Source organism: Ralstonia sp. TCR112 (assembly GCF_007997035.1).
Taxonomy (GTDB): domain Bacteria; phylum Pseudomonadota; class Gammaproteobacteria; order Burkholderiales; family Burkholderiaceae; genus Ralstonia; species Ralstonia edaphi.
In genome coordinates this window covers 1-113,743 of record NZ_VOSS01000025.1, presented here as the reverse complement: position 1 = coordinate 113,743, position 113,743 = coordinate 1, and the positions used below count along the sequence as shown (strand labels likewise).

The following is a 113,743-nucleotide window of genomic DNA, read 5'->3' as shown; positions in this document are numbered from 1 at the left end:
CCAACACGCAGTCGAACACCGCATTCCGCGGCTTTGGCGGCCCGCAAGGCGCGTTCGCGATCGAATACATCATGGACAACATCGCGCGCTCGGTCGGCAAGGATGCGCTCGATGTGCGCCGCGCCAATCTTTACGGCAAGGACAAGAACAACGTCACGCCGTACGGGCAGACGGTGGAAGACAACGTCATCCATGAATTGCTCGACGAACTGGAAGCGACGTCCGACTATCGCGCCCGCCGCGAAGCGATTCGCGCCTTCAATGCGACCAGCCCGGTGCTCAAACGCGGCCTGGCGCTGACGCCGGTGAAGTTCGGCATCTCGTTCAACGTAAAGCACTTCAACCAGGCCGGCGCGCTGGTGCACGTCTACAACGACGGGTCGATCCTCGTGAACCACGGTGGCACCGAAATGGGCCAGGGCCTGAACACGAAGGTCGCGCAGGTCGTGGCGCACGAACTGGGCGTGTCGTTCTCGCGCATCCGCGTGACGGCCACGGACACCAGCAAGGTCGCCAACACGTCCGCCACGGCGGCATCCACAGGCAGCGACCTGAACGGCAAGGCTGCGCAAGACGCCGCACGCCAGATCCGCCAGCGCCTGATCGCGTTTGCGGCCGAGCATTACGAAGCGCCCATCGAGACCGTGGCGATCGTCGGCGACCATCTGGAAATCGGTACGCGCCGCGTGCCGTTCAACGAGCTGATCGGCAAGGCCTACGTTGCCCGCGTGCAGCTGTGGTCCGACGGCTTCTACGCCACGCCCAAGCTGCACTGGGACCAAGCCAAGCTCAAGGGCCGCCCGTTCTACTACTACGCCTATGGTGCAGCGGTGTCGGAAGTGGTGGTCGATACGCTGACCGGCGAATGGCGCCTGCTGCGCGCCGACGTGCTGCACGACGCCGGCCGCTCGATCAACCCGGCCATCGACATCGGCCAGGTGGAAGGCGCGTTCATCCAGGGCATGGGCTGGCTGACGACCGAAGAGCTGTGGTGGAACAAGGACGGCAAGCTGATGACGCATGCGCCGTCCACCTACAAGATCCCGACGGTCAACGACTGCGCCGGATTTCCGCGTGCGCCTGTTCAACAACGCCAACGTGGAAGACAGCATCCACCGGTCCAAGGCGCTGGGTGAGCCGCCGCTGCTGCTGCCGTTTTCGGTGTTCTTCGCCATTCGCGATGCGGTGGCTGCGGTTGGCGATGGCCGCACGAACCCGCCGCTGAATGCGCCGGCGACCAGCGAGGAAATCCTCAAGGCCGTGGATGCCATCCGCAGCGCGCCGCTGACCGCCTGAGTTGGGAGACACCATGGACCACACGCAACTGCGCCCATTCCGCTTCGCCGAAGTGCTTGCCACCGTGCAGGCCGGGCAGCCGTGCGTACTGGTCACGGTGACAGACGTGCAGGGCTCCGCGCCGCGCGAGCCGGGCACGCTCATGCTGGTGGGCATCGACGGTTTCTACGGCACCATCGGCGGCGGCCATCTCGAGTGGCGCGCGATGGAAATCGCCCAGACCATGATGGACGCGCCCGAGACCACCGGCGAAGCGCGCCGCCAGTTCGTGCGCATTCCGCTGGGGCCGGCACTCGGCCAATGCTGCGGCGGCGTGGTCCGCCTGTCGTTGGAGCGTCTCGATGCGCGCGATGTGGAATGGATCAGGCTTGCGGACGACGCCATGCGCCAACGCCGCAGCCTGCGTCGATTTGTGCCGACCGATGTGGAGGCGCCTGTCGAAGCGAGCATCGGAGATGCAGCCGCAGCCGGCGTGACGCTCGACGCCCGCGGATTCACCCAAACCGTGCTGCCGCCCGACATGTCCATCGTGCTGTGCGGCGCGGGCCATGTCGGCCACGCTATCGTGCGTGCGCTGGCTCATCTGCCGTGCCGCGTGACGTGGGTGGACGAGCGCGATGCGATGTTCCCGTTTCCTGCTGAAGTGCCGCCGAATGTCGTCATCGAATCCACCGACACGCCGGAAGTCGTGATCGACCACGCGCCCGCCGGCAGCTACTTCCTGGTCATGACGCACAACCACGCGTTGGACCTTGCGCTGTGCGAACGCATCATGCGCCGCACGGACTTTGCCTACTTCGGCCTGATCGGCTCCAAGACCAAGCGCGCGCGCTTCGAGCATCGCATGGTCGAACACGGCGTGGACCCTACGCGCCTGCCGGAAATGGTGTGCCCGATTGGCGTGGCGGGCATTGTGGACAAGGCGCCGGATATCATTGCGGTATCCGTCGTCGCGCAACTGCTGCAGGTGCGAGAGCTGCAACAACACGCGCTCACCAGCGCAAGCAGCGGCGCGGCGGTCCCTTACCGAGTCCCCACGCCTGTCTGATCATGCCGATTTCCTCCGCGCTTGCAGAACGCATCGCCACCAGCCCGAAAGCTGAACTGCACATCCACATCGAAGGCTCGCTCGAACCCGAACTGATGTTCGCGCTGGCCGAGCGCAACGGCGTAAAGCTGCCGTATGCGTCGGTTGAAGAAGTACGCGCCGCCTACGCCTTCGACGATCTGCAATCGTTCCTCGACCTCTACTACGCCGGCGCCAGCGTGCTGCTCACCGAGCAGGATTTCTACGACATGACCGCCGCGTACGTGGCACGCGCGCTTGCCGACAACGTCCACCACGCCGAAATCTTCTTCGACCCGCAGACGCACACTGCCCGCAACGTGCCCATGCATGTGGTCATTCACGGCATCGTCCGCGCGTTGGATGACGCCGAGCGCGAGCACGGTTTCTCCAGCGCGCTGATCCTCTGCTTCCTGCGCCATCTGAGCGAGGAAGACGCTTTCGACACGCTCGAAGCGGCCCTGCCCTACATCCAGGACCCGGCCAACCGCATCATCGGCGTGGGGCTGGATTCGTCCGAGCGCGGCAACCCGCCGGAAAAATTCGCACGCGTATTCGCACGCTGCAAGGAACTCGGCCTGCACCTCGTCGCCCACGCCGGTGAAGAAGGCCCGGCGCAATACGTGATCGACGCGCTCGACATCCTGAAGGTGGAGCGCATCGATCACGGCGTGCGCGCCATCGACGATGCCGCGCTCGTCAAGCGCCTCGCCGCCGAACGCATCGCGCTGACGGTCTGCCCGCTGTCGAACGAAAAACTGAAGGTCTACCCCGACCTGCGCGACCACTCGCTCAAGCAACTGCTGGACGCCGGCTGCGCCGTGACGCTGCACTCCGACGATCCGGCCTACTTTGGCGGCTACATGAACACCAACTGGCTCGCCACGTTCAACGCCCTTGACCTGTCTGCGGCCGATGCCCACGCGCTCGCGCGCAACAGCTTCGAGGCGTCCTTCCTGCCCGAACAGGACAAAGCCCTGTGGCTTGCCAAGGTCGACGACCACTGGAAAGCCGCACACTAAAAATCCACGAGACGACGATGACCACGATGCCTCCGACTTCCAATTCCGTTCACGCTTACCGCGGCCGTGTGCTGCATTTCCTGCACGACCCGCAGTATCGCGAGCGCGATGCCTATGAATACTGGGAAGACGGCCTGCTCGTAGTTTCGGACGGCAAGGTGGTCAAGGCCGGCGACTATGCCGCGCTGCGCGAAGACCTGCCCCTCGGCACGCAACTGCACGACTACAGCGGCAAGCTCATCGTCCCGGGCTTCATCGACACACACATTCACTTCCCGCAGACGGACATCATCGCGTCGCCGTCGCCGGGCCTGCTGCACTGGCTGGAGACGTACACCTTCCCGGAAGAGCGCCGCTTCGAAAACGAGCAGTACGCCGCCGGCGTCGCCTCGTTCTTCCTCGACGAACTGCTGCGCAACGGCACGACCAGCGCGATGGTCTGGAGCACCGTGCATCGCAGCTCGGCCGAGACGCTGTTCACGCAGGCACAGCAACGCGGCATGCGCATGATCACGGGCAAGGTGATGATGGATCGCAACTGCCCGGAATACCTGCGCGACACGGCCGAATCCGGCGCGCGCGACAGCGCCGACCTGATCTCGCGCTGGCACGGCAAGGACCGTCTGGCCTACGCCATCACGCCGCGATTCGCGCCCACCTCGAGCGAAGCGCAGCTGCAGGCCTGCGCCGAACTCGCCAAGCAATACAAGGACGTCTTCATCCAGACGCACGTCGCAGAAAACCCCGACGAAGTGAAATGGGTGGCCGACCTGTTCCCCAACGCACGCAGTTATCTGGACGTCTACGACCGCTACGGGCTGCTGCGCAAAGGCGCCTTCTACGGCCACGCCATCTGGCTGGACGACGGTGACCGCCAACGCATGGCCGAATCCGGCGCAGCCGTGGCTCACTGCCCCACCTCCAACCTGTTCCTGGGCAGTGGCCTCTACAACTTCCACAAGAACGACGCGCACCGCCTGGCGCTTACGTTGGCGACCGACGTGGGTGGCGGCAGCTCGTTCTCGATGCTGCGCACGATGGGGACGGCGCACAAGGTCGCGCGCATGGGCGGCTATCACCTGACGGCGTTGCGGATGTTCTACCTGGCCACGCGCGGCGCCGCTGAAGCGCTGGGTTGGGAAGACCGCATCGGCAGCTTCGTGCCGGGCGCGGAGGCGGACTTCATCGTGCTGGACCCCGCCGCCACGCCGCTGCTGGCCCGCCGCAATGCGCGCTCTGAAACACTGGAAGAGCTGTTGTTCTCGTTGGCGTTGCTGGGCGAGGACCGTGCGGTATCCGCCACATACGTGCAGGGTGAACCCGCCAAATTTGCGGTTGGCGCCAACGCTTGATGCACTTATAATCGCGGCTTCCATTGGGGAGTAGCCGCTCGAAGTCGTCACTTCGAGGGCCACGTCAACAGACTTGACCGCCGTCGCAACGACAGGCGGTTATGGCGTGGTCAGCCGCACTCAGGGTGCCATTCGTGCACTCGGTGACGCGCCTGGCGAGACCGATGACAACCCACTGCGGACAGGGCCGGCAGTGGCGCGTCATTGGTTCGCATACGGCCCGGACACCACAACAACATGGAAGCCTTTCTCGTCTCCACCGGCATCGTCGCGCTCGCAGAAATCGGCGACAAGACGCAGTTGCTGTCGATCCTGCTGGCCGCGCGTTTTCGCAAGCCGGTGCCGATCATTCTCGGCATCTTCATCTCCACCCTCGTCAACCACGCACTGGCCGGCGCCGTCGGTGGCTGGATCACGCACGTGCTGGGTGAAAACGTGCTGCGGTGGATCCTGGGCGTAGGCTTTATCGCCATGGCCGGGTGGATGCTGATTCCGGACAAGCTCGACGACGACGAAGCGCCCTCGACGACGCAGCGCGGCCTGGGCATCCTCGGGACCACCATCGTTGCGTTCTTCTTTGCCGAGATGGGCGACAAGACGCAGATCGCGACCGTGGCACTGGCGGCGCGCTTTCACGACGTGTTCTCTGTCGTGGCAGGCACGACTGTCGGCATGCTGCTCGCCAACGTGCCGGCGGTGCTGATGGGCAACAAGTTCGCTGCGCGCATGCCGATCACGCTGGTGCATCGGATTGCGGCGCTGATCTTCCTGGTGCTGGGCGTGCTGGCGTTGCTCGGCGTCGGGAAATAAGTCGTCAATCCGGGGGCTCTGGGGCTGCCCTGTCGGCGCCCCTTGCAGCCGGTGACGCAGCGGCGAATTCAGCCCAGCCACGGACACATCACTGCAGACGCTTCAGGCGAAAAAAAAACGGGGCCGCAGCCCCGTTCAACCCTCACCGGTCATGCCACCCGCTAGGGAACGAATGGCATGCTCCGATAAACCGTTCTGTTGTTGCTCAGCGTGCGCCTCAGTTCGTCTTGGCGCCGCCTTCGAACCACTTGGCGATGATCATGCGCTCGTCGTCAGTGATTTGCGTCACGTTGCCCAGCGGCATCAGCTTTTGCTGCACGACCTGCTGGTAGACGAGCTGTGCATGCTTGCCCAGTTCTTCCGGCGAATCGAGCAACACGCCCTTGGCCGGCGAAGGCATCAGGGTAGGATGAGCCGAGTGACATTGGTAGCACCGTGCGGTAACGACTGCCTGTACTTTGGCGAAGTCCGAGCCGCCAGCGGCTGCCGCAGGCGCTGCAGTGCCGCCTTCTGTCGCCGCTGCAGGCGCCGTCGCCGCCGGTGCTTCTGCCGCCGGAGCTGCCGGACGCGACACCGGAGCCAGCCACACCGCCACACCCAACAGCACAGCCACACCCGCTGCCGGATAGCCCCAGTTCACGACGCCCTTGTGCTTCAGGATGAAGAACTGACGGATCAGCACGCCGGCCAGCATGATCAGCACCAGCACAACCCAGTTGTACTTGGCGGCGTACGTCATGCTGTAGTGGTTCGACAGCATCGCGAACAGCACTGGCAGCGTGAAATACGTGTTGTGCACGCTGCGCTGCTTGCCGCGCTTGCCGTGGATCGGGTCCGGCTTTTCGCCTGCCTTGAGCGAGGCGACCACCTTGCGTTGCCCCGGGATGATCCAGAAAAACACGTTGGCGCTCATGATCGTTGCGATCATCGCGCCGATCAGCAGGAATGCCGCGCGGCCCGAGAACAGGTGGCACGCCGCAAACGCGGCAATCACCACGTAGATCGCCACGAGAATGCCGACCACGCGATCGTTCTTGCCGAACACGCGGCAGATCGTGTCGTACACGAGCCAGCCGACCACGAGGAAGCCCAGCGCCAGTAGCACGGCCGTTGTCGCCGTCATGTCGAACACGCTGCGATCGATCATGTAGACGTTGGCGTTGAACAGGTACACCACCGTCAGCAGGGCGAAGCCCGACATCCAGGTCGAATACGACTCCCAGTAGAACCAGTGCAGATGGTCCGGCAGCTGCTTCGGCGCCAGCAGGTACTTCTGCGGGTTGTAGAACCCGCCGCCGTGCACGGCCCACAGCTCGCCGTCGACGCCCTTGTCCTTCAGGTCCGGCGCGGTCGGCTTGGTCAGGCTGTTATCGAGCCAGACGAAGTAGAACGACGAACCGATCCACGCGATCGCGACGATCACGTGCAGCCAACGCAAGAGCAAGTTGGCCCAGTCGAGGATATAGCCTTCCATGATGAGTCCCTGCCCTCTCAGCTACCGCGATAGGTCGAATACGACCACGGCGACACCAGCAGCGGCACGTGGTAGTGCGCGCTCGTATCGGCTACGCCAAAGCGCAGCGTCACCACGTCGAGGAACGCGGGCTCGGGGAGTTTGACGCCGGCGGCCCGGTAGTACTCGCCCACGCCGAAGTCCAGCTCATATACGCCGGTTTGCAGCGCGTCGCCTTCCAGCAGCGGCGCATCGCAACGGCCATCGTAATTGGTGCGGACCGATTTGATCGGTTGCCGCTGATTGTCGACAATTTTGAACAGTGCGATCGCCAGGTTTTGGCCCGGCGTGCCTGCAGCGGTGTCGAGCACATGGGTGGTCAAGCGTCCCATTTGTCTTCCTCTGTAGTTCGAATTTTCAGAAGCGCCGCTGCCTCCACTTGCACCTCGCGCCAAACCCTTGTGTGACAAGGATTGGCGTCGGGGCCCGCTCGGTACGTGCTGTGCACGCATCCCGGCGCGCGTCCAGCCGGTTTACGCCTGCCGCCCATGTTGGGAGGGTGCATGCCAAACCGGCAAAGCCGTCGCTCGTTCTGGGTCCGACGCCTTGCTTCCGCCGTATCGCTAGACTCGGCTTGAAACAGGGATTTCCCTAGTTTGTCGGATTCCCGAACGCATTTTGTTGACAATATTGAAGGTCGCCACGAATAATTGTCAACAGATTTTCGCAGTTGCTTATGCTGCGGCGCGTTACTCAAAGGCGGGTCTGCCATGTCCAAGAATCTCAAGCTGGTCTCCACGGAAGCGGTGTCGAAGTCGGGCGCTAAGGCATCGGGAGCAACACGCATGTCGGTCGAAGAACGGATGTATCACGAGATCTACGACGCGATCATGGAGCACCGCCTGCCCCCGCGCACCAAGCTGACGGAGCATGCGCTGTGCGAAATCTATGCCACCGCGCGTCATACGGTGCGCAAGGTCTTCTCCCAGCTGGCCGCCGACGGCCTGGTCGACCTGGAGCCGAATCGCGGCGCGTTCATCGCCGCGCCCTCCATCGACGAAGCCCACGCCATGTTCGAGCTGCGCCAGATCCTGGAGCGTGCGGTGCTCGACAAGGTCGGCCGCAGCAGCAATCCAAAGGCTGCCATTGCGCCGCTCATGGAACTCGTCAAGCAGGAGCGGCAGGCATTTGTCACGCACGATCGCCCGCGTTGGATTCGCCTGTCTGCGGAATTTCATGTGGCGCTGGCCGAGCAATCCGGCAACCCGCTGGTGGTCGAGATGATGCGCCGGCTGGTGTCGCGCACCACGCTGATGATCGCCAGCGTGGAGGCTCCCGGCAACAACGCCTGCTCCTTCGACGAACACCTCGACATCCTCAATGCGCTGGAGCGTGGCGACGCCAGCGCTGCCCAGGCCCACATGGCCCAGCACTTGCAATGCTGCGCCGATCGCGTGCGCCCCGAAGCGCCCGCTGATTTCGATCTGCGTTCGGTATTGGGCCCGCGCGGCGGGAAGGACAAAATCTAGGACCGGTTAGCTGTATCGGGCGAGCCGGCACGACAGAGGCCAGCCGCCACAAGCCGGACGCCGTCCGGCTTACCACCCAAAGGAGACCTTTATGGCAAGCAGCACCATCGCCGCCCCCACGGCGGATCTGACCAATGAGCGCGTGGCGTACGGACGCCTGCTCGCATTGGGTCTGCAACATGTATTGGTGATGTATGCAGGCACCGTGGCAGTGCCTCTGATTGTGGGCGGTGCACTGCATCTGCCCAAGGAACAGCTCGCTTTTCTGATCAACGCGGATTTGTTTGCCGCTGGCCTTGCCACCCTCATCCAGGCTTTCGGCATCTGGAAGTTCGGCATTCGCATGCCGGTCATGATGGGCGTGACCTTCGCCTCGGTGGGCCCGATGATTGCCATCGGCACCGACCCGAGCATCGGCCTGCTCGGCATCTACGGCGCGGTGATCGCGGCGGGGTTGTTCGGCATCATCGTCGCGCCGCTCATGGGCCGCGTGCTAGGGCTCTTCCCGCCGGTCGTGACGGGCACCGTCATCACGCTGATCGGCATGTCGCTGATGGGCGTTGGCATCAACTGGGCAGCAGGTGGCCAGCCGACCATGAAGACCATGGTCGACGGCGTGCTCAAGACCGTGCCCAACCCGGCCTACGGCGATCTGAGCGGCCTGGGCATCGCGCTGGCAGTGCTCGTCATCATCCTGTTGCTGACAAAGTACGGCCGCGGCCTGATCGGCAACATTGCCGTGCTGCTGGGCATCGTGATCGGCACGTTCATCGCCATGGCGTTCGGCAAGGTCAGCTTTGCCGGCATCACCGACGCCGACTGGGTGGCTGTGATCACGCCGCTGCACTTCGGCATGCCGACCTTCCACTTCGGCGCCATCGCCTCGATGTGCATCGTGATGTTGATCACCCTGGTGGAATCGACCGGCATGTTCCTGGCGCTGGCGGAAATCACCGGCAAGAAGCTGTCCACCGATGACCTCACACGCGGCCTGCGCGCCGACGGTCTGGGCACCGTGATCGGCGGCGTGTTCAACACGTTCCCGTACACATCGTTCTCGCAGAACGTCGGGCTGGTGACGGTCACGGGGGTGCGTTCGCGATACGTGGCGGCCATGGGCGGCGTGATTCTCATCGCGCTGGGCCTGTTCCCGAAGATGGCGCACATCGTGGCGTCGGTACCTTCGTTCGTGCTGGGCGGTGCGGGCATTGTGATGTTCGGCATGGTGGCCGCGACCGGCGTGCGCATTCTCGGCTCGATCGATTTCAACAAGTACCGCCACAACCTGTTCATCGTGGCGATCTCGATCGGCTTCGGCATGATCCCGACGCTGGCACCGACCTTCTTCCAGTACCTGCCGCATTGGCTGGAGCCCGTCACGCACAGCGGCATCGTGCTGGGCACGCTGGTCGCGGTCATCCTGAACCTGTACTACAACGGCATGCAGTCTGCCGAGCACGCAATGCGCGACGCGGCCGCCAACACCCACGGCACGGAGTAATTGCATGAACGCCACTGTCGGGCACAACGACCCGCTTCTGATCGCCCGTCATGCCGACGTGCTGGTCACCATGGATGCGCAACGCCGCGAGATCCCGGACGGCGCCCTGGTTGCGCGCGGTGGCGTGATCGAATGGGTGGGCGCCACGGCCGATCTGCCGTCGCAGTATCGCGATGCCGCTGATAACACAACGCGCCAACCCAACGTACGCGTGATGGAACTGCGCGACCACGTGGTCACGCCGGGTTTCGTCAACACGCACCATCACATGTATCAAAGCCTGACGCGCGCCCTGCCCGCCGCGCAGGATGCGGAACTGTTCGGCTGGCTGACGAACCTGTACCCGGTGTGGGCGGGCCTCACGCCCGAGATGGTGCGCGTGTCTACGCTTACCGCGATGGCGGAACTGCTGCTCTCGGGCTGCACGACGTCCAGCGACCATCTGTATCTGTACCCGAACGGCAGCCGGCTCGATGATTCGATCGAAGCCGCGCAACAGATCGGCATGCGTTTTCACGCGGCGCGCGGCAGCATGAGCGTCGGCCGCAGCCAGGGCGGTTTGCCGCCGGACCGCGTGGTCGAAGGCGAAGAAGCCATCCTGAAGGAAACGCAGCGCCTGATTGAAACGTGGCACAACGCCGACCGCCATTCGATGCTGCGTGTGGTGGTGGCGCCGTGCTCGCCCTTCTCCGTCTCGCGTGACCTGATGCGCGAATCGGCCAAGCTCGCCCGCAGCTACGGCGTGTCGATGCACACCCACCTGGCCGAGAACGACAACGACATCGCTTACTCACGCGAGAAGTTCGGCATGACGCCGGCCGAGTACGCGGAAGACCTCGGCTGGGTCGGCCACGACGTCTGGCATGCGCACTGCGTAAAGCTCGACGCCCACGGCATCGACGTGTTTGCGCGCACCGGCACCGGCGTTGCGCATTGCCCGTGCTCGAACATGCGGCTTGCGTCGGGCATTGCGCCCATCCGCACGATGCGCGATGCCGGCGTGCCGGTCGGCCTCGGCGTGGATGGCAGCGCGTCGAACGATGGAGCGCACATGCTCGGCGAAACGCGCCAAGCCATGCTGCTCGCACGCGTCGGCTTTGGCCCCGCTGCGATGAGCGCGCGCGAGGCGCTGGAGATCGCCACGCTCGGCGGCGCGCGCGTGCTCAACCGCGACGACATCGGCGCGCTCGCACCCGGCATGTCGGCCGACTTTGTCAGCTTCGATCGTCACCAAGTCGGCTTTGCCGGCGCCGACCACGACCCCGTCGCGGCGCTGGTGTTCTGCGCCCCGTCCAACGTGGCGCACAGCGTGATCAACGGGCGCGTGGTCGTCGAAGACGGCCGCCTGACCACGCTTGAACTCGACGCCCATCTCACGGTTCACCGGAAGCTCGCGCTGGAACTGGCGCAGGCTGCCCGGGCAGTCCCGGCTTGACGCGATGGCGCCTTGCCTGGTTCATGACGCCGCTGTGATGTCGTGAATTTGGAAAGCCGCATTCCACTGTCTGACCGGTGTTGTATGAAGTCTCCTCGACATGAAAAACCATGACAAACAATAACTATCCGCGCGATCTCATCGGTTACGGCAAGAACCCGCCCAACGCCAACTGGCCGGGCGGTGCGCGCGTCGCCCTGCAGTTCGTCCTCAACTACGAGGAAGGCGGTGAAAACTGCGTGTTGCACGGCGACGCGGGCTCCGAGCAGTTCCTCTCGGAAATCATTGGCGCCGCGGCCTACCCTGCCCGCCATATGAGCATGGAGGGGATTTACGAATACGGATCGCGCGCGGGCGTGTGGCGCATCCTGCGCGAGTTTGAAAAGCGCGGCCTGCCGCTGACGATCTTCGGTGTGTCAATGGCCCTGCAGCGCCATCCGGACGTGACGCAAGCCTTCGTTGACCTGGGCCACGAAATCGCCTGCCACGGCTGGCGCTGGATCCATTATCAGAACGTCGACGAAGCCACCGAGCGCGAGCACATGCGCATCGGCGTCGAGATCATTCGCGAGCTGACCGGCAACGCACCGCTGGGCTGGTACACCGGCCGCGACAGCCCCAACACGCGCCGTCTGGTGGTCGAGCACGGCGGCTTTGCCTACGACGCCGACTATTACGGCGACGACCTGCCCTTCTGGACCGAAGTCCAAACGTCATCCGGCGAGACCAAGCCGCACCTGGTGGTGCCGTACACGCTCGACACCAACGACATGCGCTTTGCCAGCCCGCAAGGCTTCAACACGGCCGACCACTTCTACCAGTACCTGAAGGACGCCTTCGACGTGCTGTACGAGGAAGGCGATCCGAACGGCCTCGCGCAGCCGAAGATGCTGTCGATCGGCATGCACTGCCGCCTGCTGGGCCGGCCGGCGCGCTTCCGTGCGCTGCAGCGCTTCCTCGACTACGTGCAATCGCACGACAAGGTCTGGATCTGCCGCCGTATCGACATCGCGCAGCACTGGATCCAGAACCATCCGTATGCCAAGCAACCCGTTTTGAGCACCACAGCATGAGCCAGACCACCTACACCCTTTCGCAACTCAACGGCATGGACGCATCGCAGTTCGTGCAAGTCCTCGGCGGCGTCTACGAGCATTCGCCGTGGGTTGCCGAACAGGCCGCCACGCAACGCCCGTTCGCCTCGGCCGAGGCGCTGGCGGCTGCCATGCGCAATGCGGTGGACTCGGCTGGCATCGAGCCGCAACTCAAGCTCGTGCGCGCTCACCCCGAGCTGGCGGGCAAGGCGGCCGTGCGCGGTGAACTGACCGCCGAGTCGACGCGCGAGCAAAGCGGTGCGGGCCTGAACCAGTGCACGCCGGAAGAGTTTGCACGCCTGCAGGCACTCAACGCGCAGTACAACGAGAAGTTCGGCTTCCCGTTCATCCTGGCAGTGCGCGGCTACGACCGCCACGGGATCATCGACAACTTCAGCAAGCGCGTGGAAAACGACCGCGATACCGAGCTGCGTGCCTCGCTCGAACAGATTCATCGCATTGCAGGTTTCCGCCTGGCCGATTTGATTTCAGCAAACTGATTTTTCAGGTTCATCAGCAAAAAACAACGCTGTGGGCGCGGTGTCATGGGGCATGGGACACCGTCCGGCATGGAGCCTGACCAGCCGGCCTGTGACTGCATCAAAGAATGCGGCGCAACCTGCAGTGATCTTCAACAACAAAGGAGGTAGCAATGCAGTCGAAATTCAAGCGTGGCATGGCCGCGCTGGCAGTGGCATCGGCACTGGGGGCAGCAAGTGCCGGTGCGCAGGCGCAATCGTCCGTCACGCTGTACGGCCAGGTGGATGCCTGGGCGGGCGCCACCAAGAGCCTGGGCGCATCCGACCGCGCCTGGGGCGTCAACTCGGGCGGGATGTCCACGTCGTACTGGGGCATGAAGGGCAGCGAAGACCTCGGCAACGGCCTGAAGGCGATCTTCACGCTGGAAGCGTTCTTCCGCCCCGACACCGGCAAGTACGGCCGCTTTGACGGCGACACGTTCTTCGCCCGCAACTCGTTCGTCGGCCTGCAATCGAGCACCTGGGGCTCGATCAAGCTCGGCCGCCTGACGCCGCCGTATTTCGTATCGACGATCCTGTTCAACCCGTTCATCGATTCGTACACGTTCTCGCCGATGGTGTTCCACACGTACCTCGGCAACGGCCTGAGCGGCCCCGGTGGCATCTCGGGCCTCGTCGGCGATTCGGGCTGGAATAACTCGATCATGTATTCGACGCCGGACTTCAACGGTCTGACCGCCAACTTCATCTACGGCGCGGGCGAGCAGGCTGGTCACAACGGCCAGAACAAGTGGGGCGGCAACTTCCTGTACTTCCGTGGCAACTTCGCAGCCACCGCAGCGTTCCAGCAGGTGCGCTTCGACTCCGCTCCGGGTGACCTGAACGCACTGGTGGCAGGGTTCTCGCGCCAGACCGCGACGCAGCTGGGTGCCACGTACGACTTTGGCGTGGCCAAGGTCTACGGCCAGTACCAGTACATCAAGAACGCCATCAACTCCGGCGATGCGAAGAGCAACGGCGGGCAGCTGGGTGTATCGGTGCCGGTCGGCCCGGGCAGCATCCTCGCGTCGTACGCGTACACGAAGACTTCTGGCGCGGCTGACGTGAAGCGCAACACGTGGGCCGTTGGGTACGACTATTCGCTGTCCAAGCGCACCGATGTGTACGCCGCGTACATGCGCGACAAGGTGACGAACCTTAGCTCGGCCGACACCTTCGGCGTAGGCATCCGCGCGAAGTTCTAAGCAGTCGGCAGCAAAGAAAAACGCGCCTGGACTTTCCCCAGGCGCCGTTTTCTTTTAGGCCGCCCACCTTCTGCGGCCCAAGCGTCCGATCAACCGATCAACGCGTAGCCGACACATCTGCCACCGCCAGTGCCGTCATGTTGACGATGCGGCGCGATGTGGCCGACGGGTTCAGGATGTGCACCGGCTTGGCCGCACCCAGCAGGATCGGGCCCACCGTCACGCCCTGCCCGCCCGTGATCTTGAGCAGGTTGAACGCGATGTTGGCGGCGTCAAGCGACGGCATCACCAGCAGGTTTGCGCTGCCCGAGAACGCGCTCTTCGGCAGGAAGTGGTGGCGGATGTCTTCCGACAGCGCCGCGTCACCCTGGATCTCGCCTTCCACCTGCAGGTTTGGTGCTTCGGCCTTCAGCAGGTCATACGCAGCGCGCATGCGGCGGGCCGACGCATTCTTTGACGAGCCGAACATCGAGTGCGACAGCATCGCGACCTTCGGCTCCTGGCCGAAACGGCGCACTTCTTCTGCCGCCAGCTTGGTGATGTCGGCCAGCTCTTCTGCGCTTGGCATTTCGTTGACGAACGTATCGGTGATGAACAGCGTGTGCTTCTCGAGCATCAGGCCGTTCATGGCGGCGAACACCTTGGCGTTCGGGGCCAGGCCGATCACGTCGCGCACGTGTTCCAGGTGGGCGTCAAAGCGGCCAACCGTGCCGCAGAGCAGCGCATCGGCATCACCCAGACGCACCAGCAGTGCACCGATCAGCGTGTTCGAACGGCGCAGCGCCGACTTCGCCATGTCCGGCGTCACGCCGTTGCGGCCCATCAGCTCGTGGTAAGCGGTGTGGTACTGGTGATAGCGGCGGTCGTCTTCCGGATCCACCAGCTCGAAATGCACGCCCGGCTTCAGGCGCAGGCCGGCCTTCTGGATGCGCATTTCGATCACGTGCGGACGGCCGACCAGGATCGGCTTGGCCAGGCCTTCGTCGACCACCGTCTGCACCGCGCGCAGCACGCGCTCTTCTTCGCCTTCGGCGTACACGACGCGCTTCGGGTTGCCTTGGCGGCCGAGAACACCGGGCGCATGGTCAGGCCCGTGTGGTACACGAAGTCGCTCAGCTGGGCGCGATAGGCGTCCAGATCCTTGATCGGGCGCGTGGCCACGCCGGACTCTTCTGCGGCCTTGGCGACGGCCGGCGCGATCTTCTCGATCAGCCGCGAATCGAACGGCTTCGGGATGATGTAATCCGGGCCGAAGGTCAGGTCCTGGCCGGCGTAAGCCTGCGCCACGGCGTCGTTCGTTTCGGCTTCTGCCAGCTCGGCAATGGCCTTCACGCAGGCCAGCTTCATCTCTTCCGTGATCTTGGTGGCGCCACAATCGAGCGCACCGCGGAAGATGTACGGGAAGCACAGCACGTTGTTGACCTGGTTCGGGTAGTCCGAACGGCCCGTGGCGATGATGCAGTCCGGGCGCGCGGCCTTGGCGATTTCCGGGCGGATTTCCGGCTCGGGGTTGGCCAGCGCCAGGATGATCGGCTTCGGAGCCATGGTTTTGACCATGTCGGCGGTCAGCACGCCGGCCGCCGAGCAACCGAGGAACACGTCTGCATCACGCACGATGTCGGCCAGCGTACGGGCCGACGTGTCTTGCGCATAGCGTGCCTTGTTCGGCTCCATCTTGGCGTCGCGGCCGGCGTAGATCACGCCCTTGGAGTCGACCACGTAGACGTTCTCGCGCTTGACGCCCAGGCCCACCATCACGTCCAGGCAAGCGATGGCCGCGGCGCCCGCGCCCGACACGGCCACCTTCACGCTGCCGATGTCCTTGCCGACGACCTTCAGGCCGTTGAGCAGGGCCGCCGACGAGATGATCGCCGTGCCGTGCTGATCATCGTGGAAGACGGGAATGTTCAGGCGGTCACGCAGCTTCTGCTCGATGTAGAAGCACTCCGGCGCCTTGATGTCTTCAAGGTTGATGCCGCCCAGCGTCGGCTCCAGCGAGGCGATGATGTCGACCAGCTTGTCCGGGTCGCGCTCGGCCAGTTCGATATCGAACACATCCACGCCGGCAAATTTCTTGAACAGGCAGCCCTTGCCTTCCATGACCGGCTTGCTGGCCAGCGGGCCGATGTCGCCCAGGCCCAGCACCGCGGTGCCGTTGGTGATCACGCCGACGAGGTTGCCGCGCGAGGTGTACTCCGCCGCCAGCGACGGATCTTGCTCGATCGCGGTACACGGATACGCCACGCCCGGCGAATACGCCAGCGACAGGTCGCGCTGGTTGATCAGCGCCTTGGTCGGGCGGACCTCGATCTTGCCGCGCGTCGGCGCGCGATGGTATTCAAACGCGGCGCGGCGCAGTTCGGCCTCGGCGCCTTGGTCTTGGGAATCCGGCGAGGCGTCGTGAAGCTTGTCGTTCATAGCAATGAATCCTGATGGGGAGTTCCGCAGACGAGGCGCACATGCGCTCAGGCAGAAACTCCCTGAGACGAAGTGGCGAAAAACAGTGGGAACAGAGAGAAACCGGGGGCGAGGCCGCACGCGTTGCGCAGCACCGTCAGGAGGGTAGCGACGGGGCGGAGGCAGCGCCGGCCAGGGGTGGCGGTCGGCGCGAGACGGGATGAAGTGACAACGCTCAAGCGGGGTACGGCTGGCGGCCTACAAATTAGGTCACGCATTCTAACGTAGACCGCCGGCCAAAACCCACCCGGGCGCACTACTTAGGTGCCGGCCCGGATGCTGGTTTCGCTGCCGGTTTCACCGATGGATCAATCGGCAGTTCCACGAAGATGGGCTGCGCATTCGGCGCCGGGAAATTGGCAAACGCGCTGCGTACCAGATAAGGCATCACAGCAGTCAGGGAGCCATCCCCACCCTGCGTTTGCGCGGTCACCTGATAGACGCGCTTGCCGGTGGCTGCCTCGTCAATTTCCACGTGATAGGCATAGAACGGCACCTGCACGTTGGTCTCTACGTATTGCGGTCCCCACGGGCCCCAGGGCCCCCAAGGACCGCGCCACGGCCCCCAAGGCCCGGGCCCCCAGTACGGATCGGGATACACGGGCTGGCGCACCTGCACGAGTCGCGTGGCGGTCGAATAGTCCAGCCGGACCACATAGCGCGCGCTGGCACGCGACACGCTCGTGAAGCCGTGAGCGGCCAGCTGGTCTGATGTCCAGGCCTCGTAGGTCTGGCGTTCCAGGTCATTTTGCTGCGTTGCGGTGCGTTCGAAGGCATAGGTGCGCGGCGGGGTGTCGGTCCAGCCGGGCTGCCGGAACGCCGTCACCTGACTGGTGACCGTGCTCGCACAGCCCGCCAGGAGGCTGGCCGCCATCAACGCGCCGGCCATCGGCCAGACGCGCGATGACTTGATCCATTTCCACATAGAAAATCCCCTACTCTCAATCAGACAGATGGCCGCGGGCCCCGGAAACAGGCCACCCGCGGTCTGTTACTCAGAGTGACGCCTGCCGCGGAAGATTCCCGCCAAGCGCCTGAGTACAATGGCCTTTTGCGACCGCAGACAACGCAGATAAGGATGTTACCGATGTTGCGCACCGATACCGCCGTCACGATTTACCGCAAGGACTACACCGCGCCCGCTTTCCGCATTGACGAAGTGGCCCTGGAGATCGATCTCGTGCCCGAGCGCACCCGTGTCGTCAACCGCATGCGCATGACGCGCACGGATGCCGGCAAGCCGCTCGTGCTGGCGGGTGAAGGGCTGGAGCTGGCGGGCGCAACGGTCGACGGCAAGGCGCTATCCGGCCTGCAGGCCTCCGGCGACACGCTCACCATCGATGCCGTGCCGGCCGATGTCGGCGCCAGCTTCACGCTGGAACTCACCACGTACTGCAATCCCGCCGCCAACTCGTCGCTGATGGGTCTGTACGTTTCCAACGGCAACTTCTTCACGCAGTGCGAGGCAGAGGGCTTCCGCAAGATCACCTACTTCCTCGACCGCCCGGACGTGATGACCGTCTACACCGTCACGCTGCGCGCATCGAAAGCGGATTATCCGGTGCTGCTGTCCAACGGCAACCTCGTGGCGGAGCGCGACCTGCCGGACGGCCGCCACGAAGCGGTGTGGCACGATCCGTTCAAGAAGCCGTCGTACCTGTTCGCGCTGGTGGCGGGCAAGCTCGAGTGCATTGAAGAACGCATCCAGTCCGCCTCGGGCAAAGAGAAGCTGCTGCAGGTCTGGGTGGAAGCGCAAGACTTGGGCAAGACGCGCCACGCAATGGATTCGCTCATCCACTCCATCCACTGGGACGAGCGCCGCTTCGGCCTGGAGCTGGATCTCGACCGCTTCATGATCGTCGCCGTGGGCGACTTCAACATGGGCGCGATGGAGAACAAGGGCCTGAACATCTTCAACACGAAGTACGTGCTGGCCAATGCAGAGACGGCCACCGACGTTGACTTCGCCAACATCGAATCGGTGGTCGGCCACGAATACTTTCACAACTGGACGGGCAACCGCGTCACCTGCCGTGACTGGTTCCAGTTGAGCCTGAAGGAAGGCCTGACGGTGTTCCGCGATCAGGAGTTTTCCGCCGATATGGCGGCACAAGCGGCCGCCCAAGCCGGCAATGAAGCCGCGGCTGCCAGCGCCCGCGCCGTCAAGCGCATCGAAGACGTGCGTGTGCTGCGCCAGGCGCAGTTTCCAGAAGATGCGGGCCCGATGGCCCACCCGGTGCGGCCCGACAGCTACGAAGAAATCAACAACTTCTACACCGTCACGGTGTACGAAAAAGGCGCGGAAGTCGTGCGCATGTACCAGACGCTGCTCGGCCGCGACGGTTTCCGCAAGGGCATGGACCTGTACTTCCAGCGTCACGACGGCCATGCCGTCACCTGCGACGATTTCCGCGCCGCCATGGCCGATGCCAACGGCCGCGACCTCACGCAATTCGGCCGCTGGTACAGCCAGGCCGGCACGCCGGTCGTGGCAGTCGAAGGCCACCACGATGCCGCCACGCATACCTACACGCTCACGCTGCGCCAGCGTTGCGAGCCGGTCGGCATCGAAGTCAACAGCGGCATCCAGAAGCAACCGTTCCACATTCCGTTTGCGATCGGCCTGATCGACAAGAACGGCCGCGACTTGCCGCTGCGTTTGCGTGGCGAGGCCGCATCGCCCTCGCCGGTGACCACCCGCGTGCTGGACTTCACCGAAACCAAGCAGACCTTCGTCTTCGAAGATGTGGCCGAAGCGCCGTTGCCCTCGCTGCTGCGCAATTTCTCGGCGCCGGTGATCGTCGAATACGGTTATACGACGGAGCAGCTCACGTTCCAGCTCGCGCACGATTCCGACCCGTTCAACCGCTGGGAAGCCGGCCAGCGCCTGGCCACCGACACCCTGCTGCGCATGGTTGCGGACATCCAGCACGGCCGCGCACCGGCGGTCGACCCAGCGTTGGTCGAAGCCCTGCGTGCCGTGGTCGCCGACACGTCGCTTGATCCAGCCTTCCGCGAGCAGATGCTGATCCTCCCCGCCGAAAGTTACCTGGCCGAGCGCATGGACGTGGCAGACCCGGCCGCCATTCACACCGCACGCCGCACGCTGCGCCGCACGCTGGCAGAGAAGCTCAACGCAGAGTTGCTGCGTGCCTATCAGGACAACCAGACCGAGGGGCCCTACTCGCCCGATGCGGTATCTGCAGGCAAGCGCGCCCTCAAGAACATCGCCCTCGGCTATCTGGTGGAAACCGAAGCCTCCGAGGCGCTGGCCCTGGCCGAACAGCAATATGCCGGCGCCACCAACATGACCGACCGCATGGGCGCCCTCTCGGCGATGGTCAACAGCTACGCCCCCGGCCGCGAAGCCGCACTGGCCGATTTCTACACGCGCTTTGCCGACGACGCCCTCGTCATCGACAAATGGTTCTCGCTGCAGGCCATGCAGCCCGGCGCCGCAGGCAAGCCGACGCTCGCCACCGTGCGCGCGCTGATGGCACACCCCGCCTTCACGCTGCGCAACCCGAACCGGGCGCGTTCGCTCATCTTCAGCTTCTGCTCCGGCAACCCCGCGCAATTCCATGCCGCCGATGGTTCCGGCTATGCGTTCTGGGCCGAGCAGGTGCTCGCGCTCGACGCCATCAACCCGCAGGTCTCTGCCCGCCTGGCACGCGCGCTGGACCGCTGGCGCAAGTACGTGCCCACGCTGCGCGACGCCATGCAGGACGCGCTCAAGCGCGTGGCGGCACATCCGAGCCTCTCGCGCGACGTGCGCGAGATCGTCGGCAAGGCGCTGGCCTGAATGTCACCGCTTGTATCGTAAAATCGCGCCCGTCTCAGGAGAACCCATGAAGCGCATCAACCTCACCCGCTACCTGATCGAAGAGCAGCGCGAGCACAACACCATCCCGGCCGAGCTGCGCCTGCTGCTCGAAGTCGTGGCGCGCGCCTGCAAGGCGATCTCGCACAGCGTCAACAAGGGGGCCCTTGCCGGCGTGCTCGGCTCGGCCGGCACCGGCAACGTGCAAGGCGAAACCCAGCAGAAGCTGGACGTGATCGCCAACGAAGTCCTGCTCGAAGCGAACGAGTACGGCGGCAACCTGGCCGCCATGGCCTCGGAAGAGATGGAATCGTTCTACGAGATTCCGCACCGCTATCCGAAGGGCGAATACCTGCTGCTGTTCGATCCGCTCGACGGCTCGTCCAACATCGACGTGAACGTGTCGATTGGCACGATCTTCTCGGTACTGCACATGCCCAAGGCCGGCGAGGCCGTGACGGAAGCCGATTTCATGCAGCCCGGCGTCAAGCAGGTCGCTGCCGGCTATGCCGTGTACGGCCCGCAGACCACGCTGGTACTGACCGTCGGCAACGGCGTGCACATGTTCACGCTCGACCGCGAAGTCGGCAGCTTCGTGCTGACCCACCGCGACGTGAAGATTCCGGTCGATACCAAGGAATTCGCCATCAACATGTCGAACATGCGCCACTGGGCCCCGCCCGTGCGCCGCTACATCGACGAATGCCTGGCCGGCACCGAAGGCCCGCGCGGCAAGGATTTCAACATGCGCTGGATCGCCTCGATGGTGGCTGACGTGCATCGCATCCTCACGCGCGGCGGCATCTTCATGTATCCGTGGGACAAGCGCGAGCCGGGCAAGGCCGGCAAGCTTCGCCTGATGTACGAAGCCAACCCGATGGCCTTCCTGGTGGAACAAGCCGGCGGCGCAGCCACCAACGGCGAGCAACGCATTCTGGATATCCAGCCCGAAAAGCTGCACCAGCGCGTGGCGGTCGTCCTGGGGTCGAAAAACGAGGTGGATCGCGTCACGCAATATCACCTCGAAGCCAAAAAAACGGCCTGACGACGCCATGTAAGACTGTTGTTGCCGCGGTTCTTGCAGAGCGACAAAAAGTTCTGTTAGAATCGCTGTTTCCGACGCCGCTGTAGCTCAGTCGGTAGAGCAGCGCATTCGTAATGCGAAGGTCACCAGTTCGATTCCGGTCAGCGGCACCAGGACATCACGCAAAACCCAAGCCTGTGCTTGGGTTTTGTCTTTTTGGGCGTAAAGCTGGCGTACTGCCAGTTCGCCACTGCCCATATCGGCCGCGAGACGTCTCTCGCCGTCATACCCCTCGCCCCCCCATGATGTATCGGCTGGGCCGTTGCGCCCGGCCTCGTCTGCGCAATAGCGGCTCCCATTGGCTGAGCCGCGCATAGCCGATTGCGTCTGGCGTGCCCAACCGCGCACGCCAGACGCCTTCCACCGAAAGGAACCACTCCCGCCCTCAGGAGGGGCAGCGTTCCGGCAAAGCCGGGACATTTCCACACCGGGGTCAGTCCGCGAAATCAGTGGCTTCAGAGGAGCCCTTCCACGCGTGCAGGTCCTTTTCGACCGCGCTGGCCTTGGCAGCCGCGAGTTCGTTGGCGATCTTGCCGGCGAACAGGTGCAGCGGAGCCGATTCGACGTTTGCAGCCTGGATGATCAGAAGCGCGAGCTTGTCCGGGTCGCCGGCCTGGCGGCCGTGCAGGGTGCCGAGATGCAAGTCCAGCGAAGCCTTCGCCTCGGAGTAATCGTCGATCTGCCGCTTGGCAACGGCGAGCGCATCGCTCGACAGGAAGTCGGTGCGTACCGGGCCGGGATACACGACCGTCGCGCGGATACCGAGTTCGGCGACTTCCGCCGCGAGGGATTCCGTCACGCCCGATAGCGCGAACTTGCTCGCGACGTAGCTGCCCCATCCCGCATATCCGCCGTGATAGCCGACGATGGACGAGATGTTGATGATGTGCCCGCTGCGCTGCCGGCGAAGATGCGGCAATGCATGGCGCATGACCGTCATCGGCGCGAAGAAGTTGACTTCGAAGTTCCGGCGAAGCTCCTCGTCCGACAGTGCCTCGACGGTGCCTTGCTGCGCATATCCGGCGTTGTTCACGACGACGTCGACACCGCCGAACCGTTGCACGGTCTTTTCGATTGCATCCTGGACGCTTCGATCGTTCGTCAGATCGACCTCCAGCGGCAAAAAGCGGTCTGACGCGCGACCGAAAACATCGGTCAGCGATGCCGCGGCGCGCGAGGTAGCCGCGACCCTGTAGCCTTGCTCGAGCAAATGGGTGACGAGTTTCCGGCCAACGCCTTTCGACGCGCCGGTGACAAACCATGTGCGGGATACGGATTTCATGATGAACCTCCTCAGTTGCAGGTCAGGTGTTGGATGGATTGCTGTGTTCAGGGCAACGCGACGCTCATGCCGCCGTCGGCCATCACGACGCGCCCACAATGAAGCTGGCCTTCTCCGACGCGAGGAATGCGATCACCTCCGCAATTTCCTTCGGCTGCGCGGCGCGGCGGATGGGCGCCTTCTTTCCGTGCTCGGCGAGGAACGCCTGTCCGTCCGCATGAATGTGATTCGTAATGTTGGTGATGACGTCGCCGGAGCCCACGGCATTGACGCGGATGCCGTGTTCGATCGCCTCGAGCGACAGCGCACGCGTCAACTGGGCGAGCGCGCCCTTCGAGGCCGCATACGCCGAGATCAGCGGAAATGCCTGGTAACACGCGTAGGAACCCACGTTCACGATGGCCCCGCCCTTGGCCGGCACCATCGCGCGCATGGCTTCGCGCGAGAACAGGAATGCGCCCGTCGCATTGACGGCCTGAATGCCGTTCCAGTCGTCGAGCGACATATCGATCAGCGGCTTGTTGATGATGACCGCCGCGTTGTTGACCAGAATGTCGAGCCTGCCGAACCGCTCGATGGCCGTCGCCACGGCGCGCACGGCGCTTTCCTCGCGCGACACGTCGGCGACGAGCGGAACGATGCCCGGGCGGGCCAGCGCTTCCACGTTGCTGCCGCGCCCCACGGCGATCACGTTTGCGCCTTCGGCATGCAGCAGTTCGGTCGTGGCGAGGCCGATGCCGCTGGCTGCGCCGGTAACGATGGCGACCTTGCCTGCGAAGGCGCCGCTTGCGGTGCTGGGTGATGTCATGGTGTGCTCCTGGATCGGGATGGGTTGGCTGCTGCCATCGATGACTCAGAACGGGCTCGCCGTCGGCCGCACGACGATCTCGCTGACGTCGACATCGGCCGGCTGCTCCACCGCGTAAGCAATCGCACGCGCGATGGCGTCGGGTGTGATCGCGATGCGTCGGAACGTCTGCATGGCGGCCCGTGCGGTATCGTCCGAGATCGAGTCAGCCAGCTCGGACTCCACGACGCCGGGACAGATCACGGTCACGCGGATCTTGTCGGTTTCCTGGCGCAGGCCGTCCGAGATGGCACGCACGGCAAACTTGGTCGCGCAGTAGACGGCGGCCGTGGGCGACACGGAAAGGCCGCCGATCGACGAAATATTGATGATCTGTCCGCGTCCTTGCGCTTCCATCGTTGGCAGCACCGCCGCGATGCCATGCAGCACGCCGCGGATGTTCACGTCGATCATCCGATTCCACTCCTCCACCTTCAGCGCGTTGAGCGGCGAAAGCGGCATCACGCCCGCATTGTTGACCAGCACGTCGATGCGGCCGAACGCATCGAGCGCGAAGCGAGCAAATGCGGCCACGTCGTCGGCGGAGGTCACGTCGAGCTCGCGATAGCGAATGGCGCCGCCTGACGCCTCGATCGATTCGGCGAGCCGCGCGAGCCTGTCGGTACGGCGAGCGCCGATCACGACGCGATGTCCCTGTGCGGCAAGCAAGCGGGCCGCGCCCTCGCCGATCCCGCTGCTTGCGCCGGTGATCAGAATGACTTTGGACTGGTTTGAGACAGTTTCCATATTGCATACTCCTATCGTTGGCGATGAACTGGCCGCTGCTGTTCGAGCCCGCCCACCCCATGTCCGATGCACGTTACACCGTGATACGAAGCGGTATTTCTCGTCGGCCGGTGATGGAATGATAGGAACGCGGTGAGGTTGCGCGAATACACGGACCGATGCCGTTATTGCCTATTCCTATCAATTGGCCGGCGGCGCATTCACCGTGAAGCTAGAATGGCGCGTGTAGCAAGCAACAGGAGGTTTGTCGTGTCGAAGAACCGCTCTCTTGCGTCCGTCAAGATGGTCCGCCTCATCGAGAAGCTGGCACCGAGCGAGGGATATACGCAGTCGGCGCTGGACAGCGTGCGGCTGATGCGTTCGGACCGGCCCCTTGGGCGCACGCCGGTGCTGTACGAACCCAGCATCGTGATCGTGTGCCAGGGCCGCAAGCTCGGGTTCCTTGGCAACGACGTCTACATTTACGATGCGCAGCACTACCTCGTGCTGTCCGTGCCGCTGCCGTTCTCGACCGAAACCCAGGCATCGCGCGAGGAACCGATGCTTGCCGTGTCGATTCGCCTCGACCTGCTCGAGCTCAGCGACCTGATCACGCAGATCGGCGCGTTCGGACGTCTACCGGACGCGGCGCCAAACGGCATCGTGTCGACACCGCTTGACGACCCGCTCGCAGATGCAACCGTGCGGTTGCTCGAAGCCTTGACGGTGCCGATGGATGCACACATTCTCGGGCCGGGCCTGGTGCGGGAGATCTGCTATCGGGTGCTGGCGGGCGCCCAAGGCGGTGCGTTATGCGCCGCGCTCGGGCACCACGGGCGATTCGGCCGCGTGGCAAAGGCGCTCAAGCGCATCCACGCCGACTATGCTTCTCCGCTGAACGTGCCCCGTCTTGCCGAAGAAGCCGGCATGAGCGTGCCGGCATTCCACGCCAACTTCCGCGTGGTGACACAGACGTCGCCGATTCAGTACATCAAGTCCACGCGGCTCCATCATGCGCGCCTCATGATGATTCGCGACGGCCTCACCGCCGCTGCGGCGGCAGGACGCGTCGGCTATGAAAGTACGTCGCAGTTCAGCCGGGAGTTCAAGCGCCTTTTTGGAAGAACGCCGGTGGAGGAGGCACGCGACATGCGCGAGTCCTTCTCCCTATCTCCGGCAGTTCACTTTGGTACCTAAGCCGTCTTTGATGCGGTCGCGTCGAGGACGACTTTGCCCCGCACGTGGCCGGCCCTGCTTAGATCCAATGCGCGGCCCGCTTCGAACAGCGGAAAGACCGACTCGACGTGGACGCGCATCTCGCCCGACGCATGGAGCGCGGCCACGTTCTCGAGCAGCGGCCCGTCGCTTCTGGTCGCAAAGTGGCGGCCCGTTGCCTGCGCTTCGTGGGCACGCGCCAGGTCCGGTTTGGCAACCGTCGATACCAGCGTGCCGCCCGGCTTGAGCACCGACCATGATTTCGCCTGGGTTTCGCCGCCGATGAGGTCGAGCACCAGGTCCACGCCTGCAACCCGTTTTGCGAAATCGTCAGCACGGTAGTCGATGAACTCGGTCGCACCGAGGCTTTTCACGTAGTCGCCATTTGCACCCGACGCCGTGCCGATGACATAGGCGCCGGCCAATCTGGCGAGCTGCACTGCCGCGCTTCCGATGCCGCCCGCGGCGCCATGGATCAGCACAGACTGCCCGGCACGCAAGGCGCCGTGCTCATGCAGCGCCTGCCACGCCGTCAACGACGCTGCGGGGATGGCGGCCGCGCTTGTGAAATCCAGAGACGCTGGTTTGCGCGCGAGCCGGCTCGCTTCGACGACGACGCGCGTGGCGTATGCGCCGACGATCCCGATAAAGCCCATCACTTCGTCACCGCGCTTCAGCGCCGTGACGTTGCGGCCCACTGCGATGACGGTGCCTGCAGCGTCCACGCCGGGCGTGAACGGTAGTGGCAGCGGAATGAATGCCTTCATGGCACCACTGACGATTTTCCAGTCGATGGGATTCACCGACGCCGCGGCGACATCGATCAGTACTTCGTTGTCGCCCGGCACGGGGTCGTCGAGCTCGGCAAGTGTCAGCTTGTCGGGGCTGCCATAGGCAGCAACTTGGATCGCTTTCATCAGATGCTCCTGGAGGGGACGCCCACCACTGGGGCATCGAGGGCAAGGGCGGCCTGGACGGGATCGAAATACTCGCGCAGATGCACGATGCGGCCGTCTTCGGCAGTCAGGAAAATGACGTACTCCTGGCGGTACGCGCGGCCGGTCGCAGCGATGCGTCCTTCGCCGCGAACACGTGCAATCGCATGCTCAGGGTCATCCGTGGCAGTCAGGATGGCATCGAAGAAGCGGAAGTCCTCGACCGCCCCCGCGAACCAGCCCGCGTGGCGCAGGACGGATTCCCGCCCGTCAAGCTTCAATGGATGGCCGAGGCTCGGCGCATAAGGCAGGTCCCACACGATGTTGTCGGCAATCAACTGCTGCCATTGCTGAGGGTCGTCCACCAGCCAGTCAAGGTGTTGCTGCAGAAGGGCTGTCGCAATGCTCATGATGTCGTCTCCAGCAATGCGAGGCTCAGGCGGCCGCACGCGTGACTGCTGCGCGGCGGTTGTCGATGCTGAAAGCGCCGGCCCCGAATGCGGCCACCTGCAGGAGCCCCCCGGCCATGGCGAGATTCTTCAGGAAGTGAAACATCTGGTTCTGGTCGCCGAGCGCGTGGTGGAAGATCAGCGCCGTCACGACGGCGTATACCGCAAGCAGGAGCGCAACCAGCCGCGTCTTGTAACCGACGACCAGCAGCGTGGCGCCCGCCAGCTCCAGCACGAGCGCGCCAATGAGTCCCAGGGCTGGGGCGGGAAGGCCAAGCGAGGCGATATAGGCCATCGTTGCAGCGGGCGCGGCCAACTTGCCAATACCGCTGATGAAGAAGATTGCAGCGATCAGCGTGCGGCCTACGGCCGGGACGGCCGAGTTGGCGTTCAGTTGGGCATTCAGGTTCGGGTTCATGTCAATCGTCCTTTTCAAAGAGTGGATGACCGAAGAGTAGAGACTTGACACGTATCCAGGAAGCCTATATTTCTAGATGAAATCAATCTACAAAATAGATACATGCTCGACGCCGTCTCGCTGGATCAGCTCCGCACCTTCATTGCGGCCTCCGAAGAGGGCAGCTTTTCCGCCGCAGGTCGCAAACTACGACGCGCACAGTCGGTGGTGAGCCATACCTTGGCCAATCTGGAAAACCAGATCGGCGTCAAGCTCTTCGACCGCAGTGCGCGCTATCCACGGCTGACGGATGAGGGAACGGCCTTGCTCGCGCAGGCGCGACTCGTGGTGAGCGGCATGGACGGGTTCAAAGCGAAGGCGCGCGCGATGTCGGATGGCCTTGAGCCGGAGTTGTCCGTGGTCGTCGACGTGATGTATCCGATGGCATCGCTGACGGACGCCGTTGGGGCATTCCGCGACGCGTTTCCACACACGCCTCTGCGGCTGTACGTCGAGGCGCTGGGCGCGGTCATGCAGCCGGTGCTGACCAACGCATGCCGGCTCGGCATCAGCGGATCGATGCCCTCAGTGCCACAGCTTCTGGATGCGGAGAAACTGCTGGATGTCCCGATGATCACCGTGGCGGCGCCGTCCCATCCGTTGGCGTCAAAGCCGGGGGTCATTCGTCCCGCTGAGCTCGACGAGCATGTGCAACTGGTGCTCACCGATCGCACGACGCTCACGGAAGGCAAGACCTTCGGCGTTTTCTCGCCGCATATATGGCGACTGGCCGATCTCGGCGCCAAGCATGCCTTCCTGCGCGCTGGATTCGGCTGGGGGCACATGCCGGTGGCGATGGTTCAGGATGACCTCGATTCGGGAAAGCTCGTGCCGTTGCAGCTTGAAGCGTTCCAACCGTACACGCCTCCGATCGCCATGTTTGCTGTCTACCGAAAGGACACACCGCCTGGCCCAGCTGGCCGTTGGTTCCTCAAGCGTCTAAAAGCCGGGCGCGATAACGAGCGACAGTGACGACCCCGCGCGTCCGCCCTTCCCTTCCGGAAGCAAGGCACCTCGGCTCCCCTCGCGCTCAGCCTATTGCTGATTCGGCGAAACAATCCCGAACCGTTCCATCTGGCGATAGACCGTCGCGCGCGCGATGCCAAGCTCGTGCGCAACGTGGGTGATGCGCCATTTGTTCCGGCGCAACGCAGCCAGCAGGATTTCCCGCTCGTTGTCCGGTGCGGCATCGGCCGCGACTGAAGCTGCGGCAGCCGTAGCGTCCGTCGTGCTTTCAAGAACCTCCGGCGGCAACGCGTCGACATCGATCAGGCCGTCGTCGCTCATGGCCAGCGCAAAGCGCAGCACGTTGCGCAACTGCCGGACATTGCCCTGCCACGGGTAGCTGCGCAGCACCGCCAGCGCAGCCGGCGCGAGTTGCGCGTGCATGTCGAGCTGGCGCGCTTCTTCTTCGACGATGCGGGCGATCAGGTAGTCCTTGTCGCAACGCTCGCGCAGCGTCGGAAGGTGCAGCGTTGCACCGCACAGCCGGTAGTAGAGATCCTCACGGAACCGCTGCTCGGCAATGAGCTGGCGCAGGTCACGGTGGGAGGCGGCAATCACGCGCAGGTCAACCGGCGTCGGCTTTTCCGAACCCAGCGGCATCACTTCGCGTTCGGACAGCACACGCAACAGCCGGCTCTGCAGATGCAGCGGCATGTCGCCAATCTCGTCGAGAAACAGCGTGCCGCCGTCCGATTGGGCGATCAGGCCGCGCATGCCCTTGCTGCGGGCGCCGGTGAAGGTGCCCGGCGTGTAGCCGAACAGTTCGCTCTCAATGAGCGACTCGGGAATGGCCGCGCAATTGACCGCAACGAACGCTTTGCTGCGACGCTCGCTCGCGGTGTGCAGCGCCTTGGCCAGGACTTCCTTTCCGGTGCCGGTCTCGCCTTGTACCAGGATGTTGAGCGGCTTGTTGGCCAGACGCTTGGCCTGCAGGATCAGCCGCTGCATCTGCGGGTCGTCGGCGCCGAGCGCCTCCAGGGCGGCACTGGCCTCGGGGCTGGGCAACACCGGCTGAGCTGCCGCCGCAGACGGCATAGACGGCTTGCCCGGCGCGCCGCGCGGCGGAATCCCCGTCGCGTAATACAGCCCGTGATCGAACATCCGAATCGCCGTACGCTCGGATGAGGTGCCAGCGCGGGCGATGCGCCACAGCTCGCTCATGTTTTCGCGAAACACTTCGGTCAAGAGGTGGCCACGTACATCGGCGTGCGGATCGCTTTCGAGCCGCAGCTTGCGCCGGCCACCGCTGTTGATGCCGCGAATCACGCCGTCGGCGTCGAAGGCGACCATGATTTCGCTGTCCACATCCACCAGCGACCACGTTGACCCCAACCGCAGGATCCACTGATCGCGGAAGTAGCGCAGGAAGTTCGCGTCTTCGATCTTCTGCGCGTACATGGTGGTCATCTGCAGCGCGAGGTGCTGCCCTTCACGCGGGGCAGGCGCACTCAGAGCAGACACATCGAGCACGCCGAGGAAGTTGCCAGTCGGGTCAAACAGCGGCGCGCTGTTGCAGGTGAGCGTGATGTGGCAAGCGTCGAAATGATCGGTCTGATGACACGTCACCGGGGCCTGCTCGACGATGCAGGTGCCGACCGCACAGGTTCCGGCGCGCGACTCGCTCCAATCCGCGCCCAGGTACAGGCCAGAACGTTTCAGTTCGCGGTCGAGGTTGTCGTTGCCGATGAAGTCCACTGTGACGCCGTAGGCGTCGGTCAGCAGCAGCACGTAGTCGAGGCCGGAGACGCGCTTATAGAGCTGCTCCATGCCGGTACGCGCGACGCTCAGGAAGTCCTCGATCTGGTCCTTGTGTTCGCGCAGGCGCTGTGCTTCGACGATGTAGGCGGGTGTGGGTCGGCTGGGGTCGCGACCGTAGTCGTCCAGGCAGCGCCGCCATGAGCGCTCGATGACGCCTTGCGCCTCGCCCGGCTGCTGCGAGAAGGCGAGCAGCCGCTCGATATGTGCGCGGTGTGCTTTTTGCTGCACGACTGTCTCCTTAGCCGCCGCATTTGAAGGGTGCGATGCCCGCGCCGCCGGTCTTTGCCGGCCTTTGGAGCGAGGGCGGATGCGGTTCTACGCTAATCGATTTACCCGGTTGCCGCAACGTAGCGACGCTGCACAGGCAACCGGGCTCGCTGGCTCAGATCTCCCTGCGGTTCAATGCCCCGGCAATGTATTCAGCCTGCCGGATCGCCAGGGCCACGATGGTGAGCGTGGGGTTGGCCGCCGAACTCGACGTGAACTGGCTGCCGTCGGAGATGAACAGGTTCTTCACATCGTGTGCCTGTCCCCAGCGGTTGACCACGCCGTCGCTGGCCTTCGCGCTCATGCGGTTGGTGCCCATGTTGTGGCTGGCCGGATAGGCAGGCATGTCGATCACCCGCGTCGCGCCCACCGCCTCGGACACCTTGCGCCACTGCACCAGGCCGTGCGCGGTGATTTTTTCGTCGTTCTCGTGATAGGTCTTGCTGACGATGGGAATCGGCAGACCGTACCGGTCTTTCTCGGTGGGATGCAGCGTGATGCTGTTCTGCTCGCGCGCAAGGTCTTCACCGCACACCCAGACGCAGCTCATGTGGTCGTACATTTCCATGGCCGAGGTGAAGTCGCGCCCCCAGCCGCCCGGCTTCATGAACGCGGCCGTGTAGGGCAGGTGAATGGCCAGACCTTCGAGGTAATAGCCGCCGACAAACCCGCGCTTGGTATTGAGCGGCACCTCATCGGCCACTACCGCCGCAATGTCGAAGCCGCGATACATGTAGACCGGCTTCTTGTGGATGGACACCGCCGCTGCCGTGGCGTGGTTCATGTAGTTCTTGCCCACCTGCCCCGACGAATTGGCGAGCCCGTTGGGGAACATGCTCGACGCGGAGTTCAGCAACAGACGCGGCGACTCGATGGAATTGCCCGCCACACAGACCACCCGTGCCTTCTGCAGCTGCTTGCGGCCCTTGTTGTCGACATAGAGCACACCATTGGCGCGGCCCTGCTTGTCATGCTGGATCTGCAGCACCATCGATTCGGGCCGCAGTTCGACATTGCCGGTGGCCTGGGCACGCGGCACTTCGGTGTAGAGCGTCGACCATTTCGCGCCGATCTTGCAGCCCTGCATGCAAAAGCCGATCTGCATGCAACCGGGGCGGCCGTCATACGGTTCGGAGTTCGACGCGGCGGGGCGGACGATGTGCTTGTAGCCCACCTTTCTTGCGCCTGCTTCGATCACCTTGTAGTGGTTGTTTGGCGGCATGGGCGGCAGGCCGCTGGCCTTGGTGCCGCACACGCCCATCTTCTTCTCGGCCAGTTCGTAATACGGCTCAAGCTCGGACAGCGTGATCGGCCAATCCAGCACATTGGCCCCCTGGATTGCGCCGTACGTCGTTTTGGTGTGGAAGTCATGCTCCTGAAAGCGCAATGCCACGCCGGACCAGTGCACCGTAGACCCGCCCACGCCCTTCACGATCCAGGCAGGCAGGTTTGGATACGTCTTGGTGTGGTGCCAACCGCCCGCCGAGATGCGTTTGTCGAGCCACGAGATCTTGTTGAACATGGCCCATTCGTCGTTCTCGAAATCGGCCTGCGTGTAGTGCTTTCCGGCTTCCAGCACCACGCATTTGACACCGCGCTGCGCCAGCTCGTTGGCGAGCGTGCCGCCGCCCGCGCCCGAACCGACGATCACGACAACGCTATCGTCGTCGAGGGAAAACTTTGCCTGATCCGTCATGATGGTTGTCTCCGTTTTTTTATGCGCCGGCGCTCAGAGCCAGTCGATGTCGTCGAAGCCGCGGTGCAGATAGCCGCCCTTCTGCCACGACGAGCCCTCGTAGCCGAACAGGGGCCATAGCTTCTTGTTGTTGTAGAGACCGGTAACCAGATCGCCCTGGACCTTCTTGAAGAAGGGCGTGGACTCGATGTCCTTGAGCAGCGCCACACGTTCGTTCTCGGTCTTCACCTGGATGTACGGCACGCCATAACGCTGCCTGGCGCGTTGGTCCAGGTCGTGCACGCCGTTGATCAGCAGCGTCTTCACTGTCGAATCCTTGCCTGCCGCCGCGTCATAGGGCGCCACGGCCTCCACGTAGAACTTGTCGGCCAACTTGTCGTGCGGATAGATGTCGCGCGCCATGCGCACCAGCGTCCTGCCGGTGGCGGTGCCCAGCAGGGGAAAGCTGTGCTCGACCACGACGTCCTTGGTGACCGCCATGGCCGACGGCACGACCGTGACGCTGATGGCGGCCAGGCCGCTGCCGCGCAGAAAGCCGCGTCGCGACACCTTGGGTTGCTTGTCCAAAACGCGCATGGCAGGGCCAGCGGTTGGCGTGGGTTTCATGTTGGTTGCCTCCGTTATCGGGCGTGCACCGCGCGCGCCTTATCTTGTTGAAATGCACAACGTTGCCTGGCGGCTCATGGTCCCGCCGCGGCGGTCCGGGACACCTGCGACGCATATGGCGCGCCGTGGGAATGACGGGGTTCATTTGTGAGATCGTGCTCGCCAAGCACATCGACCAGCATGTGGTGCAGTCCTTCGGCCAGTACGGTGGCCAATAGCGGCGCGCCCAACTGCTCGGTACAGGACGTCGTACACGCTTGCAGGCGCTCCGCCTGCGCCGGATTCGCTCCCAAAGCCGTGCACAGCAGCGGCCAGTCCGGCGGCGAGACGAGCGTGCCGCACGTCAGCAGCACGCCCGTGCGGCGCCGTACCTGCGCGAGACCGACGATCTTGCGATGCCCGACCACCACTTCCCACGGCGACAGCGAGCCGAAGCAGGCCCACTTGAGCGACGGGGCCGGCGATGCTAACCGCACTTCCTCCGGCGGCACTGCATAGGCCGGAATGCCGAGGTCTCGCAACAGCCCTGCGTGCAGCACGCCCAGCCACCGGTAGCTCGACACCGTGCCGGTCCCCGCGACGAGCGATGATCGGCGGGCAGCACGATCGATGCCGACAACATCCAGGGCCCGGCCAGCACCGCGCCGCCGCCAGCGTCGCGCACGACCACCGGCGTGGCGCCGCCTGCCATGCCCGGATGCAAGGCCGCCTGCGCACGACCGAGCACGACACCGGGGCCCGCATACGTCCACAGCCGCACCGCTGGCCGCAGGACCGGTTGCGCAAGCTGCGCGCGGTTCCAGTCCTGCTCGTCTGCGCAATGAATTCCATCGGAGAGGAAGGCGGCGGTCAGCATCACAGACCTTCAACGGTTTCCAGCCGCACCTTCAGATCGGTCAGGAAGCGTGCGGCCGGGTAACCGTCCACAGCGCGGTGATCGAAGATCAGATGCAGGCCCATCATTGGCGCGACCACGATGCTGTCGCCCTTGACCACCGCCCGCTTGGCAACACGCGTCACACCGAGGATGGCCACCTGCGGCACGTTGATGATGGGCGTGAAGCTGTCGATGCCCGTCATGCCGAGGTTGGTCACGGTGAAGGTGCCGTGCTGATAGCTGCCGGCGGACAACGTGCCAGCGCGGGCTCCTGCAGCCAGGCGGCGGCTTTCGGCGGCAATGTCGGCCACTGACTGCGCGTCGACATTGCGCAGCACCGGCACCATCAGCCCTTCATCCAGGCTGACGGCCAAGCCGATGTTGACGTCGGGCATCAACTCGATTTCTTTCTCGAGCGCGCGGGCATTCAGGCGTGGATGCTCGCGCAGTGTCAATGCCACCGCACGCAGCACGAAGGCCGTCAGCGTGACCTTGCACTGCGGCCCGAGCTGCTGCTGCAGTGCCTGCACGGCGGCTTCCAACCGGGTGGCATCCACCTCGATCGACTGCGCCACGCGCGGCACCTGCCAGGCAGCGCTCATGGTGCGGGCGATGGCACCGCGCATGCCCGCGAGCGGCACGACACGACGCTCGCCGGCATCGGGCACGAAAGCGACGGCTTGGTTCATGCTTTCGGCTCCAGCCGCGCCAGCACCGCGCCGCGCCCGAAGGTGTCCTGGGCCGCGACCTCCAGTGCGGCGACAACGCCATCGGCCGGAGCCGCCACCTCGTGCGTGGTCTTGACCAGCTCGACCACCGCCAGGGCCTGCCCCGCGCTCACCGCATCACCGGGCTTGACGAGCCAATCCTGCAACAGGGCCTCGGTGCCCTCTTCCACGTCCTGCCAGGCGGCGTCAGACATCAGTACGTCGATCATGCTGCTTCTCGCTTGAGTGAATGGAAAGCCGGTTGGTGCTGCACGAGTGCGCGCACCTGGGTGACGATGCTGTCGACCTGCGGAATGACGAACTGCTCGAGCGGTCGCGAGTACGGAATGGGCACGTCGGGCACCGCCAGCCGCCGCACGGGCGCGCGCAATGCCACGGTGTCGAGGTTCTCCGCCACGATGGCGGCAATCTCGCCTGACAGGCCGAAGCTGAGGTAGTCCTCGTCGGCCACCAGCAGACGGCCCGTCTTGGCCACCGAGCGGAGTACCGCCTGGCGGTCGAGCGGCACGATGGTGCGCAGGTCGATCACCTCGACATCGATGCCCTCGGCGGCGAGCTGCTCGGCCGCCAGCAACGACTTCTGCACCATCTGCGAGAGCGTGACGATGGTCACGTCGCGGCCTTCGCGCGCCACGCGCGCCTGCCCGAACGGGATCGTGTAGGCCTCTTCGGGGACCGCGTTCGTGCTGCCCTCGAAGTAGGACATCCACGACAGGCCCATGATGCCCTTGTGGTAGCAGAAGATGACCGGGTTGTCGTCGCGGATGGCCTGCGTCATCAGGCCCTTGGCGTCGTACGCGTTGGACGGTACGACCACCTTCATGCCCGGCATGTGGGCAAAGCTGGCGTACAGGCATTGCGAGTGCTGAGCCGCATCGTTGTAGCCCCCGCCGATGCCGGTCGTGATGACGGCGGGCAGCGCGACACGGCCGCCGGACATGTAGGTGTTCTTCGCCAGGTGGTTGTAGATCTGGTCGAAGCACACCCCGAAGAAATCCACGAACATCAGCTCGGCGATGGGGCGCAACCCTTCCGCTGCTGCGCCGAGTGCCGCGCCGATGAAGGCCGTCTCTGAAATCGGCGTGTCCATGATGCGATCCGGCCCGAAGCGGTCGAGCAACCCGGTGGTGGCGCTGAAAATGCCGCCGTACTTGCCGATGTCTTCGCCCATGACGAAGACACGCGGGTCGCGTTCCATTTCCTGGCCGATGGCTTCGGAAATGGCCTGCGCCATGGTGAGGGTGCGCGCGCCCTGCGCCGCGCCTTGTGAGGCTTGCATGGTGAGTCTCCTGTGATGGCCGCAGGGGCTGCTTAATGAACGAAAACGTGATCCAGCGCTTCGCCGGGTTCCGGATACGGGCTGTTGCGGCCGAAGTCGTAGGCCGCGTCAATGCGTGCCGAGATGGCGGCCCGCAGCGCGCTGTCGGCGTTGTCGTCGAGCAGCCCCGAAGCCCGCAGACTGTTGCCAAGGAGGTTGATGGGATCGGCCTCGCGCAGGTGCTTGGCCTCGTCCTTCGGGCGGTACGTTTCCGGGTCGCCCTGGAAGTGGCCGAGGTAGCGATCGGTCTTGACCTCGATGAGCGTCGGCCCCTCGCCGCGTCGCGCGCGGGCGATGGCCTCGCCGGCCGCGTGATAGACGGCCACGGCGTCGTTGCGGTCCACCAGCACGCCGGGCATGCCGTAGCCGGCGGCACGTACATCGTTGGAAGGCACGGAGGTCGAATCGGCTTTCTCGACCGAGATGCCGTACTTGTTGTCTTCGCAGATGAAGACGACAGGCAGCTTCCACAGCGCCGCCAGATTCAACGACTCATGGAACGCGCCCTGATTGGCCGCGCCCTCGCCAAACACCGCAATGGCCACCCAGTCCTTGTTCAGCTTGCGCGCCGCGAGCGCCGCGCCACAGGCTTGCGGCATGCTCGCGCCGACGATGCCGCTGCACGAGAACTTGGTCTCCGGGTGAAACAGGTGCATGTGGCCGCCCTTGCCGCGGCCGAGCCCCGTTACCTTGCCGAAGATCTCGGCGGTCATTTCATTCAGGGGCACGCCCTTGGAGATGGCGAAATGGTGGGCGCGGTGCGGGCCAACCACGGTGTCTTCGGGCCGCAGATGCGCACATACGCCCACCGCCACTGGCTCCTGCCCCGCCGACAGATGCATCTCGCCAGGCACTGGCCCGGCGCCAATATCAAAGGCCAGGCCCTTCTGGATTTTCGGCGGCAACTTGCCTTCCAGATAGACCTTCGCCATGGCCTCTTCGTACTGGCGAATCTCGATCATCTTCTCGTACATCCACAGAAGATGTTGCGGTGTGGGGTCCATGCAAAGTCTCCTCTTGCTCTCGTATCGGTGTCCGGCTGCTGGGCCGGCTGACCGGGAATTGCAAGAGGGGTGCCAGCTGCAAGCGCAAGCGGCTCGCGTGCATCGAGAAAGCGCGCAGAGCCTTTAGTGGCAAGGGATTGCCGTCATGCGACCCGCGCTTGCGGCGCACCTGAAGTCGTCTCGTTAGAGACCAGCGGGGCGAGACAGACGTCGCAGCGAATGCGACAGGTGTCTCACTCAACCGTCATGCGCCGGCAAAAGAAAAAGGGCCCGAAGGCCCTCCGTCTTGATGCAACCACCTGCCAGATCACGCCGCCGGAATGCGCAGCTTCTGGCCCGGATAGATCTTGTCCGGATTCGACAGCATCGGCTTGTTGGCTTCGAAGATGGCCGGGTACTTGTTGGCATCGCCGTAGAACTTCTTGGCGATGGCCGAGAGCGTGTCGCCGCGCTCCACGGTGTGCCATTGCGACTCTTGCGACTCGGTATTGACCGACATCTGATCATCCACCGACTTGATGCCTTCGACGTTGCCGCAGCACAGGATGATCTTCTCGCGCGTGGCTTGGTCGGGCGCCACGCCAAACACCTTGGCGGCGTCGCCCTCCACCTGCACGGACAGCGCCGTGGCACTCAGGCCCTGCTTCGCGATGTAGTCCTGAATGGCTTGGCCCTTGGCATCGTCGGCTGCCTTGGCGGCACCGGCATCCGCCGACGCATCGGCCGGGGCGGCTGCGGCGCTGCCGTGGAACAGCTTCTCGCCAGCCTCTTTGATGAAGTCAAAAAAACCCATAACGACCTCCATAAGTACACAACGGGGAACGGGAAAGCCGAAAGGCGAGCCCTGCGAGGCCCGCCCCGCCGCGGCAGTGTAGCCGCTCACCAACGGTGTCTCCATGACAGTCGCGTGCAATTGCAAACTTTCGACCTCGACCGGGCGGCCATGAGGCGCTTCGCCCACTTCGAATGCTGCGTCGCAACAAAATCACTGGCACACTGTCTTACCAAAACCGAAACCACTTGCGACCTCTCGGAATGCACGGGCACCATCATCCCCATCCGAGCCTCTTTGCCGCCGCCATGCACCGTAATTGGATGAAATCCATCACCCGGCTGGTCGACGCCCTGACCACCCCGGGCTTTGGCCGCCAGTCGTGGCCGCCCAAACCCGTCAAGCCGCTCAAGCCGACCGCCCGCAGGGAGAGCCCACGCCGCGTGCGTCCGACGCCCACCCAGGGCACCTTTGTCCGCGAGCAGTTCATCTACGAACCGGAGTCGCCGGTCGTGGTGGCACGCCGGCCGGAATACTGGCTGTACACACCGCCCACGCGCGGCAGCAAGCCCCCCGCGCTGATGGTGATGCTGCATGGCTGCAAGCAATCGGCAGAAGTGCTGGCACACGGCACGCGCATGAATGCACTGGCAGATCGCGAGGGCTTTATCGTCCTGTACCCGGAGCAGCCGCGCCGCGCGCATCCGCAATGCTGCTGGCACTGGTATGACCCCGAGCACGCCGGCGCCCGCGAGGCGGACGGCATTGCCCAGCTGATCGAGCAAACCCTGGAACAGACTGGCGCCGATCCTTCACGCGTGTATCTGGCAGGCTTGTCAGCCGGCGCCGGATTGGCCGGCCTGATCGCATTGCGTCATCCGAAGCTGTTCGCCGCATTGGCGCTGCATTCAGGCCCGGCGTTGGGCGTGGCGCGCTCGCCGGCATCTGCGTTGAACCTGATGCGCCGCGGAGCACGCGTCGACGCCGTCGAGGCACTCTCCAGCGTGGTAAACGTGGCCGCCTACCCCGGCATGCCGACGATGCTGTTGCACGGCCTGCGCGACGAGGCCGTCAACCCCGCCAACCAGGCGCAACTGGCCGCGCAGTTCCGCGCGCTGAATCATCTCGGCGATGGGGGCAACGTCTCACGCGAAACCGCGCGCGGCGAGGGTTATGTCCTGCGCAACGACATGCGCGACGGCGAATGCATCGTCAGCCTGTGCCAACTCACCACGATGGGCCACGCCTGGAGCGGCGGCGACCCGCGCTACGCCTTCCACGCGCCGGGGCCAGACTCGACGTGGCTGTGGTGGCAATTCGCGCGCCGGCACGTTCGCGACGCAGCGCTGGCCGCGTAAGTGCGCGTCAGAGATCGATCGACTGCTGGACGGGGTTCCGCCCCAGCAATTCATCGATCAAGCCATAGCCGCGCGTAAGCCCGGCATCTTCAGCGGCTTCACGCGTGGGCAGCGGGCGCTCGTCATGCGAATGGGCGACGAGAGTTTCGACCGCGGTTGGGTCTGCGCCCGACTCGCAGATGCGCACGACAAAATCCCACTGCGCGGGCCCCTGCCCGCTCCTTTCCGATTTGCGCTCGGCACGCGGAATGGCCAGTACATAGACGTCGAAGTCCTTGTACAGCTCGGTGCGCCAATTCGATTCCATTGTCATGTTGCCTCCCGGAGGCGCCGCTGCCGCTCGTCCGGCGATTACGGCGTCGACAGAACTGCCTGCAAAAAACAGGCCGGTACATGACCGGCCTGTCGTTGCATCATCAGCATTCGCCCTTGCGCGCGTGGCCCGGGGGGCAGTGATAGCGGTCATCGCGATCACGACCGCGCCAGCGGCCGTCGTCACCGCGGTCCCAGCCGCCGTCACGCATTTGCCAGCCGTGCGGCCCCTGCTCCCAGCGCGGCTCGCGCCAGTGGTAACCCGGTCGGCCGTGTTCGCGATAGCCGCGACGCCAGACGTAGCGGCCGTCACGCCATTGCCAGTAACCCGGCACCCAGACGTAGCCCGGCTGCAAGACCGGCACGGGCTCATATTGAGGCGGCGGCGGCGCGTAGGTCGGGCCGATCTGCACACCGATCGACACCTGCGCCTGCGCCGGCAAGGCGATCGAGCCTGCCACACCGGCCGCGGCCAGGCATGCAGCGAGAATCCATGCGTTCTTCTTCATATTGGGGACCTCCTTTTCAAACCCATCGAACTTGAGTGGATCGTAGCACCGGCTTTCGCCCGCGCCTCTAGGGTGTTACGCGGCGTTACCTCCGTTACCGGAAGCCCGAAATGTGTTCACGTTTGCGTGACGTTGCGGCCGTTCCTCGCCCAGCCACGCACAAAATGCCTGCACCACTTCGTCACCGAGATTGCGCGCCGGGCTGTACCAGTAATAGCTACGCGCGACCAGTGAAAGGTCCGGAAACGGCGCGATGAGGCGCCCCTCCTCAAGATCCTCCGTGACGAGCGCCGAGGGCCCCATCGCGACACCCAGCCCATCAATGGCAGCTTGGATCGACAAATAGAAATGCTCGAACGTGAGCGCATGCGCGGGCCGCAGGTTCGGCACCCCCGCCAGCACCAGCCAGCTTGGCCACACCGAAGGCAGCGTGTCCGAATGCAGCAGCGTGTGATGCCGCAAGTCAGATGGCGTCGACAACGGCAAGCGTTCGAGCAACATCGGGCTGCACACCGGAAAGCGGCTCTCGTCCAGAAAGCGCCCCGATTGGAATCCCGCGTGAATTTCCGGCCCGCCACGGATGATCACGTCGAAATGATCGGGCAGGTCTTCGATCTCTTCGATGGACGTGGTCAGCCGCACCTCCACGCGCGGAAAACGCATCTGAAATGTGGAGAGCCGCGGAATCAGCCAGCGCATGGTGAACGTCGGGATGCTGTTGACGCGGAGGATGCGCACCGCGTCGCGGTCACGCAGCGCCTGGCTGGCCGTGCTGATGCGGTCGAGTGCCACCCCAATCTCGGCCAAGTAGCGCTGCCCCGCATCGGTCAGTTCCACGCGCCGATTCAGCCTGCGAAACAGCGCCACACCCAGCCACGCCTCCAGCGCCTGGATCTGACGGCTGATCGCGCCATGCGTGACGTTCAGCTCTTCGCCTGCGCGCGTAAAACTCAGATGGCGCGCCGCCGATTCAAAGGCGCGCACGGCATTCAGAGGGGGCAGTTTGCGCATATCGCGTGAGTTTTTTGCACAGATCGAGTCAGTATATATCGATTGTTGATCATGCTTGATGGCGCTACGCTGTCGCTTTCCTGCTCTCGCCGATTCAGCATCGAGTGAGAAAAATGGACTCGATTTTCACTTTCGCGCTCCGCGCACCCCGTCATCGTGACCCCCGCCGTCATCGCCCTGGTTCTCTGCGCCGCCCTGCTCCACGCGTCATGGAATGCGTTGCTGAAAAGCGGCTCCGACCGCCTGCGCGCCATCACGCTGATGACGCTGGCCTCCGGTGTAGCGGCCATACCGATGGCGATTGCATTGCCGTTGCCGGCGCCGGCTGCATGGCCCTATGTGGCGCTGTCCGCGGTGCTGCACGTCGGCTACAACGTGTTTCTGGCGCGGGCGTATCGGTTTGGCGAGTTCGGACAGGTGTACCCGATCGCGCGCGGCTCATCGCCGCTGCTCGTAACGGTGGGCGCGTCGCTCTTCGCGGGCGAAATGCCCGGCGCGATTGCACTCGCGGGCGTGGTCCTGGTGAGTGGCGGCATTCTCAGTCTCGCGCGCGGCCGCAAGGCCGATCTTGGTTCGACGCTGGCGGCCCTCACCACGGGCGTATTCATCGCATGCTACACGGTGTGCGACGGCATCGGCGCGCGGGCGGCAGGCAATGCAAATGCATACTCAGCTTGGCTGTTCATGCTCGACAGCTTGCCGATGGTGCTGCTCTATCGCATGTGGAAAGGCCCGCTGAACATCGACGTGCGCGACGCCACTACGCTCAAGACGTTTGGCGGCGGCGTGGTCTCGCTCATCGCCTACGGCATCGTCATCTGGGCTGTGACGCTCGCGCCGATGGGGCCTGTGTCAGCCCTGCGCGAAACATCGGTGGTGTTTGCCGCGCTGCTCGGCCGACTGTTCCTGAAGGAGTCGCTCACGGCGCGGCGCCTGTCGGCCTGCTCCGTCATCGCCGTCGGGGCCTACTGCCTCGGCCACCCGGCGTGAGGAAAAAAACTCACGCCGAGCGCGATGGATATTTGACCTCGAGGATGTCGATCTGCTCGACGCCGGTCGGCGTTCTCAGCGGCACCGTATCGCCCTCGCGCGCCTTGATGAGCGCGCGCGCAATCGGCGAAATCCAGCTCACGTGCCCGATGTCCAGATCGACCTCGTCCATGCCGACGATGGTGATGGTCGTCTCTTCACCGCGCTGGTTGGCGTAGGTGACTGTCGCACCAAAGAAGATCTGGTCGTTGTCGCCCTGCAAGCTCGCGTCGACAACCTCGGCCTTCTCGATACGGCGCGTGAGAAAGCGGATGCGGCGATCGATCTCGCGCAGGCGCTTCTTGCCGTAAAGGTAGTCGCCGTTTTCAGAGCGATCGCCATTGGATGCGGCCCACGACACGATGCCGACCACCTCAGGCCGCTCGGTGTCGATGAGGTGCATCAGCTCTGTGCGCAAGCGCTCGTAGCCCGCTGGCGTGATGTAGTTCTTGGAACCCGGCGGCAAGGGCGCAGCGCCCTCGGGCAGATCGTCTTCGTCATCGCCGGAATCTTCCCGGACGAAAGCCTTGTTCATGATGGAAGCCACGGTGGATCAAGGCTCCATTATAGAAAGTTGGTCCCTCTCGAAGAAAAAGTGAAGAAGGGGGTTCACAAGACGGAAAATCTCTGTATAATCTCATTTCTCGGTTGCGGCTGTAGCTCAGTTGGATAGAGTACTTGGCTACGAACCAAGGGGTCGTGGGTTCGAATCCTGCCAGCCGCGCCAACCTAATACGAGAATGAGAAGGGCTTCCAGAAATGGAAGCCCTTTTCTTTTGTCCGCTTCGGACTCGCATACAGCGCTGCGTCAAAGCGATCTCGTCGCTCTACGTGTGCTGCAAGCGGACTACAAACAAAAAAGGCGAAGCCCGGTGGCCTCGCCCTTTCTTTGTTCCACCCGGAAGCATCAATCTCCGCCGCGATCCCGCGCAATGCGAATCACATCCGGGTTGCGTCGCAGCGCGCGCATCACATCGGCCAGGTGCACGCGGTCATGCACCTGAATCAGGAACGTCATGTACGTCGCTTCCTGATCGCCCTCCTGCTCCATCGACACGTGCGCCACGTTGGCATCGGCCGAGGTCAAATCCGCCGCCACGCGCGCGAGGATCCCCTTCGTATTGCGCACCAGCACCTTGATCGACACATCGAAGGCGCGTGTGGTGTGCTCGGCCCACATGACGTCGATCCAATGCTCCGGATCCTTGCCATGCAGGCGCTTGGCCACGCGACATTCCTGCACGTGGATCTGCAAGCCTTCACCCTTGCCGATATAGCCGACGATCGGGTCGCCGGGAATCGGGCGGCAGCATGACGAGAACACCATCGCCATGCCTTCGTCGCCACTCACGGTGACGGCAGGCGCCTCGTCGCCAGCGAAGGTGTGCACGGCCGCCATCAAGGCCTCATCACCGTCGTGACCGCCTTCTTGCAGAAGAATTTCCAGCCGGCGCGCAACCACGGCAGCCACCCGGCGACCCAGCGCCAGATCCGCGAAAACATCTTCACGCGCCTTGTTGCCCGTCCACTGCACGATGCGCTCCCACACCTGGGCCGACACGGCCTTCATGTCGATGCCGATCTGCCGCAGCGCCTGTTCGAGCAGACGCTCGCCCAGTTGAATCGCCTCATCCAGCTTGGCTGTCTTGAGGAAATGTCGGATCGCCGCGCGCGCCTTGCCCGTGCGCACGAACGTGAGCCATGCGGGGTTCGGCTTCGAGTACGGCGCCGTCACCACTTCGACGATGTCGCCGTTCTTCAGCTCCGTGCGCAGCGGCAGCAGCTCGTTGTTGATCTTGACTGCCACGCACTGGTTGCCCAGATCGCTGTGCACCGCGTAGGCAAAGTCCAGCGCCGTGGCGCCGCGCGGCAGTGCGCGGATCTCGCCCTTGGGCGTGAACACGTAGACGGCATCCGGGAACAGGTCGATCTTGACGTGCTCCAGAAACTCCTGCGAGTCGCCCGTCTGGCTCTGAATGTCGAGCAGCGACTGCAGCCACTGATGCGCTTGTTGCTGCGCGCGATCGGGCTCGTCGTGGTGCTGCTTGTACATCCAGTGCGCTGCCACGCCGGCTTCCGCAATCTGGTTCATCTCGCGCGTGCGGATCTGGAACTCGACCGGCGTGCCGAACGGCCCCACCAGCGTCGTGTGCAGCGACTGATAACCGTTGATCTTGGGGATGGCGATGTAATCCTTGAACTTGCCGGGCATCGGCTTGTAGAGGCTATGCAGCGCACCCATCGTCATGTAGCACTGCATCTGCGTGTCGACCACCACGCGAAAGCCATACACATCCAGCACCTGCGAGAACGACAACTGCTTGTCGTGCATCTTGCGGTAAATGCTGTACAGCGTTTTCTCGCGACCCGTCATTTCGGCCGGGATGCCCGCGTCGGTCAGCGCGCGCTGCGCCGTCTCCAAAATGCGGCTCACGACTTCGCGCCGATTACCGCGCGCGGCCTTCACCGCCTTCTCGAGCGTGGCATACCGGAACGGCGAGCCGATTCGGAAGCTCAGTTCCTGCAACTCGCGATATGTCGTATTCAGGCCAAGGCGGTGCGCGATCGGCGCGTAAATCTCCATCGTTTCGCCCGCAATGCGGCGCCGCTTCTCCGGCGGCACGTGGTCGAGCGTGCGCATGTTGTGCGTACGATCGGCGAGCTTGACGAGAATCACGCGCACATCGCGCGCCATGGCGAGCAGCATCTTGCGGAAGCTCTCGGCCTGCGCCTGCTCGCGGCTCTGGAATTCGAGCTTGTCCAGCTTGGTCAGGCCGTCGACCAGTTCCGCGACCTTGGGGCCGAACTTCTCGGCCAGCTCGCTCTTGGTCACGCCCTGGTCTTCGATCACGTCGTGCAGCAGCGCTGCCATGATCGATTGCACATCCAGCTTCCAATCCGCGCAGATCTCTGCCACGGCTACGGGATGCGTAATGTACGGCTCTCCGCTTTGGCGGTACTGGCCCAGATGCGCTTCGTCGGAGAAGTGGAACGCCTCCTTCACCAGCTTGAGATCCGCCGACTTCAGATACGACAGTTTCTCAGTGAGCCCAGAGATGGAGACGACTTGCTGCCGAGGCGGCGCTGCCGGCTGCGAGGTCGGGCCGAACAGATGCCGATAGGTCTGCTCCAGCACCGCATCGATGAAGAGCGTGTCGGCACCCTCGGGCCGGGCTGTCGGCTCGGCGGCGTCAGCGCTTGCGCTCTTGTGTGATTTTGGCGGCAGGGCTGCCCGCTCCCCTACCAGGTCGGCACCACGCGGATCAGGCAAGTTCGGCGCGCCCGTACGAGGGGACGCAGGGCCGGAGCCGGAAGCGGAGGACGGCATGGAAACGATGGATGCGGTAGAAGACCCCGAAGGCACCGTGGAGGCGCCCGGCGCAGAACCGGACGACCTCGCGGACGATTCCACCGACGGCACGTTGTGTTCGTGCGTGGCGGAATGTTGGGTCCTGGGCGAAGAAGAAGCGGGCGAGGTAGGCATGCCGGGGTCTAGTGCGTTCGCGGCTTTCACATCCATGAAAGATCGCTAGAACGATCAGTGACCGAGGCAGCGTACCACGCCGGGTAATGCCAAGTAACGCGCGTCAGCTCAGGACGGAACCTTCTTGAGCATCTCGATACCAACCTGACCCGATGCGATTTCGCGCAATGCGGTCACGGTCGGCTTGTCCTTGGCATCGACCTTGGGCGTGTGGCCCTGCACCAACTGACGGGCGCGGTACGTTGCGGCCAATGCCAGTTCGAAGCGATTCGGAATCTGTTTCAAGCAATCTTCGACGGTAATACGCGCCATGAAAACTCCACCTGGTGGCAAATCTTGTTGATCTCGATATTTTAGCAGCAGCGCAGCACTCCCTTCGGACAGCCCTTGGGCGCAGGCGCTACCACACTTTCGCAGTCGCGCTGAAAAACGCGATTGCGCTGCGTGCTTCAGTGAATGCCCAGCTCCACGAACAGCTCGCCGTGGCGCGCCTTCTGGGCACCGAATCGCAGGCGCGTGGCCTGGACCACCGTGCGCAACTCGGCCAATGCCGTGTCGAACACTTCGTTGATGATCACGTAGTCGGCCTCGGGCGCGTGCGCCATCTCGGAGCCCGCCGCCAGCAGGCGGCGCACGATCACGTTCGGCTCGTCCTGGCCGCGCTTCTTCAGGCGCTCTTCCAGTGCCGTGAGCGATGGCGGCAGGATGAAGATTTCGACAGCGTTGGAGAAACGCTGATGCACCTGCTGAGCGCCCTGCCAGTCGATTTCGAGCAGCACGTCGGTACCGGCGCGCATCTGTTCCTCGATCCACACGCGCGAAGTGGCGTAGTAGTTGCCGTGCACCTCGGCCCATTCGAGAAACTCGCCGCGGTCACGGCAAGCCTTGAACTCCTCGACGGTCATGAAGTTGTATTCACGGCCGTGCTGCTCGCCCGGGCGCGGCTTGCGCGTGGTGGCCGAGACCGACAGGCGGATCGACGAGTCGTGCGCCAGCAGCGCATTCACCAGCGTCGACTTGCCGGCGCCGGACGGCGCCACGACCATGAACAGGCTGCCCGGAAAATGATTCTCGATGGGCGTATCGACGGCGGAGTGCGCTTGAGAGGATGGCATGTTCTAGTTCTATCGTTTCGAGTTATTCGAGGTTCTGGACCTGCTCGCGCATCTGCTCGATGAGCAGCTTGAGTTCCATCGATGCATCGGCCAGTTCCTTGGCGGCCGCCTTCGAACCGAGCGTGTTCGCCTCGCGGTTCAGCTCTTGCATCATGAAATCCAGGCGCTTGCCGATCTGGCCGCCCTTCTCCAGGATGTGGCGCGTTTCGCGCAGATGTGCCTGCAGGCGCGAAAGTTCTTCGGCGATGTCGATGCGGATGCCGTAGACGGTGGCTTCCTGGCGAATGCGTTCGGACAGTTCGTCGCGCGTCAGCGCCGGCGTGCCTTCGGGCGCTGCCAGGCCAAACGCCTCGCGCAGGCGCTCGGTCAGCTTGTCCTGATGCTGCTGGATCAGAACGGGCACCATCGGCGTGAGCTTGTCGACGATGGCCAGCATCGCGTCAGCGCGGTCAAGCAGCACAGCCTTGAGCGCATCCCCTTCGCGACGGCGCGATTCCAGAAGTTGCTTGAGCGCCTCTTTGGCAGCTTCGATCACGGCATCGCGCAGCGCGTCTTGTGTCAGCTGGGGCTCGGCCAGCACGCCGGGCCAACGCAGAATTTCACCCATGCGCAGCGAACCCGATGCCGGCAGATACCGCGTAACGGCCTGCTCGAGCTTGGCGAGTTGTTGCAGCAGCTCAACATTGAGCGCCGCGACATCGCTGGCAGCTTCCTGGCGCTGCAGATTGATCCGGCATTCCAGCTTGCCGCGCGACAGTGCGCTCATCAGCATTTCGCGCAGGGCCGGCTCGAAGGCTCGGCACTCTTCAGGGGCGCGGAACAGCAGATCGAGGAAGCGGGAGTTGACGGTGCGGAATTCGACCGAGACGGTAGCGACGCTGCCGCTGGGGGCGCCATGGGCATCGGTAAAGGCTGCCTGGCGTGTGGCAACGCCGTAGCCGGTCATGCTGTGGATCATGGAATCGTGGTGTGTTGTTCTTGGTCGAATCGGGAAATCCGGTGGCGGTATTTAACGCCTGGAATTGGCGGGGAATCCCCCACCTTTTGTCGCTTTACAACGTGTGGACTGGTCAGGGAGAATCCGACAGCCATTTCGCCACACAAACCCATGACAGAGTCAAAAGGCTCAGGACAGCCGCGCAGTGCCCCGTTGCCGGTCGGCACCTTGCTGTCCAATTATCGTATTGTAAAGAAGTTGGCCAGCGGGGGGTTCAGCTTCGTCTATCTTGCGACCGACGAGCATGGGACGCCGGTGGCCGTAAAGGAATACCTTCCGTCTTCGCTGGCCCGTCGCGCGCCGGGCGAATTGATTCCTGTCGTGCCCGAAGAAAGCGCGAGTGCGTTCCGCCTCGGGCTCAAGTACTTCTTCGAAGAAGGCCGGTCGCTGGCCAAGATTTCGCACCCCGCTATCGTGCGCGTGCTCAATTTCTTCCGGGAAAATGGCACGGTCTACATGGTGATGACGTATGAGCAGGGTAAAACGCTGCAGGAACACATCCTCACCGCGCGCCAGCAAGGCAAGCTGAAGATGCTGCGCGAGCGCTTCATCCGCCAGGTCTTCCATGACCTGATGAGCGGGCTGCGCGAAGTCCACATCCACAAGCTGCTGCACCTCGACATCAAGCCCGGCAACATTTACCTGCGCGAAGACTTTTCGCCGATCCTGCTCGACTTCGGTGCCGCGCGGCAGACGCTTACCGCCGAGGCCTCGCGCTTCCAGCCGATGTACACGCCGGGCTTTGCCGCGCCGGAGCTGTACCGCAAGCACAACGAGCTGGGCCCGTGGACGGACATCTACAGCATCGGCGCCACGATCTATGCCTGCATGGCCGGCACGCCGCCCCAGGAAGCCACGCAGCGCGAGAAAGACGACAAGCTGGAAGAAGGCCTGGAGCGCCTGCGCAAGGTCTACACGGCCAGCCTCATCGATCTAGTGGGCTGGTGCCTGAAGATGAAGCCCGAAGAACGCCCGCAGAGCGTGTTCCGCCTGCAAAAGGTGCTGCGCGAAGAAAGCAACGCGCTGACCGAATTGCAGGCGCTGACCGCTGTCACCCAAGGCGGCCCCGTGCCAGAAGAAAAAGAGGCGTTGACGACGCGTTTCATGAGCCGTCTGTTGCGCCGCCGGGACAGTTGAGCGCCCGATTGCCGCTGACAGGCGGAGTATGATTCCAGAATGGTGCAACACTAGACGGGACTTGCCGCTGCACCGCCTCCCTCACCGAATATTCATCTAGCCGCAATGCGATTCTCGGTTTATCAAGAAAGCAAAAAAGGCGCGCGACGCGTCAACCAGGACCGCATGGGCTACTGCTTCACGCGTGACGCCATGCTGATGGTGCTGTGCGACGGTCTGGGCGGGCATTCCCTGGGGGAAGTTGCGGCCCAGCAGGCGCTGCAGACCATGGCGCGCCAGTTTCAGCGCCACGCACGTCCCTCGATCCGCAATCCGCGCGATTTCCTGCACGAGAGCATCATGCTCGCGCACCGCGACATCCATCGCTATGCCGAGACAAACGGCCTGCCGGACGCGCCACGCACGACCATCGTCTGCGCGCTGGCCCAGCGTGGCTCGCTGCACTGGGCGCATGCCGGCGATTCGCGCATGTACCTGATGCGAAAGGGCGAACTGGTGACGCGCACGCGCGATCACTCCAAGATCGAAAACCTGCTGCAACAAGACCGTGTGCTGCCGATGCAGGTTGCGAACCACCCCGAGCGCAACAAGATCTACAACTGCCTGGGCTCGCCCAATCTGCCGCTCATCGACATCGGCGGGCCGGTCAACCTCGAGCCGGGCGACGTCGCCATGCTGTGCTCCGACGGCCTGTGGGGCAGCGTGCAGGAAGACGAACTCATCGACACCTGCACCAGCTTCTCGGTCACGCAGGCGATTCCCGAACTGATCGCCCGCGCGCTGCGCAATGCCGGCGACACGGCCGACAACACCACCGCCATCTCCATGATGTGGGAGCTGGACGCCGTGACCACCACGCAGGATTCGGTGCAAACCGACACCCTGCCCCTGAACGCCTTCACGACGTCGATCCTGGACGCGCCGCAAAGTGAATCGGGGTTGATGTCGGAAGAGGAAATCGAGCGCTCCATCGCGGAAATCCGCGCCGCCATCGACAAGACGAGCAATCTGACGCGCTAAGCGCCGTCGCTCAGTCCTCGCATTCCCCACCTCCGGCCCGCCCTGCCAAGCGCAGCGCGGGCGGTATCATGTCGGGCTATCCGTTTTCTTAAGCGAGACCCCACATGCGACCCAGCGGCCGCCAGCCCGACCAACTCCGCCCTGTCACCCTCACCCGCAACTTCACGCGCCACGCCGAAGGCTCGGTGCTGGTGTGCTTTGGCGACACGCAAGTGCTCTGCACGGCCAGCGTGCTGCCCAAGGTGCCACCGCACAAGAAAGGCAGCGGCGAGGGCTGGGTGACGGCCGAATACGGCATGCTGCCGCGCTCGACGCACACGCGCTCCGACCGCGAAGCCGCGCGCGGCAAGCAGACCGGCCGCACGCAGGAAATCCAGCGCCTGATCGGCCGCGCGATGCGCTCGGTGTTCGATCTGCGCGCGCTGGGCGAGCACACGCTGCACCTCGACTGCGACGTGCTGCAAGCCGATGGCGGCACGCGCACGGCCAGCATTACCGGCGCGTTCGTCGCGGCATATGACGCAGTCTCGGTCATGCGCGAAAAGGGCCTGCTGGCGGGCAACCCGATCCGCGATTTCGTAGCTGCCGTGTCGGTGGGCGTGGTCGACGGCGTACCGGTGCTCGACCTGGACTACCCCGAAGACTCGGCGTGCGACACCGACATGAACGTCGTCATGACGGGCAGCGGCGGCTTTGTGGAAGTGCAAGGCACCGCGGAAGGCACGCCGTTCTCGCGCGCTGAAATGGATGCATTGCTGGGCCTGGCCGACCAAGGCATCCGCACGCTGATCGGCCTGCAGAAGCAGGCGCTGGGCCTGTGATCGACACGGCCATGCGCAAGATCGTTCTCGCCTCGAACAACGCCGGGAAGCTGGCCGAATTCAACGCGCTGCTGGGCACCCTCGGGTTTGACGTGACGCCCCAAGGCGCGCTCGGCATTCCCGAGGCGGAGGAGCCCTATGCGACCTTCGTTGAAAACGCGCTCACCAAGGCACGCCACGCGAGCCGTGCGTCCGGCCTGCCCGCGCTGGCAGACGACTCCGGCATCTGCGTGCATGCCCTGGGCGGCGCGCCGGGCGTGTATTCCGCGCGCTATGCGCAACTGGCGGGCGAGCCCAAATCGGATGCCGCCAACAACGCCCGCCTCGTCCGCGAACTGGCCGGCAAGGCCGACCGCGGCGCGCATTATGTTTGCGTGCTCGTCTACGTGCGCCACGCCGATGACCCGCAGCCGATCATTGCCGAAGGCAACTGGTTTGGCGAGGTGATCGACACACCGCGCGGCGACGGCGGCTTCGGCTACGACCCGCACTTCCTGCTGCCCGATCTCGGCAAGACCGCCGCCGAGCTGAGCAAAGCCGAGAAGAACAGCGTGAGCCATCGTGCACAAGCCCTCGCGCAGCTCGTTGAACGGCTGCGCACCTTTGAAAACGCCTGACGTTCCGATGATTCCGATTCACCCCGCCGGCGCAGCCAAGACGCCTTCCGCGACCGCCGCTGAAACCGGTGACAAGGTCACCTCCGTCTTCCTGCAGCCGGGCAAGATCAGCCTGCCCGCCTCGCCGCCGCTGTCGTTGTACGTGCACGTGCCGTGGTGCGTACGCAAGTGTCCGTACTGCGATTTCAACTCGCATGCAGAGCCGGAACAGGGCATCCCGGAAGAGCGCTTTCTCGCTGCCGTGCGTCAGGATTTGGAAGCCGCACTACCAATGGTGTGGGGCCGGCATGTGCATACGATCTTCATTGGTGGCGGCACGCCGAGCCTGTTGTCAGCGCAGGGGCTGGACCGGCTGCTGTCGGACATCCGCATGCTGCTGCCCGTTGACGCCGACGCCGAGATCACGATGGAGGCCAACCCGGGCACCTTCGAGGCCGAACGCTTCCGCAGCTATCGCGCCAGCGGCGTGAACCGCCTGTCGATCGGCATCCAGAGCTTCAACGACGCGCACCTGCAGGCGCTTGGCCGCATCCACAGCGCCGCCGAAGCGCGCGCCGCCATCGACATCGCCCGCGCGCACTTCGACAACATCAACCTCGACCTGATGTTTGCCCTGCCGGGCCAGACGCTTGCCGAGTGCGAGGCCGACGTGGAGGCCGCGTTGTCGTTCGATACGAACCACGTGTCGCTGTACCACCTGACGCTGGAGCCGAACACGTATTTCGCCAAGTACCCGCCCGCGCTGCCGGATGACGACGCGGCGTTTGCAATGCAGGACTGGATCCACGCGCGGTTGGCGGCGGCAGGCTACGAGCACTACGAGGTGTCGGCATACGCCAAGGCCGGCAAGCGCTGTAAGCACAATCTGAACTACTGGCAATTCGGCGATTACCTTGGCATCGGCCCCGGTGCGCACGGCAAGCTCAGCTTTCCGCACCGGGTCATTCGCGAGATGCGGCACAAACATCCGGACACGTATCTGCGCCAGGCCGAGACTGCGGCGGTGCGGCGGTCATGCAGGAGCAGCGCGAAGTCGACGCCGCCGACCTGCCGTTCGAGTTCATGCTCAATGCGCTGCGCTTGACGGATGGGTTCCCCGTCACGCTGTTCCAGGAACGCACGGGCCTGCCGCTGCGCTCGATCGAGCGACAACTCGATGCCGCAGAGCAGCGCGGTTTGCTCACGCGCGACCATGTCGCCATCCGCCCGACCGAGCTGGGGCAGCGGTTCCTCAACGATTTGCAGGAATTGTTCTTGGCCGACGACGAAAACTGACAGTACCCGGTGCCAAGTTGCGCCAGGTACCGTTACAATGGCGCCCTTGCTCGCAACGAGCAGCGCAGTACGAAGGAAGCGTGGCCGAGTGGTTTAAGGCAGCAGTCTTGAAAACTGCCGATGGGGTGACCCATCCGTGAGTTCGAATCTCACCGCTTCCGCCAGTCCTTGTTCCAAGGCGTTCCAGATTTCCCCCCTACTCTTCCAGCCCGCGCCGCTTTTTCAGTGCCGCGCCGTGGGCCAAAGCACATCGGCGTCTTCTCCGAGCGCCTGGGCAATGGCGAGGCGAACGCGCTTCGCTCCATTGCCCGCGATGGAAGACGACAGCAATTGCGGAGTGACGTCGTCCAAACCCAGTTTTTCCGAGAGCCCACGCAGCGTGGTCTTCCCGAAGCGCTCTTCAAGAAGGCGTTTAACGAGTGGGACAGCGCGGGAAACTTCACGAGGTTCAGACGGCAGTCCTCCTGCCGGGCTTCTCTTCTGGCGCTCTTTCGACTTGATGGGGAGATCTACCGACTGAGGGAGTGGACTCTCGGCCATTGAGCGGCCTAGATTTGTCAAAGCTTCAGCTGCATTTCGCCCTGTGCTGGAGCACATCGTGTCCGGTGCGACCAACACCGCAAAATAACGTCCGCGATCTTGGTACAACCTTACCTTGCAAATCAAATCCATATTAATCGGGCGTTAAATCAAAACAGGCTTATTGATTATTCTTTTCTCGAATGGAATAACCTGACGGGCTCTGCTGCGCGTTGCTGCCAATGCCAAGGACAGAAGCGCTGCCCCAAGCCCCCCCGGGCTTGGGGTTAGTCAAGCGCGTAAAGACGCTTCCCCGTTCTTCAAAGTTGCGGCTCGTTCTTATGAGGTTCCCTCACCAACGATCGGATTGGTGATGGCCCGCGCATCAACACCGAAGCCATATCGCCGGAACGCCAACTCGCAAAGACGCGGGGAGAATCCGCTCACCCCGCGCCTACGAGACGTGTTTGGCCTGCGACGGCCAGGCGACTTGCTGTTTTCCCCGTTACCCGCCCTGCGTCGGCTCCATGGAACCGCACGGGCGCTGAACTTTTTATCAGGCACGATGCTGATGCCCAATATTGTCGAAAACGATAGCAGACGCTATTCTGGCTGGCACCCTGCTAATTAGAGGTATGAACCCGCCAGCAGACGCCGTTCATGCGGCTGCAATTGGGTGCAACGAGCTTAGATCAACATTTTCCAAAGCGCGGCAAGTTCTGGCAGCGCTGTCATATCGCCGTTATCCGGGATGGCGATCACGCATTGATAATGCGCATCGGCGCTTTGGCATCGGTTCTTTTGTATTGCAACTCAACGCGTCAAACCATGGAAGTCCTCAAGGATGTAAGCGCGATCGCGTTGGCCAATAGTCTTCCAGATGGCGTCTTTCTGGTCGACGAGCGTGGGCGGATCCGTCACGCCAATGCTGCGTGGGAAGACATTCTTGGTTACCGCCCCTCCGACCTGCTTGGGCAAACCATGCTCGAACTCGTGGCGCCTGACGACCGCGACAGAACGCAAAAGCAAGCGGGTCGCGTTCAGGCTGGCATTAAATGCACCGGATTTGAGAATCGCTATCGGCACCAGCTTGGCACCGATGTCCATTTGTCGTGGTCCGCACAGTGGAACGTCGAGCATCGGCTCCGCATCGGCGTGGCACGTAACGTCACCGCAACAAGAACGGCGGCCGAGCGCAGTCCCTTGGCGCAACTGCAGGCGCGTCTCGCGCCTCATGAATCCAGGGTATTGCAGTTGTTATTGACTGAAGCCGCAGAAAAGCAGATTGCGGAACAGCTCGGTCTGGCCACGTCGACCACGCACTCTTACATCACGAGCGTCTATCGCAAGTTCGGCGTGCGTGGCCGCGCTGGGCTGATGAGCCTGTGGCTCAAAGAGATGCAGAGCCGCTGATACCCGCTTTGTTCATGGCCGGGCCTTGGCAAGGGAGCGTTTGCGCTCGCCGGTTTCCTTTGTCACCGGTACGCCAACCTCGCCTTGTGCCCGGCCACCCCATCGTTGCATCACCATCTGGCACAAATAGGGCATGCCCCCTGGGCTATACTGCGGCCCGTCACGCACACAACGTGACCTCGGATTGGCGTCCGAGAATATCGCAGGCGGGTACGACCGCCGGTTGGCGGTTTTTTTACGCCCGTACATCAAGCGCCTCCTATGGTCGGGCCTTGGTGGGGGAGCGCTCGCGCTCGCCGGTTGCCTGCGATACCGGTACGCCAACTCTACCTTGTGCCCGGCCACCCTGATTGGCGTCAGGGAGCGGGATACCAACCCATCGCAGGAGGCCCCAACGTGCGCCATGCCATCGCTCGCCCCGAGCAATCGCAATCCCCCTCCCCAGACGGCAGCCGTGAACTCCAGCGCGAGTTTGAATCGCTTCAGCAGCAACGTGCCGACCTCGTGCGAGCGTTGGCAGCGGCCGAAGCATCCGTAAGAACATTCCCCATCGGCTCATTGCAACAGGCCAACGCACGGGCCCGCGTCACGCGTTTGCAGAGAGAGTTGCGGCGCTTGAAAGCCGCGCTTGGCACGTCAAAGCGGCATCAGGACGTCGGCGACTTCCTGATCGAGATGTTCCGCGAGCGCGTCTCATTCAGCGAATGGCAGTGCATCGTGGCCGAGGCGCGACGCCGCCATGATTCAAAGGCGACGGAAGGTCAAATCGGTACGCTCGCTGCGGGGCGGGGCGCACAAAGCTGATATAGTCGCGTCGCCTCCGATTTCTGAACTTTGCGATGTCTCTCGTACTCCGCCGAACCGTCCTCACGTTCGTTGCCGCAGCCTCGGTTGCGGGCGCCGGCCTCGTCCACGCGCAAGCCAGTGCACCACAAGCGCCGGCAGTGTCCACGGCTGCGTCAGGCGGCACCGTCGCTGAACTGCAGCAGCTGCTGGCGCAGAAGCGCCTGACTGAACTGCGCACGACCTACAACGGCGACTACGGCACGAGCCTGCTGCTGGTCAACGAAGACACCACGGCCTACGTCGCCCTGTCGTATCGCAAAGAACTGTGGCGTGTGTACAAGTTTGCGTCGGTCGCTCCGGCCGAGGGCGCGTACGAAACGCTGGCCAGCCAGACCCGTACGTGGGCCGAAGATGATCTGCGCCGCGCCGTCACGGCGGGCCAAAAAGCGCAACTGGAACGCGAAGCCCAGGCAGCTCAGCAGCGCGCCGCCTCGCTCAGCGAGGAGGTCCGCATCATGCAGGCGCAGCGCCAAAAGATGCTGACCGAACAGCAGACCATGCGTCAGGAGACGAAGGCGCTGGACATCGAGCGTCGTGCGTACCAGACCCAGGTCGAATCACTGCAGCAGCAGATTCGCTTGCTGGAAAAACAGCTCAACGATCCGCACTGGTCGCCCGCGCCTTAAACGTCTCGTCAAGGTCTTTGACACTCACCTTCCTGGCCTAGCGCAAGAGCGGCGGGCCAGCGACCTCTCCGCCTTCGATGCAACGCGCATCGAGTTAAGACCAATCTGATCGACCACCGTCCATCTGCCGCTTAGCATGGCGCCTGCTCGCGCAGCCGGCTTGGATGCGCGCTGCGGCCATCAGCGGAGACGGACTTGGAATCCCCCAACTTCATCATCGACGGACACCTGCGCCTGCCAGGCTTGGTGCGTATGCCGCCGCCCTTCGGGCCTGCACTCGACAGCGCGCAGCCCAGCCCCGCGACACAGGTGAGCGCATCGTCCGATCCGGCCGCCCACACGTGCGGTGACACCCGCGCAGCCGGCCGTGGGCAGTGGCGTCGACGCATGACCGGGCTGTCGATTGGCATGGCGTGCACGTTGGCGGCCGCACTGCTTGGCTGGCAGACCGGGCAACATCGGCAGCCAGCCGCAGGGTTGGATCAAGCAACCGTGGCCGCCGTCGCCCCGCAGACCGTACCGCCCCTTTTGCTCGCGCATTCCGCTGCGACGCCGGCGGCGTCGACGGAACCCAACGAAGCCACGGAGTCCGAGGGGGCTCCCACAGCCATAGCCGCAGCCGACGTGGTTCAGGCACCCGACATGGCATTCGACGAAACGGAAGTTGCCACGCCGGTCATCGCTGCAGCAGCGCCGGCCGTAACGCAATTGCCGGCCAGACTGGGGCGACCGCGCCCCGTGGTGCAGGCCGCCGTGCCCGCGACGACGCCGCCGAAGTTGCAGCGCTCGCCCCTATTGCACGACGAAGCGCTAGCGGCCATCGAAGTCGAATGGCCCACGACCGACACGGCACCGATCACCTCCGCCTATGCGGCGCCGGGCACGCCGGTGCGCATCGAGCTGCAACGACATACACGCTTCACGGACTGACCGGAGCGCGTGCCGCCGCGCCGGCTCAGTGCAGCTGGCCGCCGGTTTCCCGTACGTCGTGCAGCGTGCGCAGCGTTGTCTCGATGGCGATGCGCAGCCCGGCGACGATGGTGTCGTGCGCCATGCTCGGTTGCCCCGGGTGCTTGGCGGCCTGCGACGGCAGATACGGAATGTGGATGAAGCCGCCGCGCGTGGGCAGCTTCTGGCGGGCGATGGCGTGCATCAGCCCATAGAAGACGTGGTTGCAGACAAAGGTGCCCGCCGTCTGCGAAACCGACGCGGGAACACCGCCCGCACGCAGTTCACGCACGATGGTCTTGATCGGCAGCGTTGAAAAATACGCGGCCGGCCCGTCACTCGCGATGGCGATATCGATCGGTTGTTTGCCGGCGTTGTCGGCAATGCGCGCGTCGTCGACATTGATGGCGACGCGCTCGATCGCCATCTCGGCACGGCCCCCGGCCTGCCCCACGGCGATCACCACATCGGGCTGCAGCGTCTGCAGCAACTTGCCGAGCACTTTGTTGGACTCGCCAAAGATGGTCGGCAACTGGCGCGCGACGATGTCGGCGCCTGCGATTCCCTGCCCGTCGAGGGTGCGCACGGCTTCCCACGACGGGTTGATGGGTTCGTTCTCGAACGGATCAAAACCGGTGACGAGGACGGTAGGCATGACGTTCTCCTGCTTGCTGCGTAAGACAAAAACGATGATAAACGTCCGTCGAACATCATGCCCAAGCGCGTTGCGGCGTCAGTTCGCCTTGCTGCGCTTGTTCTCGAAGTTCAACAGGATGTCGACTTCTTCCGTGCCCGCGGTGTGCAGCCATTCACGCGTCAGACGCTCGCCCAGGCGGCGCATATCGCCCTGCAAGGTGACGTCGGGATTGAGCACGCGCACGCCGGTCTTGGCGAGTTCGGCTTCATCGCGCTCGTAGGTCTGGCGGCTGGAATCCCAACCGCGCGTTTCGTAATCCTTGGCGAGCTTGAGCACCGTCTGCTGCATCGCGGGCGGGAGCTTGGCGAAGCGCGCCTCGTTGATGAACACGGCGTTCTTGGGAATCCACGCATTGACCTTGTAGTAGTAAGTCATGCGCTGACCGGCCTTCGTCTCCAGACCGGTGGACGGCGAGGTGACCATGGTGTCGATGCGGCCACCGGCAATCGCGGCGGTCAGATCGGCGGCTTCCACCTGCACGGCCTGCGCGCCATACAACTCGGCAATGCGCTTTTGCGCCGCGTTATACGTGCGCAAACGATGTCCCTTCAGGTCAGACAAACGGGCAATCGGTGTTTCGGAATACAGGTTCTGCGGCGGCCAGGGCACGGCGTACAGCAGACGCAATCCGTTGGCCTTCATCAACGCTTCGATGTGGCTGCGCGAGGCATCCCACAGCAGGCGCGCATCGTTGTAGCCCGACACCACGAAGGGAATCGAATCCACACCGAACAGCGGATCGCGCTGGGCCAACGTCGACAGCATCACTTCACCCGCCTCGGCCTTGCCGTCCTTGACACCGTCAAAGATGGCGGCCGGCTTGAGCAGCGTGCCGTTCGGATAGACCTCAAGCTTGAGCCCGCCATTAGTGGCGCTGCTGACGGCACTTGCGAAAGCCTGCAGGTTTTGCGTATGGAAATTGAGGGCCGGATACGGCGTGGCCACTCGAAGCGTTTCCGCACGGGCTTGCGCGGCGGAAATCAACGACAGCGCGCTGGCTGCGAGAACACAAAAAAAGCGGCGTCCCGACATGGAACGGCCGCTCGTCATCTGGCTGCTCATGAATCCCCCCGGAGAAGAGCACGATGCGAGGTCTACGACCGCGTGCCCTTGTCTCGCGGGCAGCGACCGCGCTCGGTGGCGTCCGCCGGCTGAGAACCGCCCGCGTGACGCGCACCGCACGCGTCGCATTAAACACGATTAGTGGAGCATCAGGAAGTACAAGAGCACGATATTGGCTGCAAGCAACAGTAGCGCGGTCGGGACTTGCGCTTTGATCACGGCGTTCTTATCGGACAACTCCAACAGCGCGGCGGGCACGATATTGAAGTTCGCCGCCATCGGGGTCATCAGCGTGCCGCAGTAGCCCGAGAACATGCCGATCGCCGCCATCACCGCCGGGTTGGCATGGAACACGCCCACCAGAATGGGCACCCCCACCCCGCCCGTCATGACCGGGAACGCCGCAAAGCCGTTGCCCATGATGACGGTGAACAGCGCCATGCCCACGCAATAAACGACGACCGCGACGAGGCGATAGTCCATGTTGATGTAGGCGGTGGTCAGGTGCGCCACAGCCTTGCCCACACCGGCATCGGCAAAGACGAGACCCAGCATGGCCAGCATCTGCGGCAGCACCAGCGCCCAGCCGAGCGACTCCGTCAGCCGACGCGACTCACGCATGGCCTGCACCGGCGTGTCACGCGTCAACCAGCACGCCAGCGCCAGCGAGATGATGCAGCCCAGCCCCAGCGAGACGAAGGTCTGGTTCTTCGGATCGAGCAGCAAATCGCCGCCGATCTTCACGTCCTTCAGGAACACGCTGCCGATGACGGTGACCAGGGGAATGGTCAGCGCCGGAATGAAGAGGCGGTTGCCCAGGCGCTTGGCGGATGCGCGGCGCTCTTCCGCCGGCAGTTCACCGTGCTTGCCCAGCGTCACGCCGCCCGTGCCGGCCAGCAGTGCCATCACCACGGCACCCACGCCCACCACGATCGGCGGGAGCTTGTCGCCAACGAGGAAGATGACGGCGAAGATCGCCCAGAACAGGCCCGTGGTCCAGCGGCGCGGGTGGTTCTTGTCGGCAAAGGTCATCAGCGCGGTGATCGTCAGGATGATCCCCGCCAGCCAGTACAGATAGTTGATCGACAGAATCATGGCTTACCCCTGCTTGGCCGCAGCCGTGTTGGTATTGCCGGCGGCGCCCCGCTGGTTACCCATTTCGCGGGCAAGCCAGCCGTCCAGGCGCTTGAGGCGCACCGAGTGGATCAGGAACGCGCAGACCGCAGTCGGGATGCCCCACACGGCGATATGCAGCGGTTCCACGTCGATGCCCGAGCCGAGCAGGAACGTGTGCATCAGCGCGATGGCGCCGAAGGCCACGAAGATGTCTTCGCCGAAGAACAGGCCGACGTTGTCGGTGGCAGCGCAGAAGGCCAGCAGGCGTTCACGCACCGGCGCCGGCAGCTTGCCGAAACGGTTCTCGGCGGCGCCTTCGGCCATCGGGGCCAGCAGCGGACGCACCATCTGCGGATGACCGCCAAGGCTCGTCAGACCGGCAGCTGCCGTCAGCTCGCGCACGGCGAGGTAGACGATCAGCAGACGGCCAACGGTGGCCGACTGAATGCGCGCGATCCAGTTCTGCGCGTGTTCACGCAAGCCGTGGCGCTCGAGCAGGCCCACCACCGCGAGCGGCAGCAGGATGATCAGCGGCAACGTCCGCGTCTTGATGATGCCCGTCCCGATCGCCGTCAGGATTTGTTCGATGGACATCGATGCCGCAAAGCCGGTGGCGATGGCGGCCACGGCCACCACCAGCATCGGATTGAATCGCAGGATGAACCCCGCGATGATGACGACCACCCCGATCAGCGGCCATAGATTCACTGCCGTACCCATGTGGTGCTTCCCCCCAAGTTAATAAAAAGCCCCGCTGGAAGGACGGGGCCGTGGCTCAGGCGCCGGCACGGACAGCGATGCCTTCGCTGCCAAGCCGTTCCCGAATGCGTCGCGCGAACGCCAGCGCATGCGCGCCGTCGCCGTGCAGACAAACCGTTTCCGCGCGGATCGGAACCCACGTGCCGTCGATGGCCTTCACGCGCTGCTCGCGCACCATCGTCAGCGTCTGGTCCAGCGCGGCATCTTCGCTGTCGATGAGGGCGCCGGGCGTGCCGCGTTTGACGAGCGAGCCGTCCGGGTTGTAACCGCGATCGGCAAACACCTCTTCCTTGGCCTGCAGGCCAAGTTCACGCGCGGCCTTGACCAGCTCGCCGCCCGCCAGGCCAAACACCACCAGCGACGGATCGAAATCGCGGATCGCGCGCACGATGGCGACGGCCAGCGGCCGGTCGCGCGAAGCCTGGTTGTACAGCGCGCCGTGCGCCTTCACGTGCGCCAGCTTGCCGCCCTGCGCACGCACGATCGCCGAAAGCCCACCGATCTGGAATAGCACGCCCGCGTAGATTTCATCCGGCGGGAGGTGCATTTCAGTGCGGCCAAAGTTCTCGCGATCGGGAAAGCTCGGATGCGCGCCGATCGACACGCCCTGGCGCAGCGCCCAGCCGACGGTCTGGCGCATCGTGTTGACGTCGCCGGCGTGCCAGCCGCAGGCGATGTTGGCGGAACTCACCAGGGTGAGGAGCGCCTCGTCGGTATCGCAGCCTTCGCCGAGGTCGGCGTTCAGATCAATTGCAGTCATGATGTTGTCTTCCGGTGCATCAGGCGTTCAGTCGCGTCTTGGCGGTGCGATGCGCGCTCGACAGAATGCCTTGGCGCTGCCAGTCCAGCGCGGTTTCGATTTGCTGCAGATACCGTGCCACGTCGGCGCGGGCGGCTTCGGCCTCTTCCAGCGTCACACGCTCGAAGCGCACGCGCGTACCGAGCGGAATCTGCGCCAGGCGCCATTGGTCGGCCAGGATGACGGAGCCGATCTTCGGATAGCCGCCGGTGGTTTGCGCATCGGCCATTAGCACAATGGGCTGTCCGGACGGCGGCACCTGGATCACGCCCGGCACCACGCCGTGCGAGAGCAGATCGCCGCTGCGCTGCTTCTTGCGTTGGAGTTCCGGCCCCTGGAGGCGAAAGCCCATCCGGTTGCTGTTGGGCGTGAGCGTCCAGTCGGATTCCCAGAACGCAGCTTGCGCGTCGGCAACGAAATCGTCGTATTCAGGACCGGGCAGTACGCGCATGACCGGCGTGTCCTTCTGCGCGCGGTCGAATGTCCAGCGGGCTGCCTTCACGGCAACGGTGTCGCCGCTGATGTCGGGAGCGTACGTCGTATCGGCGGGCAGCACGGGCAGCCTGTCGCCGTCCTTGAGCGGGCGCCCTTCGAAGCCGCCGAAGCCGGCTTTCAGATCGGTGCTGCGCGAGCCCATCATCTCCGGCACATCGATGCCGCCGGCCACGCAGAGATACGCGCGCACGCCGCCCTGCGCCACCCGCAAGGTCAGCATCTGCCCGCGTTGCACAGGGATGGCACGCCACGCATGCACCGGCGCGCCGTCGAGCGTGGCGCGGCAATCGGCGCCCGTCAGCGCGATCAGGCCATTGGCGTGGAAGCGCAACGTGGCGTTGCCCAGTGTGAACTCGATGCCCGCGGCGTCACTGCGGTTGCCGACCAGCCGGTTGCCCACATACAGCGACAGCGGATCCAGCGCGCCCGACGTGCACACGCCAAAGCGGCGATAGCCGGTGCGGCCCAGGTCCTGCACAGACGCCAGCACGCCGGCCCGCACGATCTCGATCATGGGTTGGGGTTTCGAACTCATGCGCGCACCTTCGAGGCAACAAAGCGGATGCGGTCTCCAGGCGCCAACAGCGTGGGGGGATTGCGCTGCGGCATGAAGAGCGCCGCGTCTGTGCGGCCAAGCAGTTGCCAGCCACCGGGGGATGCGGCCGGGTAGATGCCGGTCTGCTCGCCGCCGATGCCGACCGAGCCAGCCGGCACGGCCATGCGCGGCTCGGCGCGACGCGGTGTGGCGAGCGACTTGTCGAGCCCGCCCATGTAGGCAAAGCCGGGCTGGAAGCCCAGGAAATAGACGATGTATTCCGGCGCAGTGTGGCGGCGCACGACTTCAGCCGTACTCAGGCCGGTGTGCTTGGCGACTTCGCGCAGATCGGGGCCTTCGTCACCGCCATAGGCGACTTCGATGTCGACGAGTTTGCCGTCGGCCACCAGCGCCTGGCTTTCTTCCCAGGCTTCGCGCAGTTGCGTGGTCAATCGCTGCGCATCGGCCAGTGGGCCAAACACGAGCGTGAGGTTGTTCATGCCGGGCACCACGTCGACCACGCCCGCCCAGTTGGACGCGCGCGACGCCATGGCCCAGATGCGCTGCTGGCAGTTCAGGGTGGCCGGTGGCGGCACTTCGCACAACAGCGCGAGTTCGCCCAGCCGGTGAATCGTGCACTGCAACTTAACCCCCGTCTCGTGTGCGCCGTTGGCGGGAAGAACCCTGCAAAACGGCGCGCGTTTGAAAACGAAAGCGATACGTTAATAAATTGTCGATAAATTCTGTATAAGAAGTAACCCTTAGTCGCTCAGGGCCAAGTCGGGGCTGAAGCCGCCCGGCTGCACTCATCATAGGTGCCGGCACGGTGAACGTGACGGCATGTTATGCCAGAGTCATATGAAAGGAGAAAGACGCCTCCAGAACGGGAGGCGTAGAAGAAGACCTGGAACAGCGGGGAGATTAGGCGCCGGGTTCTTCGCGCGTGATACGCAGACCCAGAACGAGTGCGGCGACGGCGCAAACGGCCATCATGCCCAGCAGCGGAAGCGCGGTCTGCCCGATGGCGGCGACCACCGTGCCCGTCACCATGCCCAGGCCGAATTGCATGGCGCCCATGAGCGCCGAGCCCGTCCCCGCACGCGCGCCCTGCCCCGCCATTGCGAGCGCGCCGGTGTTGGGCGAAATGCAGCCGATCGACGCGATGTAGCAGAACAGCGCCGCGAGCACGAGCGGCAGCGGCGTAAAGCCAGCCGCGGCCGCCGCGGCGGCCAGCACGCTCGTGATGGCCGGCACCCACAGCGCCCGCCGCAGCACGCGCGCCGGCGAATACTTGCGCACCAGCCGCACATTGACGCGCGAGGCGGCGATCATCCCGGCCGCATTGCTGCCGAACACCCATGCATAGTGCGACGGGGTCAGCCCGTAACCATCGATCAGCACGAACGACGACACGGTGATGTACGCAAACATGCCCGACAGAAACACCGCGCCGCACCACATATAGGCAGCGTAGTGGTGATCGCGCAGGAGTTCCCAGTAGTCGCGCAGCACGTGGCCGACTGCCAGCTTGCGCGCCTGCTCGGGCGCGAGCGACTCACGCATCAGGTAATGCACGGCCACCAGCGACAGCACGCCAAACGCCGTCAGCAAAGCAAAGATGACGCGCCACGTTGCGAACTGCAGCACCGCGCCGCCAATCATCGGCGCCAGGATGGGCGCCACGCCCATGACCAGCATCAGCGTCGAATACGCCTGTGCGGCGCCGGCCGGATCCATGCGATCGCGCACCGCAGCGCGTGCGATGACCATGCCCGCACAGCCGCCAAACCCCTGCACGCCGCGCAGCACGGCCAGCATCGTGGCGTCCTTGGCGAAGGCGCAGCCGATGGAGGCTGCGACGTACATCGCCAGGCCGATGTAGAGCGGCGGCTTGCGGCCAAACCGATCGCTGGCCGGGCCGTAGATGAGCTGGCCGATCGCCAGGCTGATCAGGAAGACCGTCAACGTGAGCCCCGCCGCAGCCGACGATGTATTCAGGTCGCGCGCGATGGTCGGCAGGCTCGGCAGGTACATGTCGACCGACAGCGGGCCGATGGCCGTAAGCGCGCCAAGCAGCAGGAGCCAGCCAGGGATTGGGCCGGGCATGCGGGATCGTGCGGGAGCGGGAGCAGTCATGAAGGGAGAACTTGACGCGCCGGCGGACGGGAGGCCGCGCCGGAGCAAACCGAGAACTGTAGCGCAAAGCGGCGCGCCGCGTGCGCGCACCGGGCAGGTGCAAGACGGCCTGCGCGCCCCACCCGAGGGCTGCGCGTGCCACCTGCATACGTCGGCATGACAAGCTGCAACCGGCAAATGGCCCCAATGCGCCCGGCACGGGATTTGCACTCCGCCACCCCTCGTACGAGGCAGGCGCAAGCGGGCCGAAATCGCCGCCCGGCGCGATGCCGAACGATATAATTTGCGGCTGATGGCAAGCATCACTCAACCATGATGATTGCTGCGATGCGTCGGCGCGAACCTGCGTCGGCGTTGCCTGTTGTGAAGTGTCGTCAACACCCAAAAAGAGACCGCCTCCGATGCGCATTCGCACGGTGAGCGGCACGGAAACCACGAGCCAACTGTTGTGACACCACTCCCACCACGCCTGTCGCTGACGGGCATGACCAAGCGCTACCCGAGCGTGGTCGCCAACGACGGCGTCAGCCTGACTGTCGCGCCGGGCGAGATCCACGCCGTGCTGGGCGAAAACGGCGCCGGCAAATCGACGCTGATGAAGATCATCTTCGGCGCAGTGCAGCCTGACGCCGGTGAGATGCAGCTCGACGGCCAGCGCGTCGAGATCGCCAATCCGCACCAGGCGCGCGCGCTGGGCATCGCCATGGTGTTCCAGCACTTCTCGCTGTTCGACACGCTCACGGTGGCGGAGAACATCCTGCTCGGCCTGCCCGCAGGCACGGACCTGCGCGACGTGGCTGATCAGGTGCGCAGCACGGGCGAGAAATACGGCCTGCCGCTGGAGCCGCATCGCCATGTGCATACGCTTTCCGTGGGCGAGCGCCAGCGCGTGGAAATCGTGCGCGCGCTGCTCACCAAGCCGCGCCTGCTGATCCTTGACGAGCCGACCTCGGTGCTGACGCCGCAGGCCGTCGAAAAGCTCTTCGTGACGCTGCGCCAGTTGGCCGCAGAAGGCACGAGCATCCTCTACATCAGCCACAAGCTCGACGAGATCCAGGCCCTGTGCCACACCGCCACGGTGATGCGCATGGGCAAGGTCACGGGCGTGTGCGACCCGCGCCAGGAAACGGCGGCGTCGCTGTCGCGCATGATGATCGGTGGCGAGCCTCCGCGCGAATTGCGCCCCCAGACCACACCGGGCGAGGTGCGCATGGAGGTGGCCGGCCTGTCGCTGCCCAAGGCCCACGCCTTTGCGACAGAGCTGCGCGACATCGCCCTGCAATTGCGCAGCGGCGAGATCGTCGGCATCGCAGGCGTATCGGGCAACGGGCAACAGGAACTGCTGGCAGCCCTGTCCGGCGAAGACACTCGCGCGTCGGCACAGACCATCAGCATCGGCAACGAGCCGGTTGCCAAGCTGGACCCGCGTGCGCGCCGCAAGCGCGGGCTGTCGTTCGTGCCGGAAGAGCGCCTTGGGCGCGGCGCCGTGCCATCGCTGTCGCTGGCGGCCAATACGCTGCTGACGCATCAACGTGCGCCGCAGGTGCGCGGCGGGCTCATCGACAAGAAGGCCGCCGCCAAGCTGGCTACCGCCATCATCAGCCGGTTTGGCGTGAAGGCTGGTGGCCCCGACGCGCTGGCCAAGAGCCTCTCGGGCGGCAACCTGCAGAAATTCATCGTCGGCCGCGAAATCGAATGCGCGCCGCGCGTGCTCATCGTCGCGCAACCCACCTGGGGCGTCGACGTGGGCGCCGCTGCGCAGATCCACAACGAAATCCTCGCGCTCAAGGCGGGGGGCTGCGCCATCCTGATCGTGTCGGAAGAACTCGACGAACTCTTTGCGCTGTGCGATCGCCTGCACGTGATCGCCAACGGGCGCCTCTCGCCCTCCACGCCCACGCATGCCACCGACCGCGAACAGATCGGCCTGTGGATGAGCGGCATGTGGGACAAAGCATCGGCGCCGGCCGCCGCAAGCTCGGAGGTGGCCCATGGCTGACGTCATGCATGGCAGCCGCCTGACGCTGCCGGTTTCGCTCGAGCTGCGCGCCATTCCGTCGCGCACCATGGCTTATGCCTCGCCGCTCATCGCGCTGGTGCTGACGATGGTGTTCGGCCTGCTGCTGTTCGCGCTGCTGGGCAAGGATCCGGTGGCGGGCCTGCGCGTGTTCCTGGTCGAACCGCTCGTCAGCAAGCGGGCGATCGGTGAAGTGCTGCTCAAGACCGTACCGCTGGTGCTGTGCGCGCTGGGCCTGTCGGTGTGCTATCGCGCCAATGTGTGGAACATCGGCGCGGAGGGGCAGCTCATCGTGGGCGGCATCTTTGCAGCGGCCACGATCATCTACTTCGATACGCCGACGCCCGCTATTCCCGGCGGCTTTGCGCTGGTGCTGGCCATCATTGCCGGCCTGATCGGCGGCGCGCTCTGGGCAGCGATCACTGCGCTGCTGCGCGATCGCTTTCATGCCAACGAGATCCTCGTCTCGCTCATGCTCACGTACATCGCGCAATTGCTGCTGCTGTACGTGGTCAACGGGCCGTTGAAAGACCCGAACGGCATGAACTTCCCGCAATCGATCGTGTTCGACAGCGCGTTCGTTCTGCCGACGCTCGTGGCCGGCACACGCCTGCACGTCGGCTTCCTTTTCATGCTCGTGATGACGGCGGCGATGACGTTGTTCGTCTTCCGCAGCTTTGCGGGCTATCGCCTTCAAGTTGGCGGCCTGGCACCGCAGGCCGCGCGCTATGCGGGCTTCTCGTCGCGTGCGGCGCTGTGGACGGCGCTGCTGGTATCGGGCGGCCTCGCAGGCATTGCCGGCGCCTTCGAAGTCACCGGGCCGATCGGGCAGCTGCTGCCATCCATTTCCCCCGGCTACGGCTTTGCCGCAATCGTGGTGGCGTTCGTCGGGCGCCTGAATCCGGTGGGCACCGTGCTGGGCGCGATCGTGATGTCGCTGTTCTACATCGGCGGCGAGCTTGCGCAATCGCGCCTGGGCCTGCCGTCGGCCATTACCGGAGTGTTCCAGGGGATGCTGCTGTTCTTCCTGCTCGCCTGCGACACGCTCATCGAATACCGCCTGCGCTGGCGCGCGCACCACTGATATGGAAAGTCTCGCTCCTCTGATCGCCGCGTCGATCAACGCCGGCACCCCGTTGTTGCTGGCCGCCCTGGGCCTCTTGATGAACGAGCGCTCCGGTGTGCTCAACCTCGGCGCCGAAGGGATGATGCTGGTCGCCGCCGTGGTCGGCTTCATGGTCGGCTACCAGACGCAGATTCCGCTGCTGGGTTTCGCTGCCGGCGCGATTGCCGGCATGGTGATGGCCGCCCTCTTCGCCTGGCTCGCGCTGGTGCTCGTCACCAACCAGGTCGCCACGGGCCTGGCCCTGTCGATCTTCGGCACGGGGCTGTCCGCCTTCATGGGGCAGCGCTTTGTCGGCATGTCGCTGCCGGCGCAGGCACACGGCATCCCGGGGCTGGAGTCGATTCCGTTTGTCGGCCCCGCCCTCTTCGCGCACCACTGGATGGTCTATTTCAGCCTGCTGCTGTGCGCCGCGATTGGGTGGTTCCTGTTCAAGACGCGTGCGGGCCTGACGCTGCGCGCGATTGGGGAATCGCCGGAGTCGGCGCATGCGCTCGGCTATCCGGTACGCACCGTCCGCTTTGGCGCGCTGTTGTTTGGCGGCGCATGCTGCGGGCTGGCGGGCGCATACCTGTCGCTGGTCTACACGCCGATGTGGGTGGAGAACATGGTCGCCGGCCGGGGCTGGATTGCCCTTGCACTGACCACCTTTGCCACCTGGCGCCCGCTGCGCATCCTGTTCGGTGCGCTGCTGTTCGGCGGGGTGACGATCCTGCAATTCCACCTGCAGGGGATGGGCGTGTCGGTGCCGTCGCAGATTCTGTCGATGGCGCCGTTTGCGGCCACGATCGTCGTGCTGGCCATCATCTCGCGCAATCCGGATTGGATCCGCCTGAACATGCCGGCGTCGCTCGGCAAACCGTTCCGCCCTGGTTCTGCCTAAACTGCGGCCCAAGCTTTCTGCATTCCGTTTTTTGTTTGCTTCAACACAGTCAACGAGCCACACAACAGGAGAAATCGATGAACGTTACCCGCAGGATCACGCTGGCCGCCCTGGCCGCTGGCGCTGCCCTGACCCTCTGGGGTTGCGGCAAATCCAACGACAACGCTGGCGGCAATGCCGCGCCAGCAGCGTCATCGGCCCCGGCCGCTGCCGCACCGGCTCCGGCCAATGAGCCGCTGAAGATCGCGTTCGTCTACGTCGGCCCGGTGGGCGACGCGGGCTGGACCCACGCCCACGACGACGGCCGCAAGGAAGTCGAAGCCAAGTTCGGCGACAAGGTGAAGACGAGCTTCGTCGAGAGCGTGCCCGAAAGCGCTGCGGATGCCGAGCGCGTGTTCCGCGACCTGGCCACGCAAGGCAACAAGGTCATCTTCGGCACGAGCTTTGGTTTCATGGAGTCGATGCTCAAGGTCGCCAAGGAATTCCCGGACGTGAAGTTCGAACACGCCACCGGTTTCAAGACTGCGGACAACCTCGGCCAGTACGACGTGCGCACGTATGAAGGCGCGTACCTCGCGGGCGTGGTGGCCGGCAAGATGAGCAAGTCGGGCAAGCTCGGCGTGGTGGGTTCGGTGCCCATCCCCGAGGTGATCCGCAACATCGATTCGTTCACGCTGGGCGCGCGCAGCGTCAACCCGAAGGCCACCACGCGCGTGGTGTGGGTCAACAAGTGGTTCGATCCGGGCAAGGAGCGCGAAGCTGCCACCACCCTCATCGGCCAAGGCGTCGACGTGCTGATGCAGAACACGGACTCCGCTGCCGTGGTGCAGACCGCGCAGGAGAAAGGCGTCTACGCCATCGGCTGGGACAGCGACATGACCAAGTTTGGCGAGAAGGCCCACCTGGCGGCCTCGATCAACAAATGGGGTGTGTACTACACCAAGGTCATCGGCGACGTGCTTGAAAACAAGTGGAAGCCGGAAACCGTGTGGTGGGGCCTGAAGGAAGGCGCGATCGACCTGGGCGCCTACAACGCCGTGGTGCCGGAAGACGTGAAGACGCTGATCGAAACCCGCAAGAAGGGCATCGTCGACGGCTCCGCACCGATCTGGAAGGGTCCGCTCAAGGACAACACCGGCAAGGAAGTCCTGCCCGCCGACAAGGTCGCCGACGACGGCTTCCTGCACGGCATCAAGTTCTACGTGGAAGGCGTGGAAGGCAAGATTCCGGGCTAACCTGCCCACGGTCCTACTGCACGCTACGGACCTTGAACAGGTCCGTAGCGGCAAAAAGCCGGCACCTCGCAAGAGGGCCGGCTTTTTTCATGGACGATCGGGCCCCACCTTGAAAACCGGGCCGTTTCCCCAAGCTGATACGATGGTTTGCCGGCCAAAGGTTCTGATGTGACGCCGGCTTTTCATCAAGGAGCCCACGATGTTCGGACGACTTTTCCGCCTGTGGAGCGTGGTGCGCAACGACGTGCGCCTGCTGTGGTTTGCGCTGCGCCATCCCGACAAGCCGTGGTGGCTTGCGCCGGCTGCGCTGCTGCTGGTGGGGTATGTGGTTTCTCCGGTCGATCTGATTCCGGATGTCATCCCGGTGATCGGCTGGGTGGACGACATTGTGCTGGTGCCGTTTGCGCTGCACATGCTGCTGCGCGGCCTGCCCGACCGCGTGCGCGAGGATGCGCGCTTTGCTGCCGCCCGGCGTGTGAAGCCCTCCGGGCGGTAACGTCTTAACTTACGGCAAGAGGATCGTCGACCCGGTCGTCTTGCGCGCTTCCAGATCGCGGTGCGCCTGCGCCGCGTTCTGCAGATCGTAGCGTTGGTGAATCTCGATCTTCACCTTGCCGCTGCTCACCACATCGAACAACTCTGCCGCCATCGGCTCCAGCAGCTCGCGCCGTGCCGTGTAGGTCATCAGCGTCGGTCGTGTGATCTTGAGCGAGCCTTTTGCGCTCAGCACGCTGAGGTCAACCGGCGGCACGGGGCCCGATGCGTTGCCGTACGTGACCATCATCCCTCGCGGCGCGAGGCAATCCAGCGAGCCCGTGAACGTGTCTTTGCCAATGCCGTCGTAGACCACCGGCACGCCCTTGCCGCCCGTGATTTCGCGCACGCGTTCAGTGAAGTTCTCGCGCGTGTAGACGATGGTGTGATCGCAGCCGTGCGCGCGGGCAAGTTCAGCCTTGGCATCGCTGCCAACGGTGCCGATCACCGTGGCGCCAAGCGCCTTCAGCCACTGGCACGCAATCAAACCCACCCCGCCAGCGGCTGCGTGAAACAGCACCGTATCGCCGGGCTGCACGCGGTAGCTGTCGCGGATCAGGTATTGCGCGGTCATGCCCTGCAGCATCATCGCTGCGCCGGTTTCAAAGTCGATCGCATCCGGCAGGCGCACGAGAATGTCGGCCGGCATCGTGCGCACCGCAGCGTAGGCGCCGGTCGGGCGGCCGGCATAGGCGACGCGGTCGCCGGGCTTGACGTGCGTCACGCCCTCGCCCACGGCTCCCACCACCCCTGAGGCTTCCATGCCGATGCCGCCGGGCAGCGGCTGCGGATACAGCCCGGTGCGGAAATAGACGTCGATGTAGTTCAGGCCGATGGCGTGCTGCTTGATGGTGGCCTCGCCGGGGCCGGGCGCGGGCACGTCGACATCGACGTACTGCATTACTTCCGGACCGCCGGTCTCGAAGATGCGGATGGCTTTCGCTTGTGTCATGCGTGGATCTCCTTCGGATCGGGCGCCACCCGTTGCAGGGCCGACATCACCAGGTCGGCGGTTGCGAGGTTGGTGGCGCAGGGAATGTTGTGGACGTCGCAGGCACGGACCAGCGCGTTGATGTCGGGTTCGTGCGGCTGCGGCGTCATCGGGTCGCGCAGGAAGATGACGGCGTCGACACGGCCTTCGGCCAGTTGCGCGCCAATCTGCAGGTCGCCGCCCCACGGGCCGGACAGCATGCGCTGCACGGTCAGGCCGACTTCCTTCTCCAGGCGGCCGCCGGTGGTGCCGGTCGCCAGCAGGTCGCATTGCGACAGGAAGGCCTGGTGCGTTTGTGCGAAAGCGACCATGTCGTCTTTCTTGTGGTCGTGTGCGATCAGGGCGACGCGGCGTTTGCGGACTGCGCTTTCGGGCGTAAGGGTCGTCATGGTGATTGGCTTAAAAGGTGCCAGGGAAGCTGCCGCCATCCAGCAGGATGTTTTGGGCATTCAGGTAGCCGGCGTGCTGGCTGCACAGGAAGGCACACACGGCGCCAAATTCGGCAGGTTGGCCGAAGCGTCGGGCCGGATTGCCCTGCCGCTTGCGGTCGAAATTCTCTTCTGCGCTGATGCCGGCCGCCTTGGCGCCCGCTTCCAGCGTCTTGGTCAGGCGGTCGGTCTCGAACTGGCCCGGCAGCAGATTGTTGATGGTCACGCCGTGCTTGGCGACTTCACGGGCCAGGCCGGCCACGAAGCCGGTCAGTCCGGAGCGCGCGCCGTTGGACAAACCCAGCACGTCGATCGGCGCCTTGACCGCACCGCTGGTGATATTGACGATGCGGCCCCAGCGGCGCTCGATCATCTTGTCGACGGTGGCTTTGATGAGGTCGATGGGCGTGAGCATGTTGGCGTTGAGCGCGGCATTCCATGCGTCGCGATCCCAATCGCGGAAGTTGCCCGGCGGCGGGCCGCCTGCATTGTTGATGAGGATGTCGGGCGAGCCGCCCAGGCGCTCGCACGCGAGCAGCGCTTCGGCGCGGCCTTCCGGCGTGGTGATGTCGGTCGCCACGGCTTCCACGCGCACGCCATGCGCCGTGCGGATGCGCTCGGCCGCTGCCGACAACGCTTCGGCACCGCGCGCGACAATCACCACGTCCACGCCTTCGGCAGCCAGCGCGTCGGCGCACGCAAAGCCCAATCCCTTGCTTGCGCCGCACACCAGGGCACGCTTGCCTTTCAGGCCCAAGTCCATCTGTCTGACTCCTTGTGATTGTTATTTGGATTATTTCGATCGGCCGCCCGTCAGCCGCGACGGCGTGACAGCAGCGCCATACCGGCAAGCACCAGCGCGCTGCCGGCAATCTGCCAAATCGTGATCGGCTCGCCCAGCAGCCACCAGCCCAGCAGCAGCGTCGACACCGGGCCGATCATGCCCGCCTGCGACGCCACCGGCGCACCCACGCGCGCCACCGCCATCATCGTCATCGTGACCGGCGCCACCGTACAGAACACCGAGTTGATGGCCGACAGCCCATACACCTGCCAGGGCAACACCAGCGCCGACACCGGCCGCAGCACCAGAAACTGGACGATACAGGCTGCGGTCGACACGCACATTGCATAGGCGACGAGCCGCATCGAACCCACGCGCTTGACCAGCTCACCGCTGGCCAGCAGATAGATACCGTAGCTGACGGCGCTGGCAAGCACCAACCCGCCGCCCAGCCAGACGTTGTTGCCACCCAGGTCAAGGTCGTGCGCGAAGACCAGCACGATGCCGGCATAGGCCAGCGCCAGCGACACCCACTGCAAGCCGGTAATGCGCCGCTTGAATACCGTCGACGTGATCAGCAGCACGAACGACGGCGTCAGAAAGAGGATCAGCCGCTCCAGCCCCGCCGTGATGTATTGCAGTCCGAGGAAGTCGAGGAAGCTGGAGAGGTAATAGCCGATCAGCCCCAAGCCGACGATGCGCCAGCGGTCGGGCACGGTCAGGGGCTCCGCACGGCGCGACTGCCACCACCCCATCGCCATGAACAGCGGCGCGGCCAGCAGCATGCGCAGGGTGATGACCATGACGGCGTCCACCTGGTAGCGATACATCAGCTTGGCGACGATGGCCTTGGCGGAGAACAGCACGGCGCCCACGGAGGCAAGCAGCAGCCCGCCGGTGTCGGTGGTTCTTGCGGTGGTGGACGCGGAAGGCGCGGTGGTCACAGCGAAGCGCGAGAGAGGCGGCGGCGTTGGAGAGCGTCGTCGATTGTATTGGAATTCAACAAAACGTTCCGGCGCGGGGTGCGCTGCACTTGGCACAGCTTTCGCTTGAGCACGCCGGGGAGCGCCGTACAATCGCGCCTGCATTCCGAATATCTACAACGACAACGGATCCCACATCGACATGAGCCAAACCACCTCTTCCGCCTTCTCCGCGGATGCCGCCGGGGCACCCGACCCGACCCTCTGGAACGAAGACCTCAACCCCACCCCGCCCGCGGCCCGCACCTGGACGGCGACCAATTACGCCGCGCTGTGGGTGTCGATGGTGGTGTCGGTGCCGGCCTACATGCTGGCTTCGGGGCTGATGAGCGAGGGCATGAACTGGTGGCAGGCGGTGCTGACGGTGTTCCTCGGCAACCTGATCGTGCTCGTGCCGATGGTGCTGGTGGGCCACGCTGGCACCAAGTACGGCATTCCCTTTCCTGTGCTGGTGCGGGCGTCGTTCGGCGTGCGCGGCGCGCAGTTGCCGGCCATTCTGCGGGCCATCGTGGCGTGCGGCTGGTTCGGCATCCAGACGTGGCTCGGCAGCCAGGCGATCTACACGATCCTCAACGTCGTCACCGACAACATGCTGGTCGGCAGCAACATTCTGGGGCTGGGAATCAACCCCGGCCAGGGATTCTGCTTCCTGCTGTTCTGGGCGCTGCACATCTGGCTGATCACCAAGGGCCTCGAATCGATCAAGCGCTTCCAGGCACTGGCGACCCCGCTGCTGATCCTGGCCGCGCTGGGCCTGGTCTGGTGGGCGTATGTCCATGCGGGCGGCTTTGGCCCGATGCTGTCGGCGCCGTCGGCGTTTTCTGCAGGCGGCAAGCGCGCCGGCGAGTTCTGGGGCTTCTTCTGGCCGTCGCTCACCGCCATGGTCGGCTACTGGGCCACGCTGGCGCTGAACATTCCCGACTTCACCCGCTTTGCACGCAGCCAGCGCGATCAGCTGGTCGGGCAGGCGATCGGCCTGCCGCTGCCGATGGGGCTGCTGGCGCTGGTGGCCGTGCTGGTCACGTCGTCCACGGTGGTCATCTACGGTCAGGCCATCTGGGATCCGGTCACGCTGGCCGGCAAGATGACGGGCCCGTCGGTCATCGTCGCGCTGCTGGCGCTGATTACCGCCACGCTCATGACGAACATCGCCGCCAATGTGGTCTCGCCGGCGTATGACTTCTCGAACCTGGCGCCGCATCGCATCTCATTCCGCATCGGCGGCTACATCACGGCGGGCATCGGCCTGGCCATGATGCCGTGGAAGATCCTGGAAACCACCAAGGGCTACATCTTCACGTGGCTGGTTGGTTACGGCGCGCTGCTGGGCCCGGTGGCCGGCATCATGATGGTCGATTACTTCCTGGTGCGCCGCACGGTGCTCAAAACCGGAGAACTGTTCCGCGTAGACGGCCCGTACGGTTACGGCAACGGCTGGAACGGCTGCGCCATCGTCGCGCTCATCATCGGTGTGCTGCCCAATCTGCCGGGCTTCTTCAAGCAGGCCGGTTTCGTCGCCAGCGTGCCGGGCGTGTTCGAAGCGCTGTACACGTATGCGTGGTTCGTGGGCCTCGCGATCTCCGCCGTGGTGTATGTGCTCCTCATGCGCGGCCGCCGCTGAGCGCTTCCAAAATCGACACGGGGTGCGCCGGTACAATGCGCCCCATCTGAGAATCCCTTGCCGCCATGAAACAAGATCCGCGCTTTCCGAACCTGTTCATCCTCAATCACCCGCTGATCCAGCACAAGCTCACGCACATGCGCGACAAGGACACGTCCACGCGCACGTTCCGCGAGCTGCTGCGTGAGATCACGCTGCTGATGGGCTACGAGATCACGCGCAACCTGCCGCTGACCAGCCGCCACATCGACACGCCGATGGGCCCGATGGAAGCGCCCGTCATCGCGGGTCGCAAGCTGGCCGTGGTGCCGGTGCTGCGCGCAGGCGTGGGCATGAGCGACGGGCTGGTGGAGCTGATTCCGTCGGCGCGCATCGGCCATATCGGCGTGTACCGCGATGACCAACACCGCCCGGTGGAATACCTCGTGCGGCTGCCCGACCTGGAAGACCGCACCTTCATCCTGTGCGATCCGATGGTCGCCACCGGTTACTCGGCCGTCCACGCGGTCGACGTGATGAAGAAGCGCGGCGTGCTCGACGAGAACATCCTCTTCCTGGCGCTCGTGGCGGCGCCCGAAGGCGTGGAGGTGTTCCAGCAGGCGCATCCGGGCGTGAAGCTGTTCGTGGCATCGCTCGATTCGCACCTGGATGAAAACGCCTACATCATCCCGGGCCTGGGCGACGCGGGCGATCGTCTGTTCGGCACGAAAAACTGATCGCGCACGGTCTCAGCGCAAACAAAAACAGCCGGCAATGCCGGCTGTTGTCTTTGGTGCGTCGGATGCGCTCAGCGCTTCTTCGATCCGCCCAGAATGCTGCCCAGCACGCCGCGTACGATTTCGCGCCCGACGGTGGAACCGATGGTGCGCATCGTCGACTTGGCCAATGTTTCGACAATCGAATCGCCACGACCGCTGCGGCCCGTGCCCTTCGTGAGGATCGAGCCGACATCGCCCAGCCAACCGCCGCCGCTCTCCTGTTGCGCAGGTGCAGGTCCAGGCGCGGGCACTGAGCCTGTCGATGCCCCGAAGTCCGTGCCGATGGAACCCGGAGCCGGCGCCGATGCCGCCCCGCCCTTCGCCACGCGGCCGCTCAGGATTTCGTACGCCGATTCACGGTCGATTGCCGTGTCGTAGCGGCCGGCCACCAGCGAATTCGTCATCAGCGCGCGGCGCTCGTCGTCCGAGATCGGCCCGATGCGCGACGCGGGCGGGACGACAAACGCACGCTGCGTGATCTCCGGGCGGCCGCCTCGTCCAGCATGGAGATCAGCGCCTCGCCCACGGCCAGTTCGCCGATGGCCTCTTCGATGCTGAACTCGGGGTTCGCGCGCATCGTGGTGGCCGCGGCCTTCACGGCCTTCTGGTCACGCGGCGTGAAGGCCCGCAGCGCGTGCTGCACGCGGTTGCCGAGCTGGCCGAGCACCGTGTCCGGCACGTCGGCGGGATTTTGCGTCACGAAGTACACGCCCACGCCCTTGGAGCGGATCAGCCGCACCACCTGCTCCACCTTCTGCAGCAGCGACGGCGGCGCATCGTTGAACAGCAGGTGCGCCTCGTCAAAGAAGAAAGCGAGTTTGGGCTTGTCCACGTCGCCCACCTCGGGCAGATGCTCGAACAGCTCGGAGAGCATCCACAGCAGGAACGTCGCGTACAGCTTGGGAGCGTTGAGCAGCTTGTCGGCCGCCAGGATGTTGATCACGCCCTGGCCACGCACGGTCTGCATCAGATCGTTGATGTCGAGCATCGGCTCGCCGAAGAACTGGTCGGCGCCCTGCTCTTCGAGCGCGATCAGGTTGCGCTGAATGGCCCCGATGCTGGCCGACGAGATATTCCCGTACTTGTTCGTGTAGTCCGACGAATGCTCGCCAACGTGCTGGAGCATCGCGCGCAGGTCTTTCATGTCGAGCAGCGCGAGGCCCGCGTCGTCCGCAATCTTGAAGACGAGGTTCAGCACGCCGGTCTGGATGTCGTTCAGGTCGAGCATGCGCGAAAGCATCAGCGGGCCCATGTCGGACACGGTGGCGCGCACGGGGTGGCCACGCTCGCCGTACACATCCCACAACGTGACGGGGCAACCGGCCCATTGCGGCTCTTCCAGCCCGCGCTCCTGCAGGCGGGCCTTGAGCTTGTCGTTTGGCTGGCCGGGCTGCGAAATGCCGGTCAGATCACCTTTCACGTCGGCCAGGAAAACCGGTACGCCAATCTTTGACAGGCCCTGGGCGATGGTTTGGAGGGTGACGGTCTTGCCGGTGCCGGTGGCGCCGGTGATCAAGCCATGCCGGTTGGCGAGCTGGGGCAGCAGCACCAACTCGGCTTTGGCGTTCTTGGCAATCAGGATGGGATCGGTCATGGCGTTTGGACGAGGATCAATCTGGGGGGACGACACACCGCCAAATCGACCGGATGGACGGGGCGGCAGGCGTGTGCAGCATGCTAAAATCCGCGACCGATTATAGAGCGTGCAGGTGGCGTCAAACCGCCATCTGAGCGCCAGATTCCACTGCATTCCGCTCGGAGAGTTTCATGGCCGGTCATTCCAAATGGGCCAATATCAAGCATAAAAAAGCCGCTGCCGACGCCAAGCGCGGCAAGATTTGGACGCGCCTGATCAAGGAAATCACCGTGGCGGCCCGTCTGGGCGGCGGCGATGCCGACTCCAACCCGCGCCTGCGACTGGCCATGGACAAGGCCACCGACGCGAACATGCCCAAGGACAACATCAACCGCGCCATCCAGCGCGGCGTGGGCGGCCTGGAAGGCGCGAACTACGAAGAAATCCGCTACGAAGGCTACGGCATCAACGGCGCAGCCGTGATCGTCGACTGCCTGACCGACAACCGCACGCGCACCGTGGCCGAAGTCCGTCACGGGTTCGACAAGTACGGCGGCAACATGGGCACGTCGGGCTCCGTCGCGTTCCTGTTCGACCACATCGGCCAGTTCATCTTTGCCCCGGGCACGCCCGAAGACAAGCTGATGGACGCCGCGCTCGAGGCCGGCGCAGACGACGTCATCACGCACGAAGACGGCTCGCTCGAAGTCATCTGCCCGCCGCACGATTTCGCCAAGGTCAAGACCGCGCTGGAAGCCGCCGGCTTCAAGGCCGAACTGGCCGAAGTCATCATGAAGCCGCAGACCGAAGTCGTGTTCACCGGCGAAGACGCGGTCAAGATGCAGAAGCTGCTCGACGTTCTGGAAAATCTGGACGACGTGCAGGAAGTCTTCACCAACGCGGTCATCGGGGAGTAAGCCCCGGACGCGCGCATAACGGCGATCGACCTCACGATCGCGTTTTTGTTTTCCAGATTTCGAATCGGATTTGCAATTTCAGGTAGGTACAGCATGAAAGTGATGGTGGTCGGTTCGGGCGGTCGAGAGCACGCCCTGGCATGGAAGCTGGCACGCTCGCCCAAGGTACAGGTGGTGTACGTGGCCCCCGGCAACGGCGGCACGGCGCTCGACAAGCGCCTGCAGAACCTCCCGATCACGGATCCGGAAGTGCTGGCCGCCTTTGCCGAGCGCGAAGGTATCCACTTCACGGTGGTGGGCCCGGAAGCGCCGCTGGCGGCCGGCATCGTCGACCTGTTCCGCGCCAAGGGCCTGCGCATCTTCGGGCCGACCAAGGCCGCCGCGCAGCTCGAATCGTCGAAGGATTTCGCCAAGGCGTTCATGCACCGCCACGGCATTCCGACCGCCAAGTACCAGACCTTTGGCGATGCTGCGCAGGCACATGCGTACGTTGACCAGGAAGGCGCGCCGATCGTCATCAAGGCCGACGGCCTGGCCGCCGGCAAGGGCGTGGTCGTGGCGATGACGGTCGAAGAAGCGCACAGCGCCATCGACATGATGCTGGCCGACAATCGCCTGGGCGACGCCGGGGCACGCGTGGTGATCGAAGAATTCCTGGCCGGCGAAGAAGCCAGCTTTATCGTCGTGTGCGACGGCAAGAACGTCGTGGCGCTGGCCACCAGCCAGGACCACAAGCGCCTGCTCGACGGCGACGCCGGCCCCAACACGGGCGGCATGGGCGCCTACTCCCCTGCGCCAGTGGTTACGCCCACGCTGCACGCCCGCGCGCTGCGCGAGATCATCATGCCGACCATCCGCGGCATGGAGAAGGACGGCATCCCGTACACCGGTTTCCTGTATGCCGGCCTGATGATCGATGCAGAAGGCAATCCCAAGACGCTCGAATTCAACTGCCGCATGGGCGACCCCGAAACGCAGCCCATCATGGCGCGCATGAAGACCGACCTGTACGACGTGCTCGACCGCGCCATCGACGGCAAGCTCGACGGCATGGAGCTGGACTGGGACCGCCGCACCGCACTGGGCGTGGTCATGGCCGCCCACAATTACCCGGACACGCCGCGCAAGGGCGACGTCATCACCGGCATCCCGAAGGAAACCGAAGACAGCGTCACTTTCCACGCCGGCACCACGCTCAAGGACGGCGTGCTGACCACCAACGGCGGCCGGGTGCTATGCGTGGTCGGCCTGGCCGACACCGTCAAGGCGGCGCAGCGTGCGGCGTACAACGCCATCGAGCAGATCCACTTTGACGGCGCCCAGTACCGTACCGATATCGGACATCGCGCCATCCGCCATTGAGCGACCGCCCGCCGCGCCCATGCCCCACGATGGGGCAGGCGCGGCATCCGTCACCCCGGGTGATCCCCAACTTGCCCGCGCGGCCCGCCCGCTACAATGGTGACAACCGTATGACTCGGCCCGACTCGCCCCTACGAGCGGCCTCCTTCTGATCGCATGGATACCCAAGCCGTCCGCGCCTACCTGCTGGACCTGCAGGACCGCATCACCACTGCCGCCAGCGCGCTGGACGGCGGCACGTTCATCACCGACGCATGGGAGAAGCCGCCCACCGAGCGCCTGCGCGGCAGCGGCCGCACCCGCATCCTGGAAGGCGGCACGCTGCTCGAGCGCGGCGGCGTCGGTTTCTCGCACGTGATGGGCGACACCCTGCCCCCGTCGGCGACGGCCAACCGGCCCGAATTGGCCGGACGCGGCTTCGAGGCGATGGGCGTGTCGCTGGTCTTCCATCCGCGCAACCCGTACGTGCCCACGGTGCACATGAATGTGCGCTGCTTCGTCGCCGTGCGCCCGGACGCCGAGCCCGTCTGGTGGTTCGGTGGCGGCATGGATCTGACGCCTTACTACGGCTTCACCGAAGACGCCTCGCATTTCCACCGCACCTGCCAGGGCGCCCTCGCCCCATACGGCGACGAGCTGTACCCCCGCTTCAAGCAATGGTGCGACGACTATTTCTATCTGAAGCATCGCAAGGAAGCGCGCGGCGTTGGCGGCATCTTCTTTGACGACTTTGCCGAACTGGGCTTCGAGCGCAGCTTCGAGATGATGCGCTCGGTGGGTGACGCCTTCCTGCCGGCGTGGCTGCCCATCGCCGAGCAACGCCACGCCACGCCCTATGGTGAGCGCGAACGCGCCTTCCAGGCCTATCGTCGTGGCCGCTATGTCGAGTTCAACCTGGTATTCGACCGCGGCACGCTGTTCGGCCTGCAAAGCGGCGGCCGCGCGGAATCGATCCTGATGTCGATGCCGCCGGTCGCCAACTGGCGCTACGACTGGCAGCCGGAACCGGGTTCGCCGGAGGCCGCGTTGTACACCGATTTCCTGCCGGCGCGCGATTGGGTATGACACTTCCCACATTCGTGCGCCCCGATCTCGATCGCCCCTACCGGCTTGGCTTGCTGGGCGGCACGTTCGATCCGCCGCATGTCGGCCACATTGCCCTCGCCGAACTGTGCATCGCCCGCCTCGACCTGGATGAGCTGCTGTGGATTCCCACCGGCGTGTCGTGGCAAAAGGCCGCCGACATCACGCCAGCACCGCTGCGCTTCGCCATGACCGAACTGGCCGCCAAAGCGGTACGCGGTGGCCGCGCGCGGGTCCACGTGAGCAGCATGGAAGTCGACCGCCACGGCCCCAGCTACACCATCGACACCGTGCGCGAATTGCGCGGCGTCTACGGCCCGGATACCTCCATGGCGTGGCTGATGGGCGCCGACCAGCTCGTCGGCCTGGACACCTGGCACGGCTGGCAGGACCTGTTCGAATACGTCCACCTGTGCGTCGCTACACGCCCGGGTTTCGACCTCCAGGCTTTGCATGTGCCGGTGCAGCGCGAACTCGATGTGCGCCGCGCCGACACGGCATTGATACAATGCGCACCCGCCGGCCACATGTGGATCGACCAGACCCTGGCCGTCGACCTGTCATCCACCCGCCTGCGCCAGCAGCTGGCCGCCGGCGCGCGCTGCGACGCCGACCTGCCCGCCGGCGTGGCCGACCTGATCCAATCGCATTCGCTGTACCGCCGTGCCAATGGCACAGTCAGTGCTTGACCGCGTGATTGACCGCATTCACGCGCTTTTTTGACCTTTTTTCTCGTCCTTTAAACGTTCTTCTCACTCAGTATGGATATTCGCAAACTACAACGCGTGATCGTCGACGCGCTCGAAGACGTCAAGGCGCAAGACATCAAGGTCTTCAATACGACGCACCTGACCGAACTGTTCGACCGCACGGTCATCGCCAGCGGCACGTCCAATCGCCAGACGAAGGCCCTCGCCGCATCGGTGCGTGACGCCGTGAAGGAAGCCGGCGGCCACATCATCGCCGTGGAAGGCGAAGACGTGGGCGAATGGGTGCTGGTCGACTGCGGCGACGCCGTGGTCCACATCATGCAGCCACAACTACGCCAGTACTACAACCTCGAAGAAATCTGGGGTGACAAGCCTGTGCGCATCGAACTCGGCGGCACGGGCAAGCGTGGCCTGCCCAAGGCCAGCGAAGGCTACGACGACGAGGAAGACGAGGCCGAAGAGGTCACGCCCGCCAAGCGCCGGACCACCAAGCCGAAGCTGGCAGGCGAGCGCCCGACCAAGGCTGCAGCGCCGGCCAAGAAGGCGCCTGCCAAGACGGCTGCCAAGAAGCCCGCCACCAAGCGCGCGGCCGGTACGGGCAAGACCGCCACGAAGACGGCCACCAAAACCGCTGCAAAAACCGCCACCAAGACGGCAGCCAAGCGCGCGCCGGCCAAGAAGCGCGCAGCGTAACGTCGGGCAGGCTGTCTCGCCATGCAGTTGCTGATCGTCGCCGTCGGGCACAAGATGCCGTCCTGGATCGAGGACGGTTTCTCCGAGTATGCCAAGCGCATGCCGCCCGAGCTCCGCATTGAACTACGCGAGATCAAACCCGAGCAGCGCTCGGGCAGCCGCACCGCCGCCACCGTCATGCAGTTGGAAGCGGCGCGCATTGAAGCCGCGCTGCCCAAGGGATGCCGCATGATCGCGCTGGACGAGCGCGGCAAGGACCTCACCACCGTCGCGCTGGCTGAATCGCTCACCGGATGGCAACAGGAAGGCGGTGACATCGCCTTCGTCATCGGCGGTGCGGACGGGCTGGACCCGGCGCTCAAGGCGAAAGCCCGTACGCTGATTCGTCTGTCGAGCCTGACGCTGCCGCACGGCATGGTGCGCGTGCTGCTGGCCGAGCAGCTCTATCGCGCGTGGAGCATCACGCAGAACCACCCGTACCACCGCGTATGACCATGGATGCACCCGGCGCGCCGCACCTCTATCTCGCCTCGCAAAGCCCGCGCCGTCAGGAACTTCTGCGCCAGATCGGCGCGCGCTTCGAGCTGCTGCTGGCCGGCGACGACGAAGACGCGGAAGCGCTGGAAGCCGTACTGCCCAACGAGACGCCCGACGACTACGTCCAACGTGTCTGCGCGTTGAAGGCACAGGCTGCGGTGCGCCGCCGCATCGCACGCAACCTCCCCGCCCTGCCGATCCTCACGTCGGACACCACGGTATGCCTGGGCGGCGAGATTCTCGGGAAACCGTCTGACGCCGCCGATGCCCATCGCATGCTGCGCGCGATGTCCGGCCGCGAGCACCGTGTGCTGACCGCCGTAACGGTCGTCACCGCCAGCGGCACGCCGATGCACGCGCTGTCCATTTCGGACGTGCGCTTTGCCGTGCTGACGGACAACGACATCGCCCGCTACATCGGCAGCGGCGAGCCTTTCGGCAAGGCCGGCGCCTACGGCATCCAGGGCCGTGCAGCCGCCTTTGTGGCCCATATCTCGGGAAGCTATTCGGGTATCATGGGTCTTCCCTTGTTCGAGACCGCCGCACTGCTCGCGCAGGCGGGCATCACGCTGTAACTCGCCCCTGACCGGCCGCTGACGCACGCACCGGGCAGCGTGCGAGAGCCGGTTTCAAGACACGCTTCGGGCGCATACGATCGAGCCCAGAGGCGGGTGCTGAAACCCGCTCTCCTGGTACCTCTCCATGTCCGAAGACATCCTCGTCAATATCACGCCGCAAGAAACGCGCGTGGCCATCGTTCAGCAAGCCGCCGTTCAGGAGCTTCATATCGAGCGCACGCTAACGCGCGGCCTGGTCGGCAACATTTATCTTGGCAAGGTGGTGCGCGTGCTGCCCGGCATGCAGTCGGCCTTTATCGATATCGGGCTGGAGCGCGCCGCGTTCTTACACGTGGCCGACATCTGGCACCCCCGCGACGCCAAGGACGCGCCGCCCACGCCGCAGGTCGCCATCGAGAAGACGCTGTTCGAAGGCCAGGCGCTGATGGTGCAGGTCATCAAGGATCCGATCGGCACCAAGGGCGCGCGGCTGTCCACGCAAGTCAGCATTGCCGGCCGCACGCTGGTGTATCTGCCGCAAGACCCCCACATCGGTATCTCGCAGAAAATCGGCAACGAGGCCGAGCGCGAAGCGCTGCGCGCGCGCGTGACCGCCATGGTCCCCACCGATGAACGCGGCGGCTTCATCGTGCGCACGATCGCTGAAGAGTCGACCGATGAAGAACTCGCCAACGACGTCGCTTACCTGCGCAAGATCTGGGCGACCATCCGTCACAACGCGACGACCCTGCCCGCGCCTTCGATCCTGTATCAGGACCTCAACCTCGCCCAGCGCGTGCTGCGCGATTTCGTGACAGATGAAACGCGCAGCATCCAGGTCGATTCGCGCGAGAACCATCAGAAGCTCATCGAGTTTGCGCAGGAATACACGCCCGCCGTGGTCGAGCGCCTGACGCATTACACCGGCGAGCGGCCCATTTTTGACTTGTACAACATCGAGGCGGAAGTCGAGCGCGCGCTGTCGCGCCGGGTCGACCTGAAATCGGGCGGCTACCTGATGATCGACCAGACCGAGGCGATGACGACAATCGACGTCAACACCGGCGGTTACGTGGGCGCGCGCAACTTCGACGACACGATCTTCAAGACGAACCTGGAAGCGGCGCACACCATCGCGCGGCAACTGCGGCTGCGCAACCTGGGCGGCATCATCATCATCGACTTCATCGACATGGAGTCGGCCGAGCATCGCGATGCGGTGCTGGCGGAACTGCGCAAGGCGCTGTCGCGCGACCGAACGCGCATCACGGTCAACAGCTTCTCGCAGCTTGGCCTTGTGGAGATGACGCGCAAACGCACGCGCGAATCGCTCGCGCATGTGCTGTGCGAGCAATGCCCGGTGTGCCAGGGCAAGGGCCAAGTGAAGACGCCGCGCACCGTGTGCTACGACATCCTGCGCGAGATCATGCGCGAGTCGCGGCAGTTCAATCCGCGCGAATTCCGCATCCTCGCGTCGCAGTCAGTGATCGACCTGTTCCTGGAAGAAGAAAGCCAGCACCTTGCGATGCTGGGCGACTTCATCGGCAAGCCGATTTCGCTGCAGGTGGAATCGTCGGCGGCCAGCCAGGAGCAGTACGACATCATCTTGATGTAGTGCTGCACGAACTGGCGGCATAGACGCCGCCTCCGCCCTACTTCTTCTCGCGCGGAAGGCGGCCGAGCAGGAAGAACTCGTCATTGGGCCGCATCGAAATCACATTCGCCATGCGGTTCGAGAGGCCGAAGAAGGCCGTGATGCCGGTGATGTCCCAGATGTCCTCATCATCGAAGCCGTGCGCGCGCAGCACTTCATAGTCGGCGTCATTGACGGTGTGCGAGGCGGTGCAGACCTTCATCGCAAAGTCGAGCATGGCCCGCTGGCGCGGCGTGATGTCGGCCTTTCGGTAATTGACGGCCACCTGGTCGGCCACGAGCGGATTCTTCTCGTAGATGCGCAGAATGGCGCCGTGCGCGACCACGCAATACAGGCATTGGTTGGCGGCGGACGTTGCGACGACGATCATCTCGCGTTCGCCCTTGGTGAGGCTGCTGCCTTCGCGCAGCATCAGCGCGTCGTGGTATGCGAAGAAGGCACGGCATTCGTCGGGCCGATGCGACAGCGCCAGGAAGACGTTCGGCACAAAGCCGCTCTTCTCCTGCACCTCCAGGATGCGCGCGCGAATGTCTTCGGGAATGTCGGCCAGTTCAGGAACGGGGAACCGGCTGATGGGCGGCGTGGTGGTCGTCACGATGTCTCCTTTGATTGAGCATCCTGAGCACGCCGCCTGTGAGGAAGGCTTACTGGGTGGCGAACTGGATGCGATGGAGTCCAGCATACAACCCATCGCGCTCGATGAGTTCGCGATGCGTGCCGGCTTCGGCAATCTTGCCGTGCTCTAGCACGATGATCCGGTCGGCATTTTCGATGGTCGACAGGCGGTGCGCGATCACCAGCGTCGTACGGCCTTCCATCAGGCGTTCGAGCGCGGCCTGCACTTGGCGCTCGGACTCCGAATCGAGTGCGGACGTCGCTTCGTCCAGGATCAGGATCGGCGCATCCTTGTAGATTGCGCGGGCGATCGCCAGGCGCTGGCGCTGTCCGCCGGACAGCTTCGAGCCGTTGTCGCCGATATTGGTATCGATGCCCTCGGGCAGGTTGTCCACCACATCAGTCAGGTAGGCCGCTTCGAGCGCGCGGCGCACGCGTGCCATGTCGATCTCGGAGGCGTCACGCGCGCCATAGGCCACGTTGGCTGCGATGGTGTCGTTGAACAGCACCACGTCCTGGCTCACGAAGGCGATCTGCCGGCGCAGGTCGTGCAGCGCCAGATCGGCCAACGCATTGCCGTCGAGCGAGATCGTGCCCGAGGTCGGATCGAAGAAGCGCGGCAGCAGGTTCACCAGCGTGGTCTTGCCGCTGCCCGATGGCCCGACCAGCGCAACGACCTCGCCCGGCTTGACGTGCAGATTGACGTTGTCGAGCGCTGCCCGGCCATCTTCGCCATAGCGAAACGTGACGTTGTCGAAGCGGACATCGCCGCGGGCACGATCGATCTTCTTGCCGCCCTCTTGCGGTTCGATCGGCGTGTCGATCAGGCCGAAGATGAATTCGGCGGCGGTCAGGCCGCGCTGCAGCGGCTGGTTCACGTCGGTCAGGTGCTTGAGCGGCGAGATCAGCAGCAGCATTGCCATCACAAAGCCGGTAAAGCCGCCAACCGTGGTCTGGTTGGCCTGCGCCTGCAACATGGCAATGGCCAGGATGACCGACAGCGCCAGCGCCGCCAGGAACTGCGTCACCGGCTGGTTCAGGCCGCCCGCCACGGCCACGCGCATGGCGTAACCGCGGAGGCGATTCGTCATGGCATTGAAGCGCAGCGATTCGTACGCCTCGCCGCCGTGCAGCTTGACGACCTTGTAGCCACCCACAGCCTCTTCCACCACATAGGCCGCCTGGTTGGTCAGGTTCTGGCTCTCGCGGTTGAGCGAGCGCAGGCGACGGTTGATGCGCGACATCAGCAGCCCGATGATCGGCAGGATCACCGCCACTACCAGCGTCAAACGCCAATTGGTATAGAAGAGGAAGACCAGCAGCGCCAGCACCGTCATCGAGTCGCGCACCAGCGTGATGAACACACCGGTCAGCACCTGCAGCACCTGGTTCACTTCAAAGATGACCGCGTTGATGATCGACGCGGCCGTATTGCGCTGATAGTACGAAGCCGGCGCCTGCAGCAGCCGTTCGAACATCTTCATCCGCAGATTCAGCAGCACCTTGTTCGAGACGAGGCTCAGCAGATACGTCGACGCAAATTGCGCAATGCCGCGCACCACGGCAATCCCCACCAGCATGGCCGGCACCTGCCACAGCTTGCCGGCGTATTCACCGCCGAAGCCCTGATCCAGCAAATCCTTCACGACCTTGGGGATGATCCCCTCCGTGGCCGCCACCACACCCATGGCGACCATTGCCAGGATGAAAGCGGTCAATTCGGGGCGAAGGTAGCCCCACAACCGCTTGAGCATCGGCTTGGCGGGCGCTGGGTGATCAGACTTTGCTTGTATACTCACGGCGTTTTCAAATGAGGGTGGGCAGCGTGCGTCGCATGGCGATCGCATGGCCGCCATAAAGTGCGTCGCAGCGTCTGTCATCCGACAGACGGGCGACCCGGCATTTTAGCGGCAATCCACCACCCGGCCCATCCTGCTGCGCAATGCCCGGCCAAGACTGGCCGGCGGATCACCTGACGCTTCCGCAATGAGTTCGCGCGTTCCCACGTTTTTCATCAATCTCGATCATGACACCGGGCGCCGCGAAGCGCTGGAGCGACAACTCGATGCGTTGGGCCTGCCGCATCGCCGCTTCCCTGGTGTGTACGGCAAGACACTTCCCGCCGACGAACTTGCGCGCCACTATGACCATGCACGCGCTACGAGCCAAAGCCGCGAATTGACCGTCGGCGAAGTCGGCTGCGCGCTGAGCCACCTCGGCGTCTACCGCGCAATGATCGAGGAGGACCTGCCCTACGCGCTCATTCTGGAAGACGATGCGAAACTCGGGCCGGATGTGCCCGCCGTGCTCCAGGCCCTGGCACAGAGCGTGTCACCCGACGAACCGGTCGTCACGCTGCTCACGCACATCGACCGTTACTACAAGCGCAGCGCCCGGCCCCTGACGGCGCACCACCGCACGGTCAAACTTGCCAACTACCAGTGGCTCGCGCATGGCTATTTCGTCACGCGCGCCGCGGCCAAGCGCATGGTCGAGCAGCTCTATCCCGTGTGGCTGGCCGCAGACTATTGGTACAAGTTCGAGCGCGAAGGCATCGTCCAGATGCGTGCCGTCGTGCCTTATGTGATTGGCGTGCAGAACTTCGATAGCGGCTCGAACCTCGAAGCCGATCGCGCCATCAAAAGCCGCGAAGCCGACAACCGCCTGGGGCTCGGCCATCATCTGCGCCAGATTTTCGTGCGCAAGTTCCTCTATCAGATCTTCGTGCGGCCGTTCCTCGGCATCGTTAAGCAGAAGAAGACTTGGTGAACATGACGGCGCCCGCTCAGGCGCCCTGCTCTCGCAGCTCTGCAAGCCCAACGTCTGCGCGGATGATGTCGGTATTGCGCCGAGCCATCATGCGTTGATAGTTGGGGCTTTCCTGCTCGCGCGATTGCTCGCGATGCCATAGATGGAAGACTTCGGTCGCGCAGAAGCCGCGCTTGCGCCGCACACCGGCGTTGTACAGGCGCACCGCCAGATCGGCGTCTTCATGACCCCACCCGACGAAGCTCTGATCGAAGCCGTTCACGCGTTCGAAATCGCTGCGCCACACGCCAAGATTGCAGCTCTTGATGCCGCGCAGGCTGGTGTCCTTGAAAGTGCGCGGCACCGGCAGACCCGGCACCAATAGCGGCAGGAACTTGTTGATGCGGCCCGCGCGCCAGGCGGCAAACCAATACGCGCGGTCCTTCAGGTGGATGTCGATCTGCTCGGCGACGACCTCACGCGTCATCGCCTCATTCAGCAGGATGCGGCTACCGGACAGCAAACGCCCCCGCTCGGCCAACGCGCGGTGCCGGGCGACGAAATCCGGACGCGGCACGCAATCGCCATCGAGAAAAACGAGGTAGTCGGCGTCCGTCGCCAGCACGCCGCGGTTGCGGATTTCGCCAGCGCGAAAGCCGTCGTCGGGTTGCCAAACATGGCGCAGGGTATACGGCGCGGTCTTGGCAGCGGTTTCGACCGCCACGCGTGTGTCATCGCGCGAACCGTCGTCGGCGACAATGACGTCGAAGGCACGGTCGGTCTGTGCGCCACACCCTGCCAGTACGCGAACCAGCGCGTCCGCGCGGTTGTACGTCGTAACGATGAGGGCGATGCGACGCGGCGGTTCAGCGCTTGCCATGACGATGCAGCATCATCAGCTTGACGTAGCGGTAATACGTGCCCTCGGCGTTCGACACCGCGAGCATGAAGCCCTCCGCGCCATCTAGGAAACCACGCTGGATGATGTACGTACGGAGGAACGCCCACAGCCCGTGGCCGATCGCACTGCCCAACGACGCGCGCTTGCCCTTGGCATAAGCTGCGGCCGCTCCGGCGGTCGAATAATCGTTGGCCTTGTCCAGCGCAGCCTTCAGATCCGGAATCGAATAGTGGATGATCGGTGCGCGGAAGTCGCCCACCGTACCCTCGAAGACCAAGTGGGAGTGCACCGGCGCATCGAAGAACGTCACCTGCTCGCGCTTGAAAAAGCGACGAATGCGGTCCGGCCACCAACCCGAGTGCTTCATGAAGCGGCCGCAAAAACTGGAGCTGCGCGGCATGGAGTAGACAGTGTGCGGGCTCCCCGATTCGAGTACGGCGATCATCTCGGCACGCAGTTCGGGGCTGATGCGCTCATCGGCGTCCAACGAAAGCACCCAGTCGGTACGGGCTTCGCGCAAGGCACGGTTGGACTGCTCCCCGTAGCCGGGCCAGTCGGTTTCGAACACGCGCGCACCGAGCTGGCGGCAGATGTCCTGCGTGCCGTCCGTGCTGCCCGAGTCGAAGACGATGACATCGTCCGCCCAGTCGCGCACCGAGCGGATGCAGTCGCCGATATCAGCGGCTTCATTCTTGGCGACGATGATGACGGCGAGCGTGGCTCGATTGGATGCGGACATGCGAAAGCGATCTCAGAGAACAGGAGCGGCGCCAAGCTGCTGCCGGCGCCGGTGAATATGCGCGGTGAACACGGCCACCATCACGCTGTAGAACACGACCGTCTGCGCGATGATCAGCATCACTTCGGTCAGGCCGAACAGGACGAAACCGACGCATAACGTGAGGCCCATCGCCCCCGTTGTACGCAGGACGCGATCGTCGCACAGCGCAGCGCGCAGAAAGTACGCGGCGGGTACCAGATACAGCGCCAGCAATGCGCCGATGCCCAGCACGCCAAGCGTGGCGCCATTGTATAGAAACTCGTTGTGGGCATGCTCGAAGGCAGTCGCCTCCTTTGTGATCAGGCCTTCCGCGTGAATCGCCTTGAGGGCGGGTTCGAATTGCCCTCTTCCCACTCCGGCTAGCGGGTGGCGCGTCAGCATCAAGGTCGCGGCTTTCCAGAGTTGGAAGCGGATACCGACCGACGTGTTGGTCTGACCAGCTTCATAGGCGTGCAAATCGCTGACTGCTTGATCGAAACGGGCACGAACCATACTCGACGACACGCATACCGCCGCCAACAGCGCGAAGAACACCAGCAACGCTGCCACCCGCTTCTTCCAGCTCACGTGACGCAATGTCGCCACGGCGATCAGGAGCAGTACGGGGATTGCAACCCAGCCGCCCCGCGACTGCGACATGTACGACGCAACAAGCCCTGCCCCCCCTCCCAGCAAACGCAACGCAATAAGGGGCCACCCATCTCCTTTAGACCAACCAATGGAAATCAGCGAGAACAGGCCCATCAGCAACGATAGATTGCCGAAAGGGATTGTGTTGGCGAATGCGCCGATCTTGTCGGGCCGTCCGATGCGCAATTCGAGATAAGCCCACACGACCGACGCCAGCGCGCCGGCAACACATCCCCACTGCACGCTCTCCAGCTGTTTATGCCGCAATTGCAACAGCGCAAACAGCGCAAATCCGAACAGCCAGAGCCGGCCATAGGCAAACGGCACACTACGCGGTGCGGCAGGGTTCAGCTGAGCGCTGACCAGCATCGCGGTGGGCATGGCCGCCATGGCGAGAATCAGCCAGCGATGTTCGCGCCACATCGTCCGCAGTCGGCTCAAGACCTCCGCAGGTGCGGCCAGCATCGACCAGAACGCGGCAACCAGCAGCAGGGAAAACGACAGGAACGCCGCACCGCGCACCGACAGCATGAAGGCCGGGAGAACGGCGATTCCGAACACAGCCAGTGCCGCCGGCGCGCTGGATACCAGCGTCCGGCCCCTTTGCGTCAGGCCGCTCATCGCAGTGTCCCCGCGCCGGGCGCAAGCGCCAGGAGAGCATCGATGTGCGCAGCGATGCTCGGGTCATAGCGAAGGTGCTCGCGCGGATTCAGCAGGCGCGCTTGCCCAGCGTGCGCACGCGCTACGGCCGCCTCAATCGTGCGCGCCAACGTGGTCGGGTCATCAAGGTCGAAGGTGAGCGCCCCTTCTTCCGAGATCACCTCGGTGCAGGCGATATTGGCTGCCAGCACGGCAGGCGTGCCGCACAGGACGGACTCCACGCCAATCAGCCCGAACGGCTCGTAGTGCGAAGCGAGGATGGTGTAGTCCGCCGCGCGGTAGACGTTTTCGATGTCCTTGCGGTATCCCAGGTACCGAATATTGGGCGACGACGATGACACCGGCCGCCCGATCACCGCCAGCTGCACAGGCAAATCCGTCTTCGAGAAAAACGCCTCCAGCAGCGGATAGCCCTTGCGCTTGTGACTCGACGACGGGAACACAAACGTGACGCGGTCCTTCGCGAAGCCAAGCTCATCGCGCAGGCGCTGACGCTCTGCCTCATCCACCGGCGAGAACTTCGTCTCGCTCACCGGCGGGTATACCGTCTTCACCTTGGCAACGGGAATGTCGTAGTAGTCGAGCACTTCCTGCGCCATCAGCCGCGAGTGTGCGACAACAACGTGCGAGCGCACGTAGTCCCGGCGCTCCAGGGCGATCTGCTGGCGATCCCAGAAGGCGGGCTCTTTTGAAAAGCTCTTGAGATAACCGACGTGCGTACCGCCACAAATAGCGATATCCGAAGCGCCCGTGCGGTTGCAGCCGATCATCAGATCGATGTGCTCACGCTTGGCCAGATAGCGCACAAGCCAGCCGAACGCATGGTCGTTCAATTTGCCGGGCAGCTTGCGCGTTGGCAGTGCGACTGCCTTGACGTGGCGGTATTCCGGAAGCGCTTTGTCCACCATCTTGGCGAAGAACACGGGACGGATGGCGCGCTCATGTAGACCGCGCACCAAGTCCATCGCGTAGCGCTCGCTGCCGCCGCTGTAGCCCAGCGCGTTGCACGAGATTCCGACGTTCATGGATGCTCTAGTAATAATCGTATTGAGACTGCAGTCCTGCCGAGCGCGCGCTCGGCGATGGCGCCCCCTGCGCCATCTTCGGACTACTCGTACATCGTTGCCACGTTCTCGGCGTCCAGCGCCTGACGCAGCGCGGCGATTGCGTCCTCGCTCGGAACAATGCGCCACGCGTCGCCAAGCACGGCTTCGCAGCGGGCCTGCTCGCAGACGTAGTTGATGCGCACCGAGACGCCGTTGCCATCCGTCGCCACATGCGGCGATAGCAGATCGCGCAGCTTGGCCGCTGTCGAATCGCCGTTCATGGACAACCGGATTGCGCGCGCAAACTTGGCGCGCGCCTGCGTCATGTCCATGACCGATTCGGCTGTCACGCGCACGCCGCCAGTGAACATGTCGTGACGGGCGCTGCCCTGCACGATCAGCACTTCGTCTTCCTTGAACAGCGCGCGGTTGGCTTCGAAAACTTCGTTGAAGACCGTCACTTCGGTGGCTTCGCTGGCGGAGCCGTCGTCGAGCATGACGATCAGCATCTTGCCGCGCTGCGTCATCTGCGTACGCTGCCCGACAATCACGCCGGCCACCGTTTTGTTACGTGCATCGCGGTTGCCGTAGCCGCCGCCGTTGCCCTTGTCGGTCACTTCGCGAGCCAGATCGGCCAGCGTCGTACGCGCAAAGCGGCGCACTTCGTCGCGGTATTCATCGAACAAGTGGCCAGAGAGATAGAAACCCAGCGCCTGCTTTTCTTCCTGCAGCTTGCGCTTGGTAGACCAGGCCGGCTCATCGACGAGTTCGGGGCGATGCTGCTCGGCATCGTCACCGCTCATCAGATCGAACAGCGACACCTGGTTGGCAGCCGCCGCCTTCTGCTCGGCGGCTTCCATGGCCAGGCCGATCGACGCGAGCAGCTGCGCGCGGTTGGCGTTGAGGCTGTCGAAGGCGCCGGCGCGCACCAGCGCTTCGATCGTGCGGCGATTGACCTGGCGGCGGTCGACGCGTTCGCAGAAGTCGAACAAGTCCTTGAAGGGGCCGTCTTCGCGTGCACGCAGGATGTCTTCGATGGCGCCCTGGCCGCTGCCTTTCACGCCTCCCAGGCCGTAGCGGATGGTCTTGGCGTCGGTCGGTGCAAAACGATACTGGCTGGCGTTGATATCGGGCGGCAGGATGGTCAGGCCGTTCTTGCCTCGGGCATCGTCGTAAAGGATCTTCACCTTGTCGGTGTCGTCCATGGCGAGCGACATGTTGGCTGCCATGAATTCGGCCGGGTGATGCGCCTTGAGCCACGCCGTGTAATACGCCAGCAGCGCATACGCGGCCGCGTGCGACTTGTTGAAGCCGTAGCCCGCGAACTTCTCCATCAGGTCGAAGATTTCATCGGCCTTTTCGGTGGAGAGCCCGTCCTTGGCAGCGCCCGCGCGGAACAGCTCTCGGTGCTGTGCCATCTCTTCGGGCTTCTTCTTACCCATCGCGCGGCGCAGCAAGTCGGCGCCGCCAAGCGAGTAACCGCCCACGATCTGCGCCATCTGCATCACCTGCTCCTGGTAGACCATGATGCCGTAGGTCTCCTTGAGCACCGGCTCGACGCGCGGGTCCGGGTACTCGACCTTCTCGCGGCCGTGCTTACGCGCGCAGAAGCTGGGGATCAGGTCCATCGGGCCCGGGCGATACAGCGCCACCAGGGCAATGATGTCCTCAAAGCGGTCAGGCTTCGCGTCCTTCAGCATGCCTTGCATGCCGCGGCTTTCCAGCTGGAACACGGCGACCGTGTTGGCCGTCTTCAGGATGTCGAACGCCTTCTTGTCCGTCAGCGGAATGTGGCTGCAGTTCCAATCCGCCTTGGACGGATCCAGCATGCGGATGTAGCGCTCGGCCCAGTCGAGGATCGTCAGCGTGGTCAGGCCCAAGAAGTCGAACTTGACCAGGCCGACGGCTTCCACGTCGTCCTTGTCGTACTGACTGACGACGCCGGCGTCTTCACCACCTTGCGTGTAGAGCGGGCAGAAGTCGGTCAACTTGCCGGGGGCGATCAGCACGCCGCCAGCATGCATGCCGACGTTACGTGTCATGCCTTCGACGCGCTGGGCAAGTTCCAGCAGCTGCTTGACTTCTTCTTCGTTGGCCTCGCGCTCGGCCAGCAGCGGCTCTTCCTTCTTCGCTTCTTCCAGCGTGACGAGCTTGCCCGGCTTGAACGGGATCAGCTTGGCCACGCCGTCAACAAAGTTGTAGCCGAGATCGAGCACGCGGCCCACGTCGCGCACCGCAGCCTTGGCGGCCATGGTGCCGAACGTCGCGATCTGCGAGACGGCGTCCTTGCCGTACTTTTCCTTCACGTACTGGATGACGCGGTCGCGGCCGTGCTGGCAGAAGTCGATGTCGAAGTCGGGCATCGACACACGTTCCGGATTCAGGAAACGCTCAAACAGCAGGTTGTATTTGAGCGGGTCCAGATCGGTAATGCCCAGCGCATACGCCACCAGCGAACCGGCGCCCGAGCCCCGGCCAGGCCCCACCGGCACGCCGTTGTTCTTGGCCCAGTTGATGAAGTCCGCAACGATCAGGAAGTAGCCCGGGAAGCCCATCTTGATGATGGTGCCGGTTTCGAATTCCAGGCGGGCGTAATACTCGGCGCGCTTGGATTCGCGTACGGCTTCGTCCGGGAACAGCACTTCCATGCGCTTTTCCAGCCCTTCCTTGGCGAGCTGGACGAGGTAGTCATCCAGCGACATGCCGTCGGGCGTCGGGAACAGCGGCAGCTTGGGCTTGCCCAGTTCCAGCTTGAGGTTGCAACGCTGCGCGATCTGTACCGAATTGGCCAGCGCGGAGGGGATGTCGGCAAACAGCGCGCACATCTCGTCCTGCGTCTTGAAATACTGCTCCGTCGTGAAACGACGGGCGCGGCGCGGATTGGCGAGCAGCTCGCCCTCCGCGATGCAGGTGCGCGCTTCGTGGGCCGTGAAATCGTCCGGCGTCATGAATTGCACCGGATGCGTAGCCACCACTGGCAACTGCATCGCCGAGGCCAGCTTCACAGCCTGCTGAATGTAGGCTTCGGTGCCGGCGTGCCCGGCGCGCTGCAGCTCGATGTAGAAAGCGCCAGGAAACACGCGCGACCAATGCGTCGCTAGCTTGCGCGCCAGCGCATCGTTTCCGTTGGCCAGCGCCATGCCGATATCGCCCGCCATGGCACCCGAAAGGGCCAGGAGGCCGGTGGCCAGCGGCGCGTTCTCAACGCCCGGCTCGTCGAACCATTCGGGGGCGATTTCCGCGCGGCCGCGATGTTGATTGGAAAGCCACGCCCGGGCCAGCAACTGGCACAGGTTCAGGTAACCCTGCTTGTCACGCACCAGCAACAGCAGGCGCGTCGGCTTGTCGCGCTCGTCGTGATTAGTGATCCACACGTCGGCCCCGACGATGGGCTTCACGCCCTTGCCACGTGCTTCCTTGTAGAAACGCACCAGCCCGAAGGCGTTGGCGAGATCAGTCAGCGCCAAGGCGCCCATGCCGTCTTTGGCGGCAGCCTTGACGGCATCGTCGAGACGGACGTTGCCATCGACGACGGAATATTCGGAGTGGAGACGGAGGTGGACGAAGCGCGGCGAATTCATCCGCGTATTGTAACGGGTGACACCTTCCGCAAAGCATTCCGGGCGCGCCCTGTTGACCGGCGACAACCCCGCGCAGCTGCGCGGGCGGCTATAATTTCGGCTTACGAATCAACGGGTTACCCAAGGCGCCAGAAAATGGCGCGGCAGCACATGCAGATCGTCAATATTTCCGCTTACAAATTCGTCACCCTCGATGACCGCGAGACCCTGCGCCCCGCCCTGCTGGCCGAGTGCCAGGCGCGCGGGCTGAAGGGCACCGTGCTGCTGGCGCCCGAGGGCATCAACATCTTCCTGGCCGGCTCGCGTGAGGCCATCAACGGCATCGTCGGCTGGCTGCGCGCCGACCCCCGTTTTGCTGACCTGGCACCGAAGGAAAGCCTGTCCGACCACCAGCCGTTCCGCCGCCTGCTGGTGCGCATGAAGAAAGAAATCATCACCATGCGCCATCCGCTGATCCGCCCCGAAGAAGGCCGCGCGCCGTCGGTCGCGCCGCCGGACCTCAAGCGCTGGCTCGACCAGGGCCACGACGACGAAGGCCGCCCCGTGGTGATGCTCGACACGCGCAACGACTATGAAGTCGCCGTTGGCACGTTCAAGAACGTCGTCGAATACAACCTCAAGAAGTTCACCGAATTCCCGCCCGCCATTGCCGCGCACAAGGACGACTTTGCCGGCAAGACCGTCGTGTCGTTCTGCACCGGCGGCATCCGCTGCGAAAAGGCAGCAATCCACATGCAGGAGATCGGTATCGAGCGCGTCTATCAGCTCGAAGGCGGCATCCTCAAGTATTTCGAGGAAGTCGGCGGCGCGCATTACGACGGCGATTGCTTTGTGTTCGATCACCGCACAGCGCTCAATGCCGAACTGCTGCCGGCAGGCCCGAAGCAATGCTTTGCCTGCCGCGCCGTGGTGACGCCGGAAGAGCAGCAGTCCCCCGACTACATCCCCGGCCAGCGCTGCCCGCATTGCGCCGGCAACCAAACGCGCGCCGCCGCATGAAGCGCCTCGCCGCCCGCCTCCTCGTCACCGCGCTGTGCCTTGCGGCATTGGGCGGTTGCGCGACGAGTTGCGAGGGCGGATCCAACCGCGGCGTGTTCTGCGGAGCCGGCACGCGCTTCTGACCCTTCGCAGCGCGCCAGCAAAAACGCCGTACATGCCGGCGTTTTTCTTTGGGCGATCCGTTTTACTGGCGACCGCGCACGAACTGGTTCGTGATGGCAACAATACGTTCGCCGAACAGCTTGGCGGTTTCCAGGTCGCCGGGCAGCGGACCTTCTTCCGGGCTCGCGTCCGACGGCGATTGCGCCAGCGCGCCGCCAAAGCCAGCCAGGTAGTTCACGTCGTTGCGCGTGGCCGCCTTGCTGTTGGCCGGCATCATGCCCGTGCCGACCCAGATCATTCCGTGCTGCTGCGACAGCGTCCACAGATACTGGATCGACGCGTACTTGTCACCGTTCATCGATGCGGAATTGGTGAACCCCGCAGCGATCTTGTCCTTCCACGCACCGGTAAACCACGCCTTGGACGATGCATCGGCAAACTTCTTGAAGTCGCCCGACACGCCGCCCATGTAGGTCGGCGCGCCAAAGACGATCGTGTCGACGCCGGCGAGCAGCGCCCAGGTATCGTCGTTGACGTCCGTGACGGAGATCAGGTGTGCTTCGGCGCCGGCGCCTTGAATGCCTGCAAATACGGCCTCGGCCTGCTTCTTGGTGTGGCCATAACCGCTGTGATAAACGACTGCAACTCGTGCCATGGGAATCCTCTTGGGGTTAGGGGTACGGCGGGGAACAACGGAAAAGAAAAATGGCGCACAGAGCGTGCGCCATCCACATTACGGCAGATCGAACACCAGCACTTCGCTGTCTTCGCCGCCGGAGAGCATCACCGTCTCTTCCTGCGTCAGCTTGGCTGCGTCGCCGCCGACCAGCGTGCGACCGTTGACGCTCACCTTGCCGCGCACGACGTGCACATAAGCGCGGCGGCCTGCGGCGATCGGCAGGGACGCAGTTTCTGCGCCATCGAACTTGCCGGCGTAGAGCGCCATGTCCTGGTGCACTTTCACCGATCCGTCACGGCCGTCGGCGCTGGCGATCAGGGCCAGCTTGCCGCGCTTGGCCGCCTCGTCGAAATGGCGTTCTTCATAGCCCGGCGTGAGGTTCAACTGCGCCGGCAGCACCCAGATCTGCAGAAAATGCGTGGTCTGGTCCTGCGCGTGGTTGAACTCGGAGTGACGCACGCCTGTCCCAGCCGTCATGCGCTGCACGTCGCCCCGGCGCAGCACGCTGCCGTTGCCCATGCTGTCCTTGTGCGCCAGCTCGCCATCCAGCACGTAACTGATGATTTCCATGTCGCGGTGGCCGTGGGTGCCAAAGCCCATGCCGGCGGCGACGCGGTCTTCATTGATGACGCGCAACGGCCCGAATTGAACGTGCTCCGGGTCCATGTAATCGGCGAACGAGAAGCTGTGATACGACTTCAGCCAGCCGTGGTCTGCGTACCCGCGATCTTGAGAGGGGCGGATTTCAATCATTTTGATGAATCTCCTATCCAAATTACTGCGTCGATGTGTGAATGGTACGCAGATTGGCTATAGTTGCGCGGCACGGCTTTGATTCAATACATCAAAAATTCTGAATATGGCGCTCTCGCTGGAATCTCTCGAAGTGCTGGACGCGATCGAACGCAAGGGCAGCTTTGCCGCCGCCGCGCATGAGCTGGGCAAAGTGCCGTCGGCGCTCACCTATGTGGTGCGCAAGCTGGAAGACGATCTCGACGTCCTGCTGTTCGACCGACGCCGCCACCGGGCTGAACTCACGCCCGCAGGCCGCGCGCTGCTCGACGAAGGCCGCCATCTGTTGCAGGCGGCCGATGAACTCGCACGCCGCGTCAAACGCCTTGCCACCGGATGGGAAGCCACGTTGACCATCGTAGTCGACGATCTCGTGCACTTCCGCGCACTGATGCCCGTCATCCAGGATTTCTACGCCGAAAACACCGCCACGCGCCTGCGCTTCTGCCGTGAGGTGCTGGCCGGCACGTGGGACGCACTGTTTTCTGGCCGTGCGGATTTGCTGATCGGCCCCGCACAGGTGATGCAGGTCCAAGGTATTCAGACGCGTACGGTGGGCAACATTCCTTTCGTGTTTGCGGTCGCCGCACATCATCCGCTGGCGCAAATGGAGGAGCCGCTGCCTGCAACCGCCATCACGCGGCATCGCATCGTTGCCGTGGGGGATACATCGCGCAACCTGCCCGCACGCACCATCGGCGTGATGGCTGGACAGGACACGCTGGTCGTGCCGTCCATGGCGGATAAGGTGCAGGCGCAGATTCGCGGCCTGGGCTGCGGCTGGCTGCCGGTGCCGCTGGCGCAACCGTATCTGGATTCCGGCGTGCTCATCGCCAAGGAAACCACCGAAGACAAGCGCGCCGGCACGTTTCAGGTTGCCTGGCGCAACAACATGCGCGGCAAGGCACTGCAATGGTGGGTCGACAAGCTGGAAGACCCGCGCCTGGGGCAGGCCTTGATGATGCAGTAAGCGCCTCAGGCCGCCAAATCGCGCACAATAGCGCCATCGACTTCTGCGCCTGGAGCGTTGCGTTGTCCCAAGCCAATCTCGATTTTCCGGAATCCATCAACGCGTCGCGCGGCCAATACCGCGGCCGCTTTGCGCCCTCGCCCACGGGGCCGCTGCATATCGGCTCGCTGGTCACCGCATTGGCAAGCTGGCTGGATGCGCGCGTACACGGCGGCACGTGGCTCGTGCGGATCGAAGACATCGACTTCCAGCGCAACGTGCCCGGCGCCGATCGCGACATCCTCGCCACACTGGATGCGCTCGGGCTCATTCCCGACGAAGCCCCACAGTGGCAGAGCACGCACCTCCCGCGCTTTGAACAGGCGCTTGAGCAGTTGCAGGCCGTCGGCCGCCTCTACCCGTGCGGCTGCACGCGCCGCGAAATTGCGGATTCCGTCACGAGCATCGACGCGAACGGGCACGTGCGTCACCAGACGCTGATCTATCCGGGCACGTGTCGCAACGGGCTGCACGGCCGGCCGGCGCGCGCATGGCGCGTGCGCGTACCGGAAGCCGATGCCGCGACCCTCTGCTTCAACGACCGCTGGCAAGGCACGCAATGCCAGAACCTGGCTGAAGCCGTCGGAGACTTCGTACTCAAGCGCGCGGACGGCATGTGGGCATACCAGATTGCGGTGGTGGTGGACGATGCCGCGCAAGGCATCACCGATGTCGTGCGGGGCGCCGACCTGCTCGACTCGACGCCGCGGCAGATCTATCTGCAGCAGCTGTTGGGCCTGCCCGCGCTGCGCTACCTGCACGTGCCCGTGGTCGTGAATGCTGACGGCGAAAAGCTCAGTAAGCAGACAGGTGCACGCGCCATCAACCGCAATCAACCGCTGGCCGCGTTGACGGAAGCGGCGCAGCACCTCGGGCTGGAAATTCGTGCAGGGGATGTGGAGGGATTCTACCGGGACGCCGTCCCGGCATGGGCCAATCGCCTGGCGCAGCTGGCCTGATGCAATTGACCCGGGCGGCAGGAGCGCCGCCGCTTTCCGTCGACTGACTTAACGCTTGCGCGGCACGCCACCGAGCAGGGCCGCAATCGGCCGCTTGGCGGTGCGCGGGTGTCCGGCGGGCTGTGCCGGCTTGGCGGCCTCCGCCGATTCCGCCGGCACAGACGATTCGTACGGGCGGTTGAAGAACGGATCGTCCGATGGGCGGAACGCCGGGCGTACGATCGTGTGATCAAGCACGCGGGCGCCGTTACGCTCATCGCGCTCACGGGCGCGACGGACTTCGCTGCGGGCACGCTTTTCGTCACGCTCGCGGCGTTCACGGTCACGCGCCTGTTCGCCGGTCGGATCGAAATCGGCCAGTTGCTCGCGCGGCAGATTGCGCTTGATCAGCTTTTCGATATCGGCCAGCAGGCGTTCATCGCCCGGGGCGAACAGCGACAGTGCGTCGCCCGAAGCGCCGGCACGACCCGTGCGGCCAATGCGGTGCACGTAGTCTTCTGCGTTGAACGGCAGGTCGAAATTGATCACGCACGGCATCTGCGAGATGTCGAGACCGCGCGCTGCCACGTCGGTGGCGACCAGCACATCGACGGTACCTTGCTTGAACGCTTCGAGCGTTTGCATGCGTTCGGTCTGCGTCTTGTCGCCGTGAATGGCGTTGGCATTGATGCCCTCGCGCTCCAGCGCACGCGCCAGCCGCGAGCAGCCGATCTTGCTGTTGGAGAACACGATGCACTGGCGCGGCAGGCCTTGCTCGGCGCGCTGCTTCAACAGGTGCACGAGCGCGGCTTGCTTGTGGTTGTCCGGCACGGTGTAGATGACCTGGCGGACATTCTCTGCCGTGGCGTTGCTGCGGGCCACTTCAATGGTCTGCGGATGACGCAGGTAGCTGGCGGCCAGCTTCTTGATCTCCGGCGAGAACGTCGCCGAGAACAACAGCGTCTGGCGGTGTGCCGGCAGCAGGTTGATGATGCGCTGCAGGTCGGGCAGGAAGCCCATGTCGAGCATGCGATCGGCTTCGTCGAGCACCAGCATGCGTACCTGCGACAGGTTCACGCTGCGCTGCTGCACGTGGTCGAGCAGGCGGCCCGGCGTGGCCACGAGGATTTCGACGCCGCGGCGCAGTTGCTCGGTCTGCGGGTTCATGTCGACGCCGCCGAACACGACAGCGCTGCGCAACGCCGTGTACTTCGCGTACTTGGCGACGTTGTCGTACACCTGGTCGGCCAGTTCGCGCGTGGGCGTGAGGATCAGCGCCCGCACCGGGTGGCGTGCCGGCGACGCGCTCGTATTGGCGTCGGGCAACAGGTTATGGATGATCGGCAGCGAGAAACCGGCGGTCTTGCCGGTGCCGGTTTGCGCGGCGCCCATGACGTCGCGGCCGGCGGTGACCACCGGAATGGCGGCGGCCTGGATGGGCGTGGGCTTGGTGTAACCGCTTTCGGTCAGCGCGCGGAGGACGTCCGGATGCAGGCCGAAGCTGTCGAATGTCACCGATTCATTGGCCGGCGCTTCTGACGCTTCAGACATCGTTGCAGTATTCATAGGGGAGATGCGGCATGCCGGTTGGCATGGCGGCGCGCCAGACCGAAGCGGAAACCCCGCGTGCGGCTCGCGCAAAGCGTTAAAAATCAAAAGTTTATCACGTGAGAACCGGCCCGGGACGATGATTGGCACACCCTCGCCAATGCCGGCGTCACACCTGCCTTGACACGGATCAAGTGCGGCGGGCCCGCGCTGCGCCACCATCCAGGCATTCCCATCCGCGCCCTGCCCTCTCCCATGGTCACCACGCTCTATGAATCGCCCGAGCATGTCTGCCTGATGTTTTCCGACCTGGTCGACGATCACGACGACCTGCCGGTGCAGACCAACCAGTTCCTCATCGTCGATCATGGCCACGGCGCGCTGATCGACCCGGGCGGCCAGATGACCTACAACGCGCTGTTTCTGGCGATGAACCGGTACTTTCCGCCCAAGCAGCTCGACTACGTGCTCGCCTCGCATGCGGACCCGGACATCGTCGCCTCGGCGGGACGTTGGCTGACGAGCTCCAGTTGCGACATCCTGATTTCGCGCGTGTGGGAGCGCTTCCTGCCGCATTTCTGCAACGTCGGCAAGACCGACGGCCGCATCGTGCCGATCCCGGATACGGGCATGGCGATTCCGTTGGGGAAATCGCATCTGCTGGCCGTGCCGGCGCATTTCCTGCACTCGGAAGGCAATTTCCAGTTCTACGATCCGGTGTCGCGCATCCTGTTCTCGGGCGACCTGGGTGCATCGATGGTGCACGCCAACGTGGCCGCCAAACCCGTGGACGACTTTGATGCGCACCTGCCGCTGATGGCGCCCTTCCACCGCCGCTACATGAGCGGCAACCGCGTGTGCCGGCTGTGGGCGCAAATGGTGCGGGGGCTGGACATTGAATGGATCGTGCCGCAGCACGGGCAGCCTTTCCGCGGTTCGGCCATGGTCAACCGGTTCATCAATTGGGTCGAAACGCTGGACTGCGGCATCGACCTGATGACGCCGGAGATTTTCCGCCTCCCCGCCTTGCCCAGCGCACCAGCGGGCGCGACGCTCAAGACGCGGGCTTAGCTGCGGGGCTCGGGGCGGCGGGCAGGATGATCTTCATCATGGCGCCCGACAGCTCCACCGCCAGCACCTCGGCATCGATGCGCGACGGGTCGTGCCAGGTGTACATGAACCCCATCACGCCGCCCATCGAGTGCGCCGCGACGCGCGCATCGCCAAAATCGAACACCCCGGCGCGCTTGCCCTCATCGAGCAGCGCATAGAGATCGCGGTAATACGCCCGCGACATGCCGTGCAGCCACTCCACCGTTTCGGGGCGCAGGTATTGCCGATCGCGATACGTCAGCGCAGCGGCGTAATGGCACGCGATGCAACGGCGCGCCATTTCCAGCAGACACGCCTGCAAACGCTCGCGCACGGGCAGCGCCGGATCGGCGGTTTCCCGAATGGCCGACAGGCAGATCTGCGCGGCCTCGCGGCACAGGATGTCGAAGATCTCGTATTTGTCGGTGAAGTAGTAGTACACCGCAGGCTTGGTGACGCCGAGCGCGTTGCAGAGGTCGCTCATCGTCATGCCGGCATAGCCTTTGGTGAAGAAGAGCTGTGCGGCGGTGTCGAGAATCTGCCGGCGGCGCGCCTCCTGCCGCTCGGCAATGTGCGGGCGCGTGGCCGGCGGTGTGACGCCGGAGGCATCGACGGCGTCGGTTTCAGCAGACGGTTGCACGTCGGAAACGGCAGATTTGCGGACGGTGGACATGACACATATTTTCGCATGTCGCCTGCAGATGCGCCGTGGCATGTGCGCATCCTGGCGACATCTTTGCGCCTCGATGCTTGACGCATCAAAGAACGCTTTCTATATTCATACCCGTTGGTATAAAAAATTACCTCTGAGTATAGACAGTGAGGCGCCACGCTGCGCACGCACTGCACAACCCAACGGAGACAAGCTTTGGCGATGGACGAGTCCGAGTATCTCGGCCGCGTTCGCGCGCTCTGGGCGCGCGCATGGCCGGTCGATACCCCGCGTGAGCCGCATTACCCGATCGGGCGCGTTGCCCTCACCGACTATCTGCGGCACTGGGCGCGCACCACGCCAGACAAGCCGGCCCTCCACTTCTACGGGCACGACACGACGTTCGCCCAGCTTGACGATCTGTCGGACCGCTTTGCCGCGCTGCTCGCGCAACACGGCATTGGCGCGGGCGACCGGGTGGCGGTCTTCCTGTCGAATTGTCCGCAATTCAATGCGGTGTTCTTCGGCATTCTCAAGCTGGGCGCCGTGTACGTGCCGATCAGCCCGCTGTCACAGCGCGCCGAGTTGATGCATGCGCTGAGCGACGCGACACCGCGCGCCATCGTCACGCTGGACCGTCTCATGCCGCTGGTGCGTGACGTGCGGGCTGAAACGTCGATCGAGCACGTCTTCGTCACACGCTACGCAGATGTGCTCCCCACACAGCCGACGCTGCCGCTGCCGGCCATGCTGACCGAGCCGGCGATGCCCTGCGAAGACGCCATCGACTTGTTGCCGGCACTGGCGCAGACCACGCCGATCCCCTTGCCGCCGGGTTCGCTCGATGCGGTTGCCGCGCTCAACTACACCGGCGGCACGACAGGGCTACCGAAGGGCTGCATCCACACGCAGGGGGACATGGTCGACATGGCGGCTGCGTTCTCGGCCGTGTCGCTGCGCGCGGATGCCGACACCGTCCTGCTCAGCTTTTACCCGCAGTTCTGGATAGCGGGCGAAAACACCGGGCTGATCTTCCCTGCTTTCCTTGGCGTGCCGCTGGTGTTGCTCGCCCGCTGGGATGCCGAGGCCTTCATGGCTGGCGTGCAGCGCTACCACGTGACCAACGGTTCAATGCTGGTCGACAGCGCGGCGGAGGTGATGGCGCATCCGCGTGTGCATGCGTACAACCTGCGTTCGCTGCGGCATACGGGCGTGTCGTCGTTCGTGAAGAAGCTGAATCGGGAATACCGCCGTGCATGGCGCGAACTGACTGGCTCGATGATGGCCGAAAGCGCCTGGGGCATGACGGAAACGCAGACCTGCAACAGTTTCACGGTCGGCATGCAGGACGACGATTTCGATCTGCGCTCGCAGCCGATTTTCGTGGGCCTGCCGGTGCCGGGCACCGATTTCAAGATCTGCGACTTTGACACGCACGAACTGATGCCGATCGGCGCCGAAGGCGAACTCTGCGTGCGCACGCCAACGCTGCTGAAGGGCTACTGGAACAAGCCCGACGCCACCGCCCAAACGCTGCGCAACGGCTGGTTCCACACCGGCGACATCGGCTGCATCGACGAGCAGGGCTACCTGCACTATCTCGGCCGCCGCAAGGAGATGCTTAAGGTCAATGGCATGAGCGTATTTCCGGCGGAGATCGAAGCCATGCTCGGCAAGCATCCGGCCATCCTCGGTTCTGCCGTGGTCGGCCGGGCCGACGAGCAGCGCGGCCAGCTTCCCGTCGCCTTCGTGATGCTGCGCCCCGAGGCCGTCGGCACATTGGATGACGCCGCGCTCACCAGCTGGTGCCGCGAGAACATGGCCGTCTACAAGGTGCCCATCGTGCGCATTGTCGATGCACTGCCGCTCACGGCCACCGGCAAGGTGCGCAAGCAGGACCTCGCGCCGCTCGCTGAACAGCTCTAACCCACCTCCGCTCCATGACGTTTCGCAAACTGCTGATCGCCAATCGCGGCGAGATCGCCATTCGCATTGCCCGCGCAGCTGCCACCATGGGCTTGCCCTCCGTCGCCATCTATTCCGAAGACGATCGTGACGCGCTGCATCCGCTGCGCGCCGATGAAGCCGTGCCCTTGCCTGGAACCGGCCCGCGCGCGTATCTCGACGGTGTGGCCATCCTCGACGCTGCACGCGCAGTTGGTGCCGATGCGGTGCATCCGGGCTACGGCTTCCTGAGCGAGAGCGCCGCCTTCGCGCGACAGTGCGCACAGGCCGGCGTGCAGTTCATCGGACCGTCGCCGCGCGTGCTCGATCTCTTCGGCGACAAGGCGCGCGCGCGGGCACTTGCACACGAGGCCGGCATCCCCATCGTCAACGGCACGCAAGGCGCGACCACGCTGGACGATGCGCGCGCCTTCTTCGCCGCGCTACCGCCCGCGCACGGCATGATGATCAAGGCCGTGGCCGGCGGTGGCGGGCGCGGCATGCGCGCCGTGCACGATCCGCAGGCCATTGCCGACGCGTACGCGCGTTGCATATCTGAAGCGACTGCCGCAGGTGGTGGCGGCGACGTCTATGTGGAAGCCCTGGTGCCCGCGCCGCGCCATATCGAAATCCAGATCGTCGCAGACGCGCACGGCCACGTTACGCACCTCGGCGAGCGTGAATGCAGCCTGCAGCGCCGTCACCAGAAACTGATCGAGATCGCGCCCAGCCCCGCGTTGAACGATGCGCTGCGTGCACGCATTGCCGAGGCTGCCGTCACGCTCGCCAAGGCGGCAGGCTACAGCGGCATCGGCACCTTCGAGTTCCTCGTGGAAGGCGCGGGTACGCCGCACGCCACCTTCTACTTCATGGAGGCCAACCCGCGCGTGCAAGTCGAACACACGGTCACGGAAATGGTGACGGGCGTCGACCTGGTCGCGACACAACTGGCGCTGGCGCAAGGTGCGTCGCTCACGGATTTGGGGCTCGAGCGGCCCATCGCACCGCGCGGCCACGCCGTGCAGGTGCGCATCAATGCGGAGACCCTCGACGCAGGCGGCCAGCCGCACCCGTCCACCGGCACGCTCACCGCATTTGAGCCGCCCAACGGCCCCGGCGTGCGCGTCGACACCTGCGGCTATGCGGGCTACCGTCCGAACCCGCGCTGCGATTCACTGCTGGCCAAATTGATCGTCCACGCGCCGCACGGCACGTATGCGCAGACGCTGACACAGACGTACCGCGCGCTGTGCGAATTCCGCATCGAAGGGCTGGCCACCAACAAGCGGCTGCTGCAAGACCTGCTGCGCGATGCTGACGTGCAGGCCAACGCCGTGCACACGCAGTTTCTCGATGCGAAGCTCGCCGACTTGGCCGCCGGCAACGGCGAAGCGCATCCCGCACTGCACGCCACGTCGGCCGCCACCCCGGACCTGACGCCCGCAACGTCATTCGTCGATGACCTTCCTGACGACGCTGAAGTGCTCTCGGCGCCGATGGATGGCGCACTGATCCAGATGCATGCACTAGCCGGTGCCACCGTCGCGCGCGGCGAGGTGCTGGCCGTCATTGAAGCGATGAAGATGGAGCATGTCGTCACCGCACCGGCTGCTGGTCGTGTGTTGCAGGTCTGCGCGCAGTCAGGCGCAACGGTGCGCGAAGGCCAGCCGCTGGCCGTGCTGCAGCTCGCCGACGCACAACATGACACCGCAGCCGCCAATGCCGAAATCGACCTCGACCACATTCGCCCCGACCTGCAAGCCGTCATCGAGCGCCATGCGTTCGGTCTCGACGCGAACCGCCCGGAGGCCGTCGCCCGCCGCCGCAAGACCGGCCAACGCACCGCGCGCGAGAACATCGCACACCTTTGCGACGCCGACTCGTTCATCGAATACGGAGCGCTCGCCATCGCAGCACAACGCCAACGACGCGCACTCGATGACCTGATCCGCTCGACGCCGGCCGACGGCATCATCACCGGCATCGGCACCGTCAACGGCTCGCAGTTCCCCGATCAGGACGCGCGCTGCATGGTGCTCGCGTATGACTACACCGTGCTGGCGGGCACGCAGGGCACCTTCAACCACAAGAAGACCGACCGTGCGCTGGAATTGGCGCAGCAATGGAAGCTGCCCGTTGTGCTGTTTGCCGAAGGCGGCGGCGGTCGGCCGGGCGACACTGAAAAGCGTGGCGTCAGCGGCCTGGACTGCCCGACCTTCATCCACTTCGCGCGTCTTTCAGGGCTGGTGCCGACCGTCGGTATCGTCTCGGGCCGCTGCTTTGCGGGCAACGCTGCGCTGCTCGGCTGTGCAGACGTGATCATCGCCACGCGCGACGCGACCATCGGCATGGGTGGCCCCGCCATGATCGAAGGCGGCGGTCTTGGCGTCTACGCGCCCGAGGAGGTCGGCCCGGTCAACGTGCAGGCGCCGAATGGCGTGATCGACGTGCTCGTCGAAGACGAAACTGAAGCGGTCGACGCCGCGCGCCGCTACCTGAGCTATTTCCAGGGGCCACTCGCCGACTGGGAAGCCGGCGACGTACGCCACCTGCGACACGTGATTCCCGAAAATCGCATGCGCAGCTACGACATGCGCGCCGTGATCGATGCGCTGGCCGATACAGGGTCTGTGCTGGAACTGCGTCAGGCGTTCGGCGTGGGCATCATCACCGCGCTGATCCGCATCGAGGGCCGCGCCTTCGGCTGCATTGCCAACAACCCGCGTCATCTGGGCGGCGCCATTGACTCTGCGGCGGCGGACAAGGCGTCGCGCTTCATGCAGTTGTGCAACGCATTCGATCTGCCCATCGTCTCGCTGTGCGACACACCGGGTTTCATGGTCGGGCCGGAGGCGGAGAAGACGGCCACGGTCCGCCACGTCAGCCGCATGTTCGTAACGGCCGGTAACTTGCGCGTGCCTTTCTTCACCGTCGTGCTGCGCAAAGGCTACGGCCTTGGGGCGATGGCCATGGCAGCCGGCGGTTTTCACGCACCGCTGTTCACCGCGTCGTGGCCGAGCGGCGAGTTTGGCGGCATGGGCATCGAAGGCGCCATCCGTCTGGGTTACCGCAAAGAGCTGGAAGCCGTGGAAGACCCGGCAGAACGAGAGGCGTTATTCCGCAAGATGGTCGATGCCGCTTACGAGGAAGGCCGCGCACTCAACATCGCCAGCTATCTGGAGATCGACGCGGTGATCGACCCGGCCGATACGCGCCGCTGGCTGCTGCGCGGGTTGCAATCGACGCCGCCCGCGCCGCCGAGGCACACACGCGACCCCGCCACGCGCCGCTTCATCGACACCTGGTAGCCGAGAACACACACAAGGAGGAGACATGCCCGCAGAGATCCGCTTTGCCCGTCCGTTGTCCGCATCGGCCTGTGCCGCAACGTTGCTGCTCGCACCGCCGACCTACGCGGCAGACCCGGCGCCGATCAAGGTGGCATTCATCGATCAGCTGAGCGGGCCGCTCTCGAATGTGGGCGAGCAGTTTCTGGCGAATCTGAAGCTCGGCATCGACGACGCCAATGCCCAACCGCAGGGCGTGCTCAACGGTGCGCGCTACGAGCTGTCGACCTACGACAACAAGCTCTCGGCGCAAGACAGTCTGTCGGCGCTGCAGAGCGCCATCGACGCCGGTGCGAAGATCGTCTTCACCGGCGGCTCGGGCTCCTCTGTGGTGGCGGCCATGGTGGATGCGGCCACCAAGCACAACGAGCGCAATCCGACCAAGCGCGTGCTGATCATCAACTACGCGTCGATCGACCCTGACCTGACCGGCGCGCATTGCAGCTTCTGGCATTTCGCCACCGAGGCCAATACCGCGATGAAGATGCGCGCGCTGGCCAACTTCGTGAAGACGCAGCCCGATATCCGCAAGGTGTATTCGCTGAACCAGGACTACGCCCACGGCCGGCTATGGGCGTCGCTGGGCAAGCAGATGATCTCGGCCGCGCGGCCAGACGTGCAGTTCACCGGAGAAACGCTGCACCCGATCGGCAAGGTGAAGGACTTCGCGCCTTACGTCTCGAAGGCCAAGGCGACGGGCGCAGACACGCTCCTCACTGGCAACTGGGGGCAAGACCTGAACCTGCTCATCAAGGCTGCCGGCGACATGAGCTACGACGTGCGTTATCTGAACCACAGCGGTGCCGGTGCGCCGGGCACGGTGCTCGCCGTGTCGCAGGCCAAGATCGGCAAGGTGACCTGGGTGTCGGAGTGGACGCCCGGGAACGGCAACGCGCAACTGATGCAGGTGGATGCGCGCGTGCGCCAGACGCCCGCCGGCGAGCACTTTGCGCCGCGCACCGTGTTGTCCGTCGAGCTGGTCACGGACGCCATCCGCAAAGCCAATTCCACCGATCCGCTGAAGATTGCGCTGGCGCTGGAAGGCATGCAGAAGCAGAGCTTTCTCGGCGACGTCACGATGCGCAAGGTCGACCACCAGTTGCTGCTTCCGCAGGTGGTGTCGACCATCGCGCCGGTGGACGGAAAGACCGTCAAGGTCGGCTACGACGGCACCCAATGGGGCCACAAGACCGAGAGCACAACCGCAGCCAAAGATCTGGACCTGCCGACCACTTGCAAGATGAAGCGGCCGGCGGGCGCTTAAACGGTCGGGCCAAAAATCAATCAGCGCGATCCGTTCGCAGCGGGCCGTATTCGATGGGCACCCAAGCGAAGGCGTTGCCGTCGCGGCGCACGTGGCCCAAGCCCGGGAACGGCAGATGTGCGCCGGCTACCCACAGCTTGTCGCGCGCCGCTTCCGTAAACAGCTTGCGGCGCGAGGCGATGGCGGCCTTTTTGTCGACGTCGTATTCAAACGCGACCTCGGGGTGCTGGAACTGCACCGCGTGGCTGTGCACGAGGTCGCCCCAGACGAGCAGGCTGCGTCCCTTCGAGGCGAACAGGTAGCCGCTGTGCCCCGGCGTATGCCCGTTGGCGACGACCGAGCGCACGCCCGGCACCACCTCGTCGCCCGGCTTGAACTGCTTGAGCTTGCCCGCTGCCGCATACGGCGCCACGGAGTCGCGCGCCATTTTGAAGAACGGCTGCATGTCGCTCGGCTTGGAAGCGGCGATCGTTTCGCTGAGCCAGAAATCGGCTTCCGGCGCGGCCACATACACCTGCGCATTCGGAAAGGCCGGCTGGCCTTGCGGCGTCAACAGACCGCACGCGTGGTCCGGATGCAGGTGCGTCAGAAGCACGGCGTCGATCTGCTCGGGCTGGTAGCCGGACGCGCGAACGTTGCCGGCCAGACCGCCCATCGTCGGGCCGAAACACGTGCCCGAACCCGTGTCGACGAGGATGCGCTTGGCACCCGTGTCGATCAGAAAGCCGTTCACAGCCGTCTGCATGCCCGGCGTGTTCGATACAAACATCCGCGCCAGCAGGCTCTGCACCGATTGCGCGTTCAGGCCAAGCAAGGTCTTGGCGGGCAGATCGGTGTAGCCGTCGTAGAGCGCGGTCACAACATCGTCGCCGAGCGCCATGCGGTAATAGCCTGGCACTTGGGTGCGTTGTTGCGTCGATGCGGCGGCGGCAGATGCTGGCGTCTGGGCGTAGGCGGATCCGATGAACGCCACCATCGCGGCGGCCACGGCGAGTGAAGTAAGTAAACGCATGTCTTGGCTCCTGGAAAAGACCGCTGCCCCGGTGCAGCGGCAAAAGCCGGATCATGCCACCGCCTCGGCACATTGCGTTGCCGCCATTGGCGTCAGGGGTATTGCCCAGAGGGAAATGCGCCGCATAAAAAGAAACAAGGCCCGACATGCCGGGCCCATGTTTCAGACCAATCGACGGCGGCTGCGCAACCGCCCGTCAACCGGCTACGTGCTTATTGCACGTGGAACTTCGGCGTCGACACCACCGTGCCGCTCACCGTACAGTCCGGCGTGAGCAGTGCGTTGGTGAACGTGAGCGACGAGTTCGGATCGTTCCAGGCGGTCACGACCTTGCTGGGGCCGCAGCTGCCCAGCAGGAACACGTTGACCGCCGCATTGTTGATCGACAGCTGGGTGGTGCTGTCGGCCTGGCCTGTCCACGGGGTGGCGCCCGAGATGAGGCCGCACGTCCCTCCGCCGGTAAACGATGTGGACGTGATGTTGACGATGCCCGAAGGCGTGATCGTGCCGGTGAAGGTCGCTGTGCAATTGGCGCTGATGGAGCCTTTGGACAGCGTGGTCTGGCCGGTGACCGAGAATGGCTCGCCATTCGGGTTCATCGGTTGACCATCGACACGCGAGACGGTGACGGCAAGTGCGGGTGTGGCTGCTACGGTGGCAAGTGCGAGTGCAACTGCAAGAGATACGACTTTACGTGTGCTCATTTATTGCCTCACTAGAACTGACGGTAGAAACCGCCTTAAGAATGCGGCGCAAACCGGTTCCCGCTCGATTCACGCCGCGCCGATTAGCCAGGCGCAGACAGCCGACACCCGGCTAAAACTTGTACGACACCCCAACGAACGTGATGATCGGATTGGCCTTGAGCGTGGTCTTCGTGGTGGCCAGCGTGGTGCCGTCCGCCGCCTTGATGACGGTCGCCGCTTCGGTCTTGAGCGGCAGGTACGACACCGTTGCCGTCAAGGCCCATTGCTTGTTGATCGCGTAGCTCGCACCGAGGTTGAAGATCGGCGCCCACGACGAAGACGATTTACCCTCGACATACGTCGGCCCCGGTTTGCCCGCCCCCGCCGCCAGCACGCTGCCCAGCTCGCGATTCACGGCCGCCGCAAAGTACGGATTCAGCTCGATGTTGGTGAAGAAGCTGTAGACCACACCCACGCCCACGAACGGACGGAAGGTCGACTGCGCGTGCCCGAAGTACCACTGCAGGATGACCCCGGGGCTCCATTGACGCGCCTTGCGCACGGCGGGCTGGTTGGACGGGTCGTCCAGATCGACGTGGCCGAGCGCGCCAGCAGGCCCGGGCGCGCGGATCACGCCATGTCCGGTCAGCTTGAATTCGGGCGGCACGCCGGCGATCGTGGTCAGCGCAATGTTGTCGGTAAAGAAGTGCGTAAGCGTCAGGCCCAGCGTGTTGGCATTGCCCACGCGCAGCCCGCTGTTGGGCGACGTGAAGCTGCCGGGCAAGCGCAGCGGATCATTGATCGGCGCGTTGATCACGCTCGTGGTCAGGTTGTTGCTCGAGTCCTGCGGCATGATGTGGAACCAGCCCACCGTCGCCACGTTGTCACCGGCCTGCTGCGCCATGGCACCTGCGGATGCGCAGGCCGCCATCAATGCGACAGTCAGTTTCTTCATGATGCTTCCTCCTGTTGTTCTGAGCGGAGCGCGGTTGTCTGTGCCGCGCCCCGTGGCGTGTTATTCCGGAAACGTCACTGCACGAAGGCACCTACGGTGAAGTACGGGTTCTTCGTATCGCTCATGTCCAGGAAGCCGAAGGTCTTGCCGGTAAAGATCAGCTTGCCCGTCGGGGCCGAGCCGGCCGGTGCGCTGGTCTGCGTGGTGCGGATCACACCCGGGACGGCTTGCGTGAAGTCGAGGTTCAGCGGTCGCGCCAGCGCAGCCTGCGATGCGTTGAACGGATCGAGCATTGTGGCCTGCGCACCGACCAGCGCCGTCGCACGGTAGTTGAACGTGCTGTCCACACCCGTGTATTCGCCGTCTTGCGAGCCCTGCGCGATGTTGCCGACCGGCGCCATGAAGGAAATGCCGGACTCGTCATCCGCCACCGGGGGGCCAGCCGTCAGATCGGAGTTGGCTGCGCCCACGCGAATGAAGATCGGCACGAGCTGGCCATACAGCTTGCCGACGATCATCACGCCCTTGCCTGCCTTGGCCGGGTCGAGCGACGACACTGTTGCCGGCACCTGCGGCTGATAGTTCAGCGTGGTGAAGGCCGGCGCATCGCCGCGCAGCGTCAGCTTCTGGTTGACCGTCGCGCTTGACGTCAGACACGCCCCGCCGTTCTTCACGCCGAGGTTGTCGCACTCGGTGTAGGTGCCGTCCGCGTTGATGGTGAAGCGCGCATCGACCGCCTGTTGCGAGAAGTTCTGCGACGGCACCTGGTGGTACCCCAGCTGGTTGTAGTTGCCCGCAATCTTGTTCAGATCGGTCTCGGTGTTCGAGAAGCTGATGAACGGGTAATACGGGAACGTGGTTTGCGCAATCTTGCCCACGCCAACGATGCCGTCGAACTGGATCGTCGCCCCCGGAATCGTGCCGCCCAGCACGCCCTGCCCCAGGAAGAACCGCGCCGGACGGCTCGGATCGAGACTTACGTTATTCAGGCGGAACGCGCACTGGTTCAGTTTCTCGGTCGGCAGCGCCGTCTCTTGCGTGAGCGTGCCGGTCTGCACGTTGTTGGGCGCCGTATCGCGGGTGGGCGCCACGGTGC

102 protein-coding genes, 3 tRNA genes, 5 pseudogenes and 1 riboswitch (1 of these 111 cut by a window edge) are annotated in these 113,743 nt (G+C 64.4%); of the genes and pseudogenes, 54 read left to right on the top strand and 56 right to left on the bottom strand.

Annotation, left to right across the window (positions count from 1 at the left end; genetic code table 11):
* The 5 genes and pseudogenes from xdhB to FUT88_RS09130 all read left to right on the top strand — a co-directional run.
* Positions 1–1,296, top strand: a pseudogene (gene xdhB / locus FUT88_RS09150) (xanthine dehydrogenase molybdopterin binding subunit); it begins 1,069 nt to the left of the window's first position.
* A gap of 13 nt (positions 1,297–1,309) precedes the next feature.
* A complete protein-coding gene (xdhC, locus tag FUT88_RS09145) occupies positions 1,310–2,344 on the top strand; it encodes a xanthine dehydrogenase accessory protein XdhC (protein WP_147214691.1) in 1,035 nt (344 codons plus the stop codon).
* Between the two features lie 2 nt (positions 2,345–2,346).
* Positions 2,347–3,384 carry an adenosine deaminase gene (locus FUT88_RS09140; RefSeq protein WP_102066428.1) on the top strand — a complete coding sequence of 346 codons (1,038 nt, stop codon included), beginning with the start codon at positions 2,347–2,349 and terminating at the stop codon, positions 3,382–3,384.
* Between the two features lie 17 nt (positions 3,385–3,401).
* Positions 3,402–4,736 (top strand): guanine deaminase, encoded by a 1,335-nt coding sequence (gene guaD, locus FUT88_RS09135; RefSeq protein ID WP_147214690.1) that lies wholly within the window; start codon positions 3,402–3,404, stop codon positions 4,734–4,736.
* A 13-nt stretch (positions 4,737–4,749) separates the two neighbouring features.
* A riboswitch (yybP-ykoY riboswitch) is annotated at positions 4,750–4,890 on the top strand.
* Positions 4,891–4,973: 83 nt separating this feature from the next.
* Complete coding sequence (locus FUT88_RS09130) at positions 4,974–5,546, top strand: TMEM165/GDT1 family protein (RefSeq protein ID WP_027681002.1); 573 nt, start codon at positions 4,974–4,976, stop codon at positions 5,544–5,546.
* A gap of 217 nt (positions 5,547–5,763) precedes the next feature.
* Here FUT88_RS09130 and FUT88_RS09125 read toward each other — a convergent pair whose 3' ends face one another.
* On the bottom strand, positions 5,764–7,020 hold the full coding sequence (locus tag FUT88_RS09125; RefSeq protein ID WP_147214689.1) for a urate hydroxylase PuuD: 1,257 nt from the start codon (positions 7,018–7,020) through the stop codon (positions 5,764–5,766).
* A 17-nt stretch (positions 7,021–7,037) separates the two neighbouring features.
* Positions 7,038–7,391: a hydroxyisourate hydrolase gene (gene uraH / locus FUT88_RS09120; RefSeq protein ID WP_147214688.1), complete on the bottom strand. Its 354-nt coding sequence runs from the start codon at positions 7,389–7,391 to the stop codon at positions 7,038–7,040.
* A gap of 378 nt (positions 7,392–7,769) precedes the next feature.
* Between uraH and FUT88_RS09115 the strand changes: the two genes are divergently transcribed.
* From FUT88_RS09115 to FUT88_RS09090, 6 genes are all read left to right on the top strand, one after another.
* Positions 7,770–8,528, top strand: coding sequence for a GntR family transcriptional regulator (locus FUT88_RS09115; protein ID WP_147214687.1), 759 nt, complete (start codon positions 7,770–7,772; stop codon positions 8,526–8,528).
* Positions 8,529–8,619: 91 nt separating this feature from the next.
* Positions 8,620–10,029 (top strand): nucleobase:cation symporter-2 family protein, encoded by a 1,410-nt coding sequence (locus FUT88_RS09110; RefSeq protein ID WP_147214686.1) that lies wholly within the window; start codon positions 8,620–8,622, stop codon positions 10,027–10,029.
* Positions 10,030–10,033: 4 nt separating this feature from the next.
* Complete coding sequence (locus tag FUT88_RS09105; RefSeq protein WP_147214685.1) at positions 10,034–11,464, top strand: 8-oxoguanine deaminase; 1,431 nt, start codon at positions 10,034–10,036, stop codon at positions 11,462–11,464.
* A gap of 110 nt (positions 11,465–11,574) precedes the next feature.
* Positions 11,575–12,537 carry an allantoinase PuuE gene (puuE, locus tag FUT88_RS09100; protein WP_147214684.1) on the top strand — a complete coding sequence of 321 codons (963 nt, stop codon included), beginning with the start codon at positions 11,575–11,577 and terminating at the stop codon, positions 12,535–12,537.
* Positions 12,534–13,058, top strand: a complete 525-nt coding sequence (uraD, locus tag FUT88_RS09095; protein ID WP_147214683.1) for a 2-oxo-4-hydroxy-4-carboxy-5-ureidoimidazoline decarboxylase — start codon at positions 12,534–12,536, stop codon at positions 13,056–13,058. Before puuE ends, uraD begins: the two co-directional genes overlap by 4 nt.
* Positions 13,059–13,210: 152 nt before the next feature.
* Entirely contained in the window at positions 13,211–14,281 is a 1,071-nt protein-coding gene (locus FUT88_RS09090; RefSeq protein WP_147214682.1) for a porin, read from the top strand.
* Positions 14,282–14,378: 97 nt separating this feature from the next.
* On the opposite strand, the pseudogene FUT88_RS09085 reads toward FUT88_RS09090, so the two are convergent.
* A pseudogene (locus FUT88_RS09085) lies at positions 14,379–16,699 on the bottom strand (NADP-dependent malic enzyme).
* Between the two features lie 295 nt (positions 16,700–16,994).
* The gene (locus FUT88_RS09080; protein WP_147214681.1) at positions 16,995–17,663 is read right to left on the bottom strand and encodes a DUF4136 domain-containing protein; all 669 of its coding nucleotides are present in this window, start codon (positions 17,661–17,663) and stop codon (positions 16,995–16,997) included.
* A gap of 162 nt (positions 17,664–17,825) precedes the next feature.
* Between FUT88_RS09080 and pepN the strand changes: the two genes are divergently transcribed.
* The 3 genes from pepN (at position 17,826) to FUT88_RS09065 (ending at position 21,755) form a co-directional block, all read left to right on the top strand.
* On the top strand, positions 17,826–20,540 hold the full coding sequence (gene pepN, locus FUT88_RS09075; RefSeq protein ID WP_147214680.1) for an aminopeptidase N: 2,715 nt from the start codon (positions 17,826–17,828) through the stop codon (positions 20,538–20,540).
* 46 nt (positions 20,541–20,586) lie between these two features.
* On the top strand, positions 20,587–21,603 hold the full coding sequence (locus FUT88_RS09070; RefSeq protein ID WP_147214679.1) for a class 1 fructose-bisphosphatase: 1,017 nt from the start codon (positions 20,587–20,589) through the stop codon (positions 21,601–21,603).
* Between the two features lie 76 nt (positions 21,604–21,679).
* Positions 21,680–21,755, top strand: a tRNA-Thr gene (locus FUT88_RS09065).
* A 320-nt stretch (positions 21,756–22,075) separates the two neighbouring features.
* Here FUT88_RS09065 and FUT88_RS09060 read toward each other — a convergent pair.
* From FUT88_RS09060 to FUT88_RS09050, 3 genes and pseudogenes are all read right to left on the bottom strand, one after another.
* Positions 22,076–22,924: an SDR family oxidoreductase gene (locus FUT88_RS09060; protein ID WP_147214678.1), complete on the bottom strand. Its 849-nt coding sequence runs from the start codon at positions 22,922–22,924 to the stop codon at positions 22,076–22,078.
* 47 nt (positions 22,925–22,971) lie between these two features.
* Positions 22,972–23,732: pseudogene (locus tag FUT88_RS09055) on the bottom strand (SDR family NAD(P)-dependent oxidoreductase).
* Positions 23,733–23,777: 45 nt separating this feature from the next.
* Complete coding sequence (locus FUT88_RS09050; protein WP_147214709.1) at positions 23,778–24,518, bottom strand: SDR family oxidoreductase; 741 nt, start codon at positions 24,516–24,518, stop codon at positions 23,778–23,780.
* Positions 24,519–24,800: 282 nt separating this feature from the next.
* Here FUT88_RS09050 and FUT88_RS09045 point away from each other — a divergent pair, with 282 nt between their 5' ends.
* Positions 24,801–25,694 (top strand): AraC family transcriptional regulator, encoded by an 894-nt coding sequence (locus tag FUT88_RS09045; RefSeq protein ID WP_186829262.1) that lies wholly within the window; start codon positions 24,801–24,803, stop codon positions 25,692–25,694.
* Here FUT88_RS09045 and FUT88_RS09040 read toward each other — a convergent pair.
* Genes FUT88_RS09040 through FUT88_RS09030 form a run of 3 tightly spaced genes read right to left on the bottom strand, consistent with a single transcriptional unit; the run spans position 25,691 to position 27,514 of the window.
* Entirely contained in the window at positions 25,691–26,629 is a 939-nt protein-coding gene (locus FUT88_RS09040; protein ID WP_147214676.1) for an NADP-dependent oxidoreductase, read from the bottom strand. The genes FUT88_RS09045 and FUT88_RS09040 overlap by 4 nt on opposite strands.
* A complete protein-coding gene (locus tag FUT88_RS09035; protein WP_063391469.1) occupies positions 26,629–27,057 on the bottom strand; it encodes a nuclear transport factor 2 family protein in 429 nt (142 codons plus the stop codon). The genes FUT88_RS09040 and FUT88_RS09035 overlap by 1 nt, the downstream gene beginning before the upstream one ends.
* A gap of 25 nt (positions 27,058–27,082) precedes the next feature.
* Positions 27,083–27,514 carry a DoxX family protein gene (locus tag FUT88_RS09030; RefSeq protein ID WP_104565723.1) on the bottom strand — a complete coding sequence of 144 codons (432 nt, stop codon included), beginning with the start codon at positions 27,512–27,514 and terminating at the stop codon, positions 27,083–27,085.
* Between the two features lie 102 nt (positions 27,515–27,616).
* On the opposite strand from FUT88_RS09030, the gene FUT88_RS09025 reads away from it, so the two are divergent.
* The gene (locus FUT88_RS09025; RefSeq protein WP_147214675.1) at positions 27,617–28,525 is read left to right on the top strand and encodes a LysR family transcriptional regulator; all 909 of its coding nucleotides are present in this window, start codon (positions 27,617–27,619) and stop codon (positions 28,523–28,525) included.
* A 63-nt stretch (positions 28,526–28,588) separates the two neighbouring features.
* Here FUT88_RS09025 and FUT88_RS09020 read toward each other — a convergent pair whose 3' ends face one another.
* The 9 genes from FUT88_RS09020 to lysM all read right to left on the bottom strand — a co-directional run bounded on the left by FUT88_RS09020 (position 28,589) and on the right by lysM (position 37,605).
* Positions 28,589–30,544, bottom strand: coding sequence for a sigma-54-dependent Fis family transcriptional regulator (locus FUT88_RS09020; RefSeq protein WP_147214674.1), 1,956 nt, complete (start codon positions 30,542–30,544; stop codon positions 28,589–28,591).
* A 154-nt stretch (positions 30,545–30,698) separates the two neighbouring features.
* Positions 30,699–32,279 (bottom strand): GMC family oxidoreductase, encoded by a 1,581-nt coding sequence (locus tag FUT88_RS09015; RefSeq protein WP_147214673.1) that lies wholly within the window; start codon positions 32,277–32,279, stop codon positions 30,699–30,701.
* A gap of 33 nt (positions 32,280–32,312) precedes the next feature.
* Entirely contained in the window at positions 32,313–32,885 is a 573-nt protein-coding gene (locus FUT88_RS09010; RefSeq protein WP_222614251.1) for a twin-arginine translocation signal domain-containing protein, read from the bottom strand.
* Positions 32,886–32,959: 74 nt separating this feature from the next.
* On the bottom strand, positions 32,960–33,448 hold the full coding sequence (locus FUT88_RS09005; RefSeq protein ID WP_147214671.1) for a hypothetical protein: 489 nt from the start codon (positions 33,446–33,448) through the stop codon (positions 32,960–32,962).
* 292 nt (positions 33,449–33,740) lie between these two features.
* On the bottom strand, positions 33,741–34,451 hold the full coding sequence (locus FUT88_RS09000) for a dihydrolipoamide acetyltransferase family protein (protein WP_147214670.1): 711 nt from the start codon (positions 34,449–34,451) through the stop codon (positions 33,741–33,743).
* Positions 34,448–34,699, bottom strand: coding sequence for a lipoyl domain-containing protein (locus FUT88_RS08995; protein WP_102066446.1), 252 nt, complete (start codon positions 34,697–34,699; stop codon positions 34,448–34,450). Before FUT88_RS08995 ends, FUT88_RS09000 begins: the two co-directional genes overlap by 4 nt.
* Positions 34,696–35,769: an alpha-ketoacid dehydrogenase subunit beta gene (locus tag FUT88_RS08990; protein ID WP_102066447.1), complete on the bottom strand. Its 1,074-nt coding sequence runs from the start codon at positions 35,767–35,769 to the stop codon at positions 34,696–34,698. Before FUT88_RS08990 ends, FUT88_RS08995 begins: the two co-directional genes overlap by 4 nt.
* 32 nt (positions 35,770–35,801) lie before the next feature.
* A complete protein-coding gene (locus FUT88_RS08985; protein ID WP_147214669.1) occupies positions 35,802–36,812 on the bottom strand; it encodes a thiamine pyrophosphate-dependent dehydrogenase E1 component subunit alpha in 1,011 nt (336 codons plus the stop codon).
* A gap of 307 nt (positions 36,813–37,119) precedes the next feature.
* A complete protein-coding gene (gene lysM / locus FUT88_RS08980) occupies positions 37,120–37,605 on the bottom strand; it encodes a peptidoglycan-binding protein LysM (RefSeq protein WP_147214668.1) in 486 nt (161 codons plus the stop codon).
* A 302-nt stretch (positions 37,606–37,907) separates the two neighbouring features.
* On the opposite strand from lysM, the gene FUT88_RS08975 reads away from it, so the two are divergent.
* The gene (locus FUT88_RS08975; RefSeq protein ID WP_147214667.1) at positions 37,908–38,942 is read left to right on the top strand and encodes an alpha/beta hydrolase family esterase; all 1,035 of its coding nucleotides are present in this window, start codon (positions 37,908–37,910) and stop codon (positions 38,940–38,942) included.
* Positions 38,943–38,949: 7 nt separating this feature from the next.
* Here the strand turns inward: FUT88_RS08975 and FUT88_RS08970 are convergent, their stop codons facing one another.
* From FUT88_RS08970 to gcvA, 3 genes are all read right to left on the bottom strand, one after another.
* Complete coding sequence (locus tag FUT88_RS08970; RefSeq protein ID WP_147214666.1) at positions 38,950–39,255, bottom strand: hypothetical protein; 306 nt, start codon at positions 39,253–39,255, stop codon at positions 38,950–38,952.
* 103 nt (positions 39,256–39,358) lie between these two features.
* Entirely contained in the window at positions 39,359–39,763 is a 405-nt protein-coding gene (locus FUT88_RS08965) for a YXWGXW repeat-containing protein (protein ID WP_147214665.1), read from the bottom strand.
* A gap of 75 nt (positions 39,764–39,838) precedes the next feature.
* A complete protein-coding gene (gene gcvA, locus FUT88_RS08960) occupies positions 39,839–40,774 on the bottom strand; it encodes a transcriptional regulator GcvA (RefSeq protein WP_147214664.1) in 936 nt (311 codons plus the stop codon).
* A gap of 156 nt (positions 40,775–40,930) precedes the next feature.
* Here gcvA and FUT88_RS08955 point away from each other — a divergent pair, with 156 nt between their 5' ends.
* Positions 40,931–41,764: a DMT family transporter gene (locus FUT88_RS08955; RefSeq protein WP_147214663.1), complete on the top strand. Its 834-nt coding sequence runs from the start codon at positions 40,931–40,933 to the stop codon at positions 41,762–41,764.
* Positions 41,765–41,774: 10 nt separating this feature from the next.
* Here the strand turns inward: FUT88_RS08955 and greB are convergent, their stop codons facing one another.
* Complete coding sequence (gene greB / locus FUT88_RS08950) at positions 41,775–42,338, bottom strand: transcription elongation factor GreB (protein ID WP_147214662.1); 564 nt, start codon at positions 42,336–42,338, stop codon at positions 41,775–41,777.
* A 115-nt stretch (positions 42,339–42,453) separates the two neighbouring features.
* On the opposite strand from greB, the gene FUT88_RS08945 reads away from it, so the two are divergent.
* Positions 42,454–42,530: transfer RNA gene (locus FUT88_RS08945), tRNA-Arg, on the top strand.
* Between the two features lie 180 nt (positions 42,531–42,710).
* Here the strand turns inward: FUT88_RS08945 and FUT88_RS08940 are convergent.
* Positions 42,711–45,131, bottom strand: a complete 2,421-nt coding sequence (locus FUT88_RS08940) for a RelA/SpoT family protein (protein ID WP_147214661.1) — start codon at positions 45,129–45,131, stop codon at positions 42,711–42,713.
* Between FUT88_RS08940 and FUT88_RS08935 the strand changes: the two genes are divergently transcribed.
* Positions 45,130–45,336: a hypothetical protein gene (locus FUT88_RS08935; RefSeq protein ID WP_186829261.1), complete on the top strand. Its 207-nt coding sequence runs from the start codon at positions 45,130–45,132 to the stop codon at positions 45,334–45,336. The genes FUT88_RS08940 and FUT88_RS08935 overlap by 2 nt on opposite strands.
* Positions 45,337–45,395: 59 nt before the next feature.
* Here FUT88_RS08935 and rpoZ read toward each other — a convergent pair whose 3' ends face one another.
* The 3 genes from rpoZ to FUT88_RS08920 all read right to left on the bottom strand — a co-directional run bounded on the left by rpoZ (position 45,396) and on the right by FUT88_RS08920 (position 47,360).
* Positions 45,396–45,599 carry a DNA-directed RNA polymerase subunit omega gene (rpoZ, locus tag FUT88_RS08930; RefSeq protein WP_004630929.1) on the bottom strand — a complete coding sequence of 68 codons (204 nt, stop codon included), beginning with the start codon at positions 45,597–45,599 and terminating at the stop codon, positions 45,396–45,398.
* Positions 45,600–45,736: 137 nt separating this feature from the next.
* Positions 45,737–46,402 (bottom strand): guanylate kinase, encoded by a 666-nt coding sequence (gene gmk / locus FUT88_RS08925; protein WP_147214660.1) that lies wholly within the window; start codon positions 46,400–46,402, stop codon positions 45,737–45,739.
* A gap of 22 nt (positions 46,403–46,424) precedes the next feature.
* Positions 46,425–47,360 carry a YicC/YloC family endoribonuclease gene (locus FUT88_RS08920; protein ID WP_027680975.1) on the bottom strand — a complete coding sequence of 312 codons (936 nt, stop codon included), beginning with the start codon at positions 47,358–47,360 and terminating at the stop codon, positions 46,425–46,427.
* A 150-nt stretch (positions 47,361–47,510) separates the two neighbouring features.
* Here FUT88_RS08920 and FUT88_RS08915 point away from each other — a divergent pair, with 150 nt between their 5' ends.
* The 6 genes and pseudogenes from FUT88_RS08915 to FUT88_RS08890 all read left to right on the top strand — a co-directional run bounded on the left by FUT88_RS08915 (position 47,511) and on the right by FUT88_RS08890 (position 52,433).
* Entirely contained in the window at positions 47,511–48,536 is a 1,026-nt protein-coding gene (locus FUT88_RS08915; protein ID WP_147214659.1) for a serine/threonine-protein kinase, read from the top strand.
* Between the two features lie 105 nt (positions 48,537–48,641).
* A complete protein-coding gene (locus tag FUT88_RS08910) occupies positions 48,642–49,556 on the top strand; it encodes a PP2C family protein-serine/threonine phosphatase (RefSeq protein ID WP_147214658.1) in 915 nt (304 codons plus the stop codon).
* A 104-nt stretch (positions 49,557–49,660) separates the two neighbouring features.
* The gene (gene rph / locus FUT88_RS08905) at positions 49,661–50,377 is read left to right on the top strand and encodes a ribonuclease PH (protein WP_147214657.1); all 717 of its coding nucleotides are present in this window, start codon (positions 49,661–49,663) and stop codon (positions 50,375–50,377) included.
* Positions 50,378–50,388: 11 nt separating this feature from the next.
* Complete coding sequence (gene rdgB / locus FUT88_RS08900) at positions 50,389–50,994, top strand: RdgB/HAM1 family non-canonical purine NTP pyrophosphatase (protein ID WP_147214656.1); 606 nt, start codon at positions 50,389–50,391, stop codon at positions 50,992–50,994.
* Positions 50,995–51,001: 7 nt separating this feature from the next.
* Positions 51,002–52,269 (top strand): annotated as a pseudogene (gene hemW, locus FUT88_RS08895) (radical SAM family heme chaperone HemW).
* Between the two features lie 74 nt (positions 52,270–52,343).
* Positions 52,344–52,433: transfer RNA gene (locus FUT88_RS08890), tRNA-Ser, on the top strand.
* Positions 52,434–52,491: 58 nt separating this feature from the next.
* Here FUT88_RS08890 and FUT88_RS08885 read toward each other — a convergent pair.
* Positions 52,492–52,809: a transcriptional regulator gene (locus FUT88_RS08885; protein ID WP_147214655.1), complete on the bottom strand. Its 318-nt coding sequence runs from the start codon at positions 52,807–52,809 to the stop codon at positions 52,492–52,494.
* A gap of 639 nt (positions 52,810–53,448) precedes the next feature.
* On the opposite strand from FUT88_RS08885, the gene FUT88_RS08880 reads away from it, so the two are divergent.
* From FUT88_RS08880 to FUT88_RS08865, 4 genes are all read left to right on the top strand, one after another.
* The gene (locus FUT88_RS08880; protein WP_261797082.1) at positions 53,449–54,201 is read left to right on the top strand and encodes a PAS domain S-box protein; all 753 of its coding nucleotides are present in this window, start codon (positions 53,449–53,451) and stop codon (positions 54,199–54,201) included.
* Between the two features lie 396 nt (positions 54,202–54,597).
* Positions 54,598–55,005, top strand: coding sequence for a hypothetical protein (locus FUT88_RS08875; RefSeq protein WP_147214654.1), 408 nt, complete (start codon positions 54,598–54,600; stop codon positions 55,003–55,005).
* 35 nt (positions 55,006–55,040) lie between these two features.
* The gene (locus FUT88_RS08870) at positions 55,041–55,673 is read left to right on the top strand and encodes a DUF2968 domain-containing protein (protein WP_147214653.1); all 633 of its coding nucleotides are present in this window, start codon (positions 55,041–55,043) and stop codon (positions 55,671–55,673) included.
* Between the two features lie 195 nt (positions 55,674–55,868).
* Positions 55,869–56,603, top strand: a complete 735-nt coding sequence (locus tag FUT88_RS08865) for a ribonuclease E (protein ID WP_261797081.1) — start codon at positions 55,869–55,871, stop codon at positions 56,601–56,603.
* 25 nt (positions 56,604–56,628) lie between these two features.
* On the opposite strand, the gene pcp is transcribed toward FUT88_RS08865, so the two are convergent.
* From pcp to FUT88_RS08825, 8 genes are all read right to left on the bottom strand, one after another.
* A complete protein-coding gene (gene pcp, locus FUT88_RS08860; RefSeq protein WP_147214652.1) occupies positions 56,629–57,276 on the bottom strand; it encodes a pyroglutamyl-peptidase I in 648 nt (215 codons plus the stop codon).
* A gap of 78 nt (positions 57,277–57,354) precedes the next feature.
* Entirely contained in the window at positions 57,355–58,380 is a 1,026-nt protein-coding gene (locus FUT88_RS08855; RefSeq protein WP_147214651.1) for a TRAP transporter substrate-binding protein, read from the bottom strand.
* A gap of 138 nt (positions 58,381–58,518) precedes the next feature.
* The gene (locus FUT88_RS08850; protein WP_012762372.1) at positions 58,519–59,475 is read right to left on the bottom strand and encodes a DUF979 domain-containing protein; all 957 of its coding nucleotides are present in this window, start codon (positions 59,473–59,475) and stop codon (positions 58,519–58,521) included.
* A 3-nt stretch (positions 59,476–59,478) separates the two neighbouring features.
* Positions 59,479–60,216 carry a DUF969 domain-containing protein gene (locus FUT88_RS08845; protein WP_027680962.1) on the bottom strand — a complete coding sequence of 246 codons (738 nt, stop codon included), beginning with the start codon at positions 60,214–60,216 and terminating at the stop codon, positions 59,479–59,481.
* A gap of 55 nt (positions 60,217–60,271) precedes the next feature.
* Positions 60,272–61,015: a 5-oxoprolinase subunit PxpA gene (gene pxpA / locus FUT88_RS08840; RefSeq protein ID WP_147214650.1), complete on the bottom strand. Its 744-nt coding sequence runs from the start codon at positions 61,013–61,015 to the stop codon at positions 60,272–60,274.
* Between the two features lie 19 nt (positions 61,016–61,034).
* Entirely contained in the window at positions 61,035–62,084 is a 1,050-nt protein-coding gene (locus FUT88_RS08835; RefSeq protein ID WP_081785403.1) for a biotin-dependent carboxyltransferase family protein, read from the bottom strand.
* Entirely contained in the window at positions 62,081–62,728 is a 648-nt protein-coding gene (gene pxpB, locus FUT88_RS08830; protein ID WP_009277474.1) for a 5-oxoprolinase subunit PxpB, read from the bottom strand. The genes FUT88_RS08835 and pxpB overlap by 4 nt, the downstream gene beginning before the upstream one ends.
* A gap of 277 nt (positions 62,729–63,005) precedes the next feature.
* The gene (locus FUT88_RS08825; protein ID WP_186829260.1) at positions 63,006–64,220 is read right to left on the bottom strand and encodes a multidrug effflux MFS transporter; all 1,215 of its coding nucleotides are present in this window, start codon (positions 64,218–64,220) and stop codon (positions 63,006–63,008) included.
* A 484-nt stretch (positions 64,221–64,704) separates the two neighbouring features.
* Between FUT88_RS08825 and FUT88_RS08820 the strand changes: the two genes are divergently transcribed.
* The 5 genes from FUT88_RS08820 to FUT88_RS08800 all read left to right on the top strand — a co-directional run bounded on the left by FUT88_RS08820 (position 64,705) and on the right by FUT88_RS08800 (position 69,974).
* Positions 64,705–66,219: an ABC transporter ATP-binding protein gene (locus FUT88_RS08820; RefSeq protein ID WP_102079959.1), complete on the top strand. Its 1,515-nt coding sequence runs from the start codon at positions 64,705–64,707 to the stop codon at positions 66,217–66,219.
* Positions 66,212–67,321, top strand: coding sequence for an ABC transporter permease (locus tag FUT88_RS08815; protein ID WP_147214648.1), 1,110 nt, complete (start codon positions 66,212–66,214; stop codon positions 67,319–67,321). The genes FUT88_RS08820 and FUT88_RS08815 overlap by 8 nt, the downstream gene beginning before the upstream one ends.
* A gap of 1 nt (position 67,322) precedes the next feature.
* Positions 67,323–68,243: an ABC transporter permease gene (locus FUT88_RS08810; RefSeq protein ID WP_147214647.1), complete on the top strand. Its 921-nt coding sequence runs from the start codon at positions 67,323–67,325 to the stop codon at positions 68,241–68,243.
* Positions 68,244–68,320: 77 nt separating this feature from the next.
* Positions 68,321–69,478 carry a BMP family ABC transporter substrate-binding protein gene (locus tag FUT88_RS08805; protein WP_147214646.1) on the top strand — a complete coding sequence of 386 codons (1,158 nt, stop codon included), beginning with the start codon at positions 68,321–68,323 and terminating at the stop codon, positions 69,476–69,478.
* A gap of 199 nt (positions 69,479–69,677) precedes the next feature.
* Positions 69,678–69,974: a YkvA family protein gene (locus FUT88_RS08800; protein ID WP_009241129.1), complete on the top strand. Its 297-nt coding sequence runs from the start codon at positions 69,678–69,680 to the stop codon at positions 69,972–69,974.
* A gap of 9 nt (positions 69,975–69,983) precedes the next feature.
* Here FUT88_RS08800 and FUT88_RS08795 read toward each other — a convergent pair whose 3' ends face one another.
* The 4 genes from FUT88_RS08795 to FUT88_RS08780 are packed head-to-tail and all read right to left on the bottom strand — an operon-like array spanning position 69,984 to position 73,159.
* Positions 69,984–70,964, bottom strand: a complete 981-nt coding sequence (locus FUT88_RS08795; protein WP_147214645.1) for a quinone oxidoreductase family protein — start codon at positions 70,962–70,964, stop codon at positions 69,984–69,986.
* Positions 70,961–71,392: a methylglyoxal synthase gene (locus tag FUT88_RS08790; RefSeq protein ID WP_012762384.1), complete on the bottom strand. Its 432-nt coding sequence runs from the start codon at positions 71,390–71,392 to the stop codon at positions 70,961–70,963. Before FUT88_RS08790 ends, FUT88_RS08795 begins: the two co-directional genes overlap by 4 nt.
* 10 nt (positions 71,393–71,402) lie before the next feature.
* Positions 71,403–72,194 (bottom strand): SDR family oxidoreductase, encoded by a 792-nt coding sequence (locus FUT88_RS08785; RefSeq protein WP_147214644.1) that lies wholly within the window; start codon positions 72,192–72,194, stop codon positions 71,403–71,405.
* Positions 72,195–72,244: 50 nt separating this feature from the next.
* The gene (locus FUT88_RS08780) at positions 72,245–73,159 is read right to left on the bottom strand and encodes a DMT family transporter (protein ID WP_147214643.1); all 915 of its coding nucleotides are present in this window, start codon (positions 73,157–73,159) and stop codon (positions 72,245–72,247) included.
* 181 nt (positions 73,160–73,340) lie between these two features.
* Between FUT88_RS08780 and FUT88_RS08775 the strand changes: the two genes are divergently transcribed.
* Both FUT88_RS08775 and upp read left to right on the top strand, forming a co-directional pair.
* Positions 73,341–74,819, top strand: a complete 1,479-nt coding sequence (locus tag FUT88_RS08775; RefSeq protein WP_147214642.1) for an NCS1 family nucleobase:cation symporter-1 — start codon at positions 73,341–73,343, stop codon at positions 74,817–74,819.
* A gap of 65 nt (positions 74,820–74,884) precedes the next feature.
* Positions 74,885–75,535 (top strand): uracil phosphoribosyltransferase, encoded by a 651-nt coding sequence (gene upp, locus FUT88_RS08770; RefSeq protein ID WP_147214641.1) that lies wholly within the window; start codon positions 74,885–74,887, stop codon positions 75,533–75,535.
* Between the two features lie 71 nt (positions 75,536–75,606).
* On the opposite strand, the pseudogene FUT88_RS08765 reads toward upp, so the two are convergent.
* Positions 75,607–77,171, bottom strand: a pseudogene (locus FUT88_RS08765) (helicase HerA-like C-terminal domain-containing protein).
* Between the two features lie 173 nt (positions 77,172–77,344).
* Between FUT88_RS08765 and FUT88_RS08760 the strand changes: the two are divergent.
* The 8 genes from FUT88_RS08760 to rng all read left to right on the top strand — a co-directional run bounded on the left by FUT88_RS08760 (position 77,345) and on the right by rng (position 84,627).
* A complete protein-coding gene (locus FUT88_RS08760; RefSeq protein ID WP_147214640.1) occupies positions 77,345–78,070 on the top strand; it encodes a YebC/PmpR family DNA-binding transcriptional regulator in 726 nt (241 codons plus the stop codon).
* A 93-nt stretch (positions 78,071–78,163) separates the two neighbouring features.
* The gene (gene purD / locus FUT88_RS08755; protein ID WP_147214639.1) at positions 78,164–79,432 is read left to right on the top strand and encodes a phosphoribosylamine--glycine ligase; all 1,269 of its coding nucleotides are present in this window, start codon (positions 78,164–78,166) and stop codon (positions 79,430–79,432) included.
* Positions 79,433–79,588: 156 nt separating this feature from the next.
* Positions 79,589–80,497 carry an oxygen-dependent coproporphyrinogen oxidase gene (gene hemF / locus FUT88_RS08750; RefSeq protein ID WP_147214638.1) on the top strand — a complete coding sequence of 303 codons (909 nt, stop codon included), beginning with the start codon at positions 79,589–79,591 and terminating at the stop codon, positions 80,495–80,497.
* Positions 80,494–81,204: a nicotinate-nucleotide adenylyltransferase gene (locus tag FUT88_RS08745; RefSeq protein ID WP_147214637.1), complete on the top strand. Its 711-nt coding sequence runs from the start codon at positions 80,494–80,496 to the stop codon at positions 81,202–81,204. Before hemF ends, FUT88_RS08745 begins: the two co-directional genes overlap by 4 nt.
* A 72-nt stretch (positions 81,205–81,276) precedes the next feature.
* A complete protein-coding gene (rsfS, locus tag FUT88_RS08740) occupies positions 81,277–81,918 on the top strand; it encodes a ribosome silencing factor (RefSeq protein ID WP_027680942.1) in 642 nt (213 codons plus the stop codon).
* A gap of 21 nt (positions 81,919–81,939) precedes the next feature.
* On the top strand, positions 81,940–82,410 hold the full coding sequence (gene rlmH / locus FUT88_RS08735) for a 23S rRNA (pseudouridine(1915)-N(3))-methyltransferase RlmH (protein WP_027680941.1): 471 nt from the start codon (positions 81,940–81,942) through the stop codon (positions 82,408–82,410).
* Positions 82,407–83,030 (top strand): Maf family protein, encoded by a 624-nt coding sequence (locus tag FUT88_RS08730; protein WP_147214636.1) that lies wholly within the window; start codon positions 82,407–82,409, stop codon positions 83,028–83,030. Before rlmH ends, FUT88_RS08730 begins: the two co-directional genes overlap by 4 nt.
* A 127-nt stretch (positions 83,031–83,157) precedes the next feature.
* Positions 83,158–84,627 carry a ribonuclease G gene (rng, locus tag FUT88_RS08725; RefSeq protein ID WP_147214635.1) on the top strand — a complete coding sequence of 490 codons (1,470 nt, stop codon included), beginning with the start codon at positions 83,158–83,160 and terminating at the stop codon, positions 84,625–84,627.
* A gap of 37 nt (positions 84,628–84,664) precedes the next feature.
* On the opposite strand, the gene FUT88_RS08720 is transcribed toward rng, so the two are convergent.
* The gene (locus FUT88_RS08720; RefSeq protein WP_147214634.1) at positions 84,665–85,261 is read right to left on the bottom strand and encodes a peroxidase-related enzyme; all 597 of its coding nucleotides are present in this window, start codon (positions 85,259–85,261) and stop codon (positions 84,665–84,667) included.
* A 49-nt stretch (positions 85,262–85,310) separates the two neighbouring features.
* Positions 85,311–87,035: a lipid A export permease/ATP-binding protein MsbA gene (gene msbA / locus FUT88_RS08715; RefSeq protein ID WP_147214706.1), complete on the bottom strand. Its 1,725-nt coding sequence runs from the start codon at positions 87,033–87,035 to the stop codon at positions 85,311–85,313.
* Positions 87,036–87,267: 232 nt separating this feature from the next.
* Here msbA and FUT88_RS08710 point away from each other — a divergent pair, with 232 nt between their 5' ends.
* Entirely contained in the window at positions 87,268–88,050 is a 783-nt protein-coding gene (locus FUT88_RS08710; RefSeq protein WP_147214633.1) for a glycosyltransferase family 25 protein, read from the top strand.
* 16 nt (positions 88,051–88,066) lie between these two features.
* On the opposite strand, the gene FUT88_RS08705 is transcribed toward FUT88_RS08710, so the two are convergent.
* From FUT88_RS08705 to dnaE, 5 genes are all read right to left on the bottom strand, one after another.
* Complete coding sequence (locus tag FUT88_RS08705; protein WP_147214632.1) at positions 88,067–88,909, bottom strand: glycosyltransferase family 2 protein; 843 nt, start codon at positions 88,907–88,909, stop codon at positions 88,067–88,069.
* Positions 88,896–89,669, bottom strand: a complete 774-nt coding sequence (locus FUT88_RS08700; RefSeq protein ID WP_147214631.1) for a glycosyltransferase family 2 protein — start codon at positions 89,667–89,669, stop codon at positions 88,896–88,898. Before FUT88_RS08700 ends, FUT88_RS08705 begins: the two co-directional genes overlap by 14 nt.
* 12 nt (positions 89,670–89,681) lie before the next feature.
* Complete coding sequence (locus FUT88_RS08695; RefSeq protein WP_147214630.1) at positions 89,682–90,962, bottom strand: O-antigen ligase family protein; 1,281 nt, start codon at positions 90,960–90,962, stop codon at positions 89,682–89,684.
* Positions 90,959–92,026: a glycosyltransferase family 4 protein gene (locus FUT88_RS08690; RefSeq protein WP_147214629.1), complete on the bottom strand. Its 1,068-nt coding sequence runs from the start codon at positions 92,024–92,026 to the stop codon at positions 90,959–90,961. The genes FUT88_RS08695 and FUT88_RS08690 overlap by 4 nt, the downstream gene beginning before the upstream one ends.
* 83 nt (positions 92,027–92,109) lie before the next feature.
* Positions 92,110–95,628: a DNA polymerase III subunit alpha gene (gene dnaE, locus FUT88_RS08685; RefSeq protein ID WP_147214628.1), complete on the bottom strand. Its 3,519-nt coding sequence runs from the start codon at positions 95,626–95,628 to the stop codon at positions 92,110–92,112.
* Positions 95,629–95,778: 150 nt separating this feature from the next.
* Between dnaE and FUT88_RS08680 the strand changes: the two genes are divergently transcribed.
* Together FUT88_RS08680 and FUT88_RS26605 are read left to right on the top strand one after the other, a co-directional pair.
* Positions 95,779–96,627 (top strand): sulfurtransferase, encoded by an 849-nt coding sequence (locus FUT88_RS08680; protein WP_147214705.1) that lies wholly within the window; start codon positions 95,779–95,781, stop codon positions 96,625–96,627.
* On the top strand, positions 96,624–96,749 hold the full coding sequence (locus FUT88_RS26605; protein ID WP_261797080.1) for a hypothetical protein: 126 nt from the start codon (positions 96,624–96,626) through the stop codon (positions 96,747–96,749). The genes FUT88_RS08680 and FUT88_RS26605 overlap by 4 nt, the downstream gene beginning before the upstream one ends.
* A gap of 62 nt (positions 96,750–96,811) precedes the next feature.
* Here the strand turns inward: FUT88_RS26605 and FUT88_RS08675 are convergent, their stop codons facing one another.
* A complete protein-coding gene (locus tag FUT88_RS08675) occupies positions 96,812–97,384 on the bottom strand; it encodes a flavodoxin family protein (protein ID WP_027680925.1) in 573 nt (190 codons plus the stop codon).
* 78 nt (positions 97,385–97,462) lie between these two features.
* On the bottom strand, positions 97,463–98,161 hold the full coding sequence (locus FUT88_RS08670) for a pirin family protein (RefSeq protein ID WP_147214627.1): 699 nt from the start codon (positions 98,159–98,161) through the stop codon (positions 97,463–97,465).
* 106 nt (positions 98,162–98,267) lie between these two features.
* On the opposite strand from FUT88_RS08670, the gene FUT88_RS08665 reads away from it, so the two are divergent.
* Together FUT88_RS08665 and gluQRS are read left to right on the top strand one after the other, a co-directional pair.
* Positions 98,268–99,170, top strand: coding sequence for a LysR substrate-binding domain-containing protein (locus tag FUT88_RS08665; protein ID WP_147214626.1), 903 nt, complete (start codon positions 98,268–98,270; stop codon positions 99,168–99,170).
* Between the two features lie 62 nt (positions 99,171–99,232).
* The gene (gluQRS, locus tag FUT88_RS08660) at positions 99,233–100,168 is read left to right on the top strand and encodes a tRNA glutamyl-Q(34) synthetase GluQRS (protein WP_147214625.1); all 936 of its coding nucleotides are present in this window, start codon (positions 99,233–99,235) and stop codon (positions 100,166–100,168) included.
* A gap of 48 nt (positions 100,169–100,216) precedes the next feature.
* Here gluQRS and FUT88_RS08655 read toward each other — a convergent pair whose 3' ends face one another.
* On the bottom strand, positions 100,217–101,698 hold the full coding sequence (locus FUT88_RS08655) for a DEAD/DEAH box helicase (protein WP_410003873.1): 1,482 nt from the start codon (positions 101,696–101,698) through the stop codon (positions 100,217–100,219).
* Positions 101,699–101,950: 252 nt separating this feature from the next.
* Between FUT88_RS08655 and FUT88_RS08650 the strand changes: the two genes are divergently transcribed.
* Positions 101,951–102,766, top strand: coding sequence for an MBL fold metallo-hydrolase (locus tag FUT88_RS08650; RefSeq protein ID WP_147214624.1), 816 nt, complete (start codon positions 101,951–101,953; stop codon positions 102,764–102,766).
* Here the strand turns inward: FUT88_RS08650 and FUT88_RS08645 are convergent.
* Positions 102,750–103,460 carry a TetR/AcrR family transcriptional regulator gene (locus FUT88_RS08645; RefSeq protein ID WP_147214623.1) on the bottom strand — a complete coding sequence of 237 codons (711 nt, stop codon included), beginning with the start codon at positions 103,458–103,460 and terminating at the stop codon, positions 102,750–102,752. The two genes, FUT88_RS08650 and FUT88_RS08645, sit on opposite strands and share 17 nt — an antisense overlap.
* Positions 103,461–103,661: 201 nt before the next feature.
* Between FUT88_RS08645 and FUT88_RS08640 the strand changes: the two genes are divergently transcribed.
* From FUT88_RS08640 to FUT88_RS08630, 3 genes are read left to right on the top strand one after another with little or no spacing between them, the layout of a single operon-like run.
* Positions 103,662–105,365, top strand: coding sequence for an AMP-binding protein (locus tag FUT88_RS08640; protein WP_147214622.1), 1,704 nt, complete (start codon positions 103,662–103,664; stop codon positions 105,363–105,365).
* Positions 105,366–105,379: 14 nt separating this feature from the next.
* The gene (locus FUT88_RS08635; RefSeq protein WP_147214621.1) at positions 105,380–108,691 is read left to right on the top strand and encodes a carboxyl transferase domain-containing protein; all 3,312 of its coding nucleotides are present in this window, start codon (positions 105,380–105,382) and stop codon (positions 108,689–108,691) included.
* Positions 108,692–108,716: 25 nt separating this feature from the next.
* A complete protein-coding gene (locus FUT88_RS08630; protein WP_147214620.1) occupies positions 108,717–109,994 on the top strand; it encodes a branched-chain amino acid ABC transporter substrate-binding protein in 1,278 nt (425 codons plus the stop codon).
* Between the two features lie 16 nt (positions 109,995–110,010).
* Here the strand turns inward: FUT88_RS08630 and FUT88_RS08625 are convergent, their stop codons facing one another.
* The 4 genes from FUT88_RS08625 to FUT88_RS08610 form a co-directional block, all read right to left on the bottom strand.
* Entirely contained in the window at positions 110,011–111,006 is a 996-nt protein-coding gene (locus tag FUT88_RS08625; protein ID WP_147214619.1) for an MBL fold metallo-hydrolase, read from the bottom strand.
* 212 nt (positions 111,007–111,218) lie between these two features.
* Entirely contained in the window at positions 111,219–111,710 is a 492-nt protein-coding gene (locus FUT88_RS08620; RefSeq protein ID WP_027680914.1) for a hypothetical protein, read from the bottom strand.
* A gap of 112 nt (positions 111,711–111,822) precedes the next feature.
* Positions 111,823–112,647, bottom strand: a complete 825-nt coding sequence (locus FUT88_RS08615) for an OmpW/AlkL family protein (RefSeq protein ID WP_147214618.1) — start codon at positions 112,645–112,647, stop codon at positions 111,823–111,825.
* 74 nt (positions 112,648–112,721) lie between these two features.
* On the bottom strand, positions 112,722–113,743 hold a 1,022-nt coding region (locus tag FUT88_RS08610), incomplete at its 5' end, for a DUF2957 domain-containing protein (RefSeq protein WP_147214617.1).

Bases quoted from the DNA above. Each gene is read 5' to 3' on its own strand.
- puuE (WP_147214684.1), top strand. From the start codon at position 11,575: ATGACAAACAATAACTATCCGCGCGATCTCATCGGTTACGGCAAGAAC.
- FUT88_RS08670 (WP_147214627.1), bottom strand. From the start codon at position 98,161: ATGATTGAAATCCGCCCCTCTCAAGATCGCGGGTACGCAGACCACGGC.
- FUT88_RS09125 (WP_147214689.1), bottom strand. From the start codon at position 7,020: ATGGAAGGCTATATCCTCGACTGGGCCAACTTGCTCTTGCGTTGGCTG.
- FUT88_RS08975 (WP_147214667.1), top strand. From the start codon at position 37,908: ATGAAATCCATCACCCGGCTGGTCGACGCCCTGACCACCCCGGGCTTT.
- FUT88_RS08650 (WP_147214624.1), top strand. From the start codon at position 101,951: ATGGTCACCACGCTCTATGAATCGCCCGAGCATGTCTGCCTGATGTTT.
- FUT88_RS09080 (WP_147214681.1), bottom strand. From the start codon at position 17,663: ATGTGGAAATGGATCAAGTCATCGCGCGTCTGGCCGATGGCCGGCGCG.
- FUT88_RS08815 (WP_147214648.1), top strand. From the start codon at position 66,212: ATGGCTGACGTCATGCATGGCAGCCGCCTGACGCTGCCGGTTTCGCTC.
- FUT88_RS08965 (WP_147214665.1), bottom strand. From the start codon at position 39,763: ATGAAGAAGAACGCATGGATTCTCGCTGCATGCCTGGCCGCGGCCGGT.
- FUT88_RS09060 (WP_147214678.1), bottom strand. From the start codon at position 22,924: ATGAAATCCGTATCCCGCACATGGTTTGTCACCGGCGCGTCGAAAGGC.
- FUT88_RS08880 (WP_261797082.1), top strand. From the start codon at position 53,449: ATGCGGCTGCAATTGGGTGCAACGAGCTTAGATCAACATTTTCCAAAG.
- FUT88_RS08675 (WP_027680925.1), bottom strand. From the start codon at position 97,384: ATGGCACGAGTTGCAGTCGTTTATCACAGCGGTTATGGCCACACCAAG.
- rph (WP_147214657.1), top strand. From the start codon at position 49,661: ATGCGACCCAGCGGCCGCCAGCCCGACCAACTCCGCCCTGTCACCCTC.
- gcvA (WP_147214664.1), bottom strand. From the start codon at position 40,774: ATGCGCAAACTGCCCCCTCTGAATGCCGTGCGCGCCTTTGAATCGGCG.
- FUT88_RS08855 (WP_147214651.1), bottom strand. From the start codon at position 58,380: ATGAGCAGCCAGATGACGAGCGGCCGTTCCATGTCGGGACGCCGCTTT.
- FUT88_RS08615 (WP_147214618.1), bottom strand. From the start codon at position 112,647: ATGAAGAAACTGACTGTCGCATTGATGGCGGCCTGCGCATCCGCAGGT.
- FUT88_RS09040 (WP_147214676.1), bottom strand. From the start codon at position 26,629: ATGAAAGCGATCCAAGTTGCTGCCTATGGCAGCCCCGACAAGCTGACA.
- FUT88_RS08850 (WP_012762372.1), bottom strand. From the start codon at position 59,475: ATGATTCTGTCGATCAACTATCTGTACTGGCTGGCGGGGATCATCCTG.
- FUT88_RS08940 (WP_147214661.1), bottom strand. From the start codon at position 45,131: ATGCCGTCCTCCGCTTCCGGCTCCGGCCCTGCGTCCCCTCGTACGGGC.
- upp (WP_147214641.1), top strand. From the start codon at position 74,885: ATGAAACAAGATCCGCGCTTTCCGAACCTGTTCATCCTCAATCACCCG.
- uraD (WP_147214683.1), top strand. From the start codon at position 12,534: ATGAGCCAGACCACCTACACCCTTTCGCAACTCAACGGCATGGACGCA.
- FUT88_RS08795 (WP_147214645.1), bottom strand. From the start codon at position 70,964: ATGACACAAGCGAAAGCCATCCGCATCTTCGAGACCGGCGGTCCGGAA.
- FUT88_RS08820 (WP_102079959.1), top strand. From the start codon at position 64,705: ATGACCAAGCGCTACCCGAGCGTGGTCGCCAACGACGGCGTCAGCCTG.
- FUT88_RS09070 (WP_147214679.1), top strand. From the start codon at position 20,587: ATGAAGCGCATCAACCTCACCCGCTACCTGATCGAAGAGCAGCGCGAG.
- FUT88_RS08800 (WP_009241129.1), top strand. From the start codon at position 69,678: ATGTTCGGACGACTTTTCCGCCTGTGGAGCGTGGTGCGCAACGACGTG.
- purD (WP_147214639.1), top strand. From the start codon at position 78,164: ATGAAAGTGATGGTGGTCGGTTCGGGCGGTCGAGAGCACGCCCTGGCA.
- FUT88_RS26605 (WP_261797080.1), top strand. From the start codon at position 96,624: ATGAAGCGCCTCGCCGCCCGCCTCCTCGTCACCGCGCTGTGCCTTGCG.
- FUT88_RS08995 (WP_102066446.1), bottom strand. From the start codon at position 34,699: ATGATCGACGTACTGATGTCTGACGCCGCCTGGCAGGACGTGGAAGAG.
- guaD (WP_147214690.1), top strand. From the start codon at position 3,402: ATGACCACGATGCCTCCGACTTCCAATTCCGTTCACGCTTACCGCGGC.
- FUT88_RS09045 (WP_186829262.1), top strand. From the start codon at position 24,801: ATGGTCCGCCTCATCGAGAAGCTGGCACCGAGCGAGGGATATACGCAG.
- FUT88_RS09110 (WP_147214686.1), top strand. From the start codon at position 8,620: ATGGCAAGCAGCACCATCGCCGCCCCCACGGCGGATCTGACCAATGAG.
- FUT88_RS08655 (WP_410003873.1), bottom strand. From the start codon at position 101,698: ATGTCTGAAGCGTCAGAAGCGCCGGCCAATGAATCGGTGACATTCGAC.
- FUT88_RS08745 (WP_147214637.1), top strand. From the start codon at position 80,494: ATGACACTTCCCACATTCGTGCGCCCCGATCTCGATCGCCCCTACCGG.
- pxpA (WP_147214650.1), bottom strand. From the start codon at position 61,015: ATGACTGCAATTGATCTGAACGCCGACCTCGGCGAAGGCTGCGATACC.
- rng (WP_147214635.1), top strand. From the start codon at position 83,158: ATGTCCGAAGACATCCTCGTCAATATCACGCCGCAAGAAACGCGCGTG.
- rlmH (WP_027680941.1), top strand. From the start codon at position 81,940: ATGCAGTTGCTGATCGTCGCCGTCGGGCACAAGATGCCGTCCTGGATC.
- FUT88_RS08985 (WP_147214669.1), bottom strand. From the start codon at position 36,812: ATGGACCCCACACCGCAACATCTTCTGTGGATGTACGAGAAGATGATC.
- msbA (WP_147214706.1), bottom strand. From the start codon at position 87,035: ATGCTCAAGCGGTTGTGGGGCTACCTTCGCCCCGAATTGACCGCTTTC.
- FUT88_RS08620 (WP_027680914.1), bottom strand. From the start codon at position 111,710: ATGAGCACACGTAAAGTCGTATCTCTTGCAGTTGCACTCGCACTTGCC.
- FUT88_RS09130 (WP_027681002.1), top strand. From the start codon at position 4,974: ATGGAAGCCTTTCTCGTCTCCACCGGCATCGTCGCGCTCGCAGAAATC.
- FUT88_RS08730 (WP_147214636.1), top strand. From the start codon at position 82,407: ATGACCATGGATGCACCCGGCGCGCCGCACCTCTATCTCGCCTCGCAA.
- gmk (WP_147214660.1), bottom strand. From the start codon at position 46,402: ATGCCATCCTCTCAAGCGCACTCCGCCGTCGATACGCCCATCGAGAAT.
- FUT88_RS08810 (WP_147214647.1), top strand. From the start codon at position 67,323: ATGGAAAGTCTCGCTCCTCTGATCGCCGCGTCGATCAACGCCGGCACC.
- FUT88_RS08645 (WP_147214623.1), bottom strand. From the start codon at position 103,460: ATGTCCACCGTCCGCAAATCTGCCGTTTCCGACGTGCAACCGTCTGCT.
- FUT88_RS08665 (WP_147214626.1), top strand. From the start codon at position 98,268: ATGGCGCTCTCGCTGGAATCTCTCGAAGTGCTGGACGCGATCGAACGC.
- FUT88_RS08700 (WP_147214631.1), bottom strand. From the start codon at position 89,669: ATGTCCGCATCCAATCGAGCCACGCTCGCCGTCATCATCGTCGCCAAG.
- FUT88_RS08625 (WP_147214619.1), bottom strand. From the start codon at position 111,006: ATGCGTTTACTTACTTCACTCGCCGTGGCCGCCGCGATGGTGGCGTTC.
- FUT88_RS08785 (WP_147214644.1), bottom strand. From the start codon at position 72,194: ATGGACTTGGGCCTGAAAGGCAAGCGTGCCCTGGTGTGCGGCGCAAGC.
- FUT88_RS08790 (WP_012762384.1), bottom strand. From the start codon at position 71,392: ATGACGACCCTTACGCCCGAAAGCGCAGTCCGCAAACGCCGCGTCGCC.
- FUT88_RS08835 (WP_081785403.1), bottom strand. From the start codon at position 62,084: ATGAGTTCGAAACCCCAACCCATGATCGAGATCGTGCGGGCCGGCGTG.
- FUT88_RS08990 (WP_102066447.1), bottom strand. From the start codon at position 35,769: ATGCAAGCCTCACAAGGCGCGGCGCAGGGCGCGCGCACCCTCACCATG.
- FUT88_RS09090 (WP_147214682.1), top strand. From the start codon at position 13,211: ATGCAGTCGAAATTCAAGCGTGGCATGGCCGCGCTGGCAGTGGCATCG.
- FUT88_RS08970 (WP_147214666.1), bottom strand. From the start codon at position 39,255: ATGACAATGGAATCGAATTGGCGCACCGAGCTGTACAAGGACTTCGAC.
- FUT88_RS08920 (WP_027680975.1), bottom strand. From the start codon at position 47,360: ATGATCCACAGCATGACCGGCTACGGCGTTGCCACACGCCAGGCAGCC.
- rpoZ (WP_004630929.1), bottom strand. From the start codon at position 45,599: ATGGCGCGTATTACCGTCGAAGATTGCTTGAAACAGATTCCGAATCGC.
- FUT88_RS08630 (WP_147214620.1), top strand. From the start codon at position 108,717: ATGCCCGCAGAGATCCGCTTTGCCCGTCCGTTGTCCGCATCGGCCTGT.
- FUT88_RS09115 (WP_147214687.1), top strand. From the start codon at position 7,770: ATGTCCAAGAATCTCAAGCTGGTCTCCACGGAAGCGGTGTCGAAGTCG.
- FUT88_RS08760 (WP_147214640.1), top strand. From the start codon at position 77,345: ATGGCCGGTCATTCCAAATGGGCCAATATCAAGCATAAAAAAGCCGCT.
- FUT88_RS08870 (WP_147214653.1), top strand. From the start codon at position 55,041: ATGTCTCTCGTACTCCGCCGAACCGTCCTCACGTTCGTTGCCGCAGCC.
- rdgB (WP_147214656.1), top strand. From the start codon at position 50,389: ATGCGCAAGATCGTTCTCGCCTCGAACAACGCCGGGAAGCTGGCCGAA.
- hemF (WP_147214638.1), top strand. From the start codon at position 79,589: ATGGATACCCAAGCCGTCCGCGCCTACCTGCTGGACCTGCAGGACCGC.
- FUT88_RS08690 (WP_147214629.1), bottom strand. From the start codon at position 92,026: ATGAACGTCGGAATCTCGTGCAACGCGCTGGGCTACAGCGGCGGCAGC.
- FUT88_RS09030 (WP_104565723.1), bottom strand. From the start codon at position 27,514: ATGAACCCGAACCTGAATGCCCAACTGAACGCCAACTCGGCCGTCCCG.
- FUT88_RS09140 (WP_102066428.1), top strand. From the start codon at position 2,347: ATGCCGATTTCCTCCGCGCTTGCAGAACGCATCGCCACCAGCCCGAAA.
- FUT88_RS08885 (WP_147214655.1), bottom strand. From the start codon at position 52,809: ATGGCCGAGAGTCCACTCCCTCAGTCGGTAGATCTCCCCATCAAGTCG.
- FUT88_RS08915 (WP_147214659.1), top strand. From the start codon at position 47,511: ATGACAGAGTCAAAAGGCTCAGGACAGCCGCGCAGTGCCCCGTTGCCG.
- xdhC (WP_147214691.1), top strand. From the start codon at position 1,310: ATGGACCACACGCAACTGCGCCCATTCCGCTTCGCCGAAGTGCTTGCC.
- greB (WP_147214662.1), bottom strand. From the start codon at position 42,338: ATGAACAAGGCTTTCGTCCGGGAAGATTCCGGCGATGACGAAGACGAT.
- FUT88_RS09105 (WP_147214685.1), top strand. From the start codon at position 10,034: ATGAACGCCACTGTCGGGCACAACGACCCGCTTCTGATCGCCCGTCAT.
- FUT88_RS08845 (WP_027680962.1), bottom strand. From the start codon at position 60,216: ATGGGTACGGCAGTGAATCTATGGCCGCTGATCGGGGTGGTCGTCATC.
- lysM (WP_147214668.1), bottom strand. From the start codon at position 37,605: ATGGGTTTTTTTGACTTCATCAAAGAGGCTGGCGAGAAGCTGTTCCAC.
- FUT88_RS09050 (WP_147214709.1), bottom strand. From the start codon at position 24,518: ATGGAAACTGTCTCAAACCAGTCCAAAGTCATTCTGATCACCGGCGCA.
- FUT88_RS08635 (WP_147214621.1), top strand. From the start codon at position 105,380: ATGACGTTTCGCAAACTGCTGATCGCCAATCGCGGCGAGATCGCCATT.
- FUT88_RS08825 (WP_186829260.1), bottom strand. From the start codon at position 64,220: ATGACTGCTCCCGCTCCCGCACGATCCCGCATGCCCGGCCCAATCCCT.
- FUT88_RS08910 (WP_147214658.1), top strand. From the start codon at position 48,642: ATGCGATTCTCGGTTTATCAAGAAAGCAAAAAAGGCGCGCGACGCGTC.
- FUT88_RS09015 (WP_147214673.1), bottom strand. From the start codon at position 32,279: ATGACGGATCAGGCAAAGTTTTCCCTCGACGACGATAGCGTTGTCGTG.
- FUT88_RS08640 (WP_147214622.1), top strand. From the start codon at position 103,662: ATGGACGAGTCCGAGTATCTCGGCCGCGTTCGCGCGCTCTGGGCGCGC.
- pcp (WP_147214652.1), bottom strand. From the start codon at position 57,276: ATGCCTACCGTCCTCGTCACCGGTTTTGATCCGTTCGAGAACGAACCC.
- FUT88_RS08705 (WP_147214632.1), bottom strand. From the start codon at position 88,909: ATGGCAAGCGCTGAACCGCCGCGTCGCATCGCCCTCATCGTTACGACG.
- FUT88_RS09000 (WP_147214670.1), bottom strand. From the start codon at position 34,451: ATGAACCAAGCCGTCGCTTTCGTGCCCGATGCCGGCGAGCGTCGTGTC.
- rsfS (WP_027680942.1), top strand. From the start codon at position 81,277: ATGGATATTCGCAAACTACAACGCGTGATCGTCGACGCGCTCGAAGAC.
- FUT88_RS09035 (WP_063391469.1), bottom strand. From the start codon at position 27,057: ATGAGCATTGCGACAGCCCTTCTGCAGCAACACCTTGACTGGCTGGTG.
- pepN (WP_147214680.1), top strand. From the start codon at position 17,826: ATGTTGCGCACCGATACCGCCGTCACGATTTACCGCAAGGACTACACC.
- uraH (WP_147214688.1), bottom strand. From the start codon at position 7,391: ATGGGACGCTTGACCACCCATGTGCTCGACACCGCTGCAGGCACGCCG.
- FUT88_RS09010 (WP_222614251.1), bottom strand. From the start codon at position 32,885: ATGAAACCCACGCCAACCGCTGGCCCTGCCATGCGCGTTTTGGACAAG.
- FUT88_RS08935 (WP_186829261.1), top strand. From the start codon at position 45,130: ATGGAAACGATGGATGCGGTAGAAGACCCCGAAGGCACCGTGGAGGCG.
- FUT88_RS08775 (WP_147214642.1), top strand. From the start codon at position 73,341: ATGAGCCAAACCACCTCTTCCGCCTTCTCCGCGGATGCCGCCGGGGCA.
- FUT88_RS08710 (WP_147214633.1), top strand. From the start codon at position 87,268: ATGAGTTCGCGCGTTCCCACGTTTTTCATCAATCTCGATCATGACACC.
- FUT88_RS08805 (WP_147214646.1), top strand. From the start codon at position 68,321: ATGAACGTTACCCGCAGGATCACGCTGGCCGCCCTGGCCGCTGGCGCT.
- FUT88_RS08695 (WP_147214630.1), bottom strand. From the start codon at position 90,962: ATGAGCGGCCTGACGCAAAGGGGCCGGACGCTGGTATCCAGCGCGCCG.
- dnaE (WP_147214628.1), bottom strand. From the start codon at position 95,628: ATGAATTCGCCGCGCTTCGTCCACCTCCGTCTCCACTCCGAATATTCC.
- FUT88_RS09025 (WP_147214675.1), top strand. From the start codon at position 27,617: ATGCTCGACGCCGTCTCGCTGGATCAGCTCCGCACCTTCATTGCGGCC.
- FUT88_RS08680 (WP_147214705.1), top strand. From the start codon at position 95,779: ATGCAGATCGTCAATATTTCCGCTTACAAATTCGTCACCCTCGATGAC.